Source organism: Buttiauxella sp. 3AFRM03 (assembly GCF_003675305.1).
GTDB lineage: Bacteria > Pseudomonadota > Gammaproteobacteria > Enterobacterales > Enterobacteriaceae > Buttiauxella > Buttiauxella ferragutiae.
Genome location: NZ_CP033076.1, coordinates 400248 through 514100 on the forward strand (window position 1 = coordinate 400248; position 113853 = coordinate 514100).

At 50.9% G+C, this 113853-nt stretch carries 112 protein-coding genes and 4 pseudogenes (2 of these 116 running past the window's edge); 34 read left to right on the forward strand and 82 right to left on the reverse strand.

Annotated features, from left to right (window positions below; translation table 11 throughout):
* From paaK to paaA, 11 genes are all read right to left on the reverse strand, one after another.
* Positions 1-575 carry the beginning of a phenylacetate--CoA ligase PaaK gene (gene paaK / locus D8682_RS03055; RefSeq protein WP_121813504.1) on the reverse strand. Its footprint begins 742 nt before the window's first position, so 575 of the gene's 1317 nt are visible here — the first part of the coding sequence; it begins with the start codon at positions 573-575; its stop codon lies off the left edge, out of view.
* A 22-nt stretch (positions 576-597) separates the two neighbouring features.
* Positions 598-1806, reverse strand: coding sequence for a 3-oxoadipyl-CoA thiolase (gene pcaF, locus D8682_RS03060; RefSeq protein WP_121813505.1), 1209 nt, complete (start codon positions 1804-1806; stop codon positions 598-600).
* Positions 1803-2228 carry a hydroxyphenylacetyl-CoA thioesterase PaaI gene (gene paaI, locus D8682_RS03065; protein WP_064546655.1) on the reverse strand — a complete coding sequence of 142 codons (426 nt, stop codon included), beginning with the start codon at positions 2226-2228 and terminating at the stop codon, positions 1803-1805. Before paaI ends, pcaF begins: the two co-directional genes overlap by 4 nt.
* On the reverse strand, positions 2218-3699 hold the full coding sequence (paaH, locus tag D8682_RS03070) for a 3-hydroxyacyl-CoA dehydrogenase PaaH (RefSeq protein WP_121815622.1): 1482 nt from the start codon (positions 3697-3699) through the stop codon (positions 2218-2220). Before paaH ends, paaI begins: the two co-directional genes overlap by 11 nt.
* A 2-nt stretch (positions 3700-3701) precedes the next feature.
* Positions 3702-4487 carry a 2-(1,2-epoxy-1,2-dihydrophenyl)acetyl-CoA isomerase PaaG gene (paaG, locus tag D8682_RS03075; RefSeq protein WP_121813506.1) on the reverse strand — a complete coding sequence of 262 codons (786 nt, stop codon included), beginning with the start codon at positions 4485-4487 and terminating at the stop codon, positions 3702-3704.
* A gap of 2 nt (positions 4488-4489) precedes the next feature.
* Complete coding sequence (paaF, locus tag D8682_RS03080) at positions 4490-5257, reverse strand: 2,3-dehydroadipyl-CoA hydratase PaaF (RefSeq protein ID WP_121813507.1); 768 nt, start codon at positions 5255-5257, stop codon at positions 4490-4492.
* Positions 5257-6324 (reverse strand): 1,2-phenylacetyl-CoA epoxidase subunit PaaE, encoded by a 1068-nt coding sequence (gene paaE / locus D8682_RS03085; RefSeq protein ID WP_121813508.1) that lies wholly within the window; start codon positions 6322-6324, stop codon positions 5257-5259. Before paaE ends, paaF begins: the two co-directional genes overlap by 1 nt.
* Positions 6325-6331: 7 nt before the next feature.
* Positions 6332-6832 carry a 1,2-phenylacetyl-CoA epoxidase subunit PaaD gene (gene paaD, locus D8682_RS03090; protein WP_121813509.1) on the reverse strand — a complete coding sequence of 167 codons (501 nt, stop codon included), beginning with the start codon at positions 6830-6832 and terminating at the stop codon, positions 6332-6334.
* Positions 6833-6842: 10 nt separating this feature from the next.
* Positions 6843-7598, reverse strand: a complete 756-nt coding sequence (gene paaC / locus D8682_RS03095) for a 1,2-phenylacetyl-CoA epoxidase subunit PaaC (RefSeq protein WP_121813510.1) — start codon at positions 7596-7598, stop codon at positions 6843-6845.
* A gap of 8 nt (positions 7599-7606) precedes the next feature.
* The gene (paaB, locus tag D8682_RS03100) at positions 7607-7894 is read right to left on the reverse strand and encodes a 1,2-phenylacetyl-CoA epoxidase subunit PaaB (protein WP_121813511.1); all 288 of its coding nucleotides are present in this window, start codon (positions 7892-7894) and stop codon (positions 7607-7609) included.
* Positions 7895-7955: 61 nt separating this feature from the next.
* Positions 7956-8873, reverse strand: coding sequence for a 1,2-phenylacetyl-CoA epoxidase subunit PaaA (paaA, locus tag D8682_RS03105; RefSeq protein ID WP_121813512.1), 918 nt, complete (start codon positions 8871-8873; stop codon positions 7956-7958).
* A 286-nt stretch (positions 8874-9159) separates the two neighbouring features.
* On the opposite strand from paaA, the gene paaZ reads away from it, so the two are divergent.
* From paaZ to tyrP, 3 genes and pseudogenes are all read left to right on the forward strand, one after another.
* Positions 9160-11190: a phenylacetic acid degradation bifunctional protein PaaZ gene (gene paaZ, locus D8682_RS03110; protein WP_121813513.1), complete on the forward strand. Its 2031-nt coding sequence runs from the start codon at positions 9160-9162 to the stop codon at positions 11188-11190.
* 203 nt (positions 11191-11393) lie between these two features.
* Positions 11394-13655 (forward strand): annotated as a pseudogene (gene tynA / locus D8682_RS03115) (primary-amine oxidase).
* 273 nt (positions 13656-13928) lie between these two features.
* On the forward strand, positions 13929-15140 hold the full coding sequence (tyrP, locus tag D8682_RS03120) for a tyrosine transporter TyrP (protein WP_121813514.1): 1212 nt from the start codon (positions 13929-13931) through the stop codon (positions 15138-15140).
* Here tyrP and D8682_RS03125 read toward each other — a convergent pair.
* On the reverse strand, positions 15137-16033 hold the full coding sequence (locus tag D8682_RS03125) for an ABC transporter six-transmembrane domain-containing protein (RefSeq protein ID WP_064546631.1): 897 nt from the start codon (positions 16031-16033) through the stop codon (positions 15137-15139). The two genes, tyrP and D8682_RS03125, sit on opposite strands and share 4 nt — an antisense overlap.
* A gap of 94 nt (positions 16034-16127) precedes the next feature.
* Here D8682_RS03125 and D8682_RS03130 point away from each other — a divergent pair, with 94 nt between their 5' ends.
* A complete protein-coding gene (locus tag D8682_RS03130) occupies positions 16128-16706 on the forward strand; it encodes a TetR/AcrR family transcriptional regulator (RefSeq protein ID WP_121813515.1) in 579 nt (192 codons plus the stop codon).
* A 10-nt stretch (positions 16707-16716) separates the two neighbouring features.
* Here D8682_RS03130 and D8682_RS03135 read toward each other — a convergent pair whose 3' ends face one another.
* The 8 genes and pseudogenes from D8682_RS03135 to D8682_RS03170 all read right to left on the reverse strand — a co-directional run bounded on the left by D8682_RS03135 (position 16717) and on the right by D8682_RS03170 (position 24438).
* The gene (locus D8682_RS03135; RefSeq protein WP_121813516.1) at positions 16717-17613 is read right to left on the reverse strand and encodes a transporter substrate-binding domain-containing protein; all 897 of its coding nucleotides are present in this window, start codon (positions 17611-17613) and stop codon (positions 16717-16719) included.
* Between the two features lie 9 nt (positions 17614-17622).
* Positions 17623-18402 (reverse strand): amino acid ABC transporter ATP-binding protein, encoded by a 780-nt coding sequence (locus tag D8682_RS03140; protein WP_064546625.1) that lies wholly within the window; start codon positions 18400-18402, stop codon positions 17623-17625.
* A complete protein-coding gene (locus D8682_RS03145) occupies positions 18386-19312 on the reverse strand; it encodes an amino acid ABC transporter permease (protein ID WP_121813517.1) in 927 nt (308 codons plus the stop codon). Before D8682_RS03145 ends, D8682_RS03140 begins: the two co-directional genes overlap by 17 nt.
* A gap of 9 nt (positions 19313-19321) precedes the next feature.
* Positions 19322-19828, reverse strand: a complete 507-nt coding sequence (locus D8682_RS03150; protein WP_064546621.1) for a GNAT family N-acetyltransferase — start codon at positions 19826-19828, stop codon at positions 19322-19324.
* A gap of 10 nt (positions 19829-19838) precedes the next feature.
* Positions 19839-20780 (reverse strand): annotated as a pseudogene (locus D8682_RS03155) (ABC transporter substrate-binding protein); the annotation flags it as partial.
* A 131-nt stretch (positions 20781-20911) separates the two neighbouring features.
* Positions 20912-22214 (reverse strand): annotated as a pseudogene (locus D8682_RS03160) (LLM class flavin-dependent oxidoreductase); the annotation flags it as partial.
* A 63-nt stretch (positions 22215-22277) separates the two neighbouring features.
* The gene (locus tag D8682_RS03165; RefSeq protein ID WP_064546614.1) at positions 22278-23399 is read right to left on the reverse strand and encodes an amidohydrolase; all 1122 of its coding nucleotides are present in this window, start codon (positions 23397-23399) and stop codon (positions 22278-22280) included.
* 10 nt (positions 23400-23409) lie between these two features.
* Positions 23410-24438 carry an MsnO8 family LLM class oxidoreductase gene (locus D8682_RS03170; protein WP_121813520.1) on the reverse strand — a complete coding sequence of 343 codons (1029 nt, stop codon included), beginning with the start codon at positions 24436-24438 and terminating at the stop codon, positions 23410-23412.
* Positions 24439-24751: 313 nt separating this feature from the next.
* On the opposite strand from D8682_RS03170, the gene D8682_RS03175 reads away from it, so the two are divergent.
* Genes D8682_RS03175 through D8682_RS03185 form a run of 3 tightly spaced genes read left to right on the forward strand, consistent with a single transcriptional unit; the run spans position 24752 to position 26414 of the window.
* The gene (locus D8682_RS03175; protein WP_064546610.1) at positions 24752-25075 is read left to right on the forward strand and encodes a helix-turn-helix domain-containing protein; all 324 of its coding nucleotides are present in this window, start codon (positions 24752-24754) and stop codon (positions 25073-25075) included.
* Positions 25060-25374 (forward strand): HipA N-terminal domain-containing protein, encoded by a 315-nt coding sequence (locus D8682_RS03180; RefSeq protein WP_064546608.1) that lies wholly within the window; start codon positions 25060-25062, stop codon positions 25372-25374. The genes D8682_RS03175 and D8682_RS03180 overlap by 16 nt, the downstream gene beginning before the upstream one ends.
* A gap of 2 nt (positions 25375-25376) precedes the next feature.
* Complete coding sequence (locus D8682_RS03185; RefSeq protein ID WP_121813521.1) at positions 25377-26414, forward strand: type II toxin-antitoxin system HipA family toxin; 1038 nt, start codon at positions 25377-25379, stop codon at positions 26412-26414.
* 49 nt (positions 26415-26463) lie between these two features.
* On the opposite strand, the gene tsr is transcribed toward D8682_RS03185, so the two are convergent.
* From tsr to D8682_RS03200, 3 genes are all read right to left on the reverse strand, one after another.
* Complete coding sequence (gene tsr / locus D8682_RS03190; RefSeq protein WP_121813522.1) at positions 26464-28128, reverse strand: methyl-accepting chemotaxis protein; 1665 nt, start codon at positions 28126-28128, stop codon at positions 26464-26466.
* Between the two features lie 86 nt (positions 28129-28214).
* A complete protein-coding gene (locus tag D8682_RS03195; RefSeq protein ID WP_083963375.1) occupies positions 28215-28799 on the reverse strand; it encodes a PadR family transcriptional regulator in 585 nt (194 codons plus the stop codon).
* A 10-nt stretch (positions 28800-28809) separates the two neighbouring features.
* The gene (locus tag D8682_RS03200) at positions 28810-29571 is read right to left on the reverse strand and encodes a siderophore-interacting protein (protein ID WP_121813523.1); all 762 of its coding nucleotides are present in this window, start codon (positions 29569-29571) and stop codon (positions 28810-28812) included.
* Positions 29572-29841: 270 nt separating this feature from the next.
* On the opposite strand from D8682_RS03200, the gene D8682_RS03205 reads away from it, so the two are divergent.
* Positions 29842-30057, forward strand: coding sequence for a YdcH family protein (locus D8682_RS03205; RefSeq protein WP_064546600.1), 216 nt, complete (start codon positions 29842-29844; stop codon positions 30055-30057).
* Positions 30058-30097: 40 nt separating this feature from the next.
* Here D8682_RS03205 and yqfB read toward each other — a convergent pair whose 3' ends face one another.
* On the reverse strand, positions 30098-30412 hold the full coding sequence (gene yqfB, locus D8682_RS03210; RefSeq protein ID WP_370090800.1) for a N(4)-acetylcytidine aminohydrolase: 315 nt from the start codon (positions 30410-30412) through the stop codon (positions 30098-30100).
* Positions 30413-30455: 43 nt separating this feature from the next.
* On the reverse strand, positions 30456-30629 hold the full coding sequence (locus D8682_RS03215; RefSeq protein WP_064546596.1) for a GhoT/OrtT family toxin: 174 nt from the start codon (positions 30627-30629) through the stop codon (positions 30456-30458).
* A 166-nt stretch (positions 30630-30795) separates the two neighbouring features.
* Between D8682_RS03215 and D8682_RS03220 the strand changes: the two genes are divergently transcribed.
* From D8682_RS03220 to D8682_RS03230, 3 genes are all read left to right on the forward strand, one after another.
* Entirely contained in the window at positions 30796-30984 is a 189-nt protein-coding gene (locus D8682_RS03220; protein WP_064546594.1) for a YegP family protein, read from the forward strand.
* A 194-nt stretch (positions 30985-31178) separates the two neighbouring features.
* Positions 31179-31505, forward strand: a complete 327-nt coding sequence (locus D8682_RS03225; protein ID WP_064546592.1) for a DUF3302 domain-containing protein — start codon at positions 31179-31181, stop codon at positions 31503-31505.
* A 4-nt stretch (positions 31506-31509) separates the two neighbouring features.
* Positions 31510-32646, forward strand: a complete 1137-nt coding sequence (locus D8682_RS03230; RefSeq protein WP_064546590.1) for an HlyD family secretion protein — start codon at positions 31510-31512, stop codon at positions 32644-32646.
* 54 nt (positions 32647-32700) lie between these two features.
* Here D8682_RS03230 and D8682_RS03235 read toward each other — a convergent pair whose 3' ends face one another.
* From D8682_RS03235 to ydcS, 7 genes are all read right to left on the reverse strand, one after another.
* Positions 32701-33234 carry an anti-virulence regulator CigR family protein gene (locus tag D8682_RS03235; RefSeq protein WP_064546551.1) on the reverse strand — a complete coding sequence of 178 codons (534 nt, stop codon included), beginning with the start codon at positions 33232-33234 and terminating at the stop codon, positions 32701-32703.
* A 133-nt stretch (positions 33235-33367) separates the two neighbouring features.
* Positions 33368-33610, reverse strand: a complete 243-nt coding sequence (locus D8682_RS03240) for a hypothetical protein (RefSeq protein ID WP_064546550.1) — start codon at positions 33608-33610, stop codon at positions 33368-33370.
* A 79-nt stretch (positions 33611-33689) separates the two neighbouring features.
* Positions 33690-35114, reverse strand: a complete 1425-nt coding sequence (patD, locus tag D8682_RS03245; RefSeq protein WP_121813525.1) for an aminobutyraldehyde dehydrogenase — start codon at positions 35112-35114, stop codon at positions 33690-33692.
* Between the two features lie 19 nt (positions 35115-35133).
* Positions 35134-35940: an ABC transporter permease gene (locus tag D8682_RS03250; protein ID WP_121813526.1), complete on the reverse strand. Its 807-nt coding sequence runs from the start codon at positions 35938-35940 to the stop codon at positions 35134-35136.
* Positions 35930-36868, reverse strand: a complete 939-nt coding sequence (locus D8682_RS03255; protein WP_370090805.1) for an ABC transporter permease — start codon at positions 36866-36868, stop codon at positions 35930-35932. The genes D8682_RS03250 and D8682_RS03255 overlap by 11 nt, the downstream gene beginning before the upstream one ends.
* A 7-nt stretch (positions 36869-36875) precedes the next feature.
* Positions 36876-37901, reverse strand: a complete 1026-nt coding sequence (locus tag D8682_RS03260; RefSeq protein WP_064546541.1) for an ABC transporter ATP-binding protein — start codon at positions 37899-37901, stop codon at positions 36876-36878.
* 13 nt (positions 37902-37914) lie between these two features.
* Positions 37915-39060: a putative ABC transporter substrate-binding protein YdcS gene (gene ydcS / locus D8682_RS03265; RefSeq protein WP_064546539.1), complete on the reverse strand. Its 1146-nt coding sequence runs from the start codon at positions 39058-39060 to the stop codon at positions 37915-37917.
* Between the two features lie 292 nt (positions 39061-39352).
* Here ydcS and D8682_RS03270 point away from each other — a divergent pair, with 292 nt between their 5' ends.
* A complete protein-coding gene (locus D8682_RS03270) occupies positions 39353-39739 on the forward strand; it encodes a VOC family protein (RefSeq protein ID WP_064546537.1) in 387 nt (128 codons plus the stop codon).
* A 95-nt stretch (positions 39740-39834) separates the two neighbouring features.
* Here D8682_RS03270 and benD read toward each other — a convergent pair whose 3' ends face one another.
* From benD to D8682_RS03305, 7 genes are all read right to left on the reverse strand, one after another.
* Positions 39835-40608 (reverse strand): benzoate diol dehydrogenase BenD, encoded by a 774-nt coding sequence (gene benD, locus D8682_RS03275; protein ID WP_064546535.1) that lies wholly within the window; start codon positions 40606-40608, stop codon positions 39835-39837.
* Positions 40609-40617: 9 nt separating this feature from the next.
* Positions 40618-41646: a benzoate 1,2-dioxygenase electron transfer component BenC gene (benC, locus tag D8682_RS03280; protein WP_121813527.1), complete on the reverse strand. Its 1029-nt coding sequence runs from the start codon at positions 41644-41646 to the stop codon at positions 40618-40620.
* A 14-nt stretch (positions 41647-41660) separates the two neighbouring features.
* Entirely contained in the window at positions 41661-42149 is a 489-nt protein-coding gene (locus D8682_RS03285) for an aromatic-ring-hydroxylating dioxygenase subunit beta (RefSeq protein WP_121813528.1), read from the reverse strand.
* Positions 42146-43531, reverse strand: coding sequence for a Rieske 2Fe-2S domain-containing protein (locus D8682_RS03290; protein WP_064546530.1), 1386 nt, complete (start codon positions 43529-43531; stop codon positions 42146-42148). The genes D8682_RS03285 and D8682_RS03290 overlap by 4 nt, the downstream gene beginning before the upstream one ends.
* A gap of 103 nt (positions 43532-43634) precedes the next feature.
* A complete protein-coding gene (gene catA / locus D8682_RS03295) occupies positions 43635-44561 on the reverse strand; it encodes a catechol 1,2-dioxygenase (protein WP_064546528.1) in 927 nt (308 codons plus the stop codon).
* Positions 44562-44637: 76 nt separating this feature from the next.
* Positions 44638-44928 (reverse strand): muconolactone Delta-isomerase, encoded by a 291-nt coding sequence (catC, locus tag D8682_RS03300; RefSeq protein WP_121813529.1) that lies wholly within the window; start codon positions 44926-44928, stop codon positions 44638-44640.
* A gap of 10 nt (positions 44929-44938) precedes the next feature.
* On the reverse strand, positions 44939-46057 hold the full coding sequence (locus D8682_RS03305) for a muconate cycloisomerase family protein (RefSeq protein ID WP_064546524.1): 1119 nt from the start codon (positions 46055-46057) through the stop codon (positions 44939-44941).
* Positions 46058-46422: 365 nt separating this feature from the next.
* Between D8682_RS03305 and D8682_RS03310 the strand changes: the two genes are divergently transcribed.
* The gene (locus D8682_RS03310; protein ID WP_064546584.1) at positions 46423-47160 is read left to right on the forward strand and encodes an IclR family transcriptional regulator C-terminal domain-containing protein; all 738 of its coding nucleotides are present in this window, start codon (positions 46423-46425) and stop codon (positions 47158-47160) included.
* Here D8682_RS03310 and D8682_RS03315 read toward each other — a convergent pair.
* On the reverse strand, positions 47157-47693 hold the full coding sequence (locus D8682_RS03315) for a GNAT family N-acetyltransferase (RefSeq protein WP_121813530.1): 537 nt from the start codon (positions 47691-47693) through the stop codon (positions 47157-47159). The genes D8682_RS03310 and D8682_RS03315 overlap by 4 nt on opposite strands.
* Before the next feature lie 3 nt (positions 47694-47696).
* A complete protein-coding gene (locus D8682_RS03320; protein ID WP_064546520.1) occupies positions 47697-49109 on the reverse strand; it encodes a PLP-dependent aminotransferase family protein in 1413 nt (470 codons plus the stop codon).
* A gap of 149 nt (positions 49110-49258) precedes the next feature.
* Between D8682_RS03320 and D8682_RS03325 the strand changes: the two genes are divergently transcribed.
* Together D8682_RS03325 and D8682_RS03330 are read left to right on the forward strand one after the other, a co-directional pair.
* Positions 49259-51016 (forward strand): cytochrome ubiquinol oxidase subunit I, encoded by a 1758-nt coding sequence (locus D8682_RS03325; RefSeq protein ID WP_121813531.1) that lies wholly within the window; start codon positions 49259-49261, stop codon positions 51014-51016.
* Entirely contained in the window at positions 51016-51138 is a 123-nt protein-coding gene (locus tag D8682_RS03330; protein ID WP_064546514.1) for a DUF2474 domain-containing protein, read from the forward strand. The genes D8682_RS03325 and D8682_RS03330 overlap by 1 nt, the downstream gene beginning before the upstream one ends.
* Positions 51139-51173: 35 nt before the next feature.
* Here D8682_RS03330 and D8682_RS03335 read toward each other — a convergent pair whose 3' ends face one another.
* Genes D8682_RS03335 through nrfB form a run of 3 tightly spaced genes read right to left on the reverse strand, consistent with a single transcriptional unit; the run spans position 51174 to position 56946 of the window.
* Positions 51174-52043 carry a DUF4434 domain-containing protein gene (locus tag D8682_RS03335; RefSeq protein ID WP_121813532.1) on the reverse strand — a complete coding sequence of 290 codons (870 nt, stop codon included), beginning with the start codon at positions 52041-52043 and terminating at the stop codon, positions 51174-51176.
* Positions 52043-54724, reverse strand: coding sequence for a tetratricopeptide repeat protein (locus tag D8682_RS27055; protein ID WP_238392813.1), 2682 nt, complete (start codon positions 54722-54724; stop codon positions 52043-52045). The genes D8682_RS03335 and D8682_RS27055 overlap by 1 nt, the downstream gene beginning before the upstream one ends.
* Positions 54721-56946, reverse strand: a complete 2226-nt coding sequence (gene nrfB / locus D8682_RS03350) for a cyclic di-3',5'-guanylate-activated glycosyltransferase NrfB (protein ID WP_121813533.1) — start codon at positions 56944-56946, stop codon at positions 54721-54723. Before nrfB ends, D8682_RS27055 begins: the two co-directional genes overlap by 4 nt.
* Positions 56947-57255: 309 nt before the next feature.
* Between nrfB and D8682_RS03355 the strand changes: the two genes are divergently transcribed.
* Positions 57256-57585 carry an SMR family transporter gene (locus D8682_RS03355; RefSeq protein WP_121813534.1) on the forward strand — a complete coding sequence of 110 codons (330 nt, stop codon included), beginning with the start codon at positions 57256-57258 and terminating at the stop codon, positions 57583-57585.
* A 206-nt stretch (positions 57586-57791) separates the two neighbouring features.
* Entirely contained in the window at positions 57792-58040 is a 249-nt protein-coding gene (locus tag D8682_RS03360) for a DUF2554 family protein (protein ID WP_083963370.1), read from the forward strand.
* Between the two features lie 65 nt (positions 58041-58105).
* On the opposite strand, the gene D8682_RS03365 is transcribed toward D8682_RS03360, so the two are convergent.
* The gene (locus D8682_RS03365) at positions 58106-59224 is read right to left on the reverse strand and encodes an S-(hydroxymethyl)glutathione dehydrogenase/class III alcohol dehydrogenase (protein ID WP_064546502.1); all 1119 of its coding nucleotides are present in this window, start codon (positions 59222-59224) and stop codon (positions 58106-58108) included.
* A 35-nt stretch (positions 59225-59259) separates the two neighbouring features.
* Entirely contained in the window at positions 59260-59535 is a 276-nt protein-coding gene (locus D8682_RS03370) for a metal/formaldehyde-sensitive transcriptional repressor (RefSeq protein ID WP_064546500.1), read from the reverse strand.
* A gap of 210 nt (positions 59536-59745) precedes the next feature.
* Here D8682_RS03370 and D8682_RS03375 point away from each other — a divergent pair, with 210 nt between their 5' ends.
* On the forward strand, positions 59746-60015 hold the full coding sequence (locus D8682_RS03375) for a hypothetical protein (RefSeq protein ID WP_064546494.1): 270 nt from the start codon (positions 59746-59748) through the stop codon (positions 60013-60015).
* 76 nt (positions 60016-60091) lie between these two features.
* On the opposite strand, the gene cybB is transcribed toward D8682_RS03375, so the two are convergent.
* Positions 60092-60622, reverse strand: coding sequence for a cytochrome b561 (gene cybB, locus D8682_RS03380; protein ID WP_064546492.1), 531 nt, complete (start codon positions 60620-60622; stop codon positions 60092-60094).
* 190 nt (positions 60623-60812) lie between these two features.
* Here cybB and gap point away from each other — a divergent pair, with 190 nt between their 5' ends.
* The gene (gene gap / locus D8682_RS03385; protein ID WP_064546490.1) at positions 60813-61814 is read left to right on the forward strand and encodes a type I glyceraldehyde-3-phosphate dehydrogenase; all 1002 of its coding nucleotides are present in this window, start codon (positions 60813-60815) and stop codon (positions 61812-61814) included.
* A gap of 47 nt (positions 61815-61861) precedes the next feature.
* Here gap and dbpA read toward each other — a convergent pair whose 3' ends face one another.
* Entirely contained in the window at positions 61862-63235 is a 1374-nt protein-coding gene (gene dbpA, locus D8682_RS03390) for an ATP-dependent RNA helicase DbpA (RefSeq protein ID WP_121813535.1), read from the reverse strand.
* A gap of 353 nt (positions 63236-63588) precedes the next feature.
* Between dbpA and D8682_RS03395 the strand changes: the two genes are divergently transcribed.
* Positions 63589-63879: a Bor family protein gene (locus D8682_RS03395; protein WP_064546488.1), complete on the forward strand. Its 291-nt coding sequence runs from the start codon at positions 63589-63591 to the stop codon at positions 63877-63879.
* 228 nt (positions 63880-64107) lie between these two features.
* The gene (ttcA, locus tag D8682_RS03400; RefSeq protein ID WP_064546486.1) at positions 64108-65028 is read left to right on the forward strand and encodes a tRNA 2-thiocytidine(32) synthetase TtcA; all 921 of its coding nucleotides are present in this window, start codon (positions 64108-64110) and stop codon (positions 65026-65028) included.
* A 37-nt stretch (positions 65029-65065) separates the two neighbouring features.
* On the opposite strand, the gene D8682_RS26650 is transcribed toward ttcA, so the two are convergent.
* On the reverse strand, positions 65066-65215 hold the full coding sequence (locus D8682_RS26650) for a hypothetical protein (RefSeq protein WP_157092952.1): 150 nt from the start codon (positions 65213-65215) through the stop codon (positions 65066-65068).
* Between the two features lie 276 nt (positions 65216-65491).
* A complete protein-coding gene (zntB, locus tag D8682_RS03410; RefSeq protein WP_064546484.1) occupies positions 65492-66475 on the reverse strand; it encodes a zinc transporter ZntB in 984 nt (327 codons plus the stop codon).
* A 218-nt stretch (positions 66476-66693) separates the two neighbouring features.
* Here zntB and D8682_RS03415 point away from each other — a divergent pair, with 218 nt between their 5' ends.
* Positions 66694-67782 (forward strand): GGDEF domain-containing protein, encoded by a 1089-nt coding sequence (locus tag D8682_RS03415; RefSeq protein WP_121813537.1) that lies wholly within the window; start codon positions 66694-66696, stop codon positions 67780-67782.
* 14 nt (positions 67783-67796) lie between these two features.
* On the forward strand, positions 67797-67895 hold the full coding sequence (locus D8682_RS26655; protein WP_157092951.1) for a YoaK family small membrane protein: 99 nt from the start codon (positions 67797-67799) through the stop codon (positions 67893-67895).
* A 62-nt stretch (positions 67896-67957) separates the two neighbouring features.
* Here D8682_RS26655 and D8682_RS03420 read toward each other — a convergent pair whose 3' ends face one another.
* Positions 67958-69577 (reverse strand): ABC transporter substrate-binding protein, encoded by a 1620-nt coding sequence (locus D8682_RS03420; protein WP_064546480.1) that lies wholly within the window; start codon positions 69575-69577, stop codon positions 67958-67960.
* Positions 69578-69934: 357 nt separating this feature from the next.
* On the opposite strand from D8682_RS03420, the gene mpaA reads away from it, so the two are divergent.
* Positions 69935-70645, forward strand: a complete 711-nt coding sequence (gene mpaA, locus D8682_RS03425) for a murein tripeptide amidase MpaA (RefSeq protein WP_064546478.1) — start codon at positions 69935-69937, stop codon at positions 70643-70645.
* A 4-nt stretch (positions 70646-70649) separates the two neighbouring features.
* On the opposite strand, the gene ycjG is transcribed toward mpaA, so the two are convergent.
* Positions 70650-71615: an L-Ala-D/L-Glu epimerase gene (gene ycjG / locus D8682_RS03430; protein ID WP_121813538.1), complete on the reverse strand. Its 966-nt coding sequence runs from the start codon at positions 71613-71615 to the stop codon at positions 70650-70652.
* Between the two features lie 141 nt (positions 71616-71756).
* Here ycjG and tpx point away from each other — a divergent pair, with 141 nt between their 5' ends.
* The gene (tpx, locus tag D8682_RS03435; protein ID WP_064546472.1) at positions 71757-72263 is read left to right on the forward strand and encodes a thiol peroxidase; all 507 of its coding nucleotides are present in this window, start codon (positions 71757-71759) and stop codon (positions 72261-72263) included.
* 194 nt (positions 72264-72457) lie between these two features.
* Here the strand turns inward: tpx and tyrR are convergent, their stop codons facing one another.
* The 3 genes from tyrR to D8682_RS03450 all read right to left on the reverse strand — a co-directional run bounded on the left by tyrR (position 72458) and on the right by D8682_RS03450 (position 76693).
* On the reverse strand, positions 72458-74020 hold the full coding sequence (gene tyrR / locus D8682_RS03440) for a transcriptional regulator TyrR (protein ID WP_064546470.1): 1563 nt from the start codon (positions 74018-74020) through the stop codon (positions 72458-72460).
* 217 nt (positions 74021-74237) lie between these two features.
* Positions 74238-75299, reverse strand: coding sequence for a YcjF family protein (locus D8682_RS03445; RefSeq protein ID WP_121813539.1), 1062 nt, complete (start codon positions 75297-75299; stop codon positions 74238-74240).
* Complete coding sequence (locus D8682_RS03450; RefSeq protein ID WP_121813540.1) at positions 75296-76693, reverse strand: YcjX family protein; 1398 nt, start codon at positions 76691-76693, stop codon at positions 75296-75298. Before D8682_RS03450 ends, D8682_RS03445 begins: the two co-directional genes overlap by 4 nt.
* A gap of 182 nt (positions 76694-76875) precedes the next feature.
* On the opposite strand from D8682_RS03450, the gene D8682_RS03455 reads away from it, so the two are divergent.
* Positions 76876-77886, forward strand: coding sequence for a LacI family DNA-binding transcriptional regulator (locus D8682_RS03455; RefSeq protein WP_064546465.1), 1011 nt, complete (start codon positions 76876-76878; stop codon positions 77884-77886).
* A 98-nt stretch (positions 77887-77984) separates the two neighbouring features.
* Here the strand turns inward: D8682_RS03455 and D8682_RS03460 are convergent, their stop codons facing one another.
* The 25 genes and pseudogenes from D8682_RS03460 to pspA form a co-directional block, all read right to left on the reverse strand.
* Positions 77985-78896 carry an OmpG family monomeric porin gene (locus D8682_RS03460; RefSeq protein ID WP_064546462.1) on the reverse strand — a complete coding sequence of 304 codons (912 nt, stop codon included), beginning with the start codon at positions 78894-78896 and terminating at the stop codon, positions 77985-77987.
* A 75-nt stretch (positions 78897-78971) separates the two neighbouring features.
* A complete protein-coding gene (locus D8682_RS03465; protein WP_121813541.1) occupies positions 78972-80051 on the reverse strand; it encodes an ABC transporter ATP-binding protein in 1080 nt (359 codons plus the stop codon).
* 15 nt (positions 80052-80066) lie between these two features.
* A complete protein-coding gene (gene pgmB / locus D8682_RS03470; protein ID WP_121813542.1) occupies positions 80067-80744 on the reverse strand; it encodes a beta-phosphoglucomutase in 678 nt (225 codons plus the stop codon).
* A complete protein-coding gene (locus D8682_RS03475; protein ID WP_121813543.1) occupies positions 80741-83023 on the reverse strand; it encodes a glycoside hydrolase family 65 protein in 2283 nt (760 codons plus the stop codon). The genes pgmB and D8682_RS03475 overlap by 4 nt, the downstream gene beginning before the upstream one ends.
* Positions 83020-84060 carry a Gfo/Idh/MocA family protein gene (locus tag D8682_RS03480; protein ID WP_121813544.1) on the reverse strand — a complete coding sequence of 347 codons (1041 nt, stop codon included), beginning with the start codon at positions 84058-84060 and terminating at the stop codon, positions 83020-83022. The genes D8682_RS03475 and D8682_RS03480 overlap by 4 nt, the downstream gene beginning before the upstream one ends.
* Before the next feature lie 13 nt (positions 84061-84073).
* On the reverse strand, positions 84074-84862 hold the full coding sequence (locus tag D8682_RS03485) for a sugar phosphate isomerase/epimerase (protein ID WP_121813545.1): 789 nt from the start codon (positions 84860-84862) through the stop codon (positions 84074-84076).
* A gap of 154 nt (positions 84863-85016) precedes the next feature.
* Positions 85017-86066: a zinc-binding alcohol dehydrogenase gene (locus D8682_RS03490; RefSeq protein ID WP_064546450.1), complete on the reverse strand. Its 1050-nt coding sequence runs from the start codon at positions 86064-86066 to the stop codon at positions 85017-85019.
* Between the two features lie 78 nt (positions 86067-86144).
* Positions 86145-86990 carry a carbohydrate ABC transporter permease gene (locus tag D8682_RS03495; protein ID WP_064546447.1) on the reverse strand — a complete coding sequence of 282 codons (846 nt, stop codon included), beginning with the start codon at positions 86988-86990 and terminating at the stop codon, positions 86145-86147.
* Positions 86987-87858 (reverse strand): annotated as a pseudogene (locus D8682_RS03500) (carbohydrate ABC transporter permease). Before D8682_RS03500 ends, D8682_RS03495 begins: the two are co-directional and overlap by 4 nt.
* A gap of 19 nt (positions 87859-87877) precedes the next feature.
* Positions 87878-89170 carry an ABC transporter substrate-binding protein gene (locus tag D8682_RS03505; protein ID WP_064546443.1) on the reverse strand — a complete coding sequence of 431 codons (1293 nt, stop codon included), beginning with the start codon at positions 89168-89170 and terminating at the stop codon, positions 87878-87880.
* Between the two features lie 15 nt (positions 89171-89185).
* Positions 89186-90871 (reverse strand): sugar phosphorylase, encoded by a 1686-nt coding sequence (locus D8682_RS03510; protein ID WP_121813546.1) that lies wholly within the window; start codon positions 90869-90871, stop codon positions 89186-89188.
* A gap of 262 nt (positions 90872-91133) precedes the next feature.
* Complete coding sequence (locus tag D8682_RS03515) at positions 91134-92294, reverse strand: PapG chaperone-binding domain-containing protein (protein WP_162302976.1); 1161 nt, start codon at positions 92292-92294, stop codon at positions 91134-91136.
* 81 nt (positions 92295-92375) lie between these two features.
* On the reverse strand, positions 92376-93536 hold the full coding sequence (locus D8682_RS03520) for a PapG chaperone-binding domain-containing protein (RefSeq protein WP_162302977.1): 1161 nt from the start codon (positions 93534-93536) through the stop codon (positions 92376-92378).
* Positions 93537-93547: 11 nt separating this feature from the next.
* Complete coding sequence (locus tag D8682_RS03525; RefSeq protein WP_121815625.1) at positions 93548-94096, reverse strand: fimbrial protein; 549 nt, start codon at positions 94094-94096, stop codon at positions 93548-93550.
* Positions 94097-94106: 10 nt separating this feature from the next.
* A complete protein-coding gene (locus D8682_RS03530) occupies positions 94107-94667 on the reverse strand; it encodes a fimbrial protein (RefSeq protein WP_083963368.1) in 561 nt (186 codons plus the stop codon).
* A complete protein-coding gene (locus tag D8682_RS03535) occupies positions 94664-95164 on the reverse strand; it encodes a pilus-assembly fibrillin subunit (RefSeq protein WP_064546434.1) in 501 nt (166 codons plus the stop codon). The genes D8682_RS03530 and D8682_RS03535 overlap by 4 nt, the downstream gene beginning before the upstream one ends.
* A gap of 22 nt (positions 95165-95186) precedes the next feature.
* The gene (locus D8682_RS03540) at positions 95187-95906 is read right to left on the reverse strand and encodes a molecular chaperone (protein ID WP_121815626.1); all 720 of its coding nucleotides are present in this window, start codon (positions 95904-95906) and stop codon (positions 95187-95189) included.
* 83 nt (positions 95907-95989) lie between these two features.
* On the reverse strand, positions 95990-98464 hold the full coding sequence (locus tag D8682_RS03545) for a fimbria/pilus outer membrane usher protein (protein ID WP_121813549.1): 2475 nt from the start codon (positions 98462-98464) through the stop codon (positions 95990-95992).
* Between the two features lie 171 nt (positions 98465-98635).
* A complete protein-coding gene (locus D8682_RS03550) occupies positions 98636-99238 on the reverse strand; it encodes a fimbrial protein (protein WP_157092949.1) in 603 nt (200 codons plus the stop codon).
* 61 nt (positions 99239-99299) lie between these two features.
* Positions 99300-99833 carry a fimbrial protein gene (locus tag D8682_RS03555; RefSeq protein WP_064546428.1) on the reverse strand — a complete coding sequence of 178 codons (534 nt, stop codon included), beginning with the start codon at positions 99831-99833 and terminating at the stop codon, positions 99300-99302.
* Between the two features lie 920 nt (positions 99834-100753).
* Entirely contained in the window at positions 100754-101344 is a 591-nt protein-coding gene (locus tag D8682_RS03560; RefSeq protein ID WP_064546426.1) for a tyrosine-type DNA invertase, read from the reverse strand.
* 448 nt (positions 101345-101792) lie between these two features.
* Positions 101793-102023, reverse strand: coding sequence for a phage shock protein PspD (gene pspD / locus D8682_RS03565; RefSeq protein WP_121813550.1), 231 nt, complete (start codon positions 102021-102023; stop codon positions 101793-101795).
* A 74-nt stretch (positions 102024-102097) separates the two neighbouring features.
* The gene (gene pspC, locus D8682_RS03570; RefSeq protein ID WP_064546422.1) at positions 102098-102457 is read right to left on the reverse strand and encodes an envelope stress response membrane protein PspC; all 360 of its coding nucleotides are present in this window, start codon (positions 102455-102457) and stop codon (positions 102098-102100) included.
* The gene (gene pspB, locus D8682_RS03575) at positions 102457-102684 is read right to left on the reverse strand and encodes an envelope stress response membrane protein PspB (protein WP_064546420.1); all 228 of its coding nucleotides are present in this window, start codon (positions 102682-102684) and stop codon (positions 102457-102459) included. Before pspB ends, pspC begins: the two co-directional genes overlap by 1 nt.
* 61 nt (positions 102685-102745) lie before the next feature.
* Positions 102746-103417 (reverse strand): phage shock protein PspA, encoded by a 672-nt coding sequence (pspA, locus tag D8682_RS03580; RefSeq protein ID WP_064546418.1) that lies wholly within the window; start codon positions 103415-103417, stop codon positions 102746-102748.
* Between the two features lie 173 nt (positions 103418-103590).
* Between pspA and pspF the strand changes: the two genes are divergently transcribed.
* From pspF to sapF, 6 genes are all read left to right on the forward strand, one after another.
* Positions 103591-104571 carry a phage shock protein operon transcriptional activator gene (gene pspF, locus D8682_RS03585; protein ID WP_121813551.1) on the forward strand — a complete coding sequence of 327 codons (981 nt, stop codon included), beginning with the start codon at positions 103591-103593 and terminating at the stop codon, positions 104569-104571.
* Positions 104572-104727: 156 nt separating this feature from the next.
* Complete coding sequence (gene sapA / locus D8682_RS03590; RefSeq protein ID WP_064546414.1) at positions 104728-106380, forward strand: ABC transporter substrate-binding protein SapA; 1653 nt, start codon at positions 104728-104730, stop codon at positions 106378-106380.
* Complete coding sequence (gene sapB / locus D8682_RS03595; RefSeq protein ID WP_064546413.1) at positions 106377-107342, forward strand: putrescine export ABC transporter permease SapB; 966 nt, start codon at positions 106377-106379, stop codon at positions 107340-107342. The genes sapA and sapB overlap by 4 nt, the downstream gene beginning before the upstream one ends.
* Positions 107329-108219, forward strand: a complete 891-nt coding sequence (gene sapC, locus D8682_RS03600) for a putrescine export ABC transporter permease SapC (protein ID WP_064546411.1) — start codon at positions 107329-107331, stop codon at positions 108217-108219. The genes sapB and sapC overlap by 14 nt, the downstream gene beginning before the upstream one ends.
* Positions 108220-109212, forward strand: coding sequence for a putrescine export ABC transporter ATP-binding protein SapD (sapD, locus tag D8682_RS03605; protein ID WP_064546409.1), 993 nt, complete (start codon positions 108220-108222; stop codon positions 109210-109212).
* Positions 109212-110018 carry a putrescine export ABC transporter ATP-binding protein SapF gene (sapF, locus tag D8682_RS03610; protein ID WP_064546407.1) on the forward strand — a complete coding sequence of 269 codons (807 nt, stop codon included), beginning with the start codon at positions 109212-109214 and terminating at the stop codon, positions 110016-110018. The genes sapD and sapF overlap by 1 nt, the downstream gene beginning before the upstream one ends.
* A gap of 107 nt (positions 110019-110125) precedes the next feature.
* Here the strand turns inward: sapF and D8682_RS03615 are convergent, their stop codons facing one another.
* Positions 110126-111463, reverse strand: a complete 1338-nt coding sequence (locus D8682_RS03615) for a carbohydrate porin (protein ID WP_121813552.1) — start codon at positions 111461-111463, stop codon at positions 110126-110128.
* Between the two features lie 510 nt (positions 111464-111973).
* Complete coding sequence (locus D8682_RS03620; RefSeq protein ID WP_202914369.1) at positions 111974-112384, reverse strand: SRPBCC domain-containing protein; 411 nt, start codon at positions 112382-112384, stop codon at positions 111974-111976.
* A 246-nt stretch (positions 112385-112630) separates the two neighbouring features.
* Here D8682_RS03620 and fabI point away from each other — a divergent pair, with 246 nt between their 5' ends.
* Both fabI and D8682_RS03630 read left to right on the forward strand, forming a co-directional pair.
* The gene (gene fabI, locus D8682_RS03625; RefSeq protein WP_064546403.1) at positions 112631-113422 is read left to right on the forward strand and encodes an enoyl-ACP reductase FabI; all 792 of its coding nucleotides are present in this window, start codon (positions 112631-112633) and stop codon (positions 113420-113422) included.
* A gap of 200 nt (positions 113423-113622) precedes the next feature.
* A protein-coding gene (locus D8682_RS03630; protein WP_121813553.1) for a carboxymuconolactone decarboxylase family protein crosses the window boundary here: on the forward strand, positions 113623-113853 show its start. It continues 930 nt past the right edge of the window; the window shows 231 of its 1161 coding nt (coding positions 1-231); the start codon lies at positions 113623-113625; its stop codon lies beyond the right edge, outside the window.

Genomic DNA, 113853 nt, shown 5'->3' on the forward strand with positions numbered 1-113853 from the left:
AGGTTCAGACACCAGGACGGCGTCACCATAATCATATCCGGGCGGAAATCGCGGATTAGCTGTGCCTGTTTCTCGGTTTGCCCGCCAGACATCGGGATAACGGTGGCTCCGAGGCGTTCAGCGCCATAATGCGCACCCAGCCCGCCGGTAAACAGCCCGTAACCATAAGCGACGTGAATTTTATCTTTCGGCGTACCGCCTGCGGCACGCAGCGAACGAGCGACAATATCCGCCCAGGTATCAATATCTTTTTGCGTGTAACCGACCACCGTTGGCTTACCGGTGGTGCCGGATGACGCGTGAATACGCACAACTTGCTCCATTGGCACCGCAAAAGTGTCGAACGGATAGTTGTCGCGCAAATCCTGTTTGGTGGTGCAGGGAAAGAGGCGAATGTCCTTCAGCTCTTTGAAATCGTCAGGGTGTACGCCGACTGCATCGAACTTACGTTTGTACATCGGCACATTGTTATAGGCGTGGTTGAGCGTCCATTTCATACGCTGCGTTTGTAAGGCCTGCAGCTCATCAATTGATGCCGTTTCAATCGGTTCCAGCTTTGTAGTAGAGGTTATCATTATAGGGTACTCGCAGGTTTGATTAGCTCACACGCTCAAGGATCAGGGCAATGCCCTGGCCAACACCGATACACATCGTACACAGGGCATAACGGCCATTGCGGCGATGTAGTTCGTGGCTGGCGGCTAGCGCCAGTCGGGCTCCACTCATTCCCAAAGGATGGCCTAACGCAATCGCGCCGCCGTTGGGATTAACATGTGGGGCGTCGTCAGGCAGCCCCAACTGTCGTAATACCCCCAACGCTTGCGCGGCAAAGGCCTCGTTCAGTTCGATAACATCCATATCGTTGATGGAGAGTCCTGCAAGCTCCAGCACCTTGCGGGTCGCAGGTACTGGTCCAAGCCCCATCAGACGCGGTTCAACGCCAGCGGTTGCCATCGCCACAATACGGGCTTTTGGCGTTAAACCATGGCGCTGTGCCGCAGATGCGCTGGCAATAATCAATGCTGCCGCACCATCGTTGACACCGGAAGCGTTACCGGCGGTGATCACCCCGTTTTTGCGGAATGGCGCTTTTAACGCGTTGAGTTGTTGCAAAGTTGTTTCATGGCGTGGGTGTTCGTCTTCGCGAACCTCAGTCACCGCTCCTTTTTTCCCTTGCAACACCACCGGCACGATCTCCTGTGCCAGTACGCCATTGATGCGCGCTTGCTCTGCACGTTGCTGGCTACGCCAGGCAAACGCATCTTGATCCGCTCGGCTTATGCTTAACAACTCCGCTACATTCTCTGCCGTTTCGGGCATGCTGTCAGTACCAAAGTGTTCAGCCATGAGCGGGTTCACAAAACGCCAGCCGATCGTGGTATCAAACAGTTCTGCCTGGCGCTGAAACGGCGTATTTGCCTTGCCCATCACGAACGGCGCACGCGACATCGACTCCACGCCACCGGCAATCATCAGCTCAGCATCACCGGCTCTGATGGCTCGCGCCGCCATGCCTAACGCATCCAGACCGGAGCCGCATAAACGGTTGATGGTGGTACCGGAAAGCGTCTGTGGGAGTCCGGCAAGCAGTGTCGCCATTCGCGCCACGTTACGGTTATCTTCCCCTGCTTGGTTGGCACAACCGAGGATCACGTCATCCACCGCGTTCCAGTCCAGATTCGGGTACCGCGCCATCAGCTCTTTGAGCGGGATTGCGGCCAGGTCATCGGCTCGCACTGAAGAAAGTGCGCCGCCGTAACGGCCAATTGGCGTGCGGACACCATCACAGATAAAGGCGTCTTTCATAGTTTGGCTCCAGAGAGAGTGGTTCCGATACGGTGCGAACGCCCGCGAAACAGTGCGATGGTTTTCTCATCCTGATTGATAATTTCAATGTCATAGACGCCCGTCTGCCGCCCCTGAGTGCGCACCTGGGCAATCGCTGTCAGCGTGTCCCCCGCTTTACCCGGACGCACAAAATCGATACTGCAACCGGAAGCCACCGCCGCCAGCCCCTGGCTGTTACAGGCATAAGCAAATGCGGTATCCGCGAGGGTAAAGAGTTGCCCGCCGTGGCAGGTTTGATGGCCGTTGAGCATCGCGGTGGTAATGGTCATGGTTAAGCGCGCAAAGCCTTCACCCATTTCCTGAATTTCAATTCCCATCTGCTGCGCGCAGTTGTCGCGAGCGTACATTTCGCGGGCATTCGCCCAGGCATTAGTGCTCATGTTGAGTCTCCAGAAGCGTGCGTTGACGCAGCAGCGAGGTCGGGCGATAACGCTCCTCACCATAATGTTGTTGCAGGTTTTCCAGCAGGCGCAGCACATTTTGCCAGCCCAGCTCCGCGCCCCACGCCAGCGGGCCACGCGGGTAATTCACGCCCAGGCGCATCGCGGTGTCGATGTCCTGCTCGCTGGCGACCCCTTTTTGCAGCGCGTCTGCTGCTTCATTTGCCAGCATCGCCACGGTGCGCCACACCAACAGGCCAGGGTAATCGCGGATCTCCAGCACCTGTTTGCCTTGTTGCTGGAAAAAATGAATCGCTTTGGCGGTTTGTTCTGGCGTATTGCCAGCGGCGGCAGCCAGCACAACCAATGGCGATGACTGCCAGTTGTTAATCAAATCAATCAGCACCACCGGGCAATTCAGCCGTTTTGCTAATTGAGTTGCTGTTTCGCCTTGCGTGACTTCAACCCGCACTTCGTCCAGTTGTAACCATGAATCCGTGACACTGTCACCGAAATCACTATTATTTAGCCAGGCCGCACGCCCGTGGCGCTCAATCAGCTGTGCACCCGCGCTGGCAGGCAGCGCGGCCAGATAAGGCAATTCTTCATTGATTGGCCAACGATAGACACCCTGCCCGGTTTTCTTACCCAAACGCTTACCGAGTACCAGTTCTTGCTGAATCAGCGACGGTAGAAAACGGCGCTCCTGCCAGAAACCGTTGAACACCGAACAGGTCACCGCAAAATTAACGTCCTGGCCGATTAAATCGGTCAGCGCCAGCGGCCCCATTGGGAAACCGCCGCAATCACGCAAGGCCGCATCAATCACACCCGCAGGGGCAATTTGTTCTTCCAGTGCGCGCCAGGCTTCCGAATAAAACGGACGCGCCACGCGGTTGACGATAAAGCCAGGCGTTGAGTGGCAACGCACCGGTTGTTTCCCCCAACGCAGCGCCAGACTGGTTAGGCTCTCCAGCACAGCGGGCGCGGTTTCCAGCCCGCTCACCACTTCCACCAGTTTCATCACCGGAGCCGGATTAAAGAAATGCAGCCCCGCCACACGCTGTGGATGTGGCACACCGCTGGCAATCGCGGTAATCGAAATTGACGAGGTGTTACTGGCAAAAATAGTTTCTGCTGAACAGACGGTCGCCAGGTCGCGGAAAATCGCCTGTTTGATGTCGATTTGCTCGGCTGCCGCTTCAATCACTAATGCAGCATCCGCCAGTTCATTCAATTCTTGTGCGGCGGTTAAGCGGTTAACCACGGCATTTTTCTCAGACTCGGTGAGTTTGCCTTTTGCTACGCGGGCGCTCAGTGCGGTGGCGATGCCATCGATAGCACGAACGGCGGCATCCGGCTGGATGTCATAAATTTTAACCGGATGCCCGGCTTGCGCGGCAACTTGGGCAATGCCCGCGCCCATGGTGCCGCTGCCAATCACCGCGATAATCGATTGTGGAGTCAGCATCATCATTTCCCCTTAAACACCGCAGGGCGTTTGGCGAGGAAGGCCGACACACCTTCGCGATAATCTTCACTTCTGCCTGCCATACGCTGATAATCGCGCTCCAGATCAAGCTGCGCATCCAGCGTGTTAGTTTCTGAGGCAAACAGCGCTTTCTTCACCAGACCAAGGCCGAAGGTTGGCTGGCTGGCAAAATGCGTGGCAAGCTGGCGGGCGGTATCGTTTAACGCTTCGTCGTCAACCACTTGCCAGATCATCCCCCACTGTAGCGCCTGTTCTGCGCTCAGTTTGTCGCCCATTAATGCCAGCCCCATTGCCCGTGCATGCCCGGCAAGACGTGGCAGATACCAGGTGCCGCCGCAATCCGGTACCAGGCCTAGCTTGCTGAAAGACATCACAAAATTGACCGAACGCGCCGCAATCACGATGTCGCAACCCAGCGCCAGCGTGGCTCCGGCACCGGCGGCAACACCATTTACCGCCGCGATCACCGGCTTGGGTAATTTTGCCAGGCGCTTAACCAGCGGGTTGTAGAAGTTTTCCACCGACGCGCCTAAATCCGGTGCATCGCCGCTTGGGTCGACGTTGCGGTCGTTGAGATCCTGCCCGGCACAAAACCCGCGCCCGGCACCGGTAATCAGCAGGCAGCGAATGGACTCGTCGCGCTCGGCCTGCGTCAGCACTTCTGCCAACTGGCGGTGCATTTCGTCGTTAAAGCTGTTCAGGCGTTCAGGGCGATTGAGAGTCAGCGTCATCACGCCGTTTTGCACATCACTAAGAATGAAATTCATGGTTATCGTCCTTTAAACGCAGCGGGTCGTTTTTCGAGAAATGCGGCAATGCCTTCCTGCCGGTCTTCAGTGGCGGCCAGTAGTGTGAAAAGCTGGCGCTCATGTTGTAATCCCTGGCTGAGTGAAAGCTCATGCGCCTGGCGCAGTGCTGTTTTCGCCGCCTGCAACGCCAGTGGCGCATGTTGTGCGATGCGTGCCGCCAGTTTTTTGGTGTATTCCAGCGTCAGGGCTTGTGGGCAAACCTCTGCCACCAGTCCGGCAAGCTGTGCCTGTTCGGCGCTAATCGCTTCGCCCGTGAGTACCATTTTGTAGGCCAGCGCTTTGCCAACACTGCGAATCAGGCGTTGTGTGCCGCCCGCCCCAGGCATAATGCCGAGGGTGATTTCCGGCAGGCCAAAGCGGGCGTTGTCACCCGCCAGTACGATGTCGCACAGCATCGCCAGCTCGCAGCCTGCGCCCAGTGCATAACCGTTTACCGCCGCCAGCAATGGCTTGTTAAAGCGTTCGATACGCGCCCAAAGCTGTGGACGAGGATCGTTGAGCGTGGCGGGCATATCGCGGTTCGCCATCTCTTTTAAATCAGCACCTGCGGCAAAAAAACGCTCGTTGCCGGTGAGCACCACCGCACCAACGCTTTCATCGTGTTGCGCACTTTCCAGCGCCTGAGCAATGTGTTCGAGCAGCGCGTTGTTTAATGCGTTACGCGCTTGTGGGCGGTTAAGCGTCAGGGTTAGCACGCGGTCATTCTGGCTAATCAGTAGCTCGTTCATTAAAGCCCCTGCGCATCAAAGTCGATTACCACGTTGTCGCCTTTCGGTAACGCCTGGCAGCTGAGGATGTAGCCCGCCGCCAGTTGGTCTGGCTCGAGGCTGTAGTTAACGCCCATTTCTACTTCACCGCTGACCACTTTGCAGCGGCAAGTGGCACACACCCCGCCTTTGCAGGCGTAAGGCAAATCCGCGCCCTGGCGCAAGGCCGCATCAAGAATGCTTTCGTCATCGGAATCGAGGATGATTTTGCGGTCGCGTCCGTCCTGGCGCAGCGTCACCACTTTGCCTGCTGCTTGCTCACGGCGACGCAGGCTTGGCGCGCTGCCAGGCGTGTTGAAGTGTTCAATAAAGATGTTTTGCTGTGCGACACCCATCGTCAGTAAAGCCGCTTCTGATTCCTGCATCATGCTTTGCGGACCGCAGATAAAGGTGCGGTCAAAGCCTTTCAAGTCGAGCAGATTGTCACCCAGCGCTTTGAGTTTCGCGCCATTAAGACGCCCGCTCAGCAACTCGCTTTCTTGTACTTCCTGGCTGAACAGGTAAATCAGTTGCAGGCGTTGCGGATAGCGGTCTTTTAAGTCGGCCAGTGCCTGGCGGAACATCATGCTGCGGCTGCTGCGATTGCCGTAAACCAGCGTGACGCGGCTGTCAGATTCAGTCGCTAATGTGGCGCTAACAATCGCTAACATCGGCGTGATGCCGGAACCGACCGCCAGCGCCAGATAGTTGCCTGCGGTGTCGTGCTGCGGCTGGTAACCAAATGTCCCCTGCGGGATCATCACGTCCATCGCCATTCCCGCCGCTAAATCGCTCACCGCGTACTGCGAAAAACGCCCGCCTTCGATGGCTTTCACCGCCACACAAATTTCACCGGGCTGTTCGGCGCGGCAAATGGAGTAGCAGCGGCGTAACTCTTCGCCACCGAGACGTGTTTTCAGCGTCAAATGCTGGCCAGGTTTAAAGGCGTAATGTGTCTGCAATTCGGCAGGCACGGCAAAAGTGATGGCAACCGCTTCAGGAGTTTCCTGCTCAATGCGCGCCACCGTTAGCGAATGAAACGTTGTCATGGCAACCTCAAATACATTTAAAGTAATCAAAGGGTTCGCGGCAACTATCACAGCGGTATAACGCTTTGCAGGCCGTAGAACCGAATTCGCTAATCAGCGAGGTGTGCAAACTGCCGCAGCGTGGGCAACTCACTTCCACCGCAGCTGATGTGGCGTGGCAAGCATGCCCTTGTGGCGGGCTGATGCCGTATTCACGCAGCCGAGTTTTGGCGGTTGGCGTCATCCAGTCGGTGGTCCACGCCGGGTGCAACATATGTTCGATGTGCACCGGTTGGTGCCCTGCTTTTTCCATCGCTTCACGAATCGCCGCCAGCAGAAAATCTGTCGCCGGGCAGCCGGAATAGGTTGGCGTGAAACCGATGTGCCAGCCGTCATCACGATGGTGAACACTGCGTACCATGCCGAGATCGGTGATGGTCAGTACCGGGATTTCAGGGTCGCTGATTTGCCCGAGAATGCGCCAGACCTCGCGGGTTTGCGCCGGTTCCACCACATCGAGAGTTTGCATCTTTACCTCACTACCATTGCTGATTGGGGTACGCGCGTTGCAGGTACTGCATATCTGCCAGCAACGGGCCGAGATGTTCGGTATGCAGCCCCTGTTTGCCGCCGGTGCGATATTGCGCTTCCTGTGGTTTGACGAGTGTGGCCGCCAGCAACGTGCCGAACACTTCCTCTTCCCAGGCCGTACGCAGCGTGCGCGGGTCGACCGCAATCCCAAGTTGTGCGAGTTCGATTTCCAGCTCGTCGGCTTCAAACATTTCGCCGCTAAAACGCCACAGTTTGTTCAGTGAATGCTGCATTTTTTGCTGCGAAAACTCCGTGCCGTTGCCTAGACGCACTAACCAACCGCGGCTGAAGCGCAGGTGGTAACGCACTTCTTTGATAGCTTTCGCGGCAATCGCCGCCAGTTGTGCATCGCGGCTCAGCGCCAGGCGCTCAAACAGCACCACATGCCAGGCATCCAGCAGGTACTGGCGCATCAGGGTGTCAGCGAAATCACCGTTCGGCTGCTCAGCCAGCAACACATTGCGGTATTCGCGCTCGTCACGGCCAAATGCCAGTTTGTCTTCATCAAACTCGGCACCCTGAAGTTCAGCGGCATAGCTCAGGAAGTTGCGCGCCTGGCCGAGTAAATCGAGGCCGATGTTCGCCAGCGCCAGGTCAATCTCCAGCTCCGGCGCGTGTCCACACCACGCCGTTAAGCGCTGTGCCAGCACCAGACAGGTATCGCCGAGGCGCAGGGTGTAAGTGGTTAACGGGGAATAAGTCATTTCACGCCTCACATGTGCTCGATGCCATCAGGGATGGTGTAGAACGTCGGGTGGCGATAAATTTTGGTTTCCGCCGGGTCAAAAAACGCACCGCGTTCTTCAGGCTGTGAAGCAATGATTTCGCTCGCCTTCACCACCCAGATTGAGCAGCCTTCACTGCGGCGGGTGTAGACATCGCGGGCGTTTTCCAGCGCCATTTGTTCGTCGGCGGCGTGCAGGCTACCCACATGGCGATGGGATAAACCTTGTTTGCTGCGAATAAATACTTCGTATAACGGCCAGTGAACTTTGCTCATGTGTTTTTCCTTCAAATTCGGGTGTCAATGGTGGCATTCCCTCTCCCTGGGGAGAGGGGGGCTACAAATTCTGTTTTGCGGCATACGCCAGCGCGGCTTCGCGCACCCATGTGCCCTCTTCCCAGGCTTTGCGTTTGGCGGCTAAGCGCTCTTCATTGCATAGCCCACGTCCGGCGACCACTTCATTAAATTCGTGCCAGTCAATTTCGCTGAATTGGTAATGCCCGCTGGCTTCGTTCCAGTGCAGCCCTTCATCCGGCACAGTCATACCCAGCATTTCAACTTGTGGCACGGTGTTGTCGACAAAACGCTGGCGTAATTCGTCATTACCAAAACGTTTGATTTTCCACGCCAGGCTTTGCGCGCTGTTGGGTGAATTGTCGTCGTTCGGGCCAAACATCATCAGTGCTGGCCACCAGAAACGGTTTATCGCGTCCTGCAACATCTGGCGCTGTTCTTCACTGCCCTGCGCCAGCACCATGCAGGCTTCAAAACCCTGGCGCTGATGGAAGCTCTCTTCTTTACAGATTTTCACCATTGCACGGGCATAAGGGCCGTATGAAGTGCGGCACAGTGCCACCTGGTTCACGATCGCGGCACCATCAACCAGCCAGCCAATCACGCCAATGTCGGCCCAGTTCAGCGTCGGATAATTGAAGATGGAGGAATACTTCATCTTTCCGTCGAGCATCTTTTGGTAGATGTCTTCCCGTGCACAGCCCAGCGTTTCTGCCGCGCTATACAGATAAAGCCCGTGTCCGGCTTCGTCCTGCACTTTCGCTAACAAAATGGCTTTGCGCTTTAAGCTCGGTGCGCGGGTCAGCCAGTTGCCTTCCGGCAGCATGCCAACGATCTCGGAATGCGCGTGCTGACCTATCTGACGAATCAACGTCTTACGGTATTCATCAGGCATCCAGTCTTGCGGTTCAATCGCGATTTCCTGTGCGATTCGCTCATCAAAACGCTGTTGTTCAGTCACGTCATCACCTTTTATGATTCAAACTAAATTCACAAATCGGGTTTATGTGAATCACTTAATGATTAAAAGTTACAGATAAGTTAACCAAAACACCAAAATTAACACGCGCGGTTTGTGAGCTTTATCACGATAAATTTCAAATATTCTTTATTGTTTATGTATATAAGCAAATCACCAAAACTACGCGTAATCACATTGTTAATAAATTATTAAATTACATCTTGATTTTTATGATTCACAAATCAACCATTGATGCAATTAAACGTAATGCTTAGTGGGGTATGCGATGCAGCAGTTAACAAGTTATCTGTCAGGTCAGTGGGCGATGGGCCATGGCAAAGAACGCACGATAAATCATGCAATTAGCGGCGAAGCGCTGTATCAGGTCACCAGTGAAGGGCTGGATATGGCGCAGGCGCGCCGTTACGCCATCGACCACGGCGGCACTGCTTTAAGCGCGATGACCTTTGTTCAACGCGCCGCCATGATTAAAGCGGTGGCAAAACATCTGCTGGCAAATAAAGAAGCGTTTTATGCGATTTCTTACCAGACAGGAGCCACCCGCGCAGATAGCTGGGTGGATATTGAAGGCGGTATCGGCACCCTGTTCGCTTATGCCGGGATGGGCAACCGCGAATTACCAGACGATGTATTGTGGCCAGAAGACGAAATGATCCCGCTGTCTAAACAAGGCGGATTTGCCGCTCGCCATGTGCTGACGTCAAAATCGGGCGTGGCACTGCACATCAACGCGTTTAACTTCCCTTGCTGGGGCATGCTAGAAAAACTGGCTCCAACCTGGCTTGCCGGTATGCCGGCGATTATCAAGCCTGGTACTGCCAGCGCGCAGTTGACCCATGCGATGGTGAAATCAATTGTTGATTCAGGGCTGGTACCAAATGGTGCAATCAGCCTGATTTGCGGTGGCGTCGCTAACCTGTTTGATTTGCTCGATGAGCAAGACGTAGTGACCTTCACCGGCTCCGCCAGCACTGGACAAAAGTTACGTTGTCACTCAAATATTGTCGCCCGATCCGTACCCTTCACGATGGAAGCCGACTCGCTGAACTGCTGCGTTCTGGGCGAAGATGTGACGCCGGAACACCCTGAATTTGCGCTGTTTATCCGTGAAGTGGTGTGCGAGATGACGGCTAAAGCCGGGCAAAAATGTACCGCAATCCGCCGTATTTTGGTTCCACAAGCGCAACTTGAAAACGTGGTGCAGGCACTAAAAGACAAACTGGAGAAAATCCAGCCCGGCGATCCGGCGCAGGAAGGCGTAAAAATGGGTGCACTGGTCAGCCTTGAACAGCGCGACGATGTGCAAAGCAAAGTGAACCAGCTGGTTGCCGCAGGCTGCCAGGTAGTGGTCGGCGGCCACGCCGATACTGCCCTTGCGGGCGCGTTCTTCCCACCAACGTTGTTACTGTGCCAGCAGCCTGATGAAACCCCAGCGGTGCATGAACTCGAAGCGTTTGGCCCGGTTGCCACCGTAATGCCTTATCAGAATGCGCAACATGCGATGGCGCTGGCACGTGCGGGCCAGGGGAGCCTTGCAGGAACGCTGGTCACGGCGAGTGGCGATATTGCCCGCCAGTTTGTGCTGGGTGCGGCGCGTGCTCACGGGCGAATTCAGGTGCTGAACCAGGAATCATCGGTGGAATCCACCGGCCATGGTTCGCCATTACCAATGCTGGTTCACGGCGGCCCAGGCCGAGCCGGTGGCGGTGAGGAATTGGGTGGCTTGCGCGCAGTAAAACATTACATGCAACGCACCGCGATTCAGGGCAGCCCATCAATGCTGGCGGCAGTTAGCCAACAGTGGAGCCATGGTGCGGCAGTGAAAGAAGATGCGGTGCACCCGTTCCGCAAACACTTTGACGACCTGCAAATTGGTGAAAGTTTACTGACAGCTCGCCGCACCATTACCGAGGCCGATATTGTCAATTTCGCCAATCTCAGCGGCGACCATTTCTATGCCCACGTCGACAAAATTGGTGCGGCAGAATCATTCTTTGGCGAACGCGTCGCCCACGGCTATTTCGTGGTTTCTGCCGCTGCGGGGCTATTTGTTGACCCAGGTGTCGGGCCGGTTATCGCCAACTACGGTATGGAAAACCTGCGCTTTATCGAGCCGGTAAAAATCGGCGATACCCTGCAAGTGCGTCTGACCTGTAAGCGTAAGACCGCCAAGCCGCAGAAAACCGCCGAAGATAAACCGGTTGGCGTGGTGGAATGGGCAGTAGAAGTGATGAACCAGGATAAACAGGCCGTGGCTTTATATTCCATTTTGACGCTGGTAGCGCGTAAGAGTTAATACATTTTGTCGGATGACGCTGCGCCTATCCGACCTACGAAAGGCCGTTGTAGGGGGGATAAGCGCAGCGTCATCCACCATTATTTTGATTTTGGCAAACCCAGCAAAATGGTTGGCAAGCAGCGCAATATATCTTGCCTGAGAAGTTGTTATGTTGAATTCATGCCCGTTTATAAAAAACATACGCTAAAAGTGAGAATTTCATGAATTTAATAACTGGAAAGAAAACCCTGGCTTTAGCAATCGCACTTCTGACTTCCCCGGGTGTATTCGCTCACGGCAGCGAAGCGCATATGGTGCCGATGGAGAAAACACTGACTGAATTCGGTGCTGATGTGCAATGGGATGATTACGCGCAGATGTTCACCATCGTGAAAGACGGTGCGTTTGTGAAAGTAAAACCTAATAGCAAATCGGCCATCGTCAACGGCAAAACATTGCAATTACAAGTGCCGGTGATTTTTAAAAAGAAAACCGCTTATATTTCTGAAGACTTTATTAACGAAGTTTTCCAGTCCGGCCTTGATCAAACTTTCGCGGTCGAGAAAAAACCTCATCCACTTAATTCACTGACTGCGGATGAAATAAACCAGGCGGTCAAAATTGTTCAGGGCGCGCCAGATTTTAAACCGGGTATTCGCTTTACTGAAATATCGCTGCATGAACCGCCGAAAGATCAGGTCTGGCAATTCGTGATGACAGGCCAGGAGGTCACTGCCCCGCGTCAGGCCGATGTGATTATGCTCGACGGCATTCATATTGTGGAAGGCGTGGTGGATTTAAGTGCCGGTAAAGTGGTGTCGTGGAAACCGATTGAAGGCGCACATGGCATGGTGCTGATTGATGATTTCATCAGCGTACAGACCATTATCAACGGCAGCAAAGAGTACGCCGAGGCGCTGAAAAAACACGGTGTCGACGACCCAACTAAAGTGATCACCACCCCGCTCACCGTCGGCTATTTTGACGGGAAAGATGGACTGGAACAGAACCAGCGCCTGCTCAAAGTGGTGAGCTATCTTGATACTGGCGATGGCAACTACTGGGCTCACCCAATTGAAAACCTGGTGGCAGTCGTCGATCTTGAGCAGAAGAAAATCATCAAGATTGAAGAAGGCCAGGTCGTTCCGGTGCCGATGAATCCACGTCCGTTTGATGGCCGTGACCGCGTAGCACCCGAAGTTAAACCGCTGGAAATCATCGAGCCGGAAGGTAAAAACTACACCATTACTGGCGATACTATTCACTGACAGAACTGGGATTTCCACCTGCGCCTGAATTCCCGCGTTGGGCCGATTCTCTCTACCGTGACCTATAACGACAACGGTAACAAACGCAAAGTGATGTATGAAGGCTCGCTCGGCGGCATGATCGTGCCTTACGGCGACCCTGATGTTGGCTGGTATTTTAAAGCTTATCTGGATGCCGGTGATTACGGCATGGGTACGCTGACTTCCCCGCTGGCTCGCGGCAAAGATGCCCCAACAAACGCGGTGATGCTGGATGAAACTATTGCTGATTACACCGGCAAACCGACCACTATCCCACGTGCGGTAGCGGTATTTGAACGCTACGCCGGGCCTGAATATAAGCACCAGGAAATGGGCCAGCCGAATATCAGCACCGAGCGCCGCGAGTTAGTGGTGCGCTGGATCAGTACCGTCGGCAACTACGACTATATTTTTGACTGGGTATTCCACCAGAACGGCACCATCGGCATTGATGCAGGCGCGACCGGCATTGAAGCGGTTAAAGGTGTGAAAGCCAAAACCATGCACGATGAAACCGCCAAAGATGACACTAAATACGGCACGCTTATCGACCACAATATCGTCGGCACCACGCACCAACACATCTACAACTTCCGCCTCGATATGGACGTGGATGGTGAGAACAACAAACTGGTGGCGCTTGACCCTGAAGTGAAACCGAATACCGCTGGCGGCCCGCGCACCAGTACCATGCAGATCAACCAGCATGATATTAATACCGAACAAGAAGCGGCACAGAAGTTTGACCCAGGCACTATTCGCTTGCTGAGTAATACCAGCAAAGAGAACAAAATGGGTAACCCGGTTTCTTATCAAATTATCCCTTATGCAGGTGGCACCCATCCGGTAGCGACCGGTGCGAAATTTGCACCAGACGAATGGATTTATCACCGCCTGAGCTTTATGGATAAGCAACTGTGGGTGACGCGTTACAACCCGGAAGAACGTTATCCGGAAGGGAAATATCCAAACCGTTCGGCGCACGACACGGGTCTGGGTGAGTACAGCAAAGACAATCAATCACTGGATAACCAGGATGATGTGGTGTGGATGACCACCGGCACCACACACGTGGCTCGCGCTGAAGAGTGGCCAATCATGCCAACGGAATGGGTGCACACGCTGCTGAAACCGTGGAACTTCTTCGATGAAACGCCGACGCTGAATCTGGCGGGGAAAAAAGAGCAGAAGTAACCTGGGCTGGGATGTCGTTGTTTTGTCGGATGACGCTGGCGCTTATCCGACCTACGAAAATGTCGACATCCCTCACTGTACGCGCCACGCTTATCCTACCTACAGAACCTGCGAAAGCGTTGGGTTTTGTAGGGTGGATAAGCGCCAGCGTCATCCACCGATAATGTAAATATATCAATACACTTCGCGTAACCCCTGTTTGACGCCTTAGCCATAATCCCTTAATCTGCGCGGCACAATGTCGTTATAACAAGCGTAAATTCAGAGGGAAGCGTGAAGAATCGCACTCTTGGCAGTATCTTTATCGTCGCTGGCACCACAATTGGCGCAGGAATGTTGGCAATGCCACTGGCTTCGGCGGGTGTTGGGTTCGGGGTGACGTTTGTGTTGCTGGTCAGTCTGTGGGGGTTGATGTGCTACACCGCCTTGCTGCTGGTTGAAGTTTATCAGCACGTTTCCGCTGATACCGGGCTGGGTACGCTGGCGCGCCGCTATCTTGGCAAACCAGGGCAATGGTTGACGGGGTTTAGCATGTTATTCCTGATGTACGCGTTAACCGCCGCGTATATCAGTGGCGCGGGCGAACTGCTTGCCGCAAGCCTGAGCCAATGGTTTTCTACCACTATTTCGGTCACCAGCGGCGTGTTGCTGTTCACCTTTGTTGCCGGAGGCGTGGTCTGCATCGGCACCCATATGGTGGATATGTTTAACCGCGTGTTGTTCAGCGCCAAGATCGTCATGTTGGTGGTGATGCTGACGCTGATGATGCCACATATCCATCACACCAATCTGCTGACGCTGCCGTTGGAAAAAGGCCTCGCACTTTCGGCGATCCCGGTGATTTTCACTTCGTTCGGTTTTCATGGCAGCGTACCCAGTATTGTTAGTTATCTGGACGGCAATCTGCGCAAGTTACGCTGGGTGTTTATCATTGGCAGCGCCATTCCGTTAGTGGCTTATATTTTCTGGCAAGTGGCGACACTAGGCGCGATTGATTCAGGCGTGTTCAGCGGATTACTGGCTAATCATTCCGGTCTGAATGGCTTGTTGCAGGCGGTTCGTGAAGTGGTGGCATCAACACATGTTGAGCTGGCGGTTCATCTGTTTGCCGATCTCGCGCTGGCAACCTCGTTCCTCGGCGTGTCGTTAGGGTTATTCGATTACCTTGGCGATTTGTTCAACCGTAATCGTAAAGCGTCAGGCCGTATGCAAACAGGGCTAATGACCTTCGTGCCACCGCTGATCTTTGCCCTGTTCTATCCGCAAGGTTTCGTGATGGCGCTGGGTTACGCCGGTGTGGCGCTGGCGATTCTGGCGTTGATCATCCCTTCACTTTTAGTGTGGAAAAGCCGCCAGATGCAGAAAGAAGCGGGCTACCGCGTTGCAGGCGGCAAGCCGTTGCTGATTGTGGTGTTTGCTTGCGGTATCGCCGTGATTGTTATCCAGGCATTGATTGCCACAGGCGCATTGCCTGAGGTCGGTTAATCCACCAGCCCGGTATTCACACGTTTGCCTATCTCTTTAAGCTGCGAGTATTTCTCCAGCAGAGATGGGCCGTCATCAAGGCTCATGGCAAACATCCACATGTACGTCATGACCGAGTAAATATGCCCGGCGTTCCCGACCCCTTTCACGGTCATCAACATGATGGTCATAGCGAACAGGAACGCTGCGGCAATACCAATTGCCAGATAACCGTAAGCTTCACGGTCAGACAACCGAATACGCACCTGTGCCAAAAAGTTGTAGTGCTTGTTGAGCGTGTTTTCACTGGCATAGCCAACGAACCCCACCTCTTTTTCCAGCCGGTCGTTCAGTTTCTCGTACAGCATTTCGTTCTTGCGCGTATAGCTCGGCAGGAACAGCGCAAAGAAAACCAGCACCACCATGCAAGCCACACCAGCCCAGAACTCGATGGTTAACAGCATGACAACTGCGCCGATTATCGACGCCAGTGAAGTAATCAGCAACGGCAGATGCGTTTCGAAGAAATTGACAAATTCGCGTGACAACGTCACACGTGCTGCAATCGTTGAGTGGCTATGATCATCTTTACGTTGTGCGAGGATCACCGGCACCGCGAGGCCAGCGTAGATTCTGGCGAAAGTGCGGGTGTCCATGCTGCGGCGCGCAGCACCTATCGCCCACATAATAAAAACCACCAGCGCATACAACAACGCATGCAGGGATTGCCCTTTGATGATGGCATTAATGGCAAAGCCCGCCATTAACGGATACAGCAAGTAAACGACGTTCTCGGCGACCACCAGCAGCAGAGTGACAATGAGCTTTTTACTGTGGAGTTTTGCGAGTTTTTTTAAGGTATTCAATGCACCGCGCGATGGTTTAAGCTGAGCGGTTTGCTGACAAGTAGACATGACTTTATATTCTTAGATTGTTATTCTTGAGCGGTTGCTCAAGAATGAAAAGATTCTATTTGAGCACTTGCTCAAAGTCAACGAAGGTACCGTGATGAAAGAAAAAACGTCTGTTCTAAAAGAAAATATTCTTGATGCCGCGATCGGGCTGTTCACGGATAAAGGGGTAGAAAAAGTGACGACCCGCGAGCTAACCGAACAAGTCGGTATCGCCCGTAGCCATATTTATCACTATTTCCCCGACTGGCAGACGTTGTGTATCGCAGCGTTTGAACGCTTTATGTATGCGGAGCTGGAAGCTTTTAGCCAAAAGACGCGCGCCCAGTCACCTGCGCAAGGTTTGAATGTTTTCATCGAAGATTATCTACCTGACCGCGCCGATGCCGTTTGGGAGTTGTACGGCTCGTTGTGGCGGCTGGCGGTGCATAACAAGGTGTACGCCGATCTTGCCCTGACGCTGACCGAAAAGTGGGATGCGTTGCTGGCAAGCATTATTGAAAGCGGCATTGAGAGTGGCGTGTTTCGCCAAACCGATGTCGGGCGGGTGACCCGCCAGCTTAGCGCGTTGCTAAACGGCTATTCGGATCAACTGATTATCGACAGCGCGCCGCTGGCCCGCCAACAGGCGCTGGACGATATTCATGGGTTTATAAGCCAGGTACTTTTGGCTTAACCGGAAATCGCTACGGATAGGTAATCCCTTGCGGATTCACCTCAGACGTCGCCACTTCTTCGCCCTTTTCTCCCCATCGCGCCAACACTTGCTGGTATTCACCACGTTTCGCTGCACCATCCAGTGCAGCTTGCAGTGCATAAACCAGCTCATTACCTTTTTTGGTGGTGGTGGCAACATAGGCTTTCTTCGGCCCTAACCCAACAACACGCGTGGTGCCAGTGAGTGCCGCTTTATAGGCCGCCACACTTTGCGGGCCGAAAGTGGCGTCCGCCCGCCCAGCCTGAATATACAAATTGCCGGAAGCGTCATCGGTCAGATAAATCGGTTGGGCTGCTTTGCGCCCTTCGCGCTCATTGATTTCATTCCAGCCCAGGAGAATTTTTTCCTGATTGGTCCCTGAACCTAAAATGATGCGTAAACCGGCAACATCCGCTGGGCCAGTGATTTTTTGAATTGGGCTGTCTGATTTGACCGCAAACGCCAGCGAATCGACCCGATAAGTCGCGAAATCGAACTTCGTTTTACGCTGCTCGGTCACCGCAATATTCACCAGTGCGACGTCATAGCGACCCGACGTAATCCCCAGTGGCCAGTCTTCCCACGCGGTCGGCACCAGTTTGAGCTTCAGCCCTAAACTATCGGCCAGCAAACGGGCAATATCCGGATCGCTGCCGATCCTCGTGCGGTTATCACTTGCCAGCAACGCCAACGGCGGAGAGTTGAGCGCGGATATCGCCACCGTCAGGGTTCCCGGTTCCACAAACTTAAAGCCCTGAGGAATTTTGCTGATAGCCAGCGGGTCTTTAGCGGTATGAATCGGTTGTTCATTGGCCTTAAGATCAAGACTCCCGTGGGCATACAGCGTGGTACTGATCATCAATAGCGCCAGTGGGACAAATTTCATGCCTGCTCCTTATAGAACCTTAGATAAAAACTGACGCGTTCGTGAATGTTGCGGATGGTTGAGCACCTCGTCGCTACTGCCTTGCTCAACGATTTTGCCGTCGACCATAAACACCACGTTATCTGCCACTTCGCGGGCAAAGCCGATTTCATGAGTCACCACCACCAGCGTGGTGCCCGAACGGGCTAATTTCTTAATCACATCCAGCACTTCCCCCACCAGTTCCGGGTCGAGTGCTGAAGTCGGTTCATCGAACAACATTACCCGTGGACGCAAAGCCAGCGCGCGCGCAATGGCGATACGTTGCTGCTGGCCGCCGGAAAGATGGCGCGACCAGGCATCGGCTTTATTGCGCAGCCCCACCACATCCAGCAATTGATAAGCCTGCTCAATGGCTTGTTTGCGGTTGAGCTGCTTATGGGCAATTGGCGCTTCAATCAGGTTTTCCAGCACCGTGAGATGCGGGAACAAATTGAAATTCTGGAACACATAGCCGACGTTCACGCGCTGGCGCAGGATCTCCTTTTCCTTCAGCTCATACAGTTTGTCGCCCGCCAGGCGATAGCCAATGTAATCGCCATCAATCTGGATAAACCCCTCGTCGACACGTTCCAGATGGTTTATCGCCCGTAGCAAAGTGGATTTACCGGAACCCGACGGCCCAAGGATCACCGTTACCGAGCCAGGTTCCAGCTCAAGCGAAATGTTATCCAGCGCTTTATGGCGGCCAAAATATTTGCTGACGCCCGTAATCGAGATATGACCAGTGGGATTATTGGACAGGTGCATGAGCCGTCTCCTGAGTTTGCAGCGTTGGCTGGCGTGATACATTCCGCGCCGGACTTTGTTGATTAATCGCTGAGCGTCTTTCACTGCGTGCCAGCCAGCGTTCAACCAGATGCTGAATCAGCGACAGGACACTGGTGATCACCAGATACCAGACCGCGCCCACCATCAATAACGGGATCACTTCCTGGGTGCGGTTGTAGATCATCTGAATGGTGTAGAACAGCTCCGGCATTGCCAGCACGTAAACCATCGACGTCCCTTTCGCGAGGCTGATAATTTCATTGAAGCCGGACGGTAAAATGGTGCGCAAAGCCTGTGGCAAAATAATGCGCACCGTGCGCCGCCAGGCCGGTAAACCTAAGGCCGCCGCCGCTTCATACTGCCCATGATCGACACCCAAAAAACCACCGCGAATAATCTCTGCGGTATACGCGCTTTGTACCAGTGTCAGCCCGACCACGGCGGTAGAAAACTGCCCCAACACGTTAATCGTCTGGTAACTTCCCCAGCTTATTTGGGTGAACGGAATGCCAATCGACAACGTGTCGTACAGATAGGAAAAGTTATAGAGAATAATCAGCACCACAATCAGCGGTAACGAGCGGAACAGCCAGATATAGCTCCACGCCAGGCTGTTGAGCAGCCATGAAGAGGAAAGCCGCGCCAGCGCCAGTAACCCGCCAAATATCACACTCAGTACCGTGCCAATCAGAGTCAGCAATAACGTTTGCACCAGCCCCTCAAGGATAACCGGGTCGAAGAACCAGCGTGCAAATACGCTCCACTCCCAGCGCGGGTTAAACGCCACCGACTGAACCACAATCGCCAGCACAAACAACGCGACAAAAGCCCCCAGAGTGCGCAGCGGATAACGCGCCGGAACCACTTTAATTGTTGATGGTGTCGTCATCATGATTCCTCAGGCCGTTTTGCGCTGTGTGACAGCAAGCGTTTTGGTAAACCGCAAGCGCCCATCGAATGGTGCAACGCTGTATTCTTCCGGGTTGCGGTGAATATCAAACTGCGGCTGATAACCCAGACTCAGATAGAGTTTTACCGCTTCCGGCTGGCGAAAACCGGTGGTCAGGAAGATATGGCTATAACCGGCAAGCTGCGCGCGGCTTTCCAGCTCACGCATCACTCGTTGAGCCACGCCCTGTTTGCGCAAAGACGAGTGCGTCCAGATGCGTTTGATCTCAGCGGTATATTCATCGAAGGGCTTATACGCGCCGGTCGCAATAATCTCCCCGTCACGCTCCAGCACGATGAATAACCCTTGTGGCGGCAGGTACCATTCGGTTAGTTCCACTTCGGCATCACGGGAAAAGTAGTCCCCGTAACGCGCTTCATACTCACCAAACAGCCCGCTGATAATCGGCTGAAGCTCTGCCGCTTCTGGTGAAACATCCCGGAATTGTTCGCGCATTTGCAGCTCCTTAATCGCCAAGACCGGCAGGGTTAATTTCGGACGCCGGGATTTGCTCGACGCCTTCCCCCCAACGGTTCAGCACTTTGTTGTAATCGCCGTTTTTGATAACGCCATTAAGCGCGGTTTGCACCGGGTCGACCAGGCCACTGCCTTTCTTCAATGTGACGGCGATATGCGCCGCTTTCGGCCAGCCACCATCGACTACCCCGACCAGCTGAGTTTTCTGCGTCAGAGCAGCTTTCCATGCGCCGGTCACATTCGGGCCAAAAAACGCATCAGCGCGGCCAGACTGCAATGCCAGGGTTTGTGCGGCATCGTCTTTGGTGTAAACCGGCGTGAAAGGCTTAAGCCCTTTCTTCAGGTTCTCTTCGTTCCAGGACAGCAAGATAGATTCCTGGTTGGTTCCTGAGCCGACAATAATGCGCAATCCGACGATGTCTTCAGCATTCTCAATCTTCTTAATTGGGCTATCAGATTTCACATAGAAGCCGAGGGAATCTTTGCGGTAAGTGGCAAAGTCGAATTTCTGTTTGCGGTCTTTGGTGACGGTAATATTGCTGATTGCCGCATCGTATTTGCCCGATGTCACGCCCAGCGGCCAGTCTTCCCATGAGGTTGGCACCACATTCAGCTCAAGCCCCAGGCTGTCCGCCACCAGGCGAGCGATGTCCACTTCGCTGCCGAGCAGCGTTTTGTTATCTTCCGCAAACACCGTTAATGGCGGCGAATTGAGTGCCGCGACTGCAACGGTAAATTTACCGGGAACCGCAAAGCGATAATCTTTGGGTAACTGGGCGACAGCCGCCGGATTAACGACAGTATTAATAGGTGTTTTATTAGCTTCCAGGCTGACGCCGGTGCCATTAATGGTGACTTCTTGCGCCAGGGTTTGTGCAGACGAAAGTGCCAGAGCGATAGCCAGAATGAGCGATGTTTTTTGCATAGTGTGTTCTCTTAGTTATTGTGATGTTTGTTGTTTTTGTCGGATGACGCTGCGCTTATCCGACCTGTGAATTGGTTTTGTAGGGTGGATAAGCGCAGCGTCATCCACCGTTTTCACCCATCGTCCAGGTTACGAAAACTGATTCACGGGTTCTGCCAACCCCAAACTTTCACGCAATGTGGTGCCGGGATATTCCGTGCGGAATAAACCTCGTGCCTGCAACACCGGAACCACTTCATCAACAAAACGCGGGAAGGTATCTGGTGTGCCGCCCTGAATGATAAAACCGTCGGCGGCGTGGCTTTCGAACCACTGCTGCAATCCGTCTGCCACTTGTTGGGCGGTGCCAGCAAACCGTGGGCGCGGCGATGCGGCTTCTAGCGCGACCTGGCGCAGCGTCAGATGGCGTTCGTGGGCATTGCGTTTGATTTCATCGGTGGTACTGCGGAAGCTGTTTTGGCCGAGATCGCCAATATCGGGGAATGGCTCATCGAGCGGATACTGGCTGAAATCATGATGTTCAAAATAGCGGCCCAGATAATTCAGTGCATCGGTGACTGACACCAGTGCCGCAGTGGCTTGATACTGGTTTTCTACGTCATCGGCATCTTTGCCAACAATCACGCTCACGCCCTGGAATATTTTTAAATCATCGTCATTACGGCCATGATTTTTAAGTTGGCTCTTAACATCACGATAAAAATACTGAGCTTCTTCGAGCGTATCGTGATGAGTAAAAATAGCATCAGCGTGGCGTGCGGCTAATTTCTTACCATCATCCGAGGCACCTGCCTGGAATACAATCGGCCTGCCTTGTGGCGTGCGTGAAATATTAAGTGGCCCGGCGACTTTAAAGAAATCACCATGATGATTCAGCGTGTGTAATTTTTCCGGGTCAAAAAATTGCCCGCTCGCTTTATCACGAATAAACGCACCGTCTTCCCAGGAATCCCACAGACCTTTCACCACATCGAGATATTCATCAGCAATGCGATAACGCAGCGCATGTTCAGGATGTTGCTCACGCGAGAAGTTCTTTGCCGAACCTTCCAGTGGTGAAGTCACCACGTTCCAGCCCGCGCGCCCTTTGCTTAAATGGTCAAGGCTGGCGAACTGGCGTGCCACCGTGAACGGTTCGCTATACGAGGTCGACAACGTGCCGACCAGCCCTAAATGTGTGGTCACGCTGGCTAACGCCGACAACACCGTCAGCGGTTCAAAACGATTCAAAAAATGCGGGATAGATTTTTCATTTATATATAAACCGTCGGCAACAAACAAAAAGTCTAGCTTGCCCTGCTCGGCTTTTAACGCAGTCTCTTTGACGAAGTCAAAATTAATACTGGCATCGGCAATCGCTGCCGGATGCCGCCATGCGGACATATTCCCCGAAGCACCATGTAAGATTGTTCCAAGGCGCAGTTGTCGATTATCAGACATATTCGATCCTCATTTTCAGGCTGCACGCATCCTGGGGAGTTGACCCCTGCGTATTAGAAGTAATTACTTTTCCAGTAGTGCTTGTTCCGCCAGCGTGGCGAAATAACGCGCCGCATCTTCAATTAATGCTTCATCCGGATTAAAGGCCGAATGATGTAAACCGTATTCGCTGGCGCTGCCAATACTGACGAACGCGCCGGGAATGGTTTGCAAATAAACCGCGAAGTCTTCGCCGCCCATATGCAGTTCAGAGGTTTGTGTGCGATAACCCACTCGTTGTGCGAGCTGCATCGCAAATGCCGCCCATTTATCATCGTTGATCAATGTTATTGGCCCGTTAAACCATTCCACCTCAATGTGCGCACCAAACGCACTGGCTAAACCGGCTGCAATCTCACTGATCCGTTTCTCGACCTGCTGCTGAATTTCGTTGCGATGAGTGCGCACGGTTCCTTCCAGCTCGACACTTTCCGGCAACACATTCCAGGTATTTCCCCCTTGTATGCGCGTGACACTGACGATGACAGAATCCAGCGTATCCACGTTACGGCTGGCGATAGTTTGCAATGCCAGCACCAGTTGGCTGGCAATCACAATGGCGTCTTTACCTTCATGTGGACGGGCGGCATGTGCGCCTTTGCCCCGCACCCGTAAAACAAAACGATCGACGTTGGCATAGAATGCGCCCCCTCGGGTGGCGAAAGTGCCAACCGGTAAACCAGGCTCGTTGTGCATGCCAAAAATAGCGGAGACGTTTTCCAGTGCTCCGGCCTTTATCAGTGCCTTTGCACCAGTAAAGTTTTCCTCCGCTGGCTGAAACAGCAAACGCACACGGCCGGATAAATGCGCCTCGCGCTCTTTTAATAACAAGGCCGCACCCAGAATCACGCTGCTATGAACGTCATGCCCGCAAGCGTGCATCACGCCATCATTGTGTGAGCTAAACGCAACACCGCTGGTTTCCTGAATCGGCAGTGCGTCAATGTCAGCTCGCAGCGCAATGACCTTTTCCCCTTGCCCGACTTCCGCCACCACACCGGTGGCAAGCGGATAAGGCAACAAACGTAAACCTGCGGATTCCAGCCAGTGACGAATTCGCGTGGTGGTCGCCACTTCCTGGCCAGATAACTCCGGGTTCTGGTGTAGCTCGCGCCGCCAGTTGATAAGTTGCTCTGCGAATGTCATCGGCTTCCCCTTACCAGGCTTCATGTTCGGCGGTAAATTCAGATACCGACGCCGCCTGCTGCACGCCAGCCAACAAACGAAGCGACTGAAAACGTGCCGCAGGGTCACTCACTGGCGTATCAATAATGAATTCGTCGATGGCAAATTCCTGGCTCAGTGCCGCAAGCCCGGCTTGAACTGTCTCGGCGGTGCCTTGCAGCAACGAAGGTTCACGGCGTTCAATCCGTTTGATGGCACTCCCAGCCTGGCGAGCAAATGCGTAAGCCTGGGCTTCGCTGGCGACACTGACCCGCTGGCTGTTTTCCAGCTCAACGCTCCAGATTTCCACAAGGTTCGCCAGCTCAGCCGCTTTTTGTGCGTCCTGCGCAACAATCACCTGTACCGCCACCACCGTTTCACGCTGGCTTCTGCTGCGCCACGCACCGAGTACCTCACGCATCAGATTTTTATCGCCATTCAGGTGAGCGGCATAAACGAAGTTCCAGTCGAGATTTGCGGCGAGCTTCGCACTTTCGAGGCTGGCACCCAGCAGAAAACGCGCGGCACTGTGCGTCGGAAGCGGCGTGGCGCGTAAAGTTTCTACATCTTCATCTTCGTGGGATGCGGGCAAGGAAAGCCAGTTATCCAGTTCTGTGAGTTTGTCGGCAAACGAGGCGTTATCTTGCCCGCCACGCTGTAACGCCTGGGTAGATAACGGTAAGCCGCCAGGCGCTTTGCCCACGCCAATATCAATGCGGCCCGGTGAGAGATTTGCCAGCAGATTGAAGTTTTCTGCCACTTTATAAGGGCTGTAATGTTGCAGCATCACCCCACCGGAACCGACACGAATGCGGCGGGTTTGCCCGACAATCCAGGCAATCAGCAACTCTGGTGATGGGCTTGCCAGCCGCGAAGTGTTGTGGTGCTCGGCAATCCAGAAGCGGTGATAACCCCAGGCTTCCGCCTGTTGTGCCAGATGCAGCGTGTGTTTCAGGGCGTCGGCAGGCGTTTCGTCCTGAGCGACCGGGCTTTTATCCAACAGGCTGATTCGATATGACATGCAGCAAACTCGCGTTGATTAACATGCCTTCATTAATAAGGTTTCCACTCAATCGAGTGAAACAATTAATTTACATTTCGTTAGCAATAAACTGGATAAGCCAGCGTGCAATACTGCCATATAGATTATATATGGACTGAAATAATTAAATAATCCTATAAATGTACTATTTATGAACCCTGAAATTGACAAAAGACCGTAAATGAACCATCTTTGGTTAATAATTAAAATAAGGGTCATTTATGATATATATCGATATCAAAAGACCATTAACAACCCCTTTTAATACAAAAACTCATATTTAAGGTCACGTATGAACTACGACAATGCCACGCTCGCAGACAAACTGCATGCCATGAGCGAATTATTGAATGACGTTAAAAAAGCCGTGACGCTGCGTGCGCAAGAATCGGAACTCATTATTGACGAACAAGTGATCACGTACTGCGCACAACTGGGGCAAAAACTGAACCAGCGCCGCAAAGAGCTGGATATCGACCTTGCCACCCTTGAGCTACAAACCGGCGTGTCCGCCTCAACGCTCAAACGGCTGTTTAAAGATCCGGAACAGGTCAAATTTGGCACGGTGTTACGCGTCGCTGAAGCACTGGGTGTGAAGTTATGCGCCGCCGTGTAGAGGTGTGGTTATATGGCGAACCGGTCGGCGAACTGCGCCAGCATGACGACGGCTTCGAATTTAGTTATCGCGCTGACTACATCGGCCCGCCGCTGTCGCTAAGTTTGCCGGTGCGTGTCGGCCACTTTCGCAGCCAGACACTGCCGCCCTTTTTTGCCTCGCTGGCACCAGAAGGCTGGCTGAAAAAGCGCTACAGCCAACTACAACAACGCGACGAGCACGACCTGCTCGGAATGCTTATCGATAACGGCAAAAACCTGATTGGCGCGGTACAGCTGGTCAGCATGCAGGAGGATTAACCATGCGTTGCCACATTCTTTTAACTCCATTGCTCCAGGCCAAAGAGCAAGAGTCGGGCTATTCATCCAAAGGCCTTAAACAGCTGACGGGTTCGGGCAAGGTGAACCCGCAACTGAGTTTTACCCGTGATGACTTTATTCATGAATTGCCGAAAGCGCAGCGTGGCATGAGTATTTCCGGCTACCAGCCGAAACTGCAAATGGTGGTGCGTAACGGTGAATTTGCGGTGGTTGAACATCAGGGCGAATACATCCTCAAGCCTTCTCCGGCGGAATTCCCCCATCTGGCAGAAAACGAACACGCCACCATGACGTTAATGGCGCGACTGGGGTTTGATGTGCCGCCACACGGGCTGGTGAGCTTTGCCGCTGTTGATAACGAAGCGGAGCGCGAGTTGGCATTTGTTATCCGTCGTTTCGACCGGGATATTCAAACCGGAGCGGCCATACATCAGGAACAGCTTGATGCAGCGATGAACGTCGGCGAAAAGTACGGGAAGACGGGCAGCGACGGAAAGCAGTATGTCAGTTATCAGCAACTGGCCGAGTTCCTGACACAACATGTGAATAGCAACATCGCCTTTAAAATCGATTTGTTCCGGCGCATTGCCTACGCGTATTTGTTGGGGAATAACGATATGCACTTGCGCAATTTCGGGCTGATTCATCCACGTATTGGCGAACCAACGCTGTCGCCAGTGTATGACTTTGTGTCGGTTGCGCCCTATCCCGCCATTTTTAGCTCCGGTTTTATGGCGCTGCCGCTATTAAGATGTGAAGAAGGCGACCGCGAATTAGCGCCAGGTTTTAAGACCGCTTACGGCGAATATCTTGGTATGGATTTTCAGGCGTTGGGTTTGAGTATGGGGATGACGGAGAAACTTATTGTTAAATTGCTCAACGATATGCGCAAAGAAAGCCGCATCGTAGATGCCGTTTATCGAGATTCGTTTATGCCCGCAAAAGACGTGGAAGCGACGTTGCGTTGTTACCACCAGCGCCTGGATCGTTTAATGCGCTTAGATGAAGCGGAGTTGTAATGGTGGTGGATAAGCGCAAGCGCCATCCACCACATTCATTTCACCGAAATCAGAAGGTTTCCCAATTTTCGTTAGACTCGCTGACTGCCGCTTTGCGCGGTGTCATTGGCGTAATCGTTACTTTGGGTTCAGCGCTTCGAACTGCGGCTTTGGCATCCTGGTTAATACGAAACACCGCCACGGCCTGAGTCAGACGGCTGGCTTGCTCTTCAAGTGCTGAAGCGGCGGCAGCAGACTCTTCAACCAATGCGGCGTTTTGCTGCGTAACACGGTCCATTTCAGAAACCGCCAGCCCAACCTGGTCAATACCACGGCTTTGCTCGTCAGAAGCCGAGGCAATTTCGCCCATGATATCGGTCACGCGGGTCACCGCATTGACAATTTCACCCATGGTTTCGCCAGCACTTTCCACCAATGTAGAACCGGTATCCACTTTGCTGACGGAATCTTCGATCAGGCCTTTGATCTCTTTGGCCGCCTGTGCACTGCGTTGTGCCAGATTGCGTACTTCACCGGCAACCACTGCGAAACCACGCCCTTGTTCACCCGCACGTGCAGCTTCAACGGCGGCGTTAAGTGCCAGAATGTTGGTCTGGAAGGCAATGCCGTCAATCACGCTGGTAATGTCGGCAATTTTCTTCGAACTGCTGGCGATGTCGTTCATGGTGCGCACCACGTTATCCACCACTTTTCCGCCCTTCTGTGCGGTTTCAGAGGCACTCAATGCCAGTTGGCTTGCCTGACGGGCATTTTCCGCATTCTGTTTAACGGTGGCAGTTAACTCTTCCATGCTGGCAGCGGTTTCTTCAAGCGAGGCCGCTTGCTGCTCGGTGCGTGAAGAGAGATCGTTATTGCCGATGGAGATTTCGCTGGCGCCGCTATAAATCGCGTTCGCGCCGTTACGCACATCACTCACCGTACTCATCAACTCTGACTGCATATGACGCAGACTGGACGCCAGTTGCCCCATTTCGTTGGTGCCTTCCACATCAATAGAACGCACAAGGTCACCGCTCGCGATGTGACGAATGCTTTCAATCAGGCGATGCAGCGGTTCAATCAGGGTTTTCTTGATGCCCAGCCAGACGGTAACAATCGCCGCCGCAACCAGTGCCAGAATCACGATCAGTATCCAAATGGCCTGCGAGTAAGACTGATTATTGTCGTCCACTGCTTGTTGGTACAGACGGTCGTTTTGTTGCAGATAATTGATGTACTCTTTTTCAAAACCGTCCTGATATTTCTGCGTAGGCTGGTCGAAGAATTCGTTAATTTTCCCCGCACCCAGTAACTGGATTAGCTCCGCCAGCGCACCATGGTAAATCGCATAGTTACGCTTGATTTCATTGGTAGACTCTTCGCTCTGGCGTGGGTCGCGTGGCAAGGCTTCATATTCAGCCCACTCTTTTTCCGCCTGCTTTAACGACTGGCTGGCGATCAGCATCAGCTCATTAACCGTCGCGCCGCTGCCGATATTGTTGGTATCCATCATATGACGGATGCCCGCACGGTTTAGCGTGTTACGGGTTTGCAGCAGGGCAACCCAACTGCCATTAAGGGTAGATTGCTGCTGGCGAATGGTTTGCAGCACGGTGAAGTTTTCTTTGTCGTTTTTCAGCGCGTTGAAGAACAACCCGCCGGAGGTCATTTGTAAAAGGCCAAATAACCCCAGCACAAACAGAAGACTGGTTACTACTTTTATGCGATTTAACATGCTTTTGCGTTCTCATGACAACAGAAGCATATAGTTTCGGCAGAACTCGTCGAAACTTTATGCTTCATTGCACAGAAATAGCAAAATTAACTCCGCTCAATATCCTTAGCGGCCTGATCTAAAGTATCGATGATTTTATACAGCGTCTCTTTTGGCAAATCGCTTTGCCCAAGTTTGGTATTAAGTGCCATTTTAAAGTTATGAATAGCACGCTGAATTTCAGGTAGACGGCGGTTATCGCCTAATACCCCTAACGATTCGAGCTTAGCGATGATATGGCCAAGGTGGTCTTGTTGTAGTACGAGTTCAGCATGGCCTTCGGTAGTAAGCGTCCACGCCTTTTTACTGCTGTCGCTTTGCACGGCAGTAATCAAGCCCATCTCCTCAAGCAAAGAGAGGTTAGGGTAAATAATCCCCGGGCTTGGGACATATTCGCCTTTGGCGATGGCCTCGATGGATTTGATCAACTCATAACCGTGCGCATTGTTGCTTGAAAGGAAATGCAGGATCAGCAAACGAATGTCGTTGGCATCAAACATGCGTTCACGGCGCATGCGCCCTTTCCCTTCCATACCGCCATGTTCGTGATGATTATGGCCGCCGTGCAAACCGTGTCTTTCGTGACGTTCATGTTTGGCGCAAAGACGATGGTGTAGATGATGGATTCTCATGTTCGTTTCCTTATTTATGATGCCAGTAAGCCACAGCGCGCACGTAATCGGCGTCCAGAGCGTGGGTTTCCAGCAGTTCATCATTGAGTTTTTTGACGTCGCGACCTTCTCCGGTAATCCAGACAAAATAGTCGCTCTCCGGGAATTCAAGAGTGCTTAAGTGCTTAGCGATAGATTCGCTATCAAGCCAGTGAATATCCGCCTGTTTGAACTCACTCAGATACTCGCGGCTTTGTGCGTGTTGGCTGTTTACCAGCACAGTGGGGACAATATGTCCGGGCAGAGAGAGCAGACGGCGGCGAATGGCAGGTAAACCGCTTTCATCACAGACATAGAGCTGGCATGAATAGTCACAAGGAATGACCAGCGATCCACGTGGCCCGCCTATCAGTAACGTATCGCCAGTCGTGGCAATTTCTGCCCACTGACTGGCAACGCCGCCGTCATGAATATAGAAGTCCAGCGTCAGTTCGTTACGCGCGGCGTCAAATTCCAGCGGGGTGTAATCACGCGAAATGGGACGCGGACCCTCCCCCCAGACAATGCCGTCGTCAGTGACTGACGGGCGAGCAAACTCACCACTTTCTGGCGGGAAAAACACTTTCACATGGTCATCAAACCCCCGCGAGGTGAAACCTGCTAATTCTGGGCTGCTGAAAACAATGCGATAAAAACAACCCGCAACGGTTTCTTTGCTTTTTACGGTTAACTGACGAAATTTAAGCTCGTTTTTGACGCGTTGTGGAAGATTAGGTTTGGTTTGTAAGGTCATCTGTTTCTCATTTTTGAATACGTAAGATATATCATAGATATGTTTTAGCACACAGAAATAAGATTGTCGTTAACAATTTTTGCCGTTAAGCAAGGCGTAACATGCCGAAAATTTAATCTAAATTGTTAACGCGCCTCGTGGATCTCAAATTGACAAACCCTTACCAAGCGGTGCTTCCAATTCAGGCCGAGCGGTGCCTACACTGCAAATGGCAGCAATTGCCAGGGCTTATCCATTCATCACCTACCTACTCGACTCCGGAGGTTTGCAATGTTTCCTGAGTACCGTGAATTGATTACCGAATTAAAATCCGCCAACCCGCGTTTCCTCAGCTTGTTTGACAAGCACAATCAGCTTGATGATGAAATTTTACGCAAGGAGGGGCCGCAAGGGACGGGATACAACGAAAAAGTCATGCAGATGAAAAAAGAGAAGTTGCGGCTAAAAGATGAGTTGTATCAGATGTTGAAGAAAGCCAGTCAGTAGGTGAAATTTCAGGAAGGGGAAACTCCCCTTCCTTTGTTTTTTAAGCCGCAGTAACCAACCTAAAAACAATCGCATAAAGCTCATTCAGACCTGGATAAATATCCGCAATCACCTCTTTAAGCTGAGACAGCGTCATATTCTCCTGACGCGCATGCTCGTCAGTCAGTTGCCCGAGCAACACCGGCATCACACTGATCACTTCGATGGTGCAAAAATAGACATCGTCTTCATAACGCCCGACACGTAATTGCTGGCCTGCCGTAAAGTGCGACTCAGAGACATCACGCAGCGTGATTGTTTTACGGCCGGCAACAATATCACCCTCAAAGCGCTGGAAAAAAGTTATGTCATTCATCACGTACCGTTCCTGTTCTTTAACTAGTTGAAGTATAGAGAGTTTAAAACAGAGAAAACAACAACGCGACAGGGAAACTCATTGGCCAGGTTGCCCCTACCAGCACAGAACATAACAGTTTGATGCTCTTTTTATCCCGAGATAAAAACCATGTAATAATCGCGGTTATTAACGACATAACCACATAAAAAACCAACATCTTCTGATAAACCGACATTTTTATAAGCTGATTGCAGTGAAATTACGCTATAAAATATGCTCTTTTTTGTGGCGTATATCAAGTTTTAACAATCACGCCCCCTCCCCAGCCACCTCATTGATTGATTGCACTATATTTAAGCTACTCCCCAGACAAAGGGTCTGGGGTAAAGCGGAGATTTTTTATGGGACACTACGTTTTAAAGAAATCAGCGAAGGCGACTGCCGAACCATTTTATTTCGTGTTAAAGGCCTCTAACGGGCAAATTATCGCCCAAAGCGAAATGTATGCCTCGAAAGCGGCTGCACAGAAAGGGATTGAATCGGTTCAGAAAAATGGTGCATCGACTGATATTCGCGATGAAACGGAATAATTAACAATATATAAAGGTGATGACGCCGGCACTGAGTAGTGAAAACCTCTGTCTTAAAGAAAAGTGCAAGCGTCATCAACTTATTAAATGGAAATAACTAATCATTAAGGGGTGATTTTATCTGAATCATAATCTCAGTGCCGGATAGCGACTATCTTTAGATTAGATTTATCGCTCTATGATTCGAGGCCATTATGTTTCTAAACTACTTTGCGCTTGGTGTGCTTATTTTTGTGTTTCTCATTATCTTTTACGGGATCATTATTCTTCACGACATTCCTTATCTTATTGCTAAATCACGTAATCACCCACATGCCGATGCGATTCATGTCGCTGGTTGGGTGAGTTTGTTTACCCTGCATGTTATATGGCCGTTCTTATGGATTTGGGCCACTCTTTATCGCCCGGAACGCGGCTGGGGGATGCAGCAAGACCCAGAGATTACACTGGCTTCGTTACAGCAAAGGGTGACTGAGCTGGAGCAAAAGTTAGATAACAATAAAATAACTCCATCGGAGTAATATCATGGATTTACTCATTATCCTGACATATGTTGCTTTGGCATGGTCAATATTCAAGATATTTAAAATACCAGTAAATAAATGGACAGTGCCAACCGCTGCATTGGGAGGAGTGTTTTTAATTGGCGCGCTCATTTTATTAATGAACTACAACCACCCTTATACTTTCCTGGCGCAAAAAGCGGTTATTTCAATTCCGTTGACGCCACAAGTCACAGGGATAGTGAGTGAAGTGACCGATAAACAAAATACAATGATTAAAAAAGGAGAAGTGCTGTTTAAATTAGAACCCACTCGCTATCAGGCACGGGTAGACAGACTTCAGGCTGATTTAACCACTGCCATTCATAGTACGGAGTCACTCAAATCAGAACTTGATGCCGCCATTGCCAACACGGCCCGTGTCAGTGCAGAACGCGACAGATTGTACAAAGATTACCAACGTTACCTTCAGGGCAGTAAAGCGAAGGTTAACCCGTTCTCTGAAAGTGATATTGATAATGCCCGACAAAATTATCTTGCACAGGACGCACTGGTAAAAGGCTCGGTTGCTGAACAGTCACAAATCAAAAGCCAGTTAGATAGCATGGTCAACGGCGAACAATCCCAGATTGTTAGCCTGCGCGCCCAGCTTGCAGAAGCCAAATACAACCTTAACCAAACCGTGGTTCGTGCGCCGAGTGACGGTTACGTGACTCAAGTGTTAATTCGCCCAGGTACCTATGCGGCCGCCCTGCCGTTGCGCCCGGTGATGGTGTTTATACCGCAACAAAAACGCCTGATTGTCGCGCAATTCAGGCAAAACTCGCTGTTACGTTTAAAACCAGGTGATGAAGCCGAAGTGGTGTTTAATGCACTCCCAGGACAGGTTTTCCCTGGAAAACTCACCTCAGTTTTGCCGGTCGTGCCTGGTGGTTCTTATCAGGCACAAGGTACGCTGCAATCATTAACGTTAACCCCAGGAAGTGACGGCGTGTTGGCGATAATTGAGCTTGCACCTAATGCAGATGTTGATGCGTTACCTGATGGGATTTTTGGCCAGGTCGCCGTCTATTCCGACCATTTCACCCATGTGTCGGTGATGCGTAAGGTGCTACTGCGTATGACCAGCTGGATGCACTACCTGTATCTGGATCACTAAACTAACAAAGACAAAAAAGCTCGCCGAGGCGAGCTTTTTTTATGCACAAACCAGTTAATCAAATACACCATTAATAACAGAAGTCACAATCGCGGTACTGAGTGCGACTAACACGAGGTCCTGACCAACCGCCTGCCATTCATAGCCAGGATAATAAGGCAGTTGATTCAGCATCGTGCCCGGGACCGATTTCTTCGCGATACCCGGAGGTAACGGTTTACCGCGTGCCAGGTTTTTTGCAATGCCTGGAGGCAACGGTTTATATCCGGTAAAACCATAGTTAACCGCTAAACGTCGCGCATCATTAAATGTGATGTCGGTATCGACGTGGTCTGGCTTGCCGTAGTTTTTACGGCTCCCTTGATTTTCTTTTGAATTACCGTTTCCTTTATCACTCTTATCCGCTTTAGCTGATTTATCGGATTTGTTACCGCTATTTCCCTTATTACCATTGCCATTACTGTTTCCCTGGCTGCCACCATTACCACCACCGTTTCCATTGCCAGGATTTGCTAATGCTGACACGGAAAAGATGGACAGTGTAAGAGCAACTGTCGCAGCAGTTAATAAAGAGCGAGGCTTACGCATATTCATTCCTGTTAGTGTGGATACTCCTACAAATTTATGTGTGTCTGAGCCAACTCGCAAGGTGAAAACTCCTGGAGTGTGGGGTCAAACATGAGTATCCATATTGTCCGGCCGAATGCCCCACCTCGCACTTTCAGTACTTGATATCGCGGGCGGTTTGTCGGCCTTCCCGTTTATTCTGACGGTGTTCTTGACGGCAATCAGCATTACCGAACACGCCATTGCGACAATCTTGTTTGGTTTGTCGAGAATTTTCGCGCGTGTCCTGACGCACGCCTCGGGCATCCTGGCGTTGCTCTGATTGCTCAGTTGCCTGTGCGGGTATAGCGCCTGCCATGAACACGGCGGCCAGCAGCATTAATACATATTTCTTCATAGTAACCCCTCAAAAGAAAGCACATCAGTGTGGCACACCTAAATTATAGACTTCATGAACACAACCGCTTATTGGCGTCTTAATGTTTAATCATCACATGGCGGACAACGGTGTAATCCTCCAGCCCAAACAGTGACATATCTTTGCCGTAACCCGACAGTTTTTGCCCACCATGTGGCATTTCACTAACCAGCATGAAATGGGTATTCACCCAGGTACAACCGTACTGTAAGCGAGCGCTAAGGCGATGCGCGCGGCCCACATCTTTTGTCCAGACTGAAGAGGCCAGGCCGTAGCTGGAATCATTCGCCCAGCCCAAAACCTGCTCTTCTTCATCAAACGCGGTCACGCTCACCACCGGGCCGAAAACTTCTTTCTGCACGATGTCATCTTCCTGCTTCGCCCCCGCAAGCAAGGTTGGCTGGAAGTAATATCCCGGCCCGTCTACTTTCGCCCCGCCCGTTACCACTTTGACATGTGCCAGAGCTTTGGCGGCATTCACCGCGTTGTTGACCCGCTCAAGATGTGCGGCAGAACTTAACGGCCCAAGTTCGGTAGATTCATCTTCCGGCGCGCCAACTTTCAGGCTGCTGACCGCTTCCCCCAGTTTCTCAACCAGTTTGTCGTAAATACCCTTCTGCGCGTAGATACGACAGGCTGCGGTACAGTCCTGGCCCGCGTTGTAATAGCCAAAAGTCCGCACGCCTTCCACTACCGCATCCAGGTCGGCATCATCAAACACAATTACCGGCGCTTTGCCGCCCAGCTCCATATGAGTGCGCTTAATCGAAGGCGCGGTATGGCTGATGATATGTTCACCGGTAGCAATCGAACCGGTTAGCGACACCATGCGCACTTTCGGGTGACCGGTCAGCACATCGCCGACCGTTTGCCCGCGCCCAAACAGCACATTCAACACACCTGCCGGGAAAATATCTTTCGCCAGTTCCGCCAGCTTAAACGCAGTAAGCGGGGTGATTTCAGACGGTTTAATCACCACACAGTTACCAGCGGCAAGTGCCGGGCCGAGTTTCCAGGCTGCCATCATCAACGGGTAGTTCCACGGCGCGATAGACGCCACCACACCCACCGGATCACGGCGGATCATCGAAGTATGACCGCTCAGATATTCCCCCGCCGCCAGTCCGTTCAGGCAGCGGCTTGCGCCCGCAAAGAAGCGGAACACATCCACCACAGCGGGAATTTCATCATTCAACACGCAGTGATAAGGCTTGCCGCAGTTTTGCGATTCCAGGCGGGCAAACACATCGCCATTTTGCTCAATCACATCAGCCAGTTTCAGCAGATGTTCGGCGCGCTCTTTCGGCGTGGTTTGCCCCCAACTGGCGAAGGCGTTATCCGCCGCTGTCACTGCGTCATTAACCTGGTTCGCCGTGGCTTCGGCGATTTCCAACAGCACTTCACCGGTTGCCGGATTGTAGACCGGTAACTTTTCCCCGAGGCCGTCTACTAACTGGCCGTTAATTAATAGCTGGCTTTGCATAGTGATACCCTTCTCAACGTTATTTACCGCTGCCCGCGACGTCATCTCCGCCACGGCTCAGCCAGTACGCCCCTAGAATCGGAATGGTGGTCATCAGCATCACCATCAACGCCACCACATTAGTAACCGGAACTTCACGTGGGCGCCCAAGCTGGTTGAGCAGCCACAACGGCAAGGTGCGTTCGTGTCCGGCGGTAAAGGTGGTGACAATAATTTCATCAAATGACAGCGCGAACGCCAGCATGCCTCCGGCTAACAGTGCCGAGCCGAGATTCGGCAAAATCACATAGCGGAAGGTTTGCCAGCCGTCAGCCCCCAGATCCATCGAAGCTTCAATTAAACTATAAGAGGTGCGACGGAAACGGGCGATGACGTTGTTAAACACAATCACCACGCAAAACGTTGCGTGGCCCACCACAATAGTCAGGAGACCGGGTTCAAAATTCATCATCTTAAAGGCGGTTAACAACGCAATACCGGTGATAATTCCCGGCAAAGCAATCGGTAACAGCAGTAATAACGAGATGGCATTTTTGCCAAAGAATTCCCGCCGCCAGAGTGCCGCAGCGGCCAATGTCCCGAGAATCAAAGCAAGTAGTGTTGCCAGTGAAGCAATTTTAAGTGACAACGTCACCGAATCCAGAATGTCGCCGCGCGATGCGGCAACGCTGAACCAGTGCAGCGTCAGCCCTTTGGGTGGAAAGCTGAATGCGGCTTCTTCGGTGTTAAAGGCATAAAGCGCGATAATCAGCAGGGGGAAATGCAGGAAAATCACCCCGCCCCAGGCGGCGATTTTCAGCAGTAACGGAGCGCGTTCAGAGTGCATCGAAAGCCCCCAGTCGTTTCACCAGTGAAAGATAAATGGCGATCAATACAATCGGCACCAGCGTAAAGGCCGCGGCCATCGGCATGTTGCCAATTGCCCCTTGCTGGGAATAGACCATGTTGCCGATGAAATACCCCGGCGGCCCCACCAGCTGCGGCACAATAAAATCACCGAGGGTGAGCGAAAAGGTAAACACTGAACCCGCCGCCACACCCGGAATCGCCAGCGGTAAAATCACATGGCGGAAGGTTTGAGCCGGGCGAGCCCCCAAATCTGCCGATGCCTGTAACAATGACGGCGGCAAGCGCTCAAGTGCGGCCTGAATCGGCAAAATCATGAACGGCAGCCAGATATAGAGAAACACCAGAAAGCGGCCAAAACCAGAAGTCGACAGCGTATTGCCGCCGATTGCCGGAATGGTCAGCATCAGGTTAAGCAACGGCTCCAGACCCATGTGTCCAAGAAACCACTGCGCCACACCATCGCGTGAAAGCAACAATGTCCAGGCATACGCTTTTACGATGTAGCTCGCCCACATCGGCAACATCACCGCGATATAGAAAAACGCTTTGAGTTTGCCGGTGGTATAGCGCGCCATGAAATACGCCATCGGGAAAGCCAGCACAGCACTGGCGAGCGTCACGGCGATCGCCATGGTTAGCGTGCGCAAAATAATGTCGTAATTCGCCGGGTTAAACAGTGCGGCAATGTTGGCGAACGTCAGGTCTGGCGTGACCGACATGGTGAAATCATCGAAGGTGTAAAATCCTTGCCACAACAGTGTCAGCAACGACCCCAGATAAATAACACCAAACCACAGCAATGGTGGCAGCAGTAACAAAGCCAGCCAGAATCCAGGGCGTTGCCACAAAAACGTAGCAACGCGGCGCATCAGGCGGTTGTCAGGATGGGATGCGGGAAGACTCATATCCATTTCATCCTTCCCCCAGCAACGGAACCATCGCCGCCCGGGGCCAGACTGCGGTGACCTGCTGGCCGATTTGATAGCGTTCTTCGCTGATAATGCGTTGCGGGTTCGCCTCACTGACCAACAGTTTTTCGCCACCGGCAAGACGCAGTTCAAAACGCGTCGCCGCCCCTTGATAGTGGATTTCCTGAATCATGCCATTGACACGAATTTCGTTGCTGAGGCTCGGTTCATTACTCAGAACGATGTGTTCAGGGCGCAGTGAAAATAGCGCTTCTTCACCACACACTTTCCCGGAAAGCGCCGGTTGCAACACGTTTGAAGTGCCCACAAAACTCGCCACAAACGCAGTGCGCGGTTTCATATACAACTGGCGTGGCGTATCAACTTGTTCGATACGGCCATTGTTAAACACCGCCACGCGGTCGGACATCGACAACGCTTCACTTTGGTCATGGGTGACAAAAATAAAAGTGATGCCCAATTCACGCTGCAGGTTTTTCAACTCGCCCTGCATCTGTTCACGCAGTTTGAGATCCAGCGCGCCCAGCGGTTCATCCAGCAACAAGACACGTGGGCGATTGACTAAGGCACGTGCCAGCGCCACACGTTGCCGCTGCCCACCGGAAAGTTGCGACGGTTTACGAGCGTGAACAAAACCCAGTGCCACGCGCTCGAGTGCTTCTTGCGCTTTGGCGAGGCGAGTTTTCTTATCCACGCCTTTGACCATCAAACCATAAGCAACATTTTCCAGCACCGTCATATGGGGGAATAAGGCGTAATCCTGGAAGACGGTATTCACATCCCGTTGATAAGGCGGCACGTCTTGCGCCGGTTTGCCGAAAATGGCGATTTCGCCGGAGGTGACCTGTTCAAAGCCCGCAATCAGCCGTAAGCAGGTGGTCTTGCCCGAGCCAGATGGCCCGAGCATGGAGAAAAACTCCCCGTCTTCAATATCAATTGAGACGTTATCTACGGCTCGCACATCACCGTAAAGGCGCGAGACGTTTCGAAACTGCACAGCGTACGGCATAACGCCTCCAGGCTTAACGGCCACCCATGATGGCGATGTAATCCTGGGTCCAGCGACTGTACGGCACGAATTTACCGCCTTCGGCTACCGGGGTTTTCCAGAACACGATCTTATCGAAGTAGTTATAGCCGTTGGTTTCACAGCCTTTATCGCCGAGCAAGGTACTGGCTTTACAACCTTCAGCCACGGCAGGCAGTGAGCCAAACCAGGCCGCTACGTCACCCTGAACTTTCGCTTTTAGCGAGTGGTCCATCCATTTGTAGGCGCAGTTCATATGTTTCGCATCAGCATGCAGCATGGTGGTATCTGCCCAACCGGTGACGCCCTCTTTCGGGAATACGGTACCAATCGGCTGGCCTTCCCCTTTCAGGGCGTTGGCCTGATACGGCCAGGCGCTGGAAGCGACTACACCTTCGTTTTTGAAGTCGCTCATTTGCACAGTGGTGTCATGCCAGTAGCGGTGAATCAGACCGTGTTGGTCACGCAGTACCTTCAGCACTGCCGCGTATTGTTCTTCGGTGAGTTGGTACGGGTCGGTAATGCCAAGTTGTGGCTGTGTGGCTTTAACAAACAACGCGGCATCGGCAATGTAAATCGGCCCGTCATAAGCCTGCACTCGGCCCTGATTGGTTTTGCCGTCAGGCAAGTCTTGTTTGACGAACACCACACTCCAGCTGTCTGGTGGCGTCGGGAAAGTTTTGGTGTTGTACATCAGCAGGTTTGGCCCCCACTGATACGGCGTGCCATACACTTTGCCGTCGACGTTAAACCACGAGCCTTTTACCAGGCGCGGATCAATATTTTTCCAGTTAGGGATAAGCGCAGTATTAATCGGCTGCACACGTTTACCCATAATCAGGCGCAATGAGGCGTCGCCCGATGCGGTCACCAGGTCGTAACCGCCCTTCGCCATCAAACTGACCATTTCGTCAGAGGTGGCCGCCGTTTTCACGTTCACCTTACAACCGGTCTCTTTTTCGAAATCCGTCACCCAATTGTAGGCTTTGTCGGTATCACCACGTTCGATGTAACCCGGCCACGCGATAATATCGAGCTGCCCTTCACCGGCACCAATTTTGTCTGGAAGCCCTGCCGCCTGTGCAGAAAGCACGGTCAAACAGAGGGTGGATAGAGTCCATATAGCCTGTTTTGTACGCATTGCTGCTACTCCTGTCGGAAAGATAAAGGCGGCACGACATGGGTTATTTGTGCCAAAAGTGCAAAAAAATCCCCGTACAAAAACAATAGTCTGCGCCAATATGGCAAGCATGGCGGTAACCGGATATTTCACCAGGATGTGATAGAGGGCGCAGTAAACAGCGCGACGGGCATCGCGGTACGAGTAAGATAACCAGATGATTTTTAAAGTGTAGACAAGGTGTAAACGAAGCGGTGACTCTGCGCTACTGCTTTCCACAACTATCGAAATTTCATATGGATGGAGGTAAAAGATGCAGGTTGCTCATATCGCCCTGTGGACCAACAATCTTGAGAGCGCCTGTGCCTTCTGGCGTCAACATTTCAACGCGCATATTGGTGAGGCTTATCACTCAAAGCGCCGTGAAGGGTTTATCTCCCATTTTGTGACGCTGGAAAATGGCCCTGCACTGGAACTGATGACGCTACCGGGGCTGGTTGATAAACCGCCGCGCGAAGATAACCGCACCGGCTGGGCGCATATCGCTATTAGCCTGGGTTCTGTGGAAGCGGTCGATAAACTCGTCGCTAGCCTTAAACCGCTCGATGCTCTGGTACATGAAGCGCGCTGGACTGGCGATGGTTTTTACGAGGCGGTGATAGCAGACCCGGATGGTAATCTGATTGAGATAACGTCCTGATGATGTCGTGAATGCTGCTGACGCGAATCCACCCTACAAAATCGAAACCGTAGGTCGGATTCGCGCCAACAACACCCGTCAATTTACACTTAAAGTTACCCTAAATCGCCGCCACCCACCGGAAGAATGGTGCCAGTGATATAGCTGGCGTCATCACTGGCCAAAAACAGGATGGCGTTAGCCTGCTCTGCAAGCGTCCCGTAGCGATGCATCAGGCTGCTGTCTTTGGTTTGATCAACCACTTGCTGATACCACGCCTGTTCTTGCGGGCTGGGTTGTTCCTGATTGCGCGGAGTCAGTCTCGCTGGCGCTTGCGTCCCACCAGGTGCGGTGGCATTGATACGAATCCCACTACCGGTGTATTCCATCGCCAGCGACTGCGTAATGGCATTTACCCCGCCTTTTGCTGCGGAATAAGGCACACGGTTAACGCCACGCGTCGCCACTGAAGATACGTTCACAATCACACCACGCTGTTGTTCCAGCATATACGGCAGCACTGCGCGGCATCCCCACAGCGTTGGAAATAGCGAACGGCGGATCTCCGCTTCAATTTGATCGGGCTGATATTCTGCATACGGGCGGGCCCAGATAGTGCCACCGACGTTGTTCACCAAAATATCCAGCTGACCAAAGTGTTGATGTGCCTGCGCCATGGTGTGCTGGGTACTTTCCCATTGTTCAAGGTCAGCCTCCAGCGCCAGCACTTCACAGCCTTGTTGATGCAGGTTTTCAGCTAGTTCAAAAACATATCGCGCCCGGTCGATCAACACCAAACGCGCGCCCTCTTGAGCCATTTGCTCTGCCACCTGGCGGCCAATACCTTGCGCCGCGCCAGTGATGACGGCCACTTTATTTTGGAATCTCATTGGTTCTCCTTATGCGGCCGCATGCTGTTCGGCCTTCTGGCCTGGGGCAAATTTTTCATAGTGGAAACTGGCTGGTGTTATCTGGCGTTTCTGCAAGGTGCGTAACACTGCATCCACCATTGGCGGCGGGCCGCAAAGATAAACATCTACGTCGCCATCATTGAGCAATGCGTGGTCAAAATGGTCAGTGACAAAGCCTTTTTGCGGGCAGGCAGACTCTGTATCCGTGACGACAGGCAGCCAGCGGAAATTCGTTAATCGCCCTGCCAGTTCATCCAGCGCTTCTGTCATCACCAGGTCACTGTCTTTGGTGACACCATATAGCAACGTAATAGGTTGGTTAACGGGATTTAATGCGAGCTTTTTCAGCATCGCCAGAAATGGCGCAAGCCCCGTGCCCCCAGCCAACATGACTATCGGGCGTTGCAGCGGACGTAAATAGAAACTGCCCATCGGGCCGGTAAGTGTTAGCTCATCTCCGGTTTTAGCCTGCTGTAACAACCAACTGCTCATCAACCCGCCCGGCACATTGCGGATCAGGAAACTGGCTTGCGTATCGCCAGGTAGCGAGCTGAAAGAGTACGCACGCAACTGTGTACCGCCTGGCACCTGAATATTCACATACTGCCCAGGCAGGAAGTCGATCCCTTTTTCTAGTTCAATGACCAACTCAATGGCGCTGGATGACAAAGCGTCACAACGAATAACCTTACCCTGGAATCTGCCGATACCGGTTTTACACGCCGATGCACTCACTGGCACATCTATCACACAGTCCGAACTGGGAACCATTTGGCAGGTCAATACCTGGCGCTGCCTGGATTCATCGTCAGACAACGCCTCTTCGAGGAAATCTTCACCTAACGAGTATTCCCCACTAGCGCAGTGGCATTTACAGGTTCCACACACACCGTCGGAGCAATCCATCGGTAGGTTCACTTTCTGGCGATAGGCAGCATCAAGGATTTTTTCACCTGCATTGCAGCTAATGAAACGCGTAACCCCATCTTCAAAGTTGAGGGCGATGTTAAAACTCATGGCAATTCCTCTACTCAGATGTGATAAATGTCGATAACCTGGCGGATGTAGTCATTGTTTAGCTGAATGGTTTTACGGGTGATCTGCGGCAGGCCTTCCGTATGTCGTAGCGTGCAATAGGTGGTGCCAAAGAAGTAACCGCTTTGTTGATAACGATGGCTATGCGTCACCCAATTGTAACGCACATCGACGCAGTCACCGTGGCTGCCCACAATCATGATATTACTGAGCATATGGGTGGTTCGCGGTTCCGGAGTACTGGCACCAGAACGTTCGGTCTTAATGCGATACACACGGTCTTCCAGCCCGTCACGGCTTGGGTAATAAATCAGGGAAATCTGGCTTTGTGGGTCAGTCGTGAGCTTGTCGTCGTCTCCCCAGGCAGGCATCCAGTAGACCACTTTGGGGCTGTAACAGCTTAGCCATTCGTCCCACTGACGGTCGTCCAACAGGCTGGCTTCGTAGTAAAGAAATTGGCTGATGGCGTTAATGTCCAGGTTCATGGTGCAACCTCCACACGCTGAGTGATTGAAGCATCATATTGCTGTTGCTCTTTCTCGATAGCCGCCAGCATGGTTTGTTGCCAGTGATGGTGATGGGCAATATAGAGCGCTTCGTCTTCCGAACGAATGCCACTTATTTGCGGTGTGAATCCTGACTGTTTGGCGTGATCATCCGCGCCATAGACCCAATGCGTTGCGCCACGGCTTAAATCGCTCCACTGCAGATTCGTCGCCATATAGCCCTGCTGGCAGGAACGGAACTCTTCCAGATCATCAGGCGTCCCCATACCGCTGACATTAAAGAAATCTTCGTACTGTCGGATACGAGTGGCCCGCTTTGACGCGCTTTCCCCTTTTGGTGCAAAGCAGTAAATCGTCACTTCGGTTTTATCGACGGCAAGCGGACGAATGACGCGGATTTGTGTAGAGAACTGGTCCATCAGGTAGACGTTCGGATACAGACACAAGTTACGCGTTTCATTGACCATTAAGTCGGCACGTTTTTCGCCAAACTCGGCTTTCAGGCGCTCAGTTTCGGTAAATACCGGGCGAACTTCTGGGTTCAGTGCGCGCGTCCACAGCAGCATGTGGCCGTGTTCAAAACCGTAACCCCCGCCGACGCTTTTTGACCAGCCGTTAGCATCCACGGCCTGAGTACCCTCAGCTTCATAATTCCGGCGCGACATCGTCGAAGCATAGTTCCAGTGCACAACACTGACGTGATAACCGTCCGCGCCGTTTTCGGCACCTAATTTCCAGTTACCTTCATAAATATAACTTGATGCACCTTGCAGCACTTCCAGCCCTTCAGGGGCCTGATCAACAATCAAATCAATGATTTTGCACGTTTCGCCCAGGTAATCCTCAAGCGGCATAACATCGTCAGACAGACTGCCAAACAGGAATCCACGATACGACTCAAAGCGCGGCAGTTTTTTCAGGTCGTGGGAGCCATTTTGTTTAAATGATTCCGGATATCCCCCGACGCTTTCATCCTTGGCTTTCAATAGCTTGCCATTGTTACTGAACGTCCAACCGTGGAATGGGCAGGTAAACGAGTTTTTATTGCCCGCTTTACGGCGGCATAACATCGCGCCACGGTGAGCACAGCTATTAATTAAGCCATGCAGTTCGTTCTTTTTATCGCGTGTTATAAGTACCGGCTGCCTGCCGAGCGTTAAGGTAAAATAATCTCCGGCGTCAGGGATTTGGCTTTCATGCGCCAGATAAACCCAATTCCCTTCAAAGATATGTTTTATTTCCAGTTCAAATAATTGGTCATCGACAAATACATTGCGATTACAACGGTAAATATCATTCTCACGATCAACAATTAAAGCGTTGCTGATTTTTCTTTTAATACCATCGAGTTTATTTTGCATAACATGGCTTCCGGGATAAACGTAGATCTGGTAATAAACACTGGCGAGCGCTGCGCTAATCCGACCTGCAAATGATTATTTTGCAGGTCGGATGCTATGTTATTTATTCTTTAGCGCGGATTCTGGTGATGCGAGATTCTTCCTCAGGGGAATGGGCTTTGCAGATCGTAAAATCAAATTCAACTTCAGTATGTTCGCCAGTTAAATTACGCGTTTTAATCGTTTGTGGGTCGCTAATCGTGACTGGTTCAGCAATTAAACCATCGCGGGTAGCAAAAGCAAAATCATCCCACAAGTATTTATCACCATTCAGGTTAATTTGACTGGTGAGATGTTTATGGCCTGGTGCTGAAACGAAGAAGTGAATATGTGCAGGGCGATTACCGTGGCGGCCCAGACGGTCGAGCAGCTTCTGGGTTGGGCCGTCTGGTGGGCAGCCATAGCCTGACGGGACAATACTTTGCACGCTATAACGCCCATCACTGCCGGTTTTAATGCGGCGGCGCAGGTTGTATTCGCTTTGGCTCGGGTCGAAGAATGAATAGTTCCCCAGCGTATTCGCGTGCCAGATATCAACAATCGCGTTGGCGACTGGGTGGCCTTTGGTGTCGCGAACGGTGCCGTGCAACCACATCGTTTGGCCGTTATCTTTCCCGTCATCCATGCGGGTGTGGCCTTCAGCCAGCGGCGCATTGGCGACATACAACGGCCCTTCGATGGTACGCGGAGTGCCGGATTCAAGCTGAGCTGCGGCATCCAGCGCATCCTGGCGTAAATCCAGATAGTGTTCAATGCCCAGACCTGCGGCTAATAATGCGGCTTCCTGGCGGCCACCCAATTCATGCAGATAGTTTGCCGCATGCCAGAATTCTTCTTCGGTGATATTAAACTCATCAATTATCGTACAAATATTTTCCAGCAGGCGATGAATAATATTTTTAAAACGCTCATCTCCTTCCACACCATTCAAACCGGCACTTTCTCTTAATAAAGCTTGCACTTCAGGCAGGTGAACAAAGTTAGTTGTCATGTTTATTGTCTCATTGCTTACTTGTAGGGAACCATGCCTGAGAAAAGGCATGGTGCAGGTTAATTTTTATTATTGTTTATTTATCATCATTACGAATTGAAGATGGATGACGGCACAATGCATCAACTTTGATATCCATGTACGGATACAATGGCAAAGCCATTAATAAATTGTGTAACTCCTCAGCATCTTTAACATCAAAAATACTGATATTAGAATATAACCCGGCAATGCGCCAAATATGGCGCCACTTGCCTTCTTGTTGTAACTGCTGTGAATAGGCTTTTTCTTTGGCTTTAATTTCAGCGGCAGTTTCCACTGGCATGTCGAGTGGAATATTTACCGTCATCTCAACTTTAAATAACATGGCTTTCTCCTTATGCCTTACGGCGGTAAAACGCTAATTTATCTTCATCCAGGGTCACACCCAACCCCGGGGTTGCTGGCAAGGTCACCGCGCTGTTAGCAAAATGCAGCGGCTTTTCGACAATATCGTCTTTCAGTAATAGCGGGCCAAACATTTCTGTCCCCCACGCCAGCGGTAATGTCGACCAGGCATGCAGCGAAGCTACCGTGCCAATCGTGCCTTCCAGCATGGTGCCGCCGTACAACCCAATGCCTGCGGCTTGAGCCACATGTGCCAGGCGCAATACGCTTGCCGGGCCACCGGCTTTGGCAATTTTCAACGCATATGCGCCGGTAAATCCACGACGCGCAATATCGTAGCCGTCTTCGCTACTGGCTACGGCTTCATCCGCAAGAATCGCTGCATTGCCACGCTGACTCAAACGCACCAGGCTTTCTATGTCATGAGCGGCAACAGGCTGTTCGATTAAGTCGATTCCCATCGCGTCGAGTTCCGCACAGCCGCGTGCTGCCTGGCTTGCATCCCACGCCTGGTTGACATCGACACGGATACTGGCTTGCGAACCAAGAGCTTCGATGATGGCGCGCGTATGTTGCAGATCGGTGCGTAAATCCCGAGCACCGATTTTCAGCTTAAAGGCGTTGTGTCGCCCCTGGGCCAGCAACTTCTGACCTTCAGCAATATCTTTGGCTGTATCACCGCTTGCCAGCGTCCATAACACCGGAAGTTCGCTGGTTAACGCCCCGCCCAACAAGGCGCTGACCGGTAAACCCAGCGCTTTGCCCTGCGCATCCAATAACGCCGTTTCGATGGCAGATTTGGCGAAAGTATTGCCGCGCACGCATTTATTCATCAGCGCGACCAGACGGTTGACGTTATCCGCAGGCTGGCCTTCCAGTAACGGGGCAAGATAGGTATCGATCGCGGATTTGATCCCTTCCGGGCTTTCAACGCCATAACTCAGCCCGCCAATGGTGGTCGCTTCGCCCAGGCCGGTGATGCCGTCGGAGCGCGTCAGGCGCAGAATAACCAGCGTCTGGCAGCCCATAGTGGTCATCGAGAGTTTGTGTGGCCGAATCGTTGGCAGATCAACAATCAGGCTTTCAAGGTGTTCGATTGTGGCGCTCATATCCTTCCCGTCGGCGTGGTAGTTACGCCTTTATTTTTTAAGATGTTTGCCGGTCAAATCCCCTGCAAACAAAACGGTGTTTCCTGACAATAGGAGCAACCCCACCAAAGCGTCAACGGCGGTAATCGAATTGTTGTGCGATTATCGACGCGTTTCATTTATACGGCGGATATTTGTGATCGTGGTGGAATATTCCATACATTGTCCGGGGCAAAGTTGCCGGGCAAACGGGCTTAGCGCATCCTGATGACCATGAAGAGCGGCTGGAGCGGCAACTTGTGAACGAAAAAAACCATGATATTCAGAATGTTATTCATGATGATAATCAAGAAATTCAAAGCGTTGCTAAAAGAGATCCCAACTTTATGCTGTCACTGGCTCGTGGGCTGGAGGTGCTTAACGCCTTTACCCCCCAGCGCCAGCGACTGACTATCTCGCAACTGAGCCAGAAAACGCATATCTCCCGTGCAGCTGTGCGCCGCTGTCTTTATACCCTCGCCACCTTAGGGATGGTTCACAGCCCGGATGGTCGCAGTTACGAATTACTGCCGCGCGTATTAACGGTCGGCCATGCTTATCTTGCCGGTACGCCGCTGGCGAAAGTGGCGCAGACCGCGCTCGACAACCTCAGCAAATCGCTTAACCACTCGTGTTCCGTCGCCACGCTGGATGGTGACAATGTGCTCTACATCGCCCGTACCGCTGTAGATAATTTAATGAGCATTGATATTGGCCGTGGCAGCCGCCTGCCCGCGTGGGCAACATCGATGGGGCGAGTATTATTGAGCGCGTTACCGGAAGAAGAACTGGAAGTTTATTTGGGGCGGGCAAAGTTGCTGCGTTACACCCAACATACGGTTTCCAGCGTGGCGCAGTTACGTGAAGAGATTGCGCTGGCGCGACGCCAGGGTTATGCGATTAACGATCAACAACTGGAGATTGGTTTACGTTCAGTTGCCGTACCGATGCTGGCACGTGGTGGCAAAGTAGTTGCCGCAATGAATGTCGGCGTACCCGCCACCGAAGTTAGCGTCACAGAACTGCGCGCCAACATTCTGCCACCGCTACGACGCGCGGCGGCAGATTTATCGATGTCACTTTAAAGCATCTGGTTTTTGGTGATGCGGTACAGTACGTGGCGGCACAACGGCTGGCCTTGCTTGAGGGCTGGGTGGTCAAACTCTTCGCAACGATGCATGCCGATTTTTTCCATCACGCGTTGTGATGGCTGATTTTCCAGCGCGGTAAAAGCGACGATTTCGTCCATTGCGTATTGGTTGAAACCAATTTCCAGCGCTTTACGTGCTGCTTCCGGTGCGTAACCTTTACCCCAGAACGGTTTATCCAGCCGCCAGCCTATTTCAATCACCGGGGAAAACGGCAGTTCGTATCCAGGAATATTCAGGCCCACAAACCCGATAAATGCCCCGCTGCTTTTCTCTTCCACCGCCCATAATCCCCAACCTTTATCGGCGAGGATCTGTTCGACAGCATTCACCATATTGTCGCTTTCTTCACGGGTGCGCGTATTGGGGAAGTAACGCATTACTTCAGGACTGGCATTCATCGCGGCAAACGGCTCGCGGTCGCTTTGCTTCCATAGCCTTAAAATCAGGCGCTCGGTCTGGTATTCCATTGTTCACTCCTTAATTTGTTGGCGAATTAAATCAGCCAGGGTGATCACCGCGTGTTGTTCACGCTCACCTAACACCCACGAAGCATTAAGACGAAAATAATTATGCCATGCACCGCCAGTGGTAAACATTTTGCCCGGTGCAATGCTGATTTTGTGGGCAATAGCTTGTTCACTCAACACGCTGGCATCCATATAATCGGGTAATTCTACCCACAGGAAATAGCCGCTTTCGCTATGGTGAATTTTCACCTCAACTGGGAAATACTGATGCAGCGCCTGCAAGGTTTGCTGTTTACGCTCAGCCAAAATGCGCCGCAGTTTGCGTAAATGGGTGTCGTAACGTTTGGTCGCCAGATAATCAACCAGCGCCAGTTGCATCGGCGAACTGGTGGAAAGTGTGCTCATTAATTGCAGTTGCTGAATACGCCGCGCATGTTTACCTGCTGCCACCCAACCGATGCGAAACCCCGCGACCAGGCATTTCGAAAATGATGAACAGTGCAGCGTGATGCCTTGCTCGTCATACGCCCTGGCCGGTAACGGACGATCGCGTCCAGAATACAGCTCGCTGTAAACATCATCTTCGATGAGCGTGACATTATGCTGTTGTAACAATTCCACCAGTTGCAGCTTCTTATCAGGTGACAACGTCACGCCTAGCGGATTCTGACTATTGGTCATTAACCAACATGCTTTCACCGGATAGTCGTTAAGCGCCTGTTTCAGTGCAATGAGATCAATGCCGTTTTGCGGGTCAGTTGCCACCGACAGAGCCTTTAAGCGCAAGCGTTCCAGCGCCTGTAACGCGCCATAAAAACACGGATTTTCAACAATCACCCAATCCCCCGGCTCAGTGACTGCTTGCAGGCTGAGATTGAGCGCTTCAAGCGCACCAGCGGTTATCACAATCTCCTCTGGCGATACCTGCATTCCCTGCTGCGCATAACGCCTGGCAATGGCGTGCCGCAAGGCTTCGTTACCCGGTGGCAAGTTTTCAATCACGCTCATGGCAGTGGCGGTTTTGCTGACAGTGGCCAGTGAGCGGTTAAGTTGTTGTAGCGGAAACAGACGCGGATCTGGGAATGCCGAACCGAATGGCACTACCGATGCGTCGCAACTGGCCTGCAACACATCAAAAATGTAGGTATTGATATCCACCGCTTCATCACGCATGACTTTCACGGGGGCAAGCGTGCTCCGCGCTGCAGGGCGAGAAGCGACGTAATAACCCGACTGCGGCCTGGCAACAATCAAACCCTGGCTTTCCAGGGTTTGATAAGCATGGCTGACGGTCATGAAGCTCATACCACTCATCGTCACCTGCTCACGTAGCGAAGGAAGCTTGTCCCCTGGCAACCACGCCCCGAGTGCAATCTGGTCAATGATTTGCTGCGCAAGTTGCTGGTATTTTTTCATGATTAACCTGTGCTTGCTGCCTATATCAGATAGCTAAAAATACGCTAAATCTCACAACTGTTATAGGCAAAAAACGTTGTTCTGTTTCTTATTCTCACTAGGGTAACCCTCTAACATAGCGTCGAAGTTACTGTGCTATGAGGTTGCGCATGTTTGGTTTAGACGCTTTTCATCTGGCGAGGATTCAGTTTGCTTTTACTGTCTCCTTCCACATTATTTTCCCCGCCATCACCATTGGGCTGGCCAGTTATCTGGCAGTGCTTGAAGGATTGTGGCTCAAATCTAAAAACCCGGTTTATCGTTCGCTTTACGATTTTTGGTCAAAGATATTCGCGGTTAACTTCGGCATGGGCGTGGTGTCCGGGCTGGTGATGGCCTATCAGTTCGGCACCAACTGGAGCGGTTTTTCGCAGTTTGCAGGCAGCATCACCGGGCCATTGTTGACCTATGAAGTGCTGACCGCATTTTTCCTTGAGGCTGGGTTCCTGGGCGTGATGCTGTTTGGCTGGAAGCGCGTCGGGCCTGGGCTGCATTTCTTTGCGACCTGCATGGTGGCGCTGGGCACTTTGATGTCCACCTTCTGGATCCTCGCGTCCAATAGTTGGATGCAGACACCGCAAGGTTTTGAAATTCATAACGGGCAAGTGGTGCCTGTTGACTGGTTTGCCGTGGTGTTTAATCCGTCATTCCCTTACCGCTTACTGCATATGTCCGTGGCCGCTTTTCTTAGCAGCGCGTTTTTTGTTGGGGCATCAGCGGCCTGGCATTTGCTGCGGGGCAACAAAACTCCGGCGATTAAAACCATGTTTTCAATGGCGTTATGGATGGCGTTAATCGTCGCGCCACTGCAAGCGATGATTGGGGATATGCACGGCCTGAATACCCTGAAACACCAACCGGCGAAAATTGCCGCCATTGAGGGGCATTGGGAAAACGTACCCGGCGAACCTACCCCGCTGCTGCTGTTTGGCTGGCCGGATATGGAACAAGAGCGCACGCGTTACGGGCTGGAGATCCCGGCGCTCGGCAGCCTGATCCTCACCCATAGCCTGGACAAACAGGTTCCGGCGCTAAAAGAGTTCCCGAAAGAAGACCGGCCAAATTCCACCATGGTGTTCTGGTCATTCCGCATTATGGCGGGGCTGGGCATGCTGATGATTCTGGCAGGCGTGTTCAGTTTGTGGTTGCGCTATCGCCACCGGTTATACGAAAGCCGCCCGTTCCTGCGCTTTATGTTGTGGATGGGGCCATCGGGGCTTATCGCGATTCTGGCAGGCTGGGTGACGACTGAAGTGGGTCGCCAACCGTGGGTGGTGTATGGCTTGCTGCGCACCAAAGATGCCGTTTCGGCACACGGGAATTTGCAGATGAGTATCAGCCTGCTGACCTTCTTTGTGGTGTACATGTCGGTGTTTGGCGCCAGTTGGCTGGTGATGAAAAGCGCAGACCCGCTACTAAAAACCATGCGTAACATCATCAAGCCGCTGTTGATGGTCATGCTGGCGGTCATCGCCGTTATCAGTATCTGGACGCCGCTTGCGCACCCGCAAATTTCCACCCGCTGGTTTAGCCTGCCGAATTTCTGGTTCCTGTTGCCGGTTCCACTGCTGGTGGTAGCGTGCAGCGCCTGGTTATGGCTCTCGGTCAGTCGAGAAAATAGCTGGCACAGCACGCCGTTTTTGCTGACGTTAGGGCTAATTTTCCTCGGCTTTAGCGGACTAGGGATCAGTATTTGGCCGTATCTGATCCCGCCATCCATTACCTTGTGGCAGGCCGCCGCCCCGCCGCAAAGCCAGGGTTTTATGCTGGTCGGCGCACTGTTTATTATCCCGATAATTTTGGTTTACACCTTCTGGAGTTATTACGTTTTCCGCGGAAAAGTGCCGCATGGCGAGGGGTATCACTGATGAAACAGACTGGAGTTCGTTTGTTGTGGATGGTGGCGTTATGGGGCGGCAGTGTTTTGGCACTGGCCGCCGTGGGGATGGGTTTCCGGCTGCTGATGACCGCGGCGGGGTTTAAGTCCTGACCGGAATAGCGTTTATCCACCCGACAAAACCAAAGCTATTTGGCCAACACCCCGTTGGCCGCACTCATATAACGCAATGAGAAGAAAATTCTGTCCTGCCCCTGCGGGACAGGGGTCGACAACAATTTCTGCTGATACGCCGCCGGAGCGGGTTGCGCTTTAAAGGTTTCGGCCTGCTTATCCTGGCGGAATAGCTCTATGACCTTTCCGGCAGATGGCGCTTGCAGATACAACGCCCGCTCAGTTTCCGTCAGCACTTGCGTTCCCGCACCGTCCTGCATCCACACTTTCACACCGCTATGGTTCAGGGTGGTTATCCATTTACGGTATGAGTCCGGCGTCATGTTTCCGGCAAAGAAGCTACTGACCGCAACCGGTTTATCCGCGACAGCGGCCAACGACAAACGCGTGTTGTTCATCCAGTTTTCCGCAACTTGCTGCATTTGCGGGGTGCGCCAGCGTCGGTCATCGAGTTCACTGCTGATATACCAGCCAGAAATCGCCTGCTCACCCAGTACTTCAACCCAGCGTTTTGCCACGGCAACGTCGTTGGCGCGCAAGTGGTTGAGATAGTTTTCCAGTGCGGGCATTGGCTGTTTTTGGCGTTCGAAAAACTGTCCATCAGCTGCCAGACCAATCACCAGTTTTAGGCCGCTTGCGGTGGTGAGTTGCGCTTTACGCTCAAGCCAGGCGCGAGACTCCCCGCCCGTGAAAGCATCGTCGTAACGGCTCCATTGCAAGACCAGGGTATCAATTCTCTGCCCTTTAAGTTTGCTCAATACGCTTTGCCACTGCGCGTCGGAAACGGTGGTATCGCGCAGTTGCGGCTGATACATCACGGCATTCATCGCACTGGCAAAAGGCACTACCAGCAGTAGCGTTGTTGTCAGAAGTATTTTCTTCATTACCAGCGCACTCCCAGCGTCAGGAACAGATTATTTTTGGAATTGGTATCGCGATTGTGTCCGGAAAATACTCTCTGGTATTCCAGCCCGACGCTCGCTTTATGCGGGAACGCGTCGTAATGCGTTTGCCCAAACCACGTATTTAACCGCACCCCAACGCCACCCAGCGTATTGTCCTGGTATGGGTCGCCCGTGTTGGCGTTGTACTGCGCGTGCCAGTAAGGCTCAATGGTTTGGTGTTGATTGATTTTCTGATGCCAGCTCATTCGGTAATCCGCGGTGTAAAGCTGGTAATCCGCTTTCACGTAATGTGCCGCATCAAGATACAGGTTTTGTGCCATCCAGCCATTACCGGTGGGATGCCAGTCATCACTGTATTTACCGCCGTTGAAGAACGACGCACTCGCGCGCAGCATCAGGTCACTTTCACCATGCGCATTATCTAACGGGATCTGCTGTTCAGCCGCCAGGTAGATAACCTGGTCACGCAACGGTTTCCAGCGCACGCCGATCCCTAACATCGGCTCATACACCGGCATGAAGTTATGGTCGCTTTCAGTGCTGCTGCCCGCGAACAGACGGCTGTAAACCGAGAGCTGGTCACCGTCGACAATTTGGTTTTTACCGATGCGGTACTCCGCCTCAAACTGCTGATAGCTACGGTAGCTTTTATTCGGCTGTGCGCCGCTGCTGCTGCCCGAACTGTTCAGCGAGTCAGGCGTTAAACCGAATGAACCGTCCCAGGTAAAAGTCCAGCGGCGTTCGCTGTCTTCGTGGATGCGGCGGAACTCAAAGCGGTCTTTTTTCTGCTGTTCGTTGAGCGTTTGCTGTGGTGTGAGAGTGTTATCTATGTCATCGACTACCCGCTCGCTGTACTCGCGAGTTTTGGGTTTATCGTCCAGTCGCTCGTTGAGATACACCAGTTGGCGCAGGATTTCGGGCGAGTCGGGTTGAGAAGCGCGGGCTTTTTCCAGCGCATCGCGGGCTTCAGAATGTTTGCCTTGCGTCAGTAGCGCAAAGCCACGCGCCGCATCATCCATTTCTGGTGCTGAGTCAGTTTTCAGGTTCGGTCTTTCTGATGCGGGAACGCGCGCCCAGCTGGCCTGTGCTAACTGATAATCTTCCGCGGTATACGCCAGATAAGCCACTTGCCGTTGGTAGTAAGGTGACGGATCGCGAGCTGCCGCTTGTTGCGCGGCATGCAGAGCAAGACCTGGCTGGAATGGATAACATTGCGCCAGATGTGACCAGCTTTCCGCGTCATATTGTGGCGACAAATCGCCTAATAAATTACGCACAATCGGGCAGTTTTCTGCGCCCTGGAACACGCGAGCCTGAGCCATGCGCTGCGTGGCTGTCGGTAACGGTTTTTGCAACCGCGCTTTATTTTCCTCAGACAACCACTGCGGATGCGCCGCAAGCTGGCTGTACAAACGCGTTGAGAGCGAATCCTGCAACTTACCGGCTTGTTCAAACGGCCAGTAGTTCAACAGCAATTCGGTGGCTGCTTGCTCCTGCCCCATAGCCACCATTTGGTAGCTGGCGGTTTCCAGTTCCTGCGCGGACAGACTACGCATTTGGCTAATTTTGCGGATCAACTCCATGCTGGCTTGCGTGTCTTTTCGCGCAAAACTTAACGCCAGGCGCTGATCAAGTCCCTGATCGTCCGGGAAGTTACTGAGCAGCGCGTTGGCCCCTTGCCAGTCGCCTTGTTGGATACGGATGGGGACCAAGGTCGCCAACACATACTGTTGGTTTTCTGGGTGTTTGACCGGCCAATGGGCAACTGTGTTACCCGGGTCCTGGCAGTAGGTTGCCAGTAACCGTAGCCAGTTACGCTCTTCGGCAGGGTTGGTGAACTCCGGCTTATGGCTGGTGAGATAACGGCGCAGTGGTGCCAGCGCGTTACGTTCAGCCAGCGATTGAGCATACGCCAGTTGCATACCAGGGCTATTCATCACACCCTGACTTTGCAAATCGAGGATCCGCTGGTCGCGCTGCATATGCAGTAAAATGGCAAACCATTGCTGGTACTGCGCCTCGCTCAGGGTGGCGTCGCTATCCAACAGTGCAAAACCCTGGTCGGCGGCCGCCCACTGATGCCTGAAGATCGCCCGCTGGATGTAGTTATCCGTTAACGCTTGCGCGGCTTTAGTGTGACGGAATTGAGGGTCAGACAGTTGGGCGCGAGCGATGTCTAACTGGTTGAGTTTGACCGCATAATTCCCTACTTTGCTGCGGCAATCCACCGTAGGCTCGGCATCGCATTTCTTCTGCAACTCCTGCAATTGGCTGAGGGATTTCACTTGCTGCTCGGCAACCGGAATCGCCGCCAGGGCTTGCTGCAAATCAGGGTTTTGCGGATTTGTCTTGAGCTCACGTTTCAGTAAAGCTTGCGCTTTCTTTTCGTGACCAAAATGACGGTAAGCCTCTGCCAACCATAATGTCAGACGCACACTGTCAGGCGCCATTTCATGCGCATGTTCAAAACTGCTCAAGGCGCGCGTTTCATCGTTAACCTTCATGGCTTGATGCGCCCGCTCGATATGCGGGTAAACCTTGAAATAGCGGTAATCGCTCAAGCCCAGGTCTTGTTTTGATCCTTCTTCTGCAGCGAGCGCAGGCGTTGCGAGTAATGTACCGCATATCAACATGGCCAGCGGATTCAGGCGGATGTTCATAACACCTCCCTAGCCAGGCGCGCCTGTTGTAACTTAGTGATACCGGCATTTTGCAGCAGTTTGCTGAGGGACGGTTGCAGTTTATCTTGCTGTTCCAGTGCGCGACTGACCACGTTTTGGTCGACCACACCTTCTTGCACCAGGAATTCCCCAAACATCAAATCGCTACGCTCATAGCGCAATAACACTGCACGCAGAACCGCTTCGTTGAGCTTGAATTCGTTGGTGAGCACTTCGGCAAAAAAAAGTTGACCGGAAACATATTGCTTCCAGAGGTCATCAGCCTGTGCCCGGCTGATAAGATCTTCACTCACCGCACTTTCCAGTATCTGTTTCTCTTTGAGCAATTGCTCTGAGCCGTACCAGTAGCGCAAGCCAATCACGACCTGTCCGCGTGGCACCACCACGTATTTAACCGGACGGTCAACTTTGCGGCTTAGTGCCGAAAGCGAAACCGGGTCGATTGTGTTTTCGCAGGCCAGAGTCAGTGTCTCGCCTTCAAGGCGCAATGGCAGCACCGCATGGTGTTGAGCGATTTTTGCCGGGATGCTGTTGACCAGTTGTGGATCCAGTGCCAGTGAGTCTATTGACTCCATCGGCACATCAGCCTGTTTTGCGAGTGCGACCGCAAGTTGTTCGGCGGTGATATAGCCGAGTTGTACCAGGCTCCCCCCCAGTTTCAGGCCCGGAATACGGTTTTGCAGTGCTTCTTCAAGTTGCTGCTGGGTAAGCACTCCCGAATCCACAAGGATGTAACCCAGAGGCTGAGCGGAACGTTGCTCGCTGACCGTCGGGAAATCGTGGGTAGTTTTATCCCAGGCAACGCGACGCGGGTCGCCGTGCTGGATAACCTGCTTAATCGCCCGCCAGTTAGCGACAAAGTTAATCAGGTTTCCCCAGAACAGACGCGGGATCACCAGCAAACCTTGCCCCACTCCGTAATAGCCGGTGACAAAAATCATGCGCTGGAGTATGCGATTGGACATCAACCCGAAGTTAATCCACAGCAGGGTTGTCAGCCATGGGCCACCCACGAAGATCGACAGAAATTGCCACGCACCATCAACGCTACGCTGATAAATCATGATCGCTACCAGCTGCATCATCACCAGCATCGCAGCAAAACTGAGGAAGTTGGCAATGGCCCCTTTGCGGTCACGCCACAAGAAATAGTTAAGAATCGGGCTTGGGCTCCAGCGGTGTGTTTTAAACCCCTGGAAGACAATACCGATGATCCAGCGCGATTTTTGCCGCACCGCAGTCGCAAAGGTGTCCGGGAAATATTCACGAACACAAATCACGTTGGCGGTACGCGAACGTTGTAAGAAAGGTTTTGCTGAGCTGTCGTTTTCATCCACGACCGGGAAGCGGCAGAAAATTTCTTCCATGCCCTTCTGACGCAAGCGGAAACCGATGTCGTAGTCTTCGGTCAAACTCTGCACGTCAAACGCAATACCATCACCGTCTGCCAGCAGTGCTAACACGGCTCGACGACTAAAACAGGTCCCTACGCCTGCACTCGGAACCTGCCCCGCTAAAGCTTCACGAACAGGCACATCTTTGCCGTGCAGTTCGGAAAATTCATCCAAATAACTGAGGCTGGTGAAATGTGTCCATTTACGCTCAAACGGATAAACAGGGATCTGAATTAAATCTTTTCTATCGACCAGATAATTGAACAGGCGTAATTCGAGTGGAGAAATAACGTCTTCTGCATCGTGCAGAATAAAGCCGGAGAAATTAAAACGCGCGCTACGTTCAAACTGCAAAATCGCGTCGAGAATGTTATTCAGGCAATCCGCTTTGCTGGTTGGGCCTGGCCGTGCACACACCACTTTATGGACATTTGGAAAACGCGCGCAAACGTCGTCGACATCGCGTTGGGTGTCCGGGTCATTAGGGTAAGTGCCGACAAAAATATGATAGTTTTCGTAGTCCAGCGAGCTGGCGGCCAATCTCGCCATGTTACCGATAACCCCGGTCTCATTCCACGCGGGAACCATAATTGCCAGTGCCTTTTCTTGCGGCTCATACAGGGCTTTATAGTCCAGATAATCGTTGTTGCGGTAAACCGTCGCTGAGCGCCATACCCGGCGAACCCAATATACGACATCGATAAATAAATCATCTATTCCGCTAATTAACATCAATATCGCCAGAGTAATAGCGATGACTTTCAACCCGTAAAGATAGGTTGAAAAGCAATCAACAAACCAATCCATTTTTTACCCCAAAGGTCATGTGAAACCGTGTACTGTCATCCACAAGAGGGCTGATGCAGACACAAAAAAGCCTCATATGTTACCGGTATCATAATGTAACAAGATAAACTCAGAAAGGAGATAACTCTAATATTGCACTTATTTACAATCACAAAGATTGTATCATAAACAACAAAACCAGTGTTTTCAGCTGGCATTTACAATTGTTACAGGACATTTGAAATGAGTAATGGTTTCTGGTGCCAGTTCTTGCCAGAAACGGCTTTGATCTTTACATTGGCGGGCTGAATACCTGTGGGAGAAACGGACATGACTTACATCTGGCTCATTGTGGCAATTATTGCCGAGGTGATAGCAACTACCTCACTGAAACTATCAGAAGGTTTTAGCCGTTTATGGCCAAGTATCACCACCATTTTGTTTTATGGCGTGGCGTTTTATTGTTTATCCATCACTATGCGCACCATCCCTACCGGGATTATTTATGCGATTTGGTCAGGGGCCGGGATCGTGTTGATTGGTGCGGTAGGCTGGATATTTTTGGGGCAGAAACTCGACTGGCCTGCTCTTGCAGGTATGGCGCTGATCATTCTGGGTGTGTTAGTCATTAACCTGTTTTCAAAATCAGTCGCTCATTAATTCTGCCTTATAATGCCTGGACTGCGCCCTTTTCACTGGTAAAAGGGTTGTAGCATGTCATCTCTTTAATCAACCTATCGTAAACCAAAAGCTAACAATCTGGTCTTTTACACTGCTGACAATTCTTTTGTTTTATTTCTAAAAGTTGAATAGTCACAAGGTGAAATCATCTATACAGTGGGCCCGTCACGTTAATGAGATTGAAGATGATGGTTAAACAGTTACGATCAAAACTAGGGATGATTTTGTTAGTCATTGGTGCGGCCTTGTTCTCTGGCCAGACGGCTGCGCAAACTCACGGTCACCTGTATTTGGTCGTCAAAAGTGCTGACATGTTGCTGCGCCATCAGGCTGATAGCGATGAAATCCGTCAAGCCGCCGAAGAGTCTGCCGCTGATTTCCGTGAGCATTATTATCACGTTAAAGAGCGACGAGCCGGGACCTTTCAACTTTAGAAAGTATTGCTCTCACCGATTCTGCCAGCAAAATTAACCGGGAATCGGTGAGATCAATTTAGCGGTTATTTATCGCCGAAATGGATAACGGTACGAATCGATTTTCCTTCGTGCATTAAATCGAATGCTTCGTTAATTTGCTCAAGCGGCATGCGATGGGTGATAAACGGGTCGAGGTTGATTTTGCCAGCCATCGCATCCTCTACCATGCCAGGCAATTGTGTACGCCCTTTCACGCCACCAAACGCTGAACCACGCCATACACGGCCGGTAACCAGTTGGAACGGACGGGTTTTGATTTCCTGGCCGGCACCTGCAACGCCGATGATCACGCTCTCGCCCCAGCCTTTATGGCAGCATTCTAGTGCCGAACGCATAACATTCACGTTACCGATACATTCAAAGCTGAAGTCCACACCGCCGTCGGTCAACTCGACGATGACATCCTGAATCGGCTTCTGATGATCTTTAGGGTTGATGCAGTCGGTCGCCCCCATTTCAGTCGCCAGTTTGAATTTTTCTGGGTTGGTGTCGATAGCCAGAATGCGACCCGCTTTTGCCTGTACCGCACCCTGAATCACCGCCAACCCAATGCCGCCGAGGCCAAACACCGCGACGGTATCACCCTCTTTTACTTTCGCCGTGTTGTGAACCGCCCCGATACCGGTGGTGACGCCACAACCCAGCAGACAAACTTTATCCAGTGGCGCTTGTTCGTTCACCTTAGCCAGTGAAATTTCCGCAACCACAGTGTATTCGCTGAAAGTACTGGTACCCATGTAGTGATAAATCGGCTCGCCATTGTATGAGAAACGTGTGGTGCCATCTGGCATCAAACCTTTACCCTGGGTGGCGCGAACCGCCTGGCAAAGGTTGGTTTTACCCGATTTACAGAATTTACATTCGCGACATTCTGCGGTGTACAACGGAATAACGTGATCGCCAGGTTTCAGGCTGGTCACACCCTCACCAACTTCCACCACAATCCCGCCGCCTTCATGCCCCAGCACCGCCGGGAAAACACCTTCAGGATCATCACCCGACAATGTGAACGCATCGGTGTGGCAAACACCAGTATGGGTAATTTTGACCAGCACTTCGCCTTTCTGTGGCGGAGCAACATCAATTTCTACGATTTCCAGAGGCTTGCCTGGACCGAATGCAACAGCAGCACGTGATTTCATATTATTCTTCTTCCGTCGTCAGATGAGTGTGAGTTTTATTTTAGATAAGAGCGGATTAAATGGCCGACTTCCGCCATGCGTACAGCACGCTGATCTTCGGATGTCTCCCCCGCGACCAGTTCGTCTTTAAGATGGATTTCCATCATTTCGCCCATCAAGCCATTGGCCGCGCCGCGCACGGCAGCGATTTGTTGCAGGATGGCAATGCAAGGATCGCCATTTTCCAGCGCACGCTCTATCGCTTCCGTTTGACCGCGAATCCGCCGCACGCGAGTCAGGATACGTTTTTTATCTTCAGGTGAATGTGGCATAGCGACCTCAATATACTATAGGGGGGTATGGTACATGAAAAATATCCCGCCTGACACCAGTAACAACCAATATCAAACTGTACAAAAAATGAACCACGAAAAATTCCGGTGTTCTAATTAAAATGGATGGTGATTCAATATCGGCTGCTACAAAGCCTGGCACCATGTCACTTTGATTTTTAACTCAGACTTTGGACTTAAGGGGGTAAGATGAAAAGACATACGGAAAAACGAATAGCAGGCTCTATTCTGGAAGTAAGATGTTTGCGCGTGACCCCTCCCGTTTGTATTCATAGAGTTGCGTTCGAAGATGGTAAATTTGCGGTGGTGCGTTGCGTAACAGATGGTTGTCTCGTTCCCGGACACGTCATCAACCGTGATGCGCAGGGATGGCACTATGATGAGAAAATAATGAAGCTGCTGCCTTTTGAATACGTTAATCAAACAGAATCAGAGCGTGATTTCGCGGAATACCCTTAACGATAAAACAAAGACCCCATGATTTCGATGTGGTCTTTGTCCGATCATCAGTTTGAAGCGACACCCGCCAATATACTCACTCTTTTTTGCCTGGCATCATGCGCAGCAAAGTGTTGTCTTTCCATACGTAATGGTGGAAAAGTGCCGCAAACGCATGAGTGCCGATGACGAAGTAGCCAATATTGGCGATGAGTTCGTGATAGCTTTTGATGGTGAATTCCATATCTTCATCAGGCTCCATCGCATGTGGCATAGAAATGCCAAATACCGACCAGTCACTGCCTTTGAAGTACACGGTTAAAAAACCGAGGATTGGCAGCGTAATAAACATCAAATAAATAATGGTGTGCACCAAATGCGACACGCCGATAATTGCCGGGTGCGGCTTAGGGATAATCGCAGGAGCACGGTATTTAATCCTTACCAGCAGGCGCGCAACCATCAAAAAGAACACGCTGATCCCGCAGGTGACGTGAGTGGCATTGAAGATTGGCCGATAAGAACGAGGTGCAAAACCTTTGAGTTCCATCGCGCAATAAGCCCCAACGACCAGTAAAAAAACCAACCAATGAAGCGTTATCTGTAACGCGGTGTATTTGCTACGCATTTGACTGCCCTGCTTTGTGACAATGATTTTGCCAGGATAACGGCAATTACTTAGAAAATCATTAAAATCACCTAAAATGACCTAACATTTCCGCTAACAGCGGGAGTTTGCCACCCCCTCATTTCTGAACTATCACTACAGTTGATTAAGATTCAAGCAGCCATCAACAGTTAGACATGAGGTTCTGGTCATGAAAAAAATCGGTATTAATGGTTTTGGACGTATTGGTCGACTGGTGTTGCGCCGCGTTCTGGAAACCAAAAGTGAAGTTGAGATTGTGGCTATCAATGATTTGACGTCGCCAAAGGTGCTGGCTTACTTGCTCAAGCATGACTCCAGCTATCGTAACTTCGACGGCACCGTAGATTTCACCGACGATTCTCTGGTGGTCAATGGCAAGAAAATAGCGGTGTATGCCGAGAAAGATGCCAAAAATATCCCATGGGGGGAAGATGGCGTTGAGATAGTGATTGAATGCACTGGGTTCTATACCTCGGAAGAAAAAGCCAGTGCGCATCTGGAGGCTGGAGCGAAGAAAGTGTTAATTTCTGCCCCAGCGGGGGATATGAAAACCATTGTTTTCAACGTTAACTGCAACACTATTACACCTGAGGATAAAATACTGTCCGTCGCTTCCTGCACCACGAATTGCCTGGCACCAATGGCAAAAGCGCTGCACGACAACTTTGGCATTAAACTCGGCACTATGACCACGATTCATGCCTATACCGGTACGCAATCGCTGGTTGACGGCCCGCGTGGCAAAGATCTGCGTGCTTCTCGTGCCGCCGCGCAAAATATCATTCCCCATACTACCGGTGCGGCAAAAGCCATTGGGCTGGTGATCCCTGAACTGCAAGGCAAACTCAAAGGACACGCGCAACGCGTGCCAACGTTGACTGGTTCAGTCACGGAGCTGGTGTCGATTCTGGGGAAAAAGGTCACGGTCGAAGAGATTAATGCAGCATTGAAAAAGGCCACCGAGGGCAATGAGTCGTTTGGTTATACCGACGAAGAGATTGTTTCTTCCGATATTGTCGGGACACATTTTGGTTCCGTGTTCGATGCGACTCAAACAGAAGTGACTGAGGTCGGTGATTTGCAGTTAGTGAAAACTGTGGCCTGGTACGATAACGAATACGGTTTTGTGACTCAGTTGGTGCGGGTTTTGGACGCTGTAGCGAAAGAGTGATAGCTACCCTCTCCCTGCGCTTATCCGGCGGGGAGAGGGTTATAAACTTACTTCAACAAACGAACTTTAACGGATTTGCCTTTGATTTTACCCTGCTGCAATTGCTTCCAGGCATGACGTGCAACGGATTCACGAACCGCGACATAAACGTGCATTGGATGAACATCAATCTTACCGATATCCGCACCATCCAGCCCCATATCACCGGTCAATGCACCGAGGATATCACCCGGACGCATTTTCGCTTTCTTGCCACCATCGATGCAGAGTGTAGTCATGGTCGCTTCAAGCGGCTTAATGCTGCCGCCCGTTGGGGCTGGTTGCCAGTTCAGAGACAAATTCAGCATTTCAGCTAACACACTGGCACGCTGTGCTTCTTCTGGAGCGCACAGGCTAATCGCCAGGCCGCTTTCGCCTGCACGAGCAGTACGCCCGATGCGGTGAACGTGAACTTCCGGGTCCCACGACAACTCGTAGTTAATGACCATTTCCAGTGCTTTGATATCCAGACCACGCGCGGCAACATCGGTCGCCACCAGCACGCGGCTGCTGCCATTGGCGAAACGCACCAGCGTTTGGTCGCGGTCGCGCTGTTCCATATCACCGTGTAGCGCCAACACACTTTGGTTGCTTTCCGTCAGCGCATCGCATACGGACTGGCAATCTTTTTTGGTATTACAGAACACGACACAAGACGCAGGCTGATGCTTGCTGAGTAATTTTTGCAACAGGCTGATTTTGCCGCTGCGGGAGATTTCATAAAACTGCTGCTCAACAGACGGCAATTCGTCTACTGAATCAATTTCGATAGTTTCTGGCGTGCGCTGCACACGAGAACTGATAGCGGCAATGGCGGTTGGCCACGTTGCGGAGAACAGCAACGTTTGCCTGTCTTGCGGCGCATGGCTGATGACTTCGTCAATTGCATCCGCAAAGCCCATATCCAACATCCGGTCAGCTTCATCCAGTACCAGTGTTTGCAGGGCATCTAAATTAACGGTCTCTTTTTTCAGGTGATCGAGCAAACGACCTGGCGTTGCCACAATCACATGAGGCGCGTGTTGCAGCGAGTCGCGCTGCGCACCAAACGGCTGGCCACCACAAAGCGTCAACACTTTGATATTTGGCATATAGCGCGCGAGACGACGTAGCTCTTTCGCCACCTGGTCTGCGAGTTCACGAGTTGGGCATAACACTAACGATTGAGTAATAAACTGGCTGGCATCAATGTGTTGCAGCAAGCCCAGACCGAATGCTGCCGTTTTACCACTGCCAGTTTTCGCCTGTGCACGGACATCTTTCCCAGCCAGAATCGCGGGTAATGCAGCCGCCTGAACAGGCGTCATGGTGTGGTAACCAAGTTCGGTGAGATTGGCGAGTTGTTCTGCTGGCAGAACGTTTAGGGTAGAAAAAGATGTCACAGTTATACTCTCAATTAATGGGCTGTCAGACAGCGTCTGGCGCGCATGTTAGCAGATTTGAGGGGGCTTCGCGGCAGTTTCCAGCAAAAGGAAGGCAATTAAAGGCACGACCTATATTTAAGTTGCAGCAGTCTATCCTGAATTGAATAAAGCCAGATGTGGGTAAACTATTGTGTTTTGTGCAAACGGTATCCGAAACGGACCAGGTAATAATGGATAAGTTTGGATTTACATATATTAAACGGTGGTTAAACGAATATAAGTAAATTCTCATACAGCTAATCGTAAGGCTGTAAATCCCTATATTTCAATGCGAGACTACGCGAAGTTCACACATAAAAAACAGGGTTGTTATGAAAAAGTTAATGATAGCGGTAGTAGCAGCAGCGGCATTATCTGGTTGTGCACAGCAGACTTTCACAATTAACAAAGATATTGCTGAGAAACCACAGCAAACAACGACACATCACTTCTTTGTTAGCGGAATTGGCCAGACCAAAACTGTTGATGCGGCGGCTGTATGTGGCGGTGCCGATAAAGTGGTTCGTACTGAAGTTCAACAAACGTTTGCCGATGGTTTCCTGGGCTTTATTACCTTTGGTATCTATACCCCACGTGACGCACGCGTTTACTGCTCTAAATAAGTATCATTGCCGGTGTCATTCACCGGCAGTTAATTATAAAAATAACCTTCCAGAATGATGCTATCCGACCATTGTCAGGCTGGCTGAAACGACAACCGTACTTCACTTGATGTTCATACCTCTTCCGAAACAGCGGTTACTGCAAAACGTGCTGGCATTCGGCGCGCTAATCCGTACCATACACGCCAGAATTACGCGTTATGCGTGTTGGTTTAGCCTGAGAACTTCATGACCAGTCAAAAAGAAACTTACAACCTGAACAAATTACAGAAGCGCCTGCGTCGTAACGTGGGTGAAGCGATCGCTGATTACAATATGATTGAAGAAGGCGACCGCATTATGGTCTGCCTGTCTGGCGGCAAAGACAGCTACACCATGCTGGAAATTCTGCGCAATTTGCAGCAGAGCGCGCCAATCAACTTCAGCCTGGTTGCCGTTAACCTCGATCAGAAACAACCGGGGTTCCCTGAGCATATCCTGCCTCAGTATCTGGAAAGCATCGGCGTTGAGTACAAAATCGTCGAAGAAAACACTTACAGCATCGTCAAAGATAAGATCCCAGAAGGCAAAACCACCTGCTCGCTGTGCTCTCGTTTACGCCGTGGCATTCTTTATCGTACTGCTACTGAGTTGGGCGCGACGAAAATCGCCCTGGGTCATCACCGCGACGACATCCTCCAGACGCTGTTCCTGAATATGTTCTACGGCGGCAAGATGAAAGGCATGCCACCAAAGCTGATGAGCGATGACGGCAAGCATATTGTGATTCGTCCGCTGGCTTACTGCCGTGAAAAAGACATCGAGCGCTTTGCCATTGCTCGTGAGTACCCGATTATTCCGTGTAATTTATGCGGTTCGCAGCCGAATCTGCAACGTCAGGTGATAGGCGATATGCTGCGTGACTGGGATAAACGCTACCCTGGCCGTATCGAAACCATGTTCAGTGCGATGCAGAATGTGGTGCCTTCACACATGTGTGATACCGAACTGTTTGACTTTAAAGGTCTTCAACATGGTGCCGATGTGGTTGATGGCGGCGATTTAGCCTTTGACCGCGAAGAGTTGCCGATGCAACCAGTGGGCTGGCAACCAGAAGAAGACGACAACGAGCAACCTTTGCAGCGCCTGGATATTCTCGAAATCAAATAAACACCTCGTCCCTCTCTCGCCCGAGAGAGGGAATTCCCTACATGTGCGGTGGCGGATCAATAATCGGCTTTGGGTCGGGGTCTAACGGATCGGGAAGTGGTTGCGGTCTTGGGATCGGGTCTGGAACGGGAGTCGGTTCACTCGGAAAGGTCGGGTCGCTCATCGTTAGGCTTCGATATGCAGTCATGATTGCCTCCTGTAGTACTCCGTTGAAACACGTTCCTTAAGCATAGACAACAAATCGCAGACAAAAAAAAGCCGACTTATAGTCGGCTCGTACGAATCAATTGTGCTATGCAGTAATTCTAAAAAAGGAAGTAAGACAATATGGAGCGCAACGCCCATCGCTTGACGTTGCATTCACCTGCGAGAGAGATAGTGCCTTGAACCGACGTTCCATTTATTGACCTCGCTCAATTATCACCGCCTTTTTTAGTCCGCCTGATGTTAAAAATGTTAAATTTTACAGCCATTTACTACGATGTAACCACCAGGCAACACCACCTATAAGAACCACCAACATGATGCAGAACATGCTGAAACCAAAATGCCAGCCGCCGCCAGGAATTCCACCTAAATTCACCCCAAATAACCCAGTCAAAAATGTGCTGGGTAAAAAGACCATCGCCATCAACGACATGGTGTAAGTGCGTCGCCCCATCGCTTCCTGCATCACCTGAGCGATTTCGTCCGTCATCACAGCGGTACGCGCAATACACGCATCTATTTCATCCAGTCCGCGTCCTAGCCTGTCGGAAATATCCTGCATCCGGCGACGATGATCGTCGGTCATCCACGGTAAGCGTTCGCTGGAAAGCCGGGCGTAAACATCACGTTGTGGTGCCATATAACGGCGCATTACGATCAGTTGTTTGCGCAGCAGGGCAAGATAGCCGCGTGGCGGGATTTGCTGGTCAAGCAGGTTATCTTCCAGGTCGATGATTTTATCGTGCAGCTGTTCGATAAATTCGCTGGCGTGATCGGTCAGCGCATCACAAACATCCACCAGCCAGGAGCCGCTGTCGTTCGGGCCTGCGCCCTCTTTAAGATCGTTGACCACATCATCCAGCGCTAATACCTGTCGCTGACGCGTAGAGACAATCAGCCGTTCATCGATATACAAACGCATGGCGACAAGCTGGTCCGGGCGTTCATCTGTGCTACCGTTAATGCAACGCAGAGTGATAAGAGTGCCCTCTCCTATGCGTGACACGCGCGGGCGCAAGCTTTCCCCTGCCAGAGCATCGCGAGCATAATTTGGTAGCACTGACGTCTTCGCCAGCCAGTTCGCACTCTCTGAATGGGTATAATTCAAATGCAGCCAGGCAGGATGCTCAGCATCAATAGTGTCGTTACTCTCGATGCTATCGACACCGCCTTTGCCATCCAATTGCCAGGCAAATACAGCATCCGGCACAATTAACTGATGTCCCTTGATGGTTTCCACTGCATTTCTCCACGTGTGACCACATTAATGCAGTTAGTCTAGCCGTCTTCTTTTGTTATGTAACTCGGAAAAATAGGCAAACACGCTGAATTTGCTCAATAAATAATGTTACATTTCTGTTGGTTTTTTAAATATTGCAATGCCAAAGCGGCATACGGAGATAAGCTTTGCGAGAAAGACGTAACGAGAGTCCTGATTTAGACTTTCGCCTTAAGAGCATGCGACAGCGCGCTATCACCGTGAGCGGCCCATGGTTTCTATGGGTTAACCTATTGTTCTGTTTATTTATATTAGGCCGTCATTATTTCTCACCACTGAAGCAAGTGGCCAGTATTACGCAGTCTTACCCCGCTATGGAAATCATCATGGCGCTGATTCTGGTTATTGCATCGTCGGCAATTTTTATTCTGCGTATGGCCCATGATCAATATGCGGAGTGGTTGAGCAAGTTTCTGCACGGAGCCCTAATGTGCATCAGCGCGTTATGGGTGGGCTGTTTTTACTTGTTTCTCGCCAGCGGTGATTCACGGATTGTTTTTCCCTTCGCGGCGTTACTGATTTTCACTGCGCTAATTTCACTTTATTTTGATGGCCGCGTGTTGCTCAGTTTCACTTTGCCTATTTGGGTGGTGATTCTGATATGTAATTTTGTCTACCCCTCAGAACTGACCGTACTCAATGCCTTACTCTACGTGCTGCTGGCCTGTCTTTTTGAGTCTGGTCGCCGGATTTTACGCGGCTGGTTTGTGTTAGCCATCAACCGCGAGCAAGAAAACAGAGTACTGATTAAGCAATTACAGAATCTGGCGAACCACGACCCACTGACTGGCCTTGCCAATCGCCGTTCTTTCCACTTGCTGTTGGATAAAGCAATGCAACGCCACGAGCAATGCGGTACGTCCGTATCGTTAATTATGTTGGATGTCGATTATTTTAAGAAATATAACGACCATTACGGGCATCAGGCGGGTGACGAGTGTCTGGTGAAGATTGCAAAATGCCTTGAGGCTGCAACACGTTCAATACATGATGTTGCCGCACGTTTTGGCGGAGAGGAATTTATTATATTGCTGCCTGAAGCCAATCAGCAGCAGGCCATTGAAGTGGCAAAACGAATCCAACAAAATATCCAGGATCTGGCGATTCAACATGCCGCCTCGCCTGTTGCACCTTATGTAACCATAAGCCTGGGTATTACGAATTTAACACCTGCGACTAACGCAACGCGTTTTATCGCTCAAGCCGATGCGGCGTTGTATAAAGCCAAAGAAGCGGGCCGCAACCAGTGGCAAATTTTTTCTAACTGACAAATGAGATAAAAATGAAAATTGGCGTTCTGTTTCCTATTGCGATCATCATTGCTGCAATCGTCTTCATCACCTGGTTTATTGTCGGCGGCTACGCAACCTCAACCTCCTGAAACGCAGTTTACTAAGGCTTATCCGCCCTTTTTAGTCGCGCGGATAAGCGTAGTGTTACCGGTTAATGTGCCACGATATACATGGTGCGGCTGTACGCGACATCTTCAGGGTTATTAATCGGATAACCTTTCAGCCACGGTTTGATCAAGCGACCATTGGTGTATTGATAAATCGGGGCGATTGGCGCCTGTTCCTGAATGATTCGCTCAGCCTGGTTGTAATCTTTATTCCGCGCAACATCCGTTGTTTCCTGGCTTGCCTGTTGCATCAGCTTGTCATATTCCGGCGAATTGAAGCGCGAAATATTACCACTGTGAGTAGAAGTTAACAGTGACAAGAAGGTGGATGGTTCATTGTAATCACCAACCCAGGACGCACGAATAACATCGAAATTGCCGGTATTACGGCTGTCGATATACGTTTTCCATTCCTGGTTTTGCAGTTTCACGTCCACGCCAAGGTTCTTCTTCCACATAGATGCCACCGCAATAGCAATCTTCTGATGGTTTTCCGAAGTGTTGTACAGCAGTGTCAGATTAAGTGGTTTGTTGGGGCCATAACCTGCCGCTTGCAGCAAAGTTTTTGCCTGAGCGTTGGCCTCTTCCTGGCTCATTTGCTCAAATGGTGAAGGTTCTGGTTTAAAACCTGCGGTCACATCAGGGGTAAAGCGCCACGCTGGCTTCTCACCGGTACCCAACACCTTATCTGCCATGATGTGACGGTCAATGGTCATGCTCAGAGCCAGGCGAACGCGTGCATCAGCGGTTGGCCCTTTCTGGGTATTAAACGCGTAGTAATACGTTCCTAATTGTGGCGGCGTATAAACCTGGCCTGGAATATCTTTTAGCAGCTTTTGATAGAGATTTTTTGGGAAGGATTCGGTGATATCGATATCCCCTGCCAGGTAACGTTTGGTCGCTGACGACTCCTGGTTAATCGGAATAAAGGTCACCTGGGTAATGACCGTTTTGCTGTTATCCCAGTAATTTTTGTTCTGCACCGCGACCAGTTTTTCGTTCACAACACGGTCTTTCAGGGTGTACGCACCATTGCCCACCAAATTACCGGGTTTGGTCCAGTCGTTACCGAATTTCTCTACCACTGCTTTGGGTACTGGATAGAACGAGAAGTTGGCCGTCAGATTCGGGAAATATGGTACCGGTTTATCCAACTGGATGCGCAATGTTCTGGCATCGACTGCCGTTACACCCAGTTTATCGGCTGGCATTTTTCCATCTATGATAGCTTGCGCATTATTGATACCTGCAAGGGCGGCAAACCAGGCGAAAGGTGAAGTGTTTTTTGGGTCAACCAGGCGCTGCCAGCTATAGACGAAATCTTGTGCTGTGACTGGCGTACCGTCCGACCAACGTGCGTCATTGCGTAAAGTAAATGTCCAGGTGCGGTTGTCATTACTTTGCCATTTGGTGGCCACACCAGGCTCCAGTTGCCCTTTTTCATTTTGGTTTACCAGGCCTTCAAACAGATCGCGAATGACCTGAATTTCTGGTAATCCCACCGCTTTTACCGGATCCAGAGAAGCGGGCTCATCTTTGATATGGCGCACCAGACTCTGGTCGGAGGCAAGTTGAGTCCCTGCAGGAATATCTGCTGCCCAGGCTTGTGAAAACGAGCAAGCAAGTGTTAATGCACAAGTGGTGATACGAAACCGATTTCTCATCAGTGCCCCTTTAGTTGTTTATTTTTGTAAGAGTAATACCTTGCCCAGATCGAACCATTAATGTAGCGCAATTACTTGTTTTGCCAATAAGAAAAACACCCCGCCAAGATGCAATTTATGTGGAGCATCTCACTCAAATGACCTTTTTACTCTTCCTGCGGGCATAATTTCGAATTCTTCTTGCGCACCGTTTAAACGCATTTTTTAAACCTCTTAAGCTGTCTCCATTTGAAAGTGAGGTGGCCGGATACCCAGCCTTAAGATACATAATGGCCTGGCATACAGTTGTTTCAGATGAGATTTTAACTAAACACTGCTATTAATAATGTCTTGCAACTCGTCACAGTAAGGACATTTATGCCCGGTCATCGCCCTCGCCCGCAACGAGGACATCTCCCTCCAGGAAGCGAACGCTTTGGAAAATCAGTTTTCGGCGCTCCGCTTATCTGGTTCCCAGCAGCACCCAGTGAGCAACGCAGCGGTTTGATCATTGCCGGAACACATGGCGATGAAAACGCAGCGATGGTCACGCTGTCCTGCGCACTGCGCACTCTTGAGCCTGAACATCGCCGCCATCATGTGGTGCTAGCGGTGAATCCTGACGGCTGCCAGTTGGGTTTGCGCGCCAATGCCAACGGAGTGGATTTGAATCGAAATTTCCCGGCTGCCAACTGGAAATCGGGCGAAACGGTTTATCGCTGGAACAGTAGCGCTGACAAACGTGATGTCGTGCTGTCGACGGGTAAAAAACCGGCGTCCGAACCGGAAACCGCAGCGCTGTGCCAGTTAATTCACACCTTGCAGCCCGCGTGGATTGTCTCTTTCCATGACCCACTGGGATGTATCGAAGATCCTGATAACTCGGTGCTCGGAGCCTGGCTTGCTAAAGCGTTTGAATTACCGCTGGTGACCAGCGTAGGCTACGAAACGCCCGGTTCATTTGGCAGCTGGTGCGCAGATTTAGGCTTGCCGTGTATTACCGCAGAATTCCCGCCCATCTCAGCTGACGAAGCGAGTGAGCGGTATCTGGATGCCATGATGGGCTTACTGCATTGGCAGAAGTCATAGAAATTTACGGATAAAGTTTGCCGGTTTCGAAGTGCAGCCCTGGCTCGACATCAACGGCCAGCCACGTTGGGCCATCGAGATCGGCAAAACGGACCTTCGCCGCTAGCGGCAATGCGGCGGCGATGGCCCGTGATGTGCACAACATGCAGCCGAGCATCACATCAAACCCTTGCTCACGCGCCGCTTGCGTTAACGCCAGCGCCTCGGTTAACCCACCGGTTTTATCCAGCTTCACATTCACCATTTCGTAGCGCCCTTTCAGCGCTGCCAGGCTTTCACGCGTATGGCAGCTTTCATCGGCACAAATCGGTAATGGGTGAATAAAGTTTGCCAGCTGGCTGTCTTGCCCTGCGGGTAATGGTTGCTCAAGCATCGCCACATTCAAATCAGCCAACAATTGGCAACGCGCTGCCAGACCTTCACTGTGCCAGGCTTCGTTAGCGTCAACAATAATGACAGCCTCCGGGGCTGCTGCACGAATCGCCACCATGCGCTCAGTAATCAACCGGTCATCAATTTTGACTTTCAGCAAACGTGCGCCTTTGTCCCATAACAGTTTTGCGGCTGCCGCCATTTGCTGTGGTTCAGCAATACTGACGGTTTGCGCCGTGGTGACCAACTCTGGTAATTCAACACCGGCCATATACGCCAGAGTACGTTTACTTTTCCGGGCTTCCAAATCCCACAACGCGCTGTCGATGGCGTTACGTGCCGCGCCTGCTGGAAGTGCGGCCTGTAATTGCGCACGCGACATCCCTTTTTCTAACTCAGGAATCAGGGTAGTAATTTGCGCCAGGACAGAAGCAACGCTTTCGCCATAGCGTGGATACGGTGTGCACTCGCCTACGGCTTTAATTCCATCCTCTTCAAGCTCCACCACCACGACTACGGCTTCGCTACGGGTACCGCGTGAAATCACAAAAGGCGTGTGAAGCGGCCAGGCTTCTTGATAAACCTTAACTGTTCTCATTGTTTTTCCAGTGTTCCAGGACATTCGCTGAGTATAGCCAGAGAACACTTTCACTTGCAGTATCAGTTTTTTATATTCAGAAGCTGAATACTGACATACACTGTTCGCGGCGTTAATTATATGTAAAAAGGAAAATCAAACATGTCACAAATCGTTCATTTCCAGGGCAACCCTGTAGCGGTTGCAGGTCAAATCCCACAAACTGGCAACAAAGCTGAAGCTTTTACTCTGGTAGCAAAAGATCTCTCTGATGTTGCACTGAGCCAGTTCGATGGAAAACGTAAAGTACTGAACATTTTCCCAAGCATCGATACCGGCGTTTGCGCCGCTTCCGTGCGCAAATTCAACCAACTGGCGACTGAAATGGATAACACAGTTGTGCTGTGTGTTTCTGCAGATCTGCCATTTGCACAGTCTCGCTTCTGCGGCGCTGAAGGCCTGAGCAACGTGATTACGCTGTCTACTCTGCGTAACCCGGAATTCCAGCAGGCGTACGGTGTGGGTATTTCTGAAGGCGCACTGAAAGGCCTGACTGCTCGTGCGGTTGTGGTTCTTAATGAGAAAAATGAAGTGGTATTCAGCCAGTTAGTGAATGAAATTACTAACGAGCCGGATTATACCGCAGCACTGGAAGCCCTTCAGGCTTAAGTGTGAATGCCCCCGCTAACCGAGGGCATTGTCCAGATGGCTGACAAAGGTCACTAAACAGGTGTTGTAGGGTGGATAAGCGCAAGCGTCATCCACCATTTTCGCCAGTTTTGTCGGATGACGCTTGCGCTTATCCGACCTACGAAAAGGTTTGTCATCAGTCTCGAATGCCCCGCTAACCAGGGGCATTATTCTTACGACTCTGTTTTTCTTTGGCTCAAGCCGTATTCACGCAATTTATTCGCAATCGCGGTATGTGAAACGCCAAGGCGTTTAGCCAGTTTACGCGTACTTGGATAAGTACGATAAAGCTGCGTCAGCACCGAGCGTTCAAAACGGCTGGTAATATCATCCAGCGACCCTTCCATCGCCTCTTCCCCAACCACCAAACTCGCGGTATCAAAATCAGGCAGCAGAATATCTTGTGGACGAAGTTCGTAACCTTCTAACTGGGTTAATGCGCGATAGATCGCATTTTTCAACTGACGCACGTTGCCCGGCCAGCCATAACGCGTGAGCACATTGCTCAAATCATTAGAGAGTTTCGGACGCGGCACCCCTTGTTCATCGGCAAACCGTGCCACAAACAGCTCAGTCAGCGGCATGATGTCTTGCGGTCTGTCGCGCAGCGGCGGCAAATTCAGCGTCAGGACGTTCAGGCGATAATAGAGATCTTCGCGGAACTCCCCTTTTTGTACCATCTCAATCAGGTTCTTTTGCGTCGCGCAAATCACCCGCACATCAACATGGACTTCATGCTCTTCACCTACCCGACGGAAGGTTCCATCGTTGAGGAAACGCAGCAGCTTAGTCTGCATGCGCGGTGACATTTCGCCAATTTCATCCAGCAGGACGGAACCGCCATTCGCCTGTTCAAAGAAGCCTTTTTTACCTTCTACAGCATTCGCATAAGCGCCTGGCGCATGGCCAAACAGCTCGCTTTCAACCACATCATCAGGCATCGAACCACAATTCAGTGCCAGATAAGGTTTTTGCGCTCGTGGGCTACCAAGATGGCAAGCATGCGCCAGCAAATCTTTACCGGTGCCGGTGTCACCAACAATCAACAGCGGCGCGTTTAGCATGGCCAGTTTGTGTGCCTGCTCGACGACATGGCGCATTTTCGGGCTGACGGCGACAATCTGGCTGAATGCACCCACATCGGTATTGGAGAGGTTTTGCAGTTGGCGACCCATACGCACCGTGGAGCGCAGCATTACTACCGCACCAACCAGCGAAGGACCGTCGTTTTCGTTATCCAAATGAACCGGCGTGATTTCCATCAGGAAATTTTGCCCGTTGATCACCACGTGTTCGGTATGTGACTCAACCGGCGCACTTTCAAGCCAGCGCATAAAGTTAAAACCGTTCACCAGGCTGGCAGCGTTATGGTTACGCAGTTTGTCTTCGTTTTGCCCAAACAGCGTGCAGCTTGCCGGGTTCGCCAGCTCCACTTTGCTTCTCATATCCAGCGAAAGTACCGGCTCTGGCAGCGCTTCAAGTAAAGCGCTCAGCGCACGATGCTCACGCTCAGAAGGCATCCACGGCACAGTACGCACGTCCGTGACCCCAGGAATACGGCGGATTTCAGCCATTAAACTGCTGAACGTGTCGAAATCGAGGGTAGAGAAATTCAGGTAAATTCGCCCAATTGGATCAATTTCGATCCCTCGCAAATCGATACTACGCAGCACAAGTAAATCAAGTAATTCTCGAGTCAGACCAAGGCGGTCCTCGCAAAAGACTTCCAGACGCATGGAGGTGTCCTTCAAATGCAAATTACGGAGTCATTGGGGATACTAATGATACCCCAGATACCGGGCAGTCTAAAGTGATGTGTGAAGAAAAGTTGACAGATAAGCTGATGATACGGGAGGGTTGTACAATTCCAGGACGGATAAGCGCCAGCACCATCCACCGTTGTCATCCGTCATTTACATAACGACCAATGACAGTGGCTGGCGCGTACCCGTGTTACGAAGGTGTATTGGGCTTTTTGTTCATGGTCTCTTTGAGCTGCACCAACAGCTGCTTGCGGAAATCCCCGAGCCGCGGTTTATCACCGTCAATCCACGGTAGCGGGCGGCACAGCTCCATCGCTTTAATCCCCAAGCGCGCTGTCAGTAAACCCGCGCCAATTCCCTGCGCTGCACGCGTGGAAAGCCGTGCCGCCAGATCCTGGCCAATCCAGTCCATACCCACTTCACGCACCAGTTCACTGGCACCGGCAAAGGCGATATTCAACAATACCAGGCGGAACAAACGTATACGGCTGAAATAGCCCAATTCGATGCCATACAGCGTGGCAATGCGGTTAATCAGGCGCAAGTTACGCCAGGCGATAAACGCCATATCCACCAGCGCCAGCGGGCTGACCGCAATCATTAAGGTCGATTCCGCAGCCGAACGGCTGATTTCCCGACGCGCCTGGTTATCAAGCACGGGCTGCACCAAACGTGCGTACAGCTCAACTACTTCGCGGTCGTTTTGCGTTTCATGAATCGCGGCATACCAGCGTTGTAATGCCGGATGCCCGTGATCAAGCCCAGCCTGGCGCGCCAGCTTTTCACAAAATGCCCGACCCTTACCCATTCCGTGACTGTGCATCAAATCGCGTGCTTCATCGCGCTCTTCTGCACGCTGGCGTAAACGCCATAAACGACGCCACTCCGTTGCCACCGAACCGACACCCGCGGCGATAATTAACCCACCGGCGATGCCGCCGCCGAGCGCTATCCAGTCTTGCGTAACAAAAGCGTTATGCGTCCACTGGACGCCTTGCGCCACCACGCTGACACCAAACAGCCCAAGGCCCACCTGAACCATGCGCCGCCATATACTGCGTTTAGGATGTAACGCGGCTTCAATAACCGCTTCGGCCTGCCCTTCATCTTCCACTTCATCCAGCGAATTTAAGACGGGAGTAAACTTTTCAGCTTCCGGCTCACTAAAAGCATGCGCGGCTTTGAAACTCGGTTCTTGTTCCACATCCAACGGTTGCGCGAAATCGACACGCGGTTTTAATGGTTCTTTCATCGCAATTTATCCCCAATTAAAAACTCCAGTGCCGCATCCATCCGAATGTGTGGCATTGGCCGGTCCACATCCATGACTTGTGGGCGGAACTGTTCAAACTGAAAACCTTGTTTCTCCCAGAAGGTACTACCAGGCAAACGCGCTGGAACCTCACCAGGATAAACCGTCAGCGGCTCGCCATCACTTAAACGGTTCCCACGCAGCGCCGGAATTTGCTCTCCTTTCACATCAACCAGGCCACTCTGTGTGGCTTGCACCGAGGCAAGACCCATGCAGTCCATGTCGATACCTTCGAACGCGGCATTTTGCCAGGCGTCCTGCACCAGTTGCTGGAGCAGCGCCACCATGTTGGCATGTTGATCAACCGTAACGTGGTCGGCCTTTGTCGCGGCAAACAACAGCTTGTCGATAACCGGTGAAAACAGGCGGCGGAACAAGGTGCGCTGGCCGTAATGGAAACTTTGCATCAGTTGCGTCAGAGCCAGACGCATATCGTTAAACGCTTGCGGGCCGCTATTGAGCGGTTGCAGGCAATCCACCAACACAATCTGGCGGTCAAAACGCAGGAAGTGGTTTTTATAAAAGCCCTTCACCACCTTTTCGCAGTAGTAATCAAAGCGCGCGTGCAGCATGCCAATGTTGGTGGTTTTATCGGCCTGCGCGAGTTTCGATTCGCCGACCGCGTCCACATCCGGCCACGGGAAAAATTGCAGTGCTGGCGCTCCCGCCATGTCGCCGGGTAACACGAAGCGGCCAGGCTGGATAAAGTGCAAACCTTCACGCTTGCAGCGCAACAAATAGTCAGTCCAGGCTTCTGAAATCGCCGCCAGGCGGTTTTCATCGGCTGGTGCGAGCGGGTCTAACCCTTCGCATAATTTGCGCCAAAGTGCGGACCATTCAGCGCGATCGCCCTGCAACAGGCCGGTCATTTGACGCGACCAGCTCAGGTAGTTTTGCGCAAGCATAGGCAAATCCAGCAACCATTCGCCAGGGTAGTCGACAATTTCCAGATACAGCGTCGAGGTGTCTTTGAAATGGCGTAACAACGAATCGTTTGAGCGATAGCGCAACGCAAGACGCATTTCGCTGACACCCCGAGTCGGCGTCGGCCAGTTCGGCGGCGAACCGTAAAGTTGCGCCAGCCCTTCATCATAAGTGAAACGTTGAATACCAAGGTCGCGCTGGGGAACACGTTTCACGCCAAGCAGTCTTTCTTCACGCACCGCATTGAGCAACGGCAAACGCGCCCCGTTATGTACGCTCAGTAATTGATTCACCATCGCGGTAATAAACGCTGTCTTGCCGCTACGGCTTAAACCCGTGACGGCAAGACGTAAATGTCGGTCCACGCCCCGGTTCATCAGGGCATTTATTTCATTCTTGATTCTGTTCATCTGCGTCCTGGTTGCACCCTTTTGAAGCTGTTATGAGGGAGGTTATGGGGGTAAATAGTGGCAAATCAAAGGGTATAGCTCAATTTTATAGCCAATTGAAGGCGGCGTATCATGCATAGACAGCCTCATCGAGCTTAAGTAATATGCGTTATCTTTTGGCGCAGAACAGGACCGGTTCAGTCATGTCGCCCACCATTTATGATATTGCCCGTTTGGCGAACGTTTCTAAATCAACCGTATCGCGGGTGCTTAATAAGCAGACTAATATTTCCCCTGAAGCACTTGAACGTGTTTTAAAAGCGATTGAAGAGTTAAATTACCAGCCGAATAAATTAGCGCGCGCCCTGACTTCATCGGGTTTTGACGCGATTATGGTTATCTCAACTCGCTCAACCAAAACGACCGCAGGAAATCCATTTTTCTCTGAAGTCCTGCATGCTATTACCGCCAGGGCAGAACAAGAAGGATTTGACGTCATATTGCAGACATCCAAAAATAGTAAAGAAGACCTGCAAAAGTGTGTCAGCAAAATTAAACAAAAAATGATCAAGGGCATTATTATGCTCAGCTCCCCCACTGATGAATCATTCTTTGAGGAACTGGATCAGTACGCTATTCCTGTGGTCGTGATTGGGAAAGTAGATGGTGAGTTCAAGCATGTTTGTTCGGTGGATACGGATAATTATCGCGACAGCATTGCGTTAACCCAAACACTGATCAATAACGGGCATCGTAAAATAGCCTGCATTCATGCCCCGCTTGATTATCACGTTTCGGTAGACCGACTCGCTGGGTTCAGAGATTGCCTGCTTGAGCAAAATATTAGTTTGCCTGAAGAGTGGGTCGTTGATGGTGGCTATACTAATGAAACAGCACTTGAAGCTGCTCAACAATTATTGAGCCATCAGGATCTTCCTGATGCGATATTCGCCACCGACAGCCTGAAGTTAATGAGTATCTACCGTATCGCCCAAGAAAAAGGCATTAAGATCCCCGGGCAACTTTCAGTAGTGGGATACAGCAACGACATGTTGAGTTTTCTACTCTCCCCACCGCCAGGGGGGATTGAAGTCCCGACACTGGAATTAGGCACTGCCGGTAGCGCGCTATTGTTTGAGAGAATTTCCGGAAAGTATGCCGCTCCCAGAACATTAATTCCAACGAAGATCACGTTGACGGGGTCTATCTCCTGAGATTTATTCACTTCAAAATGGTGGATAATGCTATCGCTTATCCACCTACAACGGCTAAACAGTTTCGTAGGTCGGATAAGCGCAGCGAAATCCGAAACTTAAAACGCGTAATTCACACCAATACCTGCATAGTGGAATTTATCGTTATCACCTTCGTCATGGTTTTCCCACTCGAATGCATACTCCAGCGTCATTGACAGGCCGTTCCGGAAATCATAGGCATACAATAAACCCAGACGATTATAGTCATGGTTTTCAGTGTCAATATCCTCAGACCAATCCCAGTTCGTCCAGCGATCCAACCCCAGACGGGTGTATGGCGTCAAAGTGGTATTGCCAAGCGCAATCGGCAGATAGATACGCATTTCCTGGGTAGAAAACTCACCGTTATTTTTATCGCTATCGCTATTAAAGCCGCGTTCTAAATAGTAGTTAGTGCGTAGTGTAACGGTTTCATTAATTCGCCAGCTGAACCCCGTTTCCGTTTCAACACGGCTGTCGGAATAGCCGGTCTGGTCAAGATCGTTATCAAAGCGGTAGTATGCCAACCAACCGCTGAAACTCCAGTCAGGGTTAATTTTCACATTCCAGTCCGGCTGGAATTTATAACGCTGGGTATTTGCCGTACCATTGCTGGAACCATCATCATTTTTGAAATGGTAGCCGTAATTACGCATGCCGCCAGTGAAACCTAGTGACCAGTCATCATTGTCGACAATTTGATAACGAATATCGATTTCCGGGCGGTTAAAGTAAGTACCACGGGATAAGTCGCTGTAATCCGCCGAACCTTCCTGATACATGGTTAATGCGATAGACCAGTCACCATAGCTGGCATTAAAGTAGACAGAGGGTTCATATAATCCATCTTTATCCTCACCCTGACCTTCAACGTTTTCTATTTCGTACATCGCACCAATATTATAATTCCAGCCGTTATTTTCCGCAGCTTGCACGCAGGCCGCTCCTGCACAGGCAATAAGCACTGTGCATTGCATTAGCTTTTTCATTTTTGTATTCCTTGTAAAATTTACACAGAGAGAAAAAGCCGGGAGTGTTAATTCCCGGCAGGGTACAGAATATTATTAGTTAATCGCGTATTCAGTTTCAGAATCAAAGAAATGACTTTTATTCATATCGAACGTTATTTTTATATTTTGTGCAGCCCGATAATCACTATCTGAATTGGCGCGTAAGGTTAATTCATGGCCACCTACGGTGGCGTATAACATAAACTCCGCTCCGGTTAGCTCAGCCACCGTAATATGAGCGTCAATGCCTTTATCCTGTAACACCGGGATAATATCTTCAGGGCGAATACCCAATATCACTGGTTTATGTTGATAATTAGCTAAGTTCATTGCCGCATATTTATCATCCGGGATAGGCAGCTTTAATGTTTCAGTGACGAAGCAGCCGTCATCCAGTGTGCCACGGATAAAGTTCATCGATGGCGAGCCAATAAACCCGGCAACAAACATATTGGCCGGATGGTTATAAACCGTTTTAGGCGCCCCAACCTGCTGAATAATGCCATCTTTCATGATAACGATGCGCGTTGCCATGGTCATCGCTTCGGTCTGATCGTGGGTCACGTAGATCATGGTGGTATTCAGTTTTTGATGGAGCTTGCTGATTTCAGCACGCATTTGTACTCGCAACCGCGCATCCAGGTTGGATAGCGGTTCATCCATCAAAAAGACACCTGCTTCGCGTACGATGGCGCGTCCTAGCGCCACGCGCTGGCGTTGCCCACCGGAAAGAGCAGCAGGTTTACGGTCGAGGTAGGTTTTTAACCCCAGAATAGAGGCGGCCCACTGTACGCGTTCATCAATAATGTTGGCGTCGAGTTTCTGCATCTTCAGCCCGAACGCCATGTTGTCGTAAACCGACATATGCGGATACAGCGCGTAGTTCTGGAACACCATAGCGATACCGCGCGACTTGGCAGGCACGTCATTCATGCACACGCCATCAATCAACAGTTCGCCACCACTGATTTCTTCCAGTCCGACAATCATCCGCAAAGTGGTCGATTTTCCGCAGCCCGATGGTCCAACGAACACGATAAATTCTTTGTCCTCGATTTCGAGGGTGAAATCTTTCACCACATGAACCTGGTTGTTATAAATCTTTTGAATGTGCTGCAACGAGAGTTGTGCCATCACTTGTTCCTTTTTTCACACCGCGTGTGCACTGTGTTTGGTTAACCAGAATGTTTGCAAAAGTGGCCAGTTCAATTCTGCCGTCGTCGGCAGAAGCAAATCGGCGTGTTCAAGCCCCGAGCCAACCCCTACCGAGAGCATGCCGCTGGCGTTAATCGCCTCAATTCCCGCTTGTGCATCTTCAATGCCAATACATCTGGCCGGTTCGACACCCAGCCCTGCACAAGCGGCAAGGAAGATTTCAGGATCGGGTTTTGAATGCTCGATTTGGCTGGCGTCCGCGCAGAAATCGAACTGACCTTTAAGCCGCAACGCTTGCAGAATGCGTGGCGCATTCAGGGAAACAGAAGCCAGCCCGACACGAATATGCTGGTGGTGAAGTTCTTCGAGCAACGCCGCAATTCCCGGCAGGATCGCCGCAGGATCGAGGTGCTGAAGTGACGCGACATAGAGCGTGTTTTTACGCTCGGCAAGTTTGATTTTTGCCTGGCTGTCAAAACACTGCTCTGCTCCCCCGCTGCGCAAAATGCGCGCCAGGGAATCCATGCGGCTGATACCTTTGAGCTGCTCGTTAATCCGCTCGTCGATCTCGATACCAATTTCATTGGCAACCTGTCGCCATGCCAGGAAATGCAAATGAGCGGTGTCCGTCACCACGCCGTCTAAATCAAAAATTACTGCTTCAGGCTTCATAGTGGTGTTCCTTTCGTGGTACCGCTCCCAGTTAAAGGTGTGAAAAAATCAGCCAGCGAAAAAGTCGCAGCCCTCGTGATTTGCCGCACGGTGTTGCCAAGGTGAAGATTGATCGGTTTTTCGGACGATGAAGTCACGCTCAACTGTTGGTGAGTTAACGTCAGTTGGATGCGCGCCCCTTGCCAGGCAAACGGCAGCGAGATGGATTGCCACTGTTCGGGCAAACATGGGTTCAGATGCAATTCTCCACATTCCACGGTTAGCCCAGCAAAACCCTGCACCGCACCGAGCCAGATTGCGCCGGTCGCGGCGGCGTGAATGCCGTCGTCACAGCTGTGCGGTTCATCACCGAGATCGATAAGACATGCCTGCTGCCAGAATTGATATGCCTGTTCACGGCGTCCACAACGTGCAGCAATGACGCCATGAATGGCTTTGCTGAGCGAAGAGTCGTGAATGGTGCGCGGTTCATAGTAATCGAGATTGGCTGCCAGCTGGGCTGGCGTAAACTGCCACGGCAACATGTAGGCCAGCATCACCACATCCGCCTGTTTAAGGATTTGCATCTCGTTAACTTCAGCGCGTGAGTAATCCAGCAAGATAGCTTGAGTGCCCTGCTGCTCTTTATAGCTTGTGAGATCAAGGGTCGGTTTGCTGAAGAAGCTGTCGTCTTGCGCAATAACATGGTCTTCACGGGCTTCAGGCAACCAAATACGTTCAAGGAAACGATCGGCCTGGCGGATGAAATCGTCGTCCGGTAACGCAAAATGCTGTAAATAGTGCCTGGCTCGTTCAACGTTGTGATACGCCAGATAGTTGGTATAGGCGTTGTTATTAACATGCTCGGTGTACTCGTCCGGCCCAATGACATCGTGCAGTTCCAGCCTGCCATTAGCCTCAACTGCGCGGCTCATCCAGAAACGTGCGGTTTCAAGCAACAGCGCCACTCCGCGTTCACGCATAAAGCCATCTTCGCCGGTGACTTGATAATATGCGTCTACCGCCCAGGCAATATCTGCCACCAAATGGTGTTCAGCCACGGCTGAGGCAACTTTCTGGCGCAAGCCAGTACGGATATTAATTGCCGCAAACTCTGGTGTTTCTTCTTCCCCGGACCAGGCGCTTTCCCACGGGAACAATGCGCCCTGCCAGCCATTTTTGCGCGCTTTCGCCAGTGCGCCCGCGAGGTTATGCCAGCGATAACTCAACAACTGGCGAGCGATTTCTGGTTGCGTCATCAGATGGAATGGCAGCAAGAACACTTCGGTATCCCAGAAAACATGGCCCTTGTAGCCTTCGCCGGTCAGCCCTTTCGCCGCAATACTGCATTTCTCGTTATGCGCGGGGGTCATCGCAAACAGGTGATACAACGCAAAATCTAACGCAATTTGATCCTGGCTATTTTGGCTTTCAAGCTGCACACGGCTGCGTTGCCAGTATGTCTCCCAAACCTGGTTGGACTCGGCCAGCAGTTGCTCATAACCCCGTTCCACACACTGCATCAGCTTGTTCAACGCCTGTACGCTGCAAATGGCTGCGTGGTAGTCGCTATCTAACGAGCTGGTAATCCAGCTGGTTTTCACCAACTCGAATGTCTCGCCTTTTGCTACCTTGCCGCTACAGTGCTGGGTCAGACGGCGGTTCTTCGCATAAAAGCTGCTGCAACTCTCCGCTGGCAAGGCACAGAAACTGCTAATCACCACTTCATTGCTGCCGTCAAGAGTGCGATAACGACCCTGTAAATACCGCTGTTCAAAGACCCGGACACTGGTTTCATCCAGATGCTGACGGCCTGAGTTAGTTTGGGTGGCATCGATACCGGTGCTGATGGTGACCCGCGCATTGTCGTCGAGCGGCGTGATAGCCACACGCGAGCACAACAAGGAATGCTGTGCCGCCGACAGGAATCGCTGGCACACGATCTGATAACGTTTACCGTTTGGCGCATGCCACACCAGGCTGCGACGCAGTTCTCCACAAGCCAAATCAAGCTCGCGATGATAATCAGTCACCGTCCCTGAAAGCAGGGTAAATATTTCGCCATCCAGTTCGATGCGCATTTGCAGCACATCAGGCAAATTCACCAGTTCGGTGGTTTCTACGGCTGAACTGCGATGATAAAACCCCGCCAGATACATACCGTGAGTCTGCTCGGTGTAGGCTTCTTCATGGCAGGCCCGTAGCCCCAGATAGCCATTTCCAGCGGCCATTAAGGTGGCAAATTTATTCAGCGTGTGTTGGCTAAATTGCAGGTCTTGCAGTCGGGTAAGAGTGCTCATAAATCGATGCTCGCTCCTGATTCCGCTGCGCGATAAATCGCCGCAACCAGTTGCTGAATAAGGTAGCCCTGCTCGGCATCCGCGATGCTGACTGGCTCACCAAGAACATGATCGACAAACGCCTGCATGCTTTTGAAATGGCGCTGGCTGTCAGCGGTTTCTCTTTGTGACAACGTCACCATCTCTCCAGCTTCATCCTGGTAGATATGTGCCGGGAACAGCGTGGCCCCCGCGTTTACCCCACAGAATTCCACATTCATCACCGATTGCTGGGCAATGTTCAGCGCAAACGAAGTTTCAAGACGCAGAATGCCGCCGTTGTGAAACTCGATAGTGGCGAACAGCGCATCTTCTACGGTGTAGGTTTTTGGGTCCCACTCACCGAATTGCCCGCTGTGTTTACGGGTGCCAAGCTTCTGGAACGAGTGCGCCGATACCCGCCGCACCGCCGGAAAACCGAGCACATACATTGCGGCATCGAGCATATGAATACCGATGTCGATAAGCGGCCCGCCGCCCTGTAACTCTTTATTGGTGAAAACACCCCAGCCCGGTACACCGCAGCGGCGCAACGCTTTAGCGGTGGTGACATAAATTTCGCCGAGCGTGCCGGCAACCACTTGCTGGCGTAAAAACTGCGTGTCGCTGGCAAAACGGTGGTGAAAATCGTAGGCCAACACTTTCCCGGCTTTGCGGGCAGCATCGCGCATTTCAGCCGCTTGCTCCGGCGTCATGGCCGGTGGCTTTTCACACATCACATGGCAGTTGTGCTCCAGAGCCTGCATCACATGTTGATGATGGAAACGGTTCGGCGTGCAGACGCTGACAATGTCGGGCGCACATGTGCGATACATTTCATCTGCATCGCTGAAGGCATGTGGGATACCGAGTTTGTCTGCCAGCGCCTGCGCACGACCGGTGTGGCTATCAACGACAGCCACCAGTTCCAGTTCACTTCTTGTCAGGTAATACGACGCATGGACGGTTTGAGCGACCTGCCCACCACCGATAATAGCCACCCTGAGTTTTCGACTCATCTCACGTTGCCTCTTAGCAGGTACGCAAAAATTGCAACGACTGTTGGTACGCCGCCGCCGGATCTTCCGCGCGAATGCGGCCTTCGTAGACGATGTAACCGTCATAGCCATCCGCGCGAAGTTGTTCAAAATGCTTTTTGAAATCGATACTGCCGCTGCCTGGCTGGTAACGATGGTTGTCGGCAATATGCACATGACCAAGCAGGTCGCGGTTAGCATGAAACGCCGTGCTGATGTCGTCTTCTTCGATATTCATGTGATAGAAATCGCCGATGATTTGCGTGTGTTTTAGCTGGTTTTCTTCGATATACGAACGCGCATCGGCCAGAGTGTTGATCATATGATCCTGGTAACGGTTAAGCGGTTCGAGGTAAACCGTGGTCCCGGTACGTGCCGCGACTTCATCCAGATAACGCAGCGAATCACTAACCGCTTTACGATCCCCTGCCAGGCTGCGCGGTGAGTTCATTGGCGGCAAGCGAAACGTGAACATGCCCCACGCCGCTGGAACCACAATCCCTTTGCCACCCACTTGCGCCAATGCTTCAAGAATGCGGGTAATTTGTTGCAGGCCATTCAAACGATGCTCTTCAATAAAGTCGCCAATCCAGCCATCGTAACCGCCACATGCGGTAGTGACCGGCAAACCAGTAGCGGCAATCGCCGCTTTCACTGCCTGCACATTTTCGACAAGCAGTTTGCCGTCGATTTCGAAGCCATCGAAGCCCATCGCTTTGACGTATTTGAATTTTTCCAGAATATCTGCCGGGAAAAACGCCTGATTTTGAGTACCGATTTTCATGATTTATTCCTTAATTATTCCTGAAAATATTTCCCTAAGTATTTCGAGGTGCAGAAAGGCGGCAAGAGAGTAAATCCCCTGGAGCTTACTCAAGTATGTGACTGGGATGCACGAAAGCAGCCAACATATCTGCAACTTGAAAGACGACGGGAAATTAGAAGGTTACGCCCATCTTGATGCTCAAATCCGGATGCTTATCGACATACTTCATGTAGCTTTCGGCGCTGTCATGGAATGTCACTACCGGGTCAATCAGGTCTTCACAGTTCAGATAACCGTTCATCAACAGCTCCCAGCAGGTTTGTTCAATACGCTTACGATCCCAGCGCGGATAGTCCGGATTTGGTTCGCTACTGCCGCGGGAAAAGACGATTTTGGCGTTATTGAAGTGAGCTTCGCGACCCAGGTTGAAGTCATGGAAAGGTTTGGCAAAAGCAACGTAAGAGATGGTGCCGCCGTAGGCGATACCGCGCAGTGCGGCTTGCAGCGCCTGGTCGTTGCCGCTGGTTTCGATAATCACGTCCGCGCCAAGCTTATTGGTGATCTTTTTGATATCCAGGCCCACGTCGGTGCCAATCGGGTTCAGGCAGAAATCTGCGCCGTGACGTTTGGCTATTTCACAACGATGCGCAATAGGGTCAACGCCAATCACGACGGATGCACCAGCTTTTTTCGCCAGTTGAATGGCAATTTGGCCAATAGCACCGAGACCGACGACGACTACAAAATCCCCTACCCGCACATTGCCATCGCGCACACCGCTCATGGCGAACTGCGCCGGATCGTAGCAAACCGCATTTTTCCAGCTCGCTCCGGCAGGCATTTTGCGCAGTTTGTAGTTGTTAACGCCGTTGGCGATAACCGTTTCCTGTAATGGGCCGTAAGTGCAAACCTGGTCGCCCATTTGATATTCGGTGACGTCAGCACCGCATTCGATGACTTCACCGACGACCATATTGCCGAGCTGGAATTTGCCAAATTCAATACCACGGGCTGCACCTTCTGCGCGTGGCACAAACATATTCCATTCCGTCGAAAATTCTTCGTCGATAAACGGGCTGGCGGCGCGGAAATCCACCACTTCGGTGCCGTGTTTTGGCGCACCGAAGGCCACTTTGATTTTCACTTCGTGTGCCTGTACGGCACGATCTTCATAGTCCACTAAGGCCGCGATACGCGGTGCGGTTGCGACTAACTTCTTCATTTTTAACTCCAGTAATTAAATGTTGTGGTGGATGGCGCTGCGCTTATCCACCCTACAAAACAGTGCAAATGAACCTGCTTAACCTTTAACGCCGCCTGCAGTCAGGCCGCTTTTAATAAAGCGTTCGGAAAGTGCGTACATCACCACCACTGGCAATGCAGTCACCAGCGAGGCCGCCATCATTCTTCCCCACACGTAATCCGGGGTGCTGAACAGCGTGCTTAAGCCAACTGGCAGCGTGAAGTTTGCCGAGCTGGAGAGGAAAATAGAGGCAAACAGATAGTCGTTCCACGCCACCATAAAGCAGTAGACGAATACCGAAACCAGCCCGGAAATCGCCAGCGGCACGGTGATGTAGAAGATGATTTGCAGGCGGTTTAAGCCGTCCATCATCGCTGCTTCTTCTATTTCATCCGGAATGGTGTCGAAGTAGCTTTTCAGCATAAAGACCGCAGTTGGCAGGGTCTGCGTCACCATCGTGATGATCAGCGCCAGTTCGGTATCGTAAATCCCCAGTGCGGTGATGATTTTGAACAATGGCACCACCAGCAAAATGCCGGAAAACATATACACCGCGTAGAAACTGGCGTTGATGGTCATCCGCCCTTTAAAGCGCAATTTGGAAAGTGCATATGCGCCCAGGATGCCGATCAACACCGCAATGGCAGAGGAAGTCAGCGATACCACCAGGCTGTTTTTGAAGTAGGTCAAAAACGGGAAGATGGTTGGGTTAAAAATGTCGATGTAATGCTGCAACGTCCACTCTTGCGGGAAGATGGTCGGATGCAACGAGATGGCCTCTTTCGGACTTTTAAACGAAGTCATCAGCATGACAAAGAACGGGAATAGCGTGATTGCCAGGAACAATGCCAGCCCAGAGTAAAAGCCCACGCGCCCTAACAGTTTGCGATGATTAGCGGTCATTTAAGATTCACCCGTTTTCTGGTCAGCAAGATGACGGCGAAGATAATGACGAACAGCACCACGGAAATGGCGGCTGCTTTTCCTAAGTCATTAAAGGCAAAGGCCGTTTTATAGAGATAGACGCCGAGAATGTTGACCTTGGTGGTTAACAACCAGACATCCGCAAACATGTAGAACATCCAGATGGTGCGCAGCGTCACCACCGTTGCCAGTACCGGCATAATGGCTGGCAGCGTGACAATTTTGAATTTCTGCCAGCCGTTCGCCCCGTCCATTTCAGCCGCTTCGTACAGCGATTTGTCGATGGTCTGCAAAATCGCCAGGAATGAGATAAACGCATATGGGAAGTAGCGCCAGATGGCGAACAGCACTACTAAAAAGAAGCTGCTGCCGGGGTTGTCGAACCACAACGGCGCTTCGTTGAACAGATGCAGCATGTCGACGCCGAGATAGTTCACGATGCCGTAGCCGCTGTTAAACATATATTTCCACGCGAACACCAAAGAGATTGACGGTGTCACGTAAGAAAGGATCACCAGCGAGCGCGCTGTTTTACGTAACCGAAACTCGCGGTTAAAGAACAGCGCCACGCCCAGCCCTAACCCTGTACTGCCAAGAACTACCAGCGCGGTGTACCAGAACGTGGTCCATAGCGAGTGCCAGAACGCCGTATCGCTCAGGATGTTGAGGTAATTTTCCAGCCCGATAAACCGCGAGCTGATGTTCGGGTTAAGCGGCAAGCGCAAAAAACTGATTTCGATGTTCGATAGCATCGGCCAGGCCACTAATCCCCCAGCAATAACAAGCTGGGGGCGAGTAGCATCATGGCAAATGGCATATCAGAGCGGCCTGAGAACCACTTCTTCATAGTGACTTATCCTGTGATTTCAGTGTTGTTTCATCAATTCGACGATGCGCTGCTGGCTGTTATCCAGTGCCGGAGCGGTGGCTTGTTTACCCACCGTGACCTGGTTGACCATTTCACTCAAAATGGCTGAGCCGGTGATGTCGCCCATGCGGGTAAAGTTTTTCTCCCCCACTGAGCCAAAGACCTGCACGTTCGGGAATTGGGCAATCAGTTCGGCGGGAAGCGTGCCAAAGGCTTTGATTACCTCGTTATTTTTGTAGCTGTCGGTTTGTGCGACGGCTTTAGTGACCGGTAATGCCGCACCAGGTGACATCAGCACCCAATCAGCCGAGTTCTGCGCAGTCTCCATGAATGAGATAAATTTCTGTGCCGCTTCGGTTTCTGGCTTGCTTTGCCCGGCGGTAATGGTCAGCGAGGTGATCATGCCGTACACCGCCGGGGATTTTTCCGTAGGCACTACGAAGCCGAGATCCTGCGGTGAACCGTCTTTATAGAAAGCTGGCAAGATGTAGGTGGAATAAACCGCCATCGAGGTGGTGCCATTCATAAAGGCATCTTTTATTTCCATCACATCGTTGGAACCTGGCATGGTGTACTGCGCCAGCTCGCGGTAATAATTGAGCGAGGTCAGCATTTCAGGTGAGTTAGCGGTGACGTTTCCGGCAGCATCAAAGACGTTGGCACCATTTGAGAGCGCGAATTGCGAGAAGGTTTGTTCGGTCATCACGCTTTCAGCCGTGGGCAGCGCAATACCGTATTTCTTGTGGGCGCTATCGGTCATGACGCGCGCCGCGTTGAGCAATTCCGTCCAGTTGGTGGGTTCGTTCACTCCGGCCTTCGCCAGCGCGGATTTGCGATACCAGATGCCGCCCAACCAGGCGCTGATAGGCACACCGGTAAAAGCACTGCCGTCTTCGGTGCGCACCACGCGTAAAATGCCATCGTAGAAACTACTTTCGCCGACGCCTGAAATCACGGTTTTGATGGCATCACGATCGATAAGCTGCTCTTTATCCATCACTTTGGCGTAATCGTGGCTGACTTCGATAACCTCGGGCAGCGCGCCGGAACGTGCCAGGGTGATCACTTTGGTGTTATAGGCGTCTTCTTCGACAGGCACCTGCTTAACGATGATTTGTGGGTTTTCCTCGCTGAAACGAGCGATCAATTTGGTGATGACCGCCTGGCGTTCCTGTTCAACCGACGAATGCATAAATTCAATAGTGACCTGCTCAGAATCGTCTTGCTTACATCCTGAGAGCAAAGCAGCGGCTACCAGTGCTGTTAACAGCACTGCTTTTTTCGTTTTCATGGTTATTCCTTTATATTAATAGCTAAGCCACAACACCTGATAAGGTTGTATTTCGTAAGATTGCTTTCCGTTAATTTTTATACCGGAAATTAAATCCTGAATATTATTACCTGGCAGAGTAATCTGTTGGCGATGATGGCTCAGATTGAATAATGCCGTAACATGATTTCCCTCTTTCGAGGTTCGTTTTATTTCTAACACACTGCCATTAATGCATTGCGTAATAAAACTGCTGTCAGGATGGAATGCCCGGTGATTTTTACGAACATTGATCAGATGAGATAATTGTTTATACACTTGCTGGCGTAAACTATTTTCATCCAGCAGCTGGCTTTCAATTGCATGCCGTTCATATTTCTGACGGTTGATAGCGCGGTTATAACCCAGGCGCTCGACTCCGGCTTCATCATTACGTGACCCCAGAATACTTTGCACGTAAATGGCAGGGATACCCGGAAATGCAAGCAATATGGCATGAGCCAGGATAAATCTGGCCAGACGTTCCTCATCACTGCTATCCCGACGGTTTAGCGCATCCATATACGTGACGTTTATTTCATAGGGGCTGCGCGTACCATCAGGATTATTTTTCCAGTTGACTCGTGCGCCTTCATCCTGAAGCTGATTCACCAGCTGTAAAATATCTTCTTCCGGTAATATTCCGCGCAACGGATTGAGCCCAATGCCGTCGTGGGAGGCGAGGAAATTAAACCATGTCGTATTGCCATTTGTGGCATCAGATAAAGAGTTTGCCCACTGGCTTAACACCTGCGCAGAACCGGTATGGATCGCGTGTAACACCAGCGGCGGCAAAGGGAATTGATACACCATCTGGGCTTCGTCATGGCCGTTACCCAGATAGGAAATATTGTCTTTGTGCGGGACATTTGTCTCGGTAATCAATACGGTACCAGGTGCTACGGTGTCCACAACCGCACGGAACAACTTCACCAACTGGTGGGTTTTTTCCAGGTGAATACAGTTCGTGCCAATGGTTTTCCACATATAGCCCACCGCATCAAGACGGATATAATCGGCTCCCTCTTGCAAATAGCGCAGCAGGACATCGACCATAGCCAACAGCACCAGTGGATTGGCAAAGTTGAGGTCGATTTGGTCATCGCTAAAAGTGGTCCAGATATGTTGCTGCGAGCCATCAGCCAGGGTAAATGGTGAGAGTAATGGCAGCGCGCGCGGACGAGTAACCTTGGATAAATCTGTCCGCGGTTCAACAGAAATAAAGAAATTCTGATATTCAGGATTTCCCGCAAGATATTCTGTGAACCAGTGGCTTTTTGCCGATATATGGTTGCAGACAAAATCGAACATCAGACTGGTTGATTTATTTAATTGTGCGACGTCCTGCCAGTCACCACATACTGCATCAACCTGATGATAATCAATAACCGAAAACCCATCATCAGATGACCATGGGTAAAAAGGCAGTAAGTGGACGTGGGAGAAACTATTGGCTAGCCAGCGATGATAAAAATCATTCAGCGTTTTTAAGGTTTTTTCATTTTGTTGATGAAACTGATCGGCATAGGTGATAAGCACCACATCACGCTCATCCCACCCCTGCTTGCGGGTTTTCAGATTCGTATCTTTGGCCTTCTTTACCCTGGAAATAAAAGTATTAATGACTGATTCATCTAACGGGTCATCATAAATAGCGGATAGTAATTCTATAATTTTTTTCATTTTGATTTTCTCATGGGAGCGGTACCACGAGAAGCGAGACTACTCCCGCTTTATTTTTCTGTCAACGCGAGGAAAGCTGAAGGTTAATAATTGTGAGGTAACGCAAATTAAAATGAAAAAGCAGGAAGGTAACGGTACAAGAAGCCCCAGTTCGGTTCCAGAATGAACAGAACTGGTTTAAGCGCACTGCCAGCAACATTTTCTGTGGGCGGCCTGAGCGAGTTTCGATTCGCCGACCGCGTCCACATCTGGCCTGGCCTGATTACAAGATATTGACGATTGCCACCGCAGAACCGGTATAGGAACCGGGTAGTAAATCAGAACCGGCTTGTAACTCAGATTGTAAATAAAAAGTGGTTGCCCCATTGACTAATGCAGCCCCGGTTAATGTTCTTGCCCAATCGGTTTGATTTAACGATACAGACAGATAACTGCTTAAACCCGGACCTGGCCCCATATTAACCACCGTATAGGGATCATGAGTGTTATCCATACCCTGGAGAGTAATATCCACGGTGGTTTCACCATCACAGGTGATAGCAAATGACTCTTGTTTTATATTTCTGTGTGCGTTGTTATATAAAACATTGCCATGTGACAAGGTAATATCTGTTGATGATAAAGAACAAATAACATCTGGGTTACCAGGTTCGCCGGTATCATCAATGCGGATATCGAGCGGTAAATAAATCGTTTGTTTGTACTCAGGTGTTCCTGCTGGGTTTGTCGTCCACCAATTATTGGCACCCGACATAAACCAGGTACTTGTGCCCGCGAGTAGTATTGGAATGCTAACGGTGTAATTACCCGGCTGGATATTCAGTGCATCAATTAACACATCAATTGTTTTGGTTATTTGAAAATTACCATTACTCGTCACCCCAATCATATATGAACCCTGATAAGAGCGTATGGTTTCAATGATTCTCACTGCACCGGGATCGGTTTCATTCACAATCCTCATCTCTTGTGTTCCGCTGCCGCCGCCTTCCGGAGATAAATAGGTTTTCAGGGTCCCACCACCGACGCTCACATCCTGTGTACGCCCTTCAACAATATGCCCTTCCATACAATTTGATTGATAATCGGGAAGGACACCGGGCGGAAGACTATTTGGTGCCCAGTTAAAATTATTCAGCGAGTTATCATAATATTTAGCACCTTGGTCCATACTAATATTTAATGTTACCCGATATTTTCCCTGGCCGGCTGTGTTACCCATCCATTCTTGTCTTTCTATATTCACATACACCCCAAAATCATCAGAGGTTCCCTTCCACCAGGTGCCTGTCGCATCAACCAGATTGCATTCGCCCGCTGTCGCTTGAACCGCACTGCCCATTCCAATAATGAGGAGCATTAAACGCCATAACTTCATACATTTATAGGGGCTGGAGGACGATTTTCTACCTGCGATGATCACGCTTTTATCTCCTGAAATACAAACTCCGTGAATGCGCGATTCTGGCAAACAACAGACTGTTAAGTGAATAGATGAAAATAACTAAATGATATTTACAATAGCTACAGCTGAACCCGTATAGGAACCAGGGAGGAGATCAGAACCGGCCTGTAAATTAGATTGCAAATAAAAAGTGGAGGCGCCATTTATTAATACCGTACCCGCCAATGTCCTGGACCAGGTTGTTTGATCTAACGACACAGACAGTTGACTGATTAAACCTGGACCAGGTCCCATGTTGACCTCTGTATAGGAGTCCTGAGTGTTATTGTTGCCCTGAAGCATAATATCTGCAGTGGTTTCACCATCACAGGTAATAGAAAATGACTCCTGTTTGATGTTACCTTGCGCATTGTTGTATAAAATATTCCCGTGGGACAAAGTGATATCTGTTGTGGACAAAGAACAAATAACATCTGGGTTGCCAGGTTCGCCGGTGTCGTCAATACGAATATCGAGTGGTAAATAAACACTTTCTTTGTAATCAGGTGTTCCTGCTGGGTTTGATGTCCACCAATTATTGGCACCTGACATAAACCAGGTACTTGTCCCGGCAAGATTTATTGGAATGCTCACGGAGTAATTTCCCGGCTGAATATTTAACGCATCAACTAATACATCAATGGATTTTGTGGTTTGAAAATCTCCATTGTTTGCAATCCCAACCATATAATCACCTTTATACAGGTGTATTGTTTCGATGGTTCTTACGGCGCCGGGATCGTTCTCAGAAATGAGCCTCATTTCTTGTGATCCACTCTCCGCCCCAACATCTGCCAGGTAAATTTTCAATACTCCACCACCCACGCTAAGATCCTGGGCGCGTGCGAAAGTGCTATATCCTTCCATACAGTTTGTCTGTTCAAAAGGGACGATTCCATCCGCCGGTAGGATATTCGAACTCCAATTGCTGTTATTTGGCGATGACATGTAATATTTAACACCCTGATCCATGGTGATATTTAGACTCACACGGTATCGCCCCTGACCGGATGCGTTGCCCAGCCATTCCTGGCTTTGAATGTTAACGTTTACGCCATAAGTGGACGTTCCTTTCCACCACATCCCTCTCACGCCAATCATGTCGCACTCTTCGGCAATAGCTTGAGCAGTACCAGTGATACCGATAATCAAGACGACGATGCGCCAAAGCATTAGTCGAAAACTGACTAACGATCGCCCCCTGCTGCTTACATTTTTCACGGGCTTTTCTCCTACAGATAACTGATGCTCATCGTCGCCGTGGCACTGAAGGCACCCGCTTCCAGACTGCCTCCTTGCTTGTACGGCATCGCGGTCAGAGTGAATTGGCTGCTGGCGGTGCCATTGCCCGTCCAGCCTTGGGTGAGTGGATAACCATAGCCGTTACTGCCACCGCCCAGTGTTAAAGGGAAACTGCTGTTCACTCCGTTCCCCTGGTACAATGCCACGCCGAGGATGTCGGCATTGCCTCCGGTAGCATCCGTTTTCAGCACATTAGTAGGCGCGCCGGTTAGCTGCGAACCGGTTACCCTGACATACACGGCTCCGCTGTAATAGGTACAGCTGACGGGCACGGTGATGGATTTGGCGTAGGCCTGGCCATCCACCTTTTGGGCGTCCATATCGCCAAAATCCACGGTAATCAGACTGTCGCCGTTAACCACGCAAGGCGGGATGTAGATTTCGCTGGTGATGGTGATATTAATGTTTGCTCTTGCCGTCGTTGCGCTGAATAGTATTCCTGCCAACAGCAGCGCAGATGCGATTTGCCTGGTTTTCATCACCATCACCTCACTCATAATTCAGCACAAAATTGGCCTGCGCACTGTAATCGCCAGCAACGACACTCTGGTCTGCCAGAGCGTCCGGTGTGGCTTGTACCACCGCTTTAAAGTTCAGCACGATGGTGCTGCTGTCTAACTGAGTACCCGCCCCCTGGTTATGCGGCTCACCGAGCTTCAGTGGTGAAGTCCCGTCAACGTCCAGTATTCCCACCGCCAGTTTTCCGACATTCGGCCCGGTTCCCATGCGTAACCAGTAATCTGACTGGCTTCCCATGTTGGTTTCCCGGACGCCATCAAACGTCAGTTTGACCACGCTATAGAGCGTGGTAGTGGTGCAGTTATTCAGCTGAATGGAAAAATTCTCCTCCGGGCTGCGTCCTGGTGGGTATTGAAAATCCTTGAGCGGCCGGTCGCCAAATAGCACAGTTTGCCCCTGGCTTTCTGGCGCCAGTTCACACGGGGATTCCCACAATACCCCTTTGAATTCCATAGGCGTTTCAGCCAGGATTGGCGTCGAAAATATAAAACCCAGCCCGAACAGCACCGACAACTTATTGATATTGATCATTCATACTCCAGACTCAGGCGCAGCAGCGCACCCTGCAACAGCATGTGCTGGCTCAATTTATAGGTCAGTTGGTTATCTCCGGATCGCAATGCCACCGCTTCTTCTGGCAGTTGAAGTTCTGGATACATCGGCTCTTCGCCATCAACCGAATCCTTCAACAATGCACTGCGGATAACATGGATGGGTGCCGCATTGTCTTCACTAGTCACGCCACCTTCACCACAACCTGTCAGTGTCAAATTCACCGGGACGACCCCGCCGACAACCGGAGTCCATGAGGTTTCCTGGGTTTTCAGAGTACAGGGAGAGGTGACTAGTGTTCCGCTGACAGCCAGAAAACCCACCTGACCATTACGCTCATTCACTTGCTGATGATTAGATTCATCAGGGATGAAAATTATTTTTTGGGACTGAACTTCGGCTGCCCGCGCCGCACTGCTTATCGACACCGCAGATATCAGTGTCAGCCCCATAATTATCAGCGTGTTTGGCTTCATTCCCCGCTCTCCTGGTTGATAATTACTTATCCGTTTCCACCGCAGTACAGCGGTTGCTGCTGCACTGGAACGTCAAGGACGGGCGGCCACCGTAATCGTTGATATAAGTCAGAACCGGCGCGTTGTAGTTACCCGCTTTCACACTTTGCGATGACTTAGGTGCCAGCATGACCGCTTCGAACTTTCCGACCTGAGTTTGTTTGGCCCCTTCACCAATGCCAATCACCGTGATGAAATAGGGCGTCGGGTTTTCTATGCGGTAGCCACCGCTTTCTTTGGTGAGCACCAGTTTGTCCTGCCACACCGCATTAGGTTTAGTTTTGATTGATGCCGGGCGGTAGAACAACTTCACACGTGTCTGTAGGGCGATTTGTAGCGAGTTAGCTTTTTCACTACGTGGCGGAATTTCCCGCAAATTGAAGTAAAACAGCGATTCACGATCCTGTGGCAGCTTAGCGATATCCGGAGTGGTGGATAAACGCAGCAGGCTTTTTACCCCAGGCTCAAGGCGCTGGACTGGTGGCGTAACGACTATCGGCCCGGTGGTAATTTTGGTTTGTTTGGCATCTTCTAACCACGCCTGCGCCAGATATGGTAATTGTTTGTTGTCATTAGCAATATTCAATGTCATCGACTTATCGCCGCCATTAAAAATGACCCGCGTTCGGTCCAGCGAGATGGCAGCGTGAGCGCCAGACAAGGTACTCAAACATAAACCCACTACCGCTGTTGTTTTCATCATCGTGTTCACAATCTGATCTTCCTTACTGTGTTAATTCGGGTTACCGCCACCGCGGGTAAAGCGGTGTGTTATTGATAGATTTGTCAGGCCTTTTCGTTCTGACATGGCAATAAAAGTTGCTGTTCAGGTGGCACAGTTTCTGGCAATGCAATACTGCACTGCTGCTGACCGTCCCAACCGACTTGCAGTGTTTCGCCTAACGCCACACCGCTGAGCCAAACCAGACCTTCGTCACTGACCATTCCAACTTCGGTCCCTTTGGTATTGGTGACGCTTGCGCCAAATGGCGGCACCGTACCGTCTTTTCTTTTCACCACCGCAAACAGTTTCGCACCCTTCAACACCCCGAATTCCCGGTAACCAATAGCCCCTTCAGTCAGTACGGATTCCACCACGGAGCGAGTTGCTTCCATGTCTTCCGGGAGTTTGTTCAAATCAATGCTGGTGGTATTGCGGTAATAGCTACTCATCCCAGTGACGACCCCGGTTCCCCAACGGTTGGTGGTTACCCTTCCGCCATTAACTGGCACACCGGCAACCCCTTCGGTGTCAACCAACAGACGCGTTCCGCCGTTCGTCCCACCCGCATGCAGAGCGGCACCTTTCGCGGTAAGCGTCGCCCCGCCTGAAAGGTTCAGACCGAGCGAGGTGTAATCGTTGCTCACCCACGCAAGGTTGGTTGAAAGGTTGGCCCGCGTTCCCGTATGGCTGTAGTAGCCATTGAACTGTCCGTCCGTCGATTCGCCGCCCCCGGTGTTCACACCCGCATTAATGCTGTAGTTATCCAGGCCCTTATTGAGCGAGTTGCTGTACCCGGCAGTCTGGCTCACGCGCCCTTCCGTGGTGTTGAGGTTATAACTGGCTGTTCCGCCGCCGCCCGTCGGGATCGAGATGCGGAAATAGAGTGAGTCATTGTCCTCATCGTAATAACGCGATCGGGAGGCCGACAGGCTCATCGATATGCCACGAAAATCGCCGATGTCCATGTAGTGGTTGATACTTAGCGTGTAATAGTTGGACTGTTTAGTGTCATCCCAATAAGTCTGGTGGCTAAGTTGTAACCCCACAGAGGTCCGGCCATTTTCCCCAAGGCTTTTGTTCAGCGTGGCGGTATAGAGTTGCTTTTCACGGCCAGTGAAATCATCACGATATCGGGCATCCAGATATTGCTGCATGCTCATGTAATCGTTTTCGGAGAAACGGTAACCGGCAAAGTTAATGTCTGCGTTAGCCTCATCAAAGCGTTTGGAATAACTCATCCGCCAGGATTTCCCTTTCATGGTGCCGTGCTCGTCATCAAAATTGGCAATCGACTGGGTAAGGTCGGTTGATAGTGTGCCTAAGGCGTTCATATCACGACCCAAACCGATAGCTAAGGCGTTATAATCATTACCACTTATGATGCCGCCACCATATAAAGACCAACTGTTGTTGATACCCCATGAGGCTTCGCCACTGACAAAGAACGGCCCTTCCAAATCATGCCCGTTGGTGCGTGACTTCCCGCTAATCAGTTTGTATCGCACTTGTCCTGGACGGGTCAGATACGGAACGTAGGCGGTATCCACCTGGAAGGTTTTCTTCTGGCCGTTTTGTTCGATGACTTCGACATCCAGTCGCCCACGAATCGAGCTATCCAGATCCTGAATCGTAAATGGCCCAGCAGGTACCGTGGCGTCATATAAAATGCGCCCCTGCTGCGATATGACTACGCGCGCATTGGTTTCTGCCACCCCTGAAACCTGCGGAGCATAGCCACGTAATTTAGGTGGCAACATGCGATCATCACTTTCCAGACTCACGCCGGTGTAGTTCCAGGCGCTGAAAATATCGGAGCTTATGTAATTTTCGCCTAACGTCAGGTTCGCTTGTAGCTTCGGGATGGCGCGATACAGGTACACGCGATTCCAGTCAAACTGATTGTCATCGCTCTCACCATCAACCTGGGTAATGTTTCCCTGGTAGTCCGCGCGAAGACGCCAGGGGCCAAAGTTGGCTCCTGTTGTACCGTTGAAGCTAAAATTTCGCGATTCTTCCCGTTCCTGTGGTTGGGTGACCGTGGCGTTAAGGTTGTAATCCAGCATCAAGCCTGGAATACCATTGTCCCAACGTGAAGGTGGCAACCAGGTTGCATCGGAATATTCAAGCCAGGCTTGTGGCATATTGATGAGTAGCGTTCCATCGGACAGATCTGCCTGTATTTCAACCCCTGGTAGCTGGCTAAAATCCGCGCATTCGGTTTCGCCAAAGGGTATCCAGAGCAACTTACCTTGTGAGGTCTCCGTTAATCCCATTTGTGCCACTATTTCGCGCGTCAGGCAGGCCTGAGGCAAACTTTTCTTATCCCCTTCCTCGACGGTTTTTTTCAGCTCAGCAAACGTCACCGGAAGAGTGGACGAACTCATTGATTGTCCGTTGATGACCACCTGTAATTGATACTGGCCGGGCATGACATAGCCTGCCTGAGAGAAGCGGCTAACATTGATATTCTGACGGTCGGAGGCATCCAGGACGTCCGTGTTAAATTCGACAGCCTCGGCATCGCGAATGGTTAACATCAACAGCACCGGCGCAATCGGGCAACAGGATAAATAGGCTGTGAGTTTTCGATTAGTTAACATGTTGTCATCGCAAATAATCTATTGATGAGCCAAAACCCCGTGAACCTCTTCCTCCTTATTGAGATAAGGAAAATGTATCGGCGAAACGAACTCGGCCACAGAAAGTCATTACTCGTAATCCACCTTCAGACGTACCACTGCGTAGTAATCACCACCCCGCAGGGGCTCGCCATTGCGTATCAACCGCAGAGCGTACTGAAGCCGCTGTTCACTGCCTTTTAATAATTGAGGCGGCATCGCCTTACCGGCAAACGCCCGGTTTCCCTGACTATCGAGGATTTGTAATTCCACGCCTCGAGCTTGCCCCAACACGCCAAATCTATCCGGGGAATGTCCACGCAAGCCGTCAAAGGTGACACGCACTTGGGAGTCCGGCAGTACGGCATCCGGTTTTACATCGTCCTCACTGGTCAGCTCACAATTCTCTAGCCCGAGGTAAAAAATTTTCTCAGGTCCGGGAATACTCGCCTGCATGTCTTTCATGCGCGTGGTTCCCATCTCAATGACTTGCCAAACATCTTCCATACCAAGCGTGCAAGCTGGAGCGATAATCTGACCGCCAAAATTAGCGCTTCCATGCCACCAAACACCTTCTGGCCCCTGGTATTCTGGCGCGTTCTGACTGGATGACTGGGTCGAAGTTGATGTTGCCAATGCCCCTTCCGACAGCACTATCAGCAGTGTCAGCCCGCAGAGATATTCCCTGAGCATTCCGCCTCCTTCGCGTGGCTAACAAAAACGGGACAACCCCGAAGGGCTGCCCCGAAAAATTTTACTGATAAGCGAGGGTAAAGTTGGTCACCGCGGTGAAGTCACCTTCAGCAACGACGCCACCAGTCGCCATTTTTACCCAGCTGGCGTAACGGAGGGTGTTATTGCCATCACCGATAATCTGTGGGTTACCCGGCTGGCCAAATACCACATCGCCACTCGCTGGGGAGTTAATGATGATTGCAGTGCCGGTATTACCGGTTGTGCCCAATTCTGTTGGTGCGGCAGGAATTGCTGCACCGTTGAATGTGACGGTTACGGTTTTGTCGACCAGGCTTGTTGGGTCACAATTTGTCAACAGGATGTCAATATCACGCAGTTCCGAGATGCCGCCGGACGCAAGATGCGTTTTGGAAATCTGACCAAAGTCTATGGTCTGGTCTGCTGATTCAGGCGCAATGCTACAAGCTGCATTGATTACGGACCCGGTGAAGTTCACAACACCTTCGCCACCATTGGCAGCCTGAGCACTGAAAGCCACCAGGGACAAAGCTACTGCACTCGTTAATGTTGTGAAGGTTGTTTTAAAGCTCATTTCTCAATTCCTTGATTAATAATGAATAACATTCGTTATCGCTCACCCGAACACCGGCTCGTTAAAAACGGAACGAGTGAAGTCAACTTGCCGGTGTTCATAGCAAGGCAGAGCGATGTGGATTCTTTTGTTATTTTTTGCCTTCCAGGCAGGGTAATTCTTACCTTCAGGCCGAGTTGGGATTGACAATTAGTTCCAATTTGACAAGTCCAGCCCAAGAGTCCAGAAATGCACGAAAAAGCAGTCAAATAAACTGATTTTAATTTTGTTTGTGATTTTTAATTCTTCACGTGGTGACAAATAAGACACGGAAAATTGAGGGTGAGAAATGCCTGGAGTAATATCATGAAGAGGTCTTGTGACTTATCGTTATAGTCAAAAAATTTCCAATACATTATTATTTAAAAATAAATAAAAACCTCCATTGTTATTTTAATGTAAATGCTAGATTCTAGTTTCGTTATTGAGCGGACTTGTCAAATTGGAACTAATTGTCTACTTTTCAGTTTTCAACCACCAGGTAAATGCACAAGAAACCACCCTCAACCCACCGTATATTATTCACACAGAGAATATCGCGGAAATTAATCACGCCTGAATGAAACCAATAAAACCACATTATTTTATTTGCCCAGCCCAATCACTCAGATAATTTTCTAAGCTTATAATCATGATTAAAATAATTAGCTATAAATTGCACTTTTTAATTGCATGGCTTTTTCTTCAGCCGCACTAATTACCATTATTAAGTAATGTACAAATGGGCCTTTGTTAGAATAGTCACTAAGTATAAATTAAAGTCAGGAGATGTATTTTTCGAAAAAAGAGGTTATTACTGGTTATTTCACACAGGCAAGAATGCGCCAGAAAGCATGGGGCACCGCTCCATTGATAGGCTACTGGCACATGGGTGATATTTATCAGGAAAGAACTAATAGCTTGTTTCTGCGCATATTTTTCTCTTTCCAAATCCCCTCAAAACGCGCCGCATTGCTGGCGGTATAACGTACCGTGTGGCGGATGTTACGATGCCCCAGATAGTCCTGTATTAAGCGTGTATCAATCCCGTTGTCTGCCATGGCGAACCCACAGGCATGGCGCAACATGTGAGGATGTGAACATAACGGCAGTCCTGCTCTTTTCCCCAGCGCATTGATAATGTTGTAACCCTGTTGACGTGAAAGAGGTTTACCATTTCGTGAAATAAACAGTGAATCATCATCCAGCGAGGCCCAGTTCTGGCGGGTGTTAAGCCATAACTCAAGCAGGCTCACCTCACAAGGAATCATAGGATGAATGGTTGAAAAACCATTCTTCAGACGGTGAATATTGAGCGTCCGTGTCGGTAAATCAATATCTGACAGCCGCAGTTTTAACAGTTCGCTGATGCGGAATCCGTGAAGATAACACATGGCTACCATGCAGCGATTACGTTCGGGATTCAAACCTTGTTTGGCCGAATCAAGCAGGCGTTGAACTTCATCGGTAGTAAGATAGTTGCGTTGGGACATAGCATGACCTTATTGTTGACAACCGAATGCTTTATAAAAAACGCGACATATTGACTCGCTTTTATGGTGAGGGATTAGCACAAACGATGGAGCCAATCCTATTATGTCGATACTTCGCTCATTGATTTTAAAATAAAAAAATCCGCAGCTTATTTTGGTAAACTCCAAAAGCTGTGATTATTTTAACAAGCCATTTTATTATAGTTGAAATCTTACAAAACCCGTCTGGCAAAATCCTTTTAGCCCGAGAAATTATCCATAAATCTAGCTATCGATATGTATTAATGAGTTACACAGTATAACCACAGGCTATGGATTATTTCACGCAATATAATCGACAAAGTTTTCCTGTGAACCGTTTCATGACAAAAGTTGTGAGGCTGGGAAATTAAAATGTGACGAGAAAACGCTGCGGGAAGATTAGCTATCTTCCCGCAAGGGTGAGGATTTAAAGCGGGGATGTACCATTAAAGCGAGCCGAAACCTTGCGCAACAGACGAGCAAGCATCGGCTCAAGTGTTAGCACCAGCAGCATTTCCAACGGACGACGTGCTACGGATTTTATCGCCCATCCCGCGACGCCCGCAGGGCCATAACGCAGAGCGGCCAGAAACACGAGTTTACCGATAATTTTCAGGCCTGGTTTTGCCTTATTGGCAGCCGTCTGGAATTTGGACATGTGTCCTCCTGGGGGAAATAGTCAGCCATATGCCCTCACCCCGGCCCTCTCCCACAGGAGAGGGAGAAACCGAGTTAAAGCTGGCGGAAACGGCTACGTAACGTGAAGGTATCAGAGGTTATATAGCGTTCCATGGAACGCAAACGCTGCTCGCCCGCCGCCAGTTGGGCGTCGACTTCGTCGAGCAAATCTCGGTTGGTCGGTTGCGGCTTTTCTTGCGAAGCCCCCGCAGGCATTGGGTCAAGGATAAAGGTCAATGCGATGTAGGCCACCAAAACAAAGAAGAACAGGCCAAATACCATCGCCAAAACAGTAATCAGGCGTACCAGCTTCACTGGCACATCAAGGTATTGTGCGATACCCGCGCACACCCCTTTCACCATCCCTTTTTCTGGGATGCGCCACAGTTTGCGACCGGAAATTGATTTCACCATTATTTATCTCTCCAGTTCGGATGTTCAGCATCAAGGATCTGTTCCAGCGTCTGAATGCGCTCACCCATACGTCGTGCTTCATCAGTCAGTTGCGCCAACCGCTGTTGTTCGCCCTGAGAAAGTTGCCCGCCATTTTCGGCACGGTTGTTGTAGTGCAGCCACAGCCAAATGGGAGCGACGAACAACACAAAAATCGTTAATGGGATGGCAATAAAAAGCGCGCTCATGTGTACTCCTTACAAGTCAGCCTTGACTGTGGCGCCGTTTCCCGACGCCGCAGTCAGTTAATTACCCACGATCCTGGTTGTTCATTTTAGCTTTCAGCGCCGCCAGTTGTTCGCTGATTTCGTCGTCAGCTTTCAGTTCAGCAAACTGTGAGTCGAGGTTTTTCTGTTTGCCAAAGCTGTGGCTTTCCGCTTCTGATTCCATTTGGTCGATTCGGCGCTCAAAGGATTCAAAACGGGCCATTGCTTCGTCGATCTTTCCACTGTCTAACTGGCGACGAACATCACGGGAAGAAGAAGCGGCCTGATGACGCAGTGTGAGTGCCTGCTGGCGCGCGCGGGTTTCGCTGAGTTTGTTCTCAAGCTCACCGATCTCTTTTTTCATACGCGCCAGTGTTTCATCAACATGTACTACTTCATCTTCCAGGGTAGCAATCATGTCGGTCATTTTTTGCTTTTCAATTAATGCCGCACGCGCCAGATCTTCTTTATCTTTACGCAGCGCCAGTTCCGCTTTTTCCTGCCATTCAGCTTGCTGTGCCGTCGCTTGTTCTACACGACGGGAGAGCTGTTTCTTTTCGGCCAGCGCACGCGCAGAAGTGGAACGCACTTCAACCAATGTATCTTCCATTTCCTGAATCATCAGGCGTACTAGCTTCTGCGGATCTTCTGCTTTCTCAAGCAGCGAGTTGATGTTGGCATTCACGATGTCGGCAAAACGAGAAAAAATACCCATAATTCAATCCTCTTTAGTCATTATTTCAGGTGCCTGGCACCCTGCACGAAATGAATATTGCAAGTGATGTGCCAACTTTTTATTTTATTGATTTTAATAGAAATGATTAAATTTGACTCGCTACCCACAACGTATATAGTGGTTAAATTCACTAACTATTGGTTAATTTAATCATGGCAGATAGCAAAGATAACCTGATCGGCGAGGCAAACAGTTTCCTTGAAGTACTGGAGCAAGTCTCCCGTCTGGCTCCGCTGGAAAAACCGGTGTTAGTGATTGGCGAACGCGGCACCGGCAAAGAGCTAATTGCTAACCGTCTACACTTCCTGTCGCGTCGTTGGCAAGGGCCGTTTATTTCACTTAACTGCGCCGCGCTGAATGATAACTTGCTCGACTCTGAGCTTTTTGGACATGAAGCTGGCGCTTTTACCGGCGCGCAAAAACGCCATCCGGGACGTTTTGAACGAGCCGATGGCGGCACGTTGTTTCTGGATGAACTGGCGACCGCGCCGATGATGGTGCAGGAAAAATTGCTGCGCGTAGTGGAGTATGGCGAACTGGAGCGTGTCGGCGGTAGCCAACCGTTGCAAGTCAATGTACGGCTGGTTTGTGCCACTAATGCTGATCTGCCTAAACTTGCCGAAGAGGGTAAATTCCGCGCCGATTTACTTGATCGCCTTGCCTTTGATGTGGTCAAACTGCCCCCGCTGCGCGAGCGCCAGCCCGATATCATGTTAATGGCCGAGCATTTTGCCATTCAAATGTGCCGAGAGTTACAGCTTCCCCTATTCCCGGGGTTTACTGAGCAAGCACAGCAAACGCTGCTTAATTACGGCTGGCCTGGCAATATTCGGGAATTAAAAAATGTGGTAGAGCGTTCGATGTATCGCCACGGTACCAGCGATGAGCCCGTTGATGAAGTGACCCTCGATCCGTTTGCGCGGCAGTCGATTGCTGTGCTGTATCACGATGAAACACTACCCACATTACCGATGGATTTGCGTGGTTGGCAAAATCAGCAGGAAAAGGAGTTACTGGAAAAAAGCTTACAACAGGCGAAATATAACCAGCGCAAGGCCGCCGATTTACTGGGGCTGACTTACCATCAATTACGTGCACTGCTTAAAAAGCACGACGTTGTTCAACCTGAATAAGGAGCAGCTTTGCCATCAAAACGCTGTAAAAAACAACATCGCCCGGCCTTTTTTACCGGCATTGATTATAAAAAAAGCAAAATAGCCTGACATATTTTGGGAAGCCCTCAAGAGTACGATACACTTTGGCTATCACCCGTGAAAACTCAAAAACTTATGCGCGCAATTGTATCTTCCCTGTTACTGGCAGTGAGCTGCCTGAGTGGCGTAGCTTTTGCTGCACCGCCAGCTGAAACACCTGTCCAAAAACCAGCAGATATCCGTAACAGCGGATTTGTTTATTGTGTCAGCGGTCAGGTCAATACCTTTAATCCGCAGATGGCGAGCGGTGGTTTGACTGTCGACACCCTTGCCGCACAGTTATATGATCGATTATTGGATGTCGATCCATATACTTACCGCCTGGTGTCCGAGTTAGCAGAAAGCTGGGAAGTGCTGGATAACGGTGCCACTTACCGCTTCCATTTACGCCCAAACGTGCAGTTCCAGACCACTCCGTGGTTTAAACCCACTCGCGCACTCAATGCCGATGATGTGGTATTCAGTTTCCAGCGTGTTTTTAATCGCGACCACCCATGGCACAACGTCAATGGGGGTAACTACCCTTATTTTGACAGCCTCCAGTTCCCAGACGCGGTAAAAAGCATCCGTAAACTGGATAACAATACCGTTGAGTTCCGCCTTGAGAAACCTGATGCGTCGTTCCTGTGGCACATGGCGACTCATTACGCATCCGTCATGTCTGCGGAATACGCAGCGCAACTGACCAAAGCCGATCGAAAAGAGATGATGGATCGCGAACCTGTTGGCACCGGGCCATTCCAGGTGAGCGAATTTCGTTCCGGACAATATATTCGCCTGGCTCGTCACCCTAAGTTCTGGCGCGGTGTACCATTAATGCCGCAGGTAGTGTTGGACTTGGGTTCTGGGGGCACAGGACGTTTATCTAAACTGATCACCGGGGAATGTGATGTTCTCGCCTATCCTGCCGCCAGTCAGTTGACCATATTGCGTGATGACCCGCGTTTGCGTCTGACTTTACGTCCAGGCATGAACATTGCTTATCTGGCTTTCAATACCAATAAAGCGCCATTGAATAATCCTGAAGTGCGCCATGCGCTGGCGCTGGCGATTAATAACCAGCGTCTGATGCAATCTATTTATTACGGCACTGCTGAAACTGCTGCGTCTATTTTGCCCCGTGCATCATGGGCTTATGACAGCGATTCCAAAATCACCGAATACAATCCCGCCAAAGCTCGTCAGCAGTTAAAAGCTCTGGGGCTTAACAATCTGGAATTGCGCTTGTGGGTGCCAACCAGTTCACAGGCATGGAACCCGAGTCCGTTGAAAACCGCAGAGCTTATTCAGGCAGATATGGCGCAAATTGGCGTGAAAGTCATTATCGTGCCAGTCGAAGGCCGCTTCCAGGAAGCGCGTTTGATGGACATGAACCACGATCTCACGCTGGCAGGTTGGGCGACTGACAGTAACGACCCGGATAGCTTCTTCCGCCCAATGCTAAGTTGCGCGGCGATTCGTTCACAGACCAACTATGCTCGCTGGTGTGATCCTAAATTTGATGAAGTCCTGCAAAAAGCGCTGTCTTCTCAAGAACTGGCGTCACGTATTGAGGCTTATCGTGAAGCGCAGGATATTCTCGCCCAACAGTTGCCGGTATTACCGCTGGCATCATCGCTGCGCCTGCAAGCCTATCGCTACGACATTAAAGGCCTGGTGCTAAGTCCGTTTGGTAACGCATCGTTTGCGGGCGTATCCCGTGAAAATGTTGAGGTGAAAAAACCATGATCATCTATACCCTGCGCCGCCTGCTGCTGCTGCTGGTGACGCTGTTTTTTCTGACACTTATTGGCTTTAGCCTCAACTACTTTACCCCGCACGCACCATTACAAGGCGCGTCGCTGTGGAACGCGTGGGTGTTCTGGTTTGAAAGTATTCTGGACTGGGACTTTGGCGTATCGAGCATTAATGGTCAGTCGATTAACGAACAGTTGAGCCTGGTTTTCCCGGCGACGATGGAGCTCTGTTTGCTCGCTTTCGGCCTGGCTTTGCTCATCGGTATTCCGGTGGGGATGCTGGCTGGCATCATGCACAACAAATGGCAGGACAGGCTGATCAGTGCGCTGGCTCTGGTTGGCTTTTCGATTCCCGTATTCTGGTTTGCACTATTACTGACGATGTTTTTCTCACTGACGTTAGGCTGGCTGCCAGTATCAGGACGTTTCGATTTACTCTATGAAGTGAAGTCTGTCACCGGTTTTGCATTAGTTGACGCCTGGTTGTCGGACTCGCCATATCGCGACGAGATGATTATGAGTGCCATCCGCCATATGATTTTGCCGGTCGTGACGCTTGCAGTCGCCCCCACCACCGAGGTGGTGCGTTTAATGCGCATCAGCACCATTGACGTATTCGACCAAAATTACATTAAAGCGGCCGCCACTCGCGGATTATCGCGCCTGACAATCCTGCATCGACACGTATTACACAATGCGCTGCCACCGGTTATCCCCCGCCTCGGCTTACAATTTTCAACCATGCTAACGCTGGCAATGATCACCGAAGTGGTGTTCAGCTGGCCGGGGCTTGGGCGCTGGCTTATCAACGCCATCCGTCAACAAGACTACACGGCCATCTCTGCTGGCGTGATGGTCATCGGTTCATTGGTTATCATCGTGAATGTTATCTCCGATATTTTGGGTGCTATGGCTAACCCACTGACACATAAGGAATGGTATGCCTTACGATAGCGTCTATCGCGAGAAACGCCCGCCGAGCACACTGCGACTGACCTGGCGAAAATTTTACGGCGACACCACAGCGATGATTGGCCTGTATGGCTGTGGGGCGCTGGTGCTGTTGTGTGTATTCGGTAGCGTTTTTGCACCTTATGGCATCGACCAGCAATTCCTCGGTTATCAGTTGTTACCGCCGTCCTGGTCGCGCTATGGCGACGTGTCGTTCTTCCTGGGAACTGATGACCTTGGGCGCGATGTATTAAGCCGTTTATTAAGCGGTGCCGCGCCGACGGTCGGTGGCGCGTTTGTTGTGACGTTGGCTGCCGCTGTATTCGGCATTGTTTTGGGTGTTTTTGCTGGTTCTACTCATGGGCTGCGCTCTGCGGTGATGAACCACATTCTCGATACATTGCTGTCGATTCCTACCCTATTGCTGGCAATCATTGTGGTGGCGTTTGTCGGCCCACATCTGGTTCACGCCATGTTTGCAGTCTGGCTGGCGCTGCTGCCGCGCATGGTACGTTCAGTCTATAGCGCCGTACATGACGAGCTGGAAAAAGATTACGTGGTTGCCGCTCGTCTGGATGGCGCATCAACGCTTAATATTCTGTGGTTCGCGGTGATGCCTAATACCGCCGCCATTCTGATTACAGAAATCACCCGTGCGTTGTCGATGGCCATTCTGGATATTGCTGCGCTAGGTTTTCTCGATTTGGGTGCACAGCTTCCGTCGCCGGAATGGGGCGCAATGCTGGGTGATGCACTGGAGCTGATTTATGTGGCTCCGTGGACCGTCATGTTGCCCGGAGGGGCTATCATGGTAAGTGTACTTCTGGTCAACCTGCTGGGCGACGGACTACGCCGCGCAATAAATGCGGGGGTGCAATAAATGCCATTACTTGATATCCGAAATCTGACCATCGAGTTTATGACCTCCGAAGGTTGGGTCAAAGCCGTCGACCGCGTCAGTATGACCCTCAACGAAGGGGAAATTCGCGGCCTGGTGGGTGAATCAGGCTCGGGCAAGAGCCTGATTGCAAAAGCCATTTGCGGTGTCACAAAGGACAACTGGCGCGTCACGGCAGACCGTATGCGTTTTGATGATATTGATTTATTACGGCTGAGCGGACGAGAGCGCCGACGTCTGGTTGGCCATAACGTTTCGATGATCTTCCAGGAACCCCAATCTTGCCTTGATCCCTCAGAGCGTGTGGGTCGCCAGCTGATGCAAAATATCCCAGGCTGGACCTTTAAGGGTCGCTGGTGGAAGCGTTTTGGCTGGCGTAAACGTCGCGCCATCGAACTGTTGCATCGCGTCGGGATTAAAGATCACAAAGATGCGATGCGCAGTTATCCCTACGAACTGACGGACGGTGAATGCCAGAAAGTCATGATTGCCATTGCGCTGGCAAACCAGCCGCGTTTGTTGATTGCCGATGAGCCAACAAATGCCATGGAACCCACCACGCAATTGCAGATTTTCAAATTACTGACACGTTTGAATCAGTACAACAACACGACGATTTTGCTGATAAGCCACGACTTGCAGATGTTGAGCCAGTGGGCGGATAAAATTAACGTGATGTACTGTGGGCAAACCGTGGAAAGCGCAACCAGTGAAGAGCTGATTGCCACGCCGCATCACCCTTATACTCAGGCGCTTATCCGGGCGATCCCTGACTTTGGCAGCTCAATGCCGCATAAAAGCCGCCTGAATACCATGCCCGGCGCTATCCCGTTACTGGAACACTTGCCGATGGGCTGCCGGCTCGGGCCACGTTGCCCTTATGCACAACGTGAGTGTATCGAAACGCCACGCCTGACCGGGGCAAAAACACATCTTTATGCCTGCCACTTCCCGCTGAATATGGAGAGTCAGTAATGGTCGAAACGCTGCTCGAAGTCCGCAATTTAAGTAAAACGTTTCGTTACCGAACTGGTCTGTTCCGTCGTCAGCACGTTGACGCGGTAAAACCATTGAGTTTCACTTTGCGTGAAAAGCAAACGCTGGCAATCATTGGCGAAAATGGCTCAGGTAAATCCACGCTGGCAAAAATGCTCGCAGGAATGATTGAGCCAACGACAGGTGAAGTGTTGATTGACGACCATTTGCTGCATTACGGCGACTATACCTACCGTAGCCAGCATATTCGTATGATTTTCCAGGATCCCAGTACTTCGCTGAATCCTCGCCAACGCATTTCGCAGATTCTTGATTTCCCACTGCGCCTGAATACTAACCTTGAGCCGGAAGCGCGCCATAAGCAGATTATCGAGACTCTCAGAATGGTCGGGTTGCTACCCGACCACGCCAGTTATTACCCCCACATGCTCGCCCCAGGGCAAAAGCAGCGTTTGGGTTTGGCCCGCGCATTAATTTTGCGTCCGAAAGTCATTATTGCCGATGAAGCGCTGGCGTCACTTGATATGTCAATGCGTTCGCAGCTCATTAATCTGATGCTGGAATTGCAGGAAAAACAGGGAATTGCCTACATCTACGTGACTCAGCACATTGGCATGATGAAACATATCAGCGACCAGGTGATGGTGTTACACCAGGGTGAAGTTGTGGAACGCGGTAGTACAGCCGATGTTCTCGCCTCCCCGCTCCACGATTTGACTAAGCGCCTGATTGCCAGCCACTTTGGCGAAGCGCTGACGGCCGATGCGTGGCGCAAAGATCGGTAAAGTTATCCCAAACCAGGCTATTAATTGAAGTGTATTTATGAGCGTATGACGCGATATTGTGGGCAACTGCAGAATTTTCTACGTTGCCCACGGTTCAAATATTCTTGTTACCAGAATACATTAGCTTGCAGACCAACCGCCCATGTGTCGCTGGAATGGCCGTTTTCAAAGGCGTTTCCAGTATCATCCCAGTTATCGGTGCTGCTATCAAAATAACTGGCGAACAGACGTAGTTCAGGCTTGTCTCGACCGAAGGATAACGCCTGAGCGACAGTGTACTTCGAACCACTACGTTCATAGTTTGTGCCATCCACCGTTTTCTCATCATCGAAGTAACCTAGCTCAACATAGGTGCGGGTATAGTCCGACCAGTGATAGGTAACTTTGGCACTGGCGGAAACTGTTGTACCATCCCCTTTTTTGCCATCCCACCGCTCAATATCGTTGGCTGCTGCATAATTGATGGCATGACTCAGATCCCAGTCTTCAGCCAGTGGAATTACGCCATAGTTACGCATTGCCCATCCGTTACCACTTTTCACTGTGCCGTTCAATGTATCAGCGGCGCCGAAGGTGACCCCTTGCAGAGCTGAACCATCCGCATAATATTGCACCACGGTATTGTTGATACCCTTCTCAAAGACCTGCTGCTGCAACATGACCATAGCGGTCTGACCATCTGAATAATCATGGTTGTTATGCTGAATTTGCTCATCACTGGCATCAGCATTGAGGTACTTATAGCCCACAACCAGGCTAGCGCCACGCCACAATGGCTGACTGTCATACATCAACTCCAGTTGGTTGGAATCGACTAAATCATCAATATCTACACTGTCGAGATCGCCATCAGCTCCCATTGAATTATCTTCTTCAATATCACGATGCAGCGCGGCTATTGACAATTTTCCTTGCCCTACCGACATTTTTTCAATACCGCCGCCAACGTTTGTCTTATTCCAGAAGAAATAATCGTTAGCATCAATGCTGTATTTATTGTACTGGCGAATACCGACCCATGTTGTTTCATCAAACCCCATGAAGTTACGGAACTGCATATTCAGATTCTCCCAGCCAAATGGGTTATCCCCATTATTACTGTTAGAGTCGCCATCATACATATTAATCATGGTCTGTATGTAAACAGATTGGCTACCTGCATTATATAACTCTTTACCAAAGCCAATTTCGGCATAGGTATCAAATTCGTTACCAAGACGACCTAGTTTATTTTTCTGGAAACTACCACCGACAGCTTCGTTCATCGAACCACTTTCTCCACCGGCAATCCCTGAGCGAAAATAGCCAAAGAAATCAATACCTGAAAGTGGATCTGTGAAAGCTACGCTTTTAGATGCAGGCTCCGCAGCCTCACTTGCAAATACAACTGAGGGGAGTACTGAAAGTCCTACGGACACAGCAAGGGGTAAGAGTTTTATCTTCATTATATTTCTTCCTGAATTAAAATAATCAATGCAAAGTTAGAGCGACTCCAGAATAACAACAGGCATGGGAAATACATTACACAAGCCACAGAACGAGTGCCTGTTATTAAAGTTAGTAATATCAAATTATTTTTACACTATATCCCTCAGCAGGATAAATAAGCCACAACAAAACTATTGAGATTTATTCAAAAATAAATTTCACTAGTTATAATAGTTTTGTGAGCAGCGTAACGAAAATAAGCTTTTATTAGATGCAGGTCTCATAAAACGAATGGGGGGAATACTGTCTATTTAGACAGCCAGGACAAATTTATTAAATCTGCGAATGTGAAGTATTTTAATCGTCGTGTACTTAAAATATATAAATCCATTTGCATCACTGCATTATAATTAGCGGGTTAACTTATTTTTGCAAAATGATTGAACACGGCTCAATTGATGTACTCCTATCCACCCTACAACCGCATTGTGCAAGGCGGATAAGTGAAGATGTCAGCCTTTTAAACGTTATGTTTTTGCTTCCACATAACGTGCAAAATTATCCAGAATAGCCTGCCAGCCGCTCTTTTGATGCTCGACGGGATATTGCCCATCAGGATCGAATTCCAGACGAACGTCGACACCCTTATCTACTGGAGTAAACACCACCTTCGCTTCACGATCGCCAAACTTATATTCTATTAATTTATGCGGCACGATGCGGGTGTAGACACCTGCAAAATCAAATCCCATGCTGCCGTCTTTGGCTTCCATCCGAAATGAGAATGGCCCGCCTTCCCGAAAATCTACCGCTGCAGTCGGCGTATGCCAGTCCGGTGATGCCGTATTCCACTGTTTGATGGCTTCCGGGTCGATATAAGCCTGCCAAACCTTCTCAACAGGTGCATCTACCTGCGTTTCGACATTTATCTTCATCATTACGCTCTCAGTTAGTGACCAGTGAACAAAAAATATCCTCTAAAGCGTAGTACGTGAATCATGGTCTGGCTGTTCCGACCTCTGGTGACGTGATAGCCAGTCAGCCTGGGCGGTAAAAATAAGGTGACACAACTGCAGTGGAGTGGGATATAATTTCACTTTCGTGTTGAAAAATTGTGACTAACTAATCGTAATTTGATGATTTTAAAGTCATAAAATTAGCAGAAACTATAAGGATTCAAAGCTATGGGTTTTCTTACCGGTAAGCGCATTCTGATCACTGGCGTCGCCAGTAAACTCTCCATTGCCTACGGTATCGCACAGGCGATGCACCGCGAAGGTGCTGAACTGGCTTTCACTTACCAGAATGAAAAACTGAAAGGCCGTGTTGAAGGCTTTGCAGCCGATCTGGGTTCAAGCCTGGTCCTGCCGTGTGACGTGGCTGAAGATGCAAGCATCGATGCAATGTTTGCCGAGCTGGCTAAAACCTGGCCGAAGTTTGACGGTTTCGTTCACTCTATCGGTTTCGCACCAGGCGACCAGTTAGATGGCGACTACGTGAATGCAGTTACCCGTGAAGGCTTCAAAATCGCTCATGACATCAGCTCTTACAGCTTTGTCGCAATGGCAAAAGTATGTCGCGAAATGCTCAATCCAGGTTCTGCTCTGCTGACTCTGTCTTACCTGGGTGCTGAGCGTGCAATCCCTAACTACAACGTTATGGGTCTGGCTAAAGCATCTCTGGAAGCAAACGTGCGCTACATGGCAAACGCGATGGGTCCAGAAGGTGTACGTGTTAACGCCATTTCTGCAGGTCCAATCCGTACTCTGGCAGCATCTGGTATTAAAGATTTCCGTAAAATGCTGTCACATTGCGAAGCGGTTACTCCGATTCGTCGTACTGTGACCATTGAAGATGTGGGTAACTCCGCAGCGTTCCTGTGTTCAGACTTGTCTGCCGGTGTTTCCGGTGAAGTTCTGCACGTTGACGGCGGTTTCAGCATCGCTGCCATGAACGAACTGGAACTGAAAGACTAATTCGGTTCATATGGGGTGGGCTGCCGCCTGCCCCATAAACTCCCTCGCCTCGCCCCCACTTTACTTCCATATACCTTTCCGATATTTATTATCACCGATCATTCTTTTGTCGCCTCACGTGGTTAAGCCAGGATAAAGCAGCAAATCAGGCCTTCAGGTGTTTCACCCGGGCTTGTAAACTCTTTGACCAAGGAACGACCATGGAACAACGCCGAATCTCTGGCAAAGGCCACTGGTATCATGAAACACAGTCCAGCCGCAGCGACGCCGCCGTATTACCGTTAGTTCCCGAGGCCGCTTACCTCGAAAACCGTTTTTTACTCGATCTAGAATTGAGTACCGAGCAACATGCATCCGAAGCAGCCTGGCTTTCTGTCGCCCTCAAGGGCGCGACATGTTTACTGCCTGAAAACAGCCCTGTCACCCGTTTA

What these genes read in the sequence shown, in the direction of transcription:
- tsr (WP_121813522.1), bottom strand. Translation starts at nt 28,128, where the DNA reads ATGTTAAATCGCATAAAAGTAGTAACCAGTCTTCTGTTTGTGCTGGGG.
- tyrR (WP_064546470.1), bottom strand. Translation starts at nt 74,020, where the DNA reads ATGCGTCTGGAAGTCTTTTGCGAGGACCGCCTTGGTCTGACTCGAGAA.
- paaB (WP_121813511.1), bottom strand. Translation starts at nt 7,894, where the DNA reads ATGAGCAAAGTTCACTGGCCGTTATACGAAGTATTTATTCGCAGCAAA.
- gap (WP_064546490.1), top strand. Translation starts at nt 60,813, where the DNA reads ATGAAAAAAATCGGTATTAATGGTTTTGGACGTATTGGTCGACTGGTG.
- D8682_RS03230 (WP_064546590.1), top strand. Translation starts at nt 31,510, where the DNA reads ATGGATTTACTCATTATCCTGACATATGTTGCTTTGGCATGGTCAATA.
- D8682_RS03465 (WP_121813541.1), bottom strand. Translation starts at nt 80,051, where the DNA reads ATGGCACAACTCTCGTTGCAGCACATTCAAAAGATTTATAACAACCAG.
- fabI (WP_064546403.1), top strand. Translation starts at nt 112,631, where the DNA reads ATGGGTTTTCTTACCGGTAAGCGCATTCTGATCACTGGCGTCGCCAGT.
- D8682_RS03620 (WP_202914369.1), bottom strand. Translation starts at nt 112,384, where the DNA reads ATGATGAAGATAAATGTCGAAACGCAGGTAGATGCACCTGTTGAGAAG.
- paaH (WP_121815622.1), bottom strand. Translation starts at nt 3,699, where the DNA reads ATGCTGACTCCACAATCGATTATCGCGGTGATTGGCAGCGGCACCATG.
- D8682_RS03365 (WP_064546502.1), bottom strand. Translation starts at nt 59,224, where the DNA reads ATGAAATCACGTGCTGCTGTTGCATTCGGTCCAGGCAAGCCTCTGGAA.
- pspD (WP_121813550.1), bottom strand. Translation starts at nt 102,023, where the DNA reads ATGTCCAAATTCCAGACGGCTGCCAATAAGGCAAAACCAGGCCTGAAA.
- D8682_RS03335 (WP_121813532.1), bottom strand. Translation starts at nt 52,043, where the DNA reads ATGAAGAAAATACTTCTGACAACAACGCTACTGCTGGTAGTGCCTTTT.
- D8682_RS03320 (WP_064546520.1), bottom strand. Translation starts at nt 49,109, where the DNA reads ATGAAAAAATACCAGCAACTTGCGCAGCAAATCATTGACCAGATTGCA.
- D8682_RS03460 (WP_064546462.1), bottom strand. Translation starts at nt 78,896, where the DNA reads ATGAAAAAGCTAATGCAATGCACAGTGCTTATTGCCTGTGCAGGAGCG.
- ycjG (WP_121813538.1), bottom strand. Translation starts at nt 71,615, where the DNA reads ATGAGAACAGTTAAGGTTTATCAAGAAGCCTGGCCGCTTCACACGCCT.
- paaE (WP_121813508.1), bottom strand. Translation starts at nt 6,324, where the DNA reads ATGACAACGTTTCATTCGCTAACGGTGGCGCGCATTGAGCAGGAAACT.
- D8682_RS03215 (WP_064546596.1), bottom strand. Translation starts at nt 30,629, where the DNA reads ATGTCGGTTTATCAGAAGATGTTGGTTTTTTATGTGGTTATGTCGTTA.
- D8682_RS03165 (WP_064546614.1), bottom strand. Translation starts at nt 23,399, where the DNA reads ATGACATTCGCAGAGCAACTTATCAACTGGCGGCGCGAGCTACACCAG.
- sapA (WP_064546414.1), top strand. Translation starts at nt 104,728, where the DNA reads ATGCGCGCAATTGTATCTTCCCTGTTACTGGCAGTGAGCTGCCTGAGT.
- paaZ (WP_121813513.1), top strand. Translation starts at nt 9,160, where the DNA reads ATGCAGCAGTTAACAAGTTATCTGTCAGGTCAGTGGGCGATGGGCCAT.
- benC (WP_121813527.1), bottom strand. Translation starts at nt 41,646, where the DNA reads ATGAGTTTTAACATCGCCCTCAACTTTGAAGATGGGGTTACGCGTTTC.
- D8682_RS03480 (WP_121813544.1), bottom strand. Translation starts at nt 84,060, where the DNA reads ATGAGTCGAAAACTCAGGGTGGCTATTATCGGTGGTGGGCAGGTCGCT.
- D8682_RS03145 (WP_121813517.1), bottom strand. Translation starts at nt 19,312, where the DNA reads ATGACGACACCATCAACAATTAAAGTGGTTCCGGCGCGTTATCCGCTG.
- D8682_RS03555 (WP_064546428.1), bottom strand. Translation starts at nt 99,833, where the DNA reads ATGAGCTTTAAAACAACCTTCACAACATTAACGAGTGCAGTAGCTTTG.
- D8682_RS03505 (WP_064546443.1), bottom strand. Translation starts at nt 89,170, where the DNA reads ATGAAAACGAAAAAAGCAGTGCTGTTAACAGCACTGGTAGCCGCTGCT.
- paaC (WP_121813510.1), bottom strand. Translation starts at nt 7,598, where the DNA reads ATGACTTATTCCCCGTTAACCACTTACACCCTGCGCCTCGGCGATACC.
- D8682_RS03330 (WP_064546514.1), top strand. Translation starts at nt 51,016, where the DNA reads ATGAAACAGACTGGAGTTCGTTTGTTGTGGATGGTGGCGTTATGGGGC.
- ttcA (WP_064546486.1), top strand. Translation starts at nt 64,108, where the DNA reads ATGACCAGTCAAAAAGAAACTTACAACCTGAACAAATTACAGAAGCGC.
- pspF (WP_121813551.1), top strand. Translation starts at nt 103,591, where the DNA reads ATGGCAGATAGCAAAGATAACCTGATCGGCGAGGCAAACAGTTTCCTT.
- D8682_RS03140 (WP_064546625.1), bottom strand. Translation starts at nt 18,402, where the DNA reads ATGCACCTGTCCAATAATCCCACTGGTCATATCTCGATTACGGGCGTC.
- D8682_RS03550 (WP_157092949.1), bottom strand. Translation starts at nt 99,238, where the DNA reads ATGCTCAGGGAATATCTCTGCGGGCTGACACTGCTGATAGTGCTGTCG.
- D8682_RS03530 (WP_083963368.1), bottom strand. Translation starts at nt 94,667, where the DNA reads ATGATCAATATCAATAAGTTGTCGGTGCTGTTCGGGCTGGGTTTTATA.
- D8682_RS03615 (WP_121813552.1), bottom strand. Translation starts at nt 111,463, where the DNA reads ATGAAGATAAAACTCTTACCCCTTGCTGTGTCCGTAGGACTTTCAGTA.
- D8682_RS03180 (WP_064546608.1), top strand. Translation starts at nt 25,060, where the DNA reads ATGCGCCGCCGTGTAGAGGTGTGGTTATATGGCGAACCGGTCGGCGAA.
- D8682_RS03525 (WP_121815625.1), bottom strand. Translation starts at nt 94,096, where the DNA reads ATGAAAACCAGGCAAATCGCATCTGCGCTGCTGTTGGCAGGAATACTA.
- D8682_RS03490 (WP_064546450.1), bottom strand. Translation starts at nt 86,066, where the DNA reads ATGAAGAAGTTAGTCGCAACCGCACCGCGTATCGCGGCCTTAGTGGAC.
- pspA (WP_064546418.1), bottom strand. Translation starts at nt 103,417, where the DNA reads ATGGGTATTTTTTCTCGTTTTGCCGACATCGTGAATGCCAACATCAAC.
- D8682_RS03310 (WP_064546584.1), top strand. Translation starts at nt 46,423, where the DNA reads ATGCTGTCACTGGCTCGTGGGCTGGAGGTGCTTAACGCCTTTACCCCC.
- catA (WP_064546528.1), bottom strand. Translation starts at nt 44,561, where the DNA reads ATGACAACTAACTTTGTTCACCTGCCTGAAGTGCAAGCTTTATTAAGA.
- D8682_RS03370 (WP_064546500.1), bottom strand. Translation starts at nt 59,535, where the DNA reads ATGCCACATTCACCTGAAGATAAAAAACGTATCCTGACTCGCGTGCGG.
- D8682_RS03125 (WP_064546631.1), bottom strand. Translation starts at nt 16,033, where the DNA reads ATGTCTACTTGTCAGCAAACCGCTCAGCTTAAACCATCGCGCGGTGCA.
- D8682_RS03130 (WP_121813515.1), top strand. Translation starts at nt 16,128, where the DNA reads ATGAAAGAAAAAACGTCTGTTCTAAAAGAAAATATTCTTGATGCCGCG.
- D8682_RS03455 (WP_064546465.1), top strand. Translation starts at nt 76,876, where the DNA reads ATGTCGCCCACCATTTATGATATTGCCCGTTTGGCGAACGTTTCTAAA.
- D8682_RS03325 (WP_121813531.1), top strand. Translation starts at nt 49,259, where the DNA reads ATGTTTGGTTTAGACGCTTTTCATCTGGCGAGGATTCAGTTTGCTTTT.
- sapB (WP_064546413.1), top strand. Translation starts at nt 106,377, where the DNA reads ATGATCATCTATACCCTGCGCCGCCTGCTGCTGCTGCTGGTGACGCTG.
- D8682_RS03545 (WP_121813549.1), bottom strand. Translation starts at nt 98,464, where the DNA reads ATGTTAACCATTCGCGATGCCGAGGCTGTCGAATTTAACACGGACGTC.
- D8682_RS03305 (WP_064546524.1), bottom strand. Translation starts at nt 46,057, where the DNA reads ATGAGCGCCACAATCGAACACCTTGAAAGCCTGATTGTTGATCTGCCA.
- paaF (WP_121813507.1), bottom strand. Translation starts at nt 5,257, where the DNA reads ATGAACGAGCTACTGATTAGCCAGAATGACCGCGTGCTAACCCTGACG.
- catC (WP_121813529.1), bottom strand. Translation starts at nt 44,928, where the DNA reads ATGTTATTTAAAGTTGAGATGACGGTAAATATTCCACTCGACATGCCA.
- D8682_RS03540 (WP_121815626.1), bottom strand. Translation starts at nt 95,906, where the DNA reads ATGATGAAAACAACAGCGGTAGTGGGTTTATGTTTGAGTACCTTGTCT.
- paaG (WP_121813506.1), bottom strand. Translation starts at nt 4,487, where the DNA reads ATGAATTTCATTCTTAGTGATGTGCAAAACGGCGTGATGACGCTGACT.
- D8682_RS03225 (WP_064546592.1), top strand. Translation starts at nt 31,179, where the DNA reads ATGTTTCTAAACTACTTTGCGCTTGGTGTGCTTATTTTTGTGTTTCTC.
- ydcS (WP_064546539.1), bottom strand. Translation starts at nt 39,060, where the DNA reads ATGCGTACAAAACAGGCTATATGGACTCTATCCACCCTCTGTTTGACC.
- D8682_RS03420 (WP_064546480.1), bottom strand. Translation starts at nt 69,577, where the DNA reads ATGAGAAATCGGTTTCGTATCACCACTTGTGCATTAACACTTGCTTGC.
- pgmB (WP_121813542.1), bottom strand. Translation starts at nt 80,744, where the DNA reads ATGAAGCCTGAAGCAGTAATTTTTGATTTAGACGGCGTGGTGACGGAC.
- D8682_RS03135 (WP_121813516.1), bottom strand. Translation starts at nt 17,613, where the DNA reads ATGAAATTTGTCCCACTGGCGCTATTGATGATCAGTACCACGCTGTAT.
- cybB (WP_064546492.1), bottom strand. Translation starts at nt 60,622, where the DNA reads ATGCGTAGCAAATACACCGCGTTACAGATAACGCTTCATTGGTTGGTT.
- D8682_RS03360 (WP_083963370.1), top strand. Translation starts at nt 57,792, where the DNA reads ATGATGGTTAAACAGTTACGATCAAAACTAGGGATGATTTTGTTAGTC.
- D8682_RS03250 (WP_121813526.1), bottom strand. Translation starts at nt 35,940, where the DNA reads ATGCACTCTGAACGCGCTCCGTTACTGCTGAAAATCGCCGCCTGGGGC.
- D8682_RS03285 (WP_121813528.1), bottom strand. Translation starts at nt 42,149, where the DNA reads ATGAACCTGGACATTAACGCCATCAGCCAATTTCTTTACTACGAAGCC.
- tpx (WP_064546472.1), top strand. Translation starts at nt 71,757, where the DNA reads ATGTCACAAATCGTTCATTTCCAGGGCAACCCTGTAGCGGTTGCAGGT.
- D8682_RS03150 (WP_064546621.1), bottom strand. Translation starts at nt 19,828, where the DNA reads ATGCGCGAACAATTCCGGGATGTTTCACCAGAAGCGGCAGAGCTTCAG.
- D8682_RS03185 (WP_121813521.1), top strand. Translation starts at nt 25,377, where the DNA reads ATGCGTTGCCACATTCTTTTAACTCCATTGCTCCAGGCCAAAGAGCAA.
- D8682_RS03395 (WP_064546488.1), top strand. Translation starts at nt 63,589, where the DNA reads ATGAAAAAGTTAATGATAGCGGTAGTAGCAGCAGCGGCATTATCTGGT.
- D8682_RS03170 (WP_121813520.1), bottom strand. Translation starts at nt 24,438, where the DNA reads ATGTCATATCGAATCAGCCTGTTGGATAAAAGCCCGGTCGCTCAGGAC.
- D8682_RS03415 (WP_121813537.1), top strand. Translation starts at nt 66,694, where the DNA reads ATGCGACAGCGCGCTATCACCGTGAGCGGCCCATGGTTTCTATGGGTT.
- D8682_RS03560 (WP_064546426.1), bottom strand. Translation starts at nt 101,344, where the DNA reads ATGTCCCAACGCAACTATCTTACTACCGATGAAGTTCAACGCCTGCTT.
- sapD (WP_064546409.1), top strand. Translation starts at nt 108,220, where the DNA reads ATGCCATTACTTGATATCCGAAATCTGACCATCGAGTTTATGACCTCC.
- D8682_RS03235 (WP_064546551.1), bottom strand. Translation starts at nt 33,234, where the DNA reads ATGCGTAAGCCTCGCTCTTTATTAACTGCTGCGACAGTTGCTCTTACA.
- D8682_RS03315 (WP_121813530.1), bottom strand. Translation starts at nt 47,693, where the DNA reads ATGGAATACCAGACCGAGCGCCTGATTTTAAGGCTATGGAAGCAAAGC.
- D8682_RS03195 (WP_083963375.1), bottom strand. Translation starts at nt 28,799, where the DNA reads ATGAGAATCCATCATCTACACCATCGTCTTTGCGCCAAACATGAACGT.
- D8682_RS03260 (WP_064546541.1), bottom strand. Translation starts at nt 37,901, where the DNA reads ATGCCGTACGCTGTGCAGTTTCGAAACGTCTCGCGCCTTTACGGTGAT.
- D8682_RS03205 (WP_064546600.1), top strand. Translation starts at nt 29,842, where the DNA reads ATGTTTCCTGAGTACCGTGAATTGATTACCGAATTAAAATCCGCCAAC.
- D8682_RS03535 (WP_064546434.1), bottom strand. Translation starts at nt 95,164, where the DNA reads ATGAAGCCAAACACGCTGATAATTATGGGGCTGACACTGATATCTGCG.
- D8682_RS03270 (WP_064546537.1), top strand. Translation starts at nt 39,353, where the DNA reads ATGCAGGTTGCTCATATCGCCCTGTGGACCAACAATCTTGAGAGCGCC.
- pspB (WP_064546420.1), bottom strand. Translation starts at nt 102,684, where the DNA reads ATGAGCGCGCTTTTTATTGCCATCCCATTAACGATTTTTGTGTTGTTC.
- mpaA (WP_064546478.1), top strand. Translation starts at nt 69,935, where the DNA reads ATGCCCGGTCATCGCCCTCGCCCGCAACGAGGACATCTCCCTCCAGGA.
- nrfB (WP_121813533.1), bottom strand. Translation starts at nt 56,946, where the DNA reads ATGGATTGGTTTGTTGATTGCTTTTCAACCTATCTTTACGGGTTGAAA.
- D8682_RS03445 (WP_121813539.1), bottom strand. Translation starts at nt 75,299, where the DNA reads ATGAAAGAACCATTAAAACCGCGTGTCGATTTCGCGCAACCGTTGGAT.
- D8682_RS03240 (WP_064546550.1), bottom strand. Translation starts at nt 33,610, where the DNA reads ATGAAGAAATATGTATTAATGCTGCTGGCCGCCGTGTTCATGGCAGGC.
- paaI (WP_064546655.1), bottom strand. Translation starts at nt 2,228, where the DNA reads ATGAGCACTAATGCCTGGGCGAATGCCCGCGAAATGTACGCTCGCGAC.
- D8682_RS03485 (WP_121813545.1), bottom strand. Translation starts at nt 84,862, where the DNA reads ATGAAAATCGGTACTCAAAATCAGGCGTTTTTCCCGGCAGATATTCTG.
- benD (WP_064546535.1), bottom strand. Translation starts at nt 40,608, where the DNA reads ATGAGATTCCAAAATAAAGTGGCCGTCATCACTGGCGCGGCGCAAGGT.
- D8682_RS03200 (WP_121813523.1), bottom strand. Translation starts at nt 29,571, where the DNA reads ATGACCTTACAAACCAAACCTAATCTTCCACAACGCGTCAAAAACGAG.
- pcaF (WP_121813505.1), bottom strand. Translation starts at nt 1,806, where the DNA reads ATGAAAGACGCCTTTATCTGTGATGGTGTCCGCACGCCAATTGGCCGT.
- D8682_RS03355 (WP_121813534.1), top strand. Translation starts at nt 57,256, where the DNA reads ATGACTTACATCTGGCTCATTGTGGCAATTATTGCCGAGGTGATAGCA.
- yqfB (WP_370090800.1), bottom strand. Translation starts at nt 30,412, where the DNA reads ATGAATGACATAACTTTTTTCCAGCGCTTTGAGGGTGATATTGTTGCC.
- D8682_RS03510 (WP_121813546.1), bottom strand. Translation starts at nt 90,871, where the DNA reads ATGAAAAAAATTATAGAATTACTATCCGCTATTTATGATGACCCGTTA.
- D8682_RS26655 (WP_157092951.1), top strand. Translation starts at nt 67,797, where the DNA reads ATGAAAATTGGCGTTCTGTTTCCTATTGCGATCATCATTGCTGCAATC.
- D8682_RS03255 (WP_370090805.1), bottom strand. Translation starts at nt 36,868, where the DNA reads ATGAGTCTTCCCGCATCCCATCCTGACAACCGCCTGATGCGCCGCGTT.
- pspC (WP_064546422.1), bottom strand. Translation starts at nt 102,457, where the DNA reads ATGGTGAAATCAATTTCCGGTCGCAAACTGTGGCGCATCCCAGAAAAA.
- D8682_RS03475 (WP_121813543.1), bottom strand. Translation starts at nt 83,023, where the DNA reads ATGAGCACTCTTACCCGACTGCAAGACCTGCAATTTAGCCAACACACG.
- D8682_RS27055 (WP_238392813.1), bottom strand. Translation starts at nt 54,724, where the DNA reads ATGAACATCCGCCTGAATCCGCTGGCCATGTTGATATGCGGTACATTA.
- patD (WP_121813525.1), bottom strand. Translation starts at nt 35,114, where the DNA reads ATGCAAAGCCAGCTATTAATTAACGGCCAGTTAGTAGACGGCCTCGGG.
- D8682_RS03220 (WP_064546594.1), top strand. Translation starts at nt 30,796, where the DNA reads ATGGGACACTACGTTTTAAAGAAATCAGCGAAGGCGACTGCCGAACCA.
- D8682_RS03450 (WP_121813540.1), bottom strand. Translation starts at nt 76,693, where the DNA reads ATGAACAGAATCAAGAATGAAATAAATGCCCTGATGAACCGGGGCGTG.
- sapF (WP_064546407.1), top strand. Translation starts at nt 109,212, where the DNA reads ATGGTCGAAACGCTGCTCGAAGTCCGCAATTTAAGTAAAACGTTTCGT.
- D8682_RS26650 (WP_157092952.1), bottom strand. Translation starts at nt 65,215, where the DNA reads ATGACTGCATATCGAAGCCTAACGATGAGCGACCCGACCTTTCCGAGT.
- paaD (WP_121813509.1), bottom strand. Translation starts at nt 6,832, where the DNA reads ATGCAAACTCTCGATGTGGTGGAACCGGCGCAAACCCGCGAGGTCTGG.
- D8682_RS03375 (WP_064546494.1), top strand. Translation starts at nt 59,746, where the DNA reads ATGAAAAGACATACGGAAAAACGAATAGCAGGCTCTATTCTGGAAGTA.
- D8682_RS03290 (WP_064546530.1), bottom strand. Translation starts at nt 43,531, where the DNA reads ATGCAAAATAAACTCGATGGTATTAAAAGAAAAATCAGCAACGCTTTA.
- sapC (WP_064546411.1), top strand. Translation starts at nt 107,329, where the DNA reads ATGCCTTACGATAGCGTCTATCGCGAGAAACGCCCGCCGAGCACACTG.
- D8682_RS03495 (WP_064546447.1), bottom strand. Translation starts at nt 86,990, where the DNA reads ATGACCGCTAATCATCGCAAACTGTTAGGGCGCGTGGGCTTTTACTCT.
- D8682_RS03175 (WP_064546610.1), top strand. Translation starts at nt 24,752, where the DNA reads ATGAACTACGACAATGCCACGCTCGCAGACAAACTGCATGCCATGAGC.